General features: G+C 41.5%; 93 protein-coding genes and 3 pseudogenes (2 of these 96 running past the window's edge). 32 read left to right on the forward strand and 64 right to left on the reverse strand.

The window, feature by feature from the left end:
* Positions 1–74, reverse strand: the 5' end (the start) of a protein-coding gene (locus QZ995_RS04705; RefSeq protein ID WP_301803725.1) for an FMN-binding protein. The gene continues 283 nt to the left of window position 1, outside the view; only the first 74 of its 357 coding nucleotides appear in the window; the start codon lies at positions 72–74; its stop codon lies off the left edge, out of view.
* Positions 75–107: 33 nt separating this feature from the next.
* Positions 108–1574 carry a flavocytochrome c gene (locus QZ995_RS04710; protein ID WP_301803728.1) on the reverse strand — a complete coding sequence of 489 codons (1467 nt, stop codon included), beginning with the start codon at positions 1572–1574 and terminating at the stop codon, positions 108–110.
* A 482-nt stretch (positions 1575–2056) separates the two neighbouring features.
* Here QZ995_RS04710 and QZ995_RS04715 point away from each other — a divergent pair, with 482 nt between their 5' ends.
* Positions 2057–3385 carry an FAD-dependent oxidoreductase gene (locus QZ995_RS04715; protein WP_301803730.1) on the forward strand — a complete coding sequence of 443 codons (1329 nt, stop codon included), beginning with the start codon at positions 2057–2059 and terminating at the stop codon, positions 3383–3385.
* Between the two features lie 108 nt (positions 3386–3493).
* Here the strand turns inward: QZ995_RS04715 and QZ995_RS04720 are convergent, their stop codons facing one another.
* The 10 genes from QZ995_RS04720 to QZ995_RS04765 all read right to left on the reverse strand — a co-directional run bounded on the left by QZ995_RS04720 (position 3494) and on the right by QZ995_RS04765 (position 13271).
* Entirely contained in the window at positions 3494–4444 is a 951-nt protein-coding gene (locus QZ995_RS04720) for an aminopeptidase (protein ID WP_301803734.1), read from the reverse strand.
* A gap of 171 nt (positions 4445–4615) precedes the next feature.
* Entirely contained in the window at positions 4616–5155 is a 540-nt protein-coding gene (locus QZ995_RS04725) for a flavin reductase family protein (protein ID WP_301803737.1), read from the reverse strand.
* A 148-nt stretch (positions 5156–5303) separates the two neighbouring features.
* A complete protein-coding gene (locus QZ995_RS04730; RefSeq protein WP_301803740.1) occupies positions 5304–6728 on the reverse strand; it encodes an amino acid permease in 1425 nt (474 codons plus the stop codon).
* 263 nt (positions 6729–6991) lie between these two features.
* A complete protein-coding gene (locus tag QZ995_RS04735) occupies positions 6992–7741 on the reverse strand; it encodes a glycerophosphodiester phosphodiesterase (RefSeq protein ID WP_301803743.1) in 750 nt (249 codons plus the stop codon).
* Between the two features lie 14 nt (positions 7742–7755).
* A complete protein-coding gene (locus QZ995_RS04740) occupies positions 7756–9072 on the reverse strand; it encodes an ABC transporter substrate-binding protein (protein ID WP_301803745.1) in 1317 nt (438 codons plus the stop codon).
* A 24-nt stretch (positions 9073–9096) separates the two neighbouring features.
* The gene (locus QZ995_RS04745) at positions 9097–9882 is read right to left on the reverse strand and encodes a carbohydrate ABC transporter permease (protein WP_437124718.1); all 786 of its coding nucleotides are present in this window, start codon (positions 9880–9882) and stop codon (positions 9097–9099) included.
* 57 nt (positions 9883–9939) lie between these two features.
* Positions 9940–10890 (reverse strand): carbohydrate ABC transporter permease, encoded by a 951-nt coding sequence (locus tag QZ995_RS04750; RefSeq protein ID WP_301803750.1) that lies wholly within the window; start codon positions 10888–10890, stop codon positions 9940–9942.
* Positions 10891–11976 carry an ABC transporter ATP-binding protein gene (locus QZ995_RS04755; protein WP_301803752.1) on the reverse strand — a complete coding sequence of 362 codons (1086 nt, stop codon included), beginning with the start codon at positions 11974–11976 and terminating at the stop codon, positions 10891–10893.
* A 1-nt stretch (position 11977) separates the two neighbouring features.
* Positions 11978–12694: an HAD family hydrolase gene (locus QZ995_RS04760; protein WP_301803755.1), complete on the reverse strand. Its 717-nt coding sequence runs from the start codon at positions 12692–12694 to the stop codon at positions 11978–11980.
* Positions 12666–13271 (reverse strand): glycerol-3-phosphate responsive antiterminator, encoded by a 606-nt coding sequence (locus QZ995_RS04765; protein ID WP_301803758.1) that lies wholly within the window; start codon positions 13269–13271, stop codon positions 12666–12668. Before QZ995_RS04765 ends, QZ995_RS04760 begins: the two co-directional genes overlap by 29 nt.
* A gap of 558 nt (positions 13272–13829) precedes the next feature.
* Between QZ995_RS04765 and QZ995_RS04770 the strand changes: the two genes are divergently transcribed.
* The gene (locus QZ995_RS04770; protein WP_301803761.1) at positions 13830–15884 is read left to right on the forward strand and encodes a methyl-accepting chemotaxis protein; all 2055 of its coding nucleotides are present in this window, start codon (positions 13830–13832) and stop codon (positions 15882–15884) included.
* Positions 15885–15994: 110 nt separating this feature from the next.
* Positions 15995–17305, forward strand: a complete 1311-nt coding sequence (locus QZ995_RS04775; protein WP_301803764.1) for a haloacid dehalogenase-like hydrolase — start codon at positions 15995–15997, stop codon at positions 17303–17305.
* A gap of 130 nt (positions 17306–17435) precedes the next feature.
* On the opposite strand, the gene QZ995_RS04780 is transcribed toward QZ995_RS04775, so the two are convergent.
* The gene (locus QZ995_RS04780) at positions 17436–19583 is read right to left on the reverse strand and encodes a YhgE/Pip domain-containing protein (RefSeq protein ID WP_301803765.1); all 2148 of its coding nucleotides are present in this window, start codon (positions 19581–19583) and stop codon (positions 17436–17438) included.
* A 158-nt stretch (positions 19584–19741) separates the two neighbouring features.
* Here QZ995_RS04780 and fmdA point away from each other — a divergent pair, with 158 nt between their 5' ends.
* The 4 genes from fmdA (at position 19742) to QZ995_RS04800 (ending at position 24097) form a co-directional block, all read left to right on the forward strand.
* Entirely contained in the window at positions 19742–20923 is a 1182-nt protein-coding gene (fmdA, locus tag QZ995_RS04785) for a formamidase (RefSeq protein ID WP_301803768.1), read from the forward strand.
* A gap of 44 nt (positions 20924–20967) precedes the next feature.
* Positions 20968–21273, forward strand: coding sequence for an FmdB family zinc ribbon protein (locus QZ995_RS04790; RefSeq protein WP_301803772.1), 306 nt, complete (start codon positions 20968–20970; stop codon positions 21271–21273).
* A gap of 177 nt (positions 21274–21450) precedes the next feature.
* Complete coding sequence (locus tag QZ995_RS04795; RefSeq protein WP_301803775.1) at positions 21451–22143, forward strand: response regulator transcription factor; 693 nt, start codon at positions 21451–21453, stop codon at positions 22141–22143.
* Positions 22121–24097, forward strand: coding sequence for a sensor histidine kinase (locus QZ995_RS04800; protein ID WP_301803777.1), 1977 nt, complete (start codon positions 22121–22123; stop codon positions 24095–24097). Before QZ995_RS04795 ends, QZ995_RS04800 begins: the two co-directional genes overlap by 23 nt.
* A gap of 146 nt (positions 24098–24243) precedes the next feature.
* On the opposite strand, the gene QZ995_RS04805 is transcribed toward QZ995_RS04800, so the two are convergent.
* The 4 genes from QZ995_RS04805 to recQ form a co-directional block, all read right to left on the reverse strand.
* Positions 24244–25800, reverse strand: coding sequence for an ABC-F family ATP-binding cassette domain-containing protein (locus tag QZ995_RS04805; protein ID WP_301803780.1), 1557 nt, complete (start codon positions 25798–25800; stop codon positions 24244–24246).
* A gap of 261 nt (positions 25801–26061) precedes the next feature.
* On the reverse strand, positions 26062–27534 hold the full coding sequence (locus QZ995_RS04810; RefSeq protein WP_301803783.1) for an FAD-binding oxidoreductase: 1473 nt from the start codon (positions 27532–27534) through the stop codon (positions 26062–26064).
* 192 nt (positions 27535–27726) lie between these two features.
* On the reverse strand, positions 27727–30054 hold the full coding sequence (locus QZ995_RS04815; protein WP_437124714.1) for a 5'-nucleotidase C-terminal domain-containing protein: 2328 nt from the start codon (positions 30052–30054) through the stop codon (positions 27727–27729).
* Between the two features lie 213 nt (positions 30055–30267).
* On the reverse strand, positions 30268–32046 hold the full coding sequence (gene recQ, locus QZ995_RS04820; RefSeq protein WP_301803785.1) for a DNA helicase RecQ: 1779 nt from the start codon (positions 32044–32046) through the stop codon (positions 30268–30270).
* 216 nt (positions 32047–32262) lie between these two features.
* On the opposite strand from recQ, the gene QZ995_RS04825 reads away from it, so the two are divergent.
* Entirely contained in the window at positions 32263–33402 is a 1140-nt protein-coding gene (locus QZ995_RS04825; RefSeq protein ID WP_301803788.1) for a PP2C family protein-serine/threonine phosphatase, read from the forward strand.
* A 384-nt stretch (positions 33403–33786) separates the two neighbouring features.
* Here the strand turns inward: QZ995_RS04825 and QZ995_RS04830 are convergent, their stop codons facing one another.
* The 13 genes from QZ995_RS04830 to QZ995_RS04890 form a co-directional block, all read right to left on the reverse strand.
* Positions 33787–34635 carry a CheR family methyltransferase gene (locus tag QZ995_RS04830; RefSeq protein ID WP_301803790.1) on the reverse strand — a complete coding sequence of 283 codons (849 nt, stop codon included), beginning with the start codon at positions 34633–34635 and terminating at the stop codon, positions 33787–33789.
* Positions 34636–34663: 28 nt separating this feature from the next.
* The gene (locus QZ995_RS04835; RefSeq protein ID WP_301803793.1) at positions 34664–37504 is read right to left on the reverse strand and encodes a response regulator; all 2841 of its coding nucleotides are present in this window, start codon (positions 37502–37504) and stop codon (positions 34664–34666) included.
* A 253-nt stretch (positions 37505–37757) separates the two neighbouring features.
* Positions 37758–39689, reverse strand: coding sequence for a tetratricopeptide repeat-containing glycosyltransferase family 2 protein (locus tag QZ995_RS04840; protein WP_301803797.1), 1932 nt, complete (start codon positions 39687–39689; stop codon positions 37758–37760).
* A gap of 17 nt (positions 39690–39706) precedes the next feature.
* On the reverse strand, positions 39707–39847 hold the full coding sequence (locus QZ995_RS04845; RefSeq protein WP_301803800.1) for a hypothetical protein: 141 nt from the start codon (positions 39845–39847) through the stop codon (positions 39707–39709).
* A 514-nt stretch (positions 39848–40361) separates the two neighbouring features.
* Positions 40362–41051 (reverse strand): 23S rRNA pseudouridine(2604) synthase RluF, encoded by a 690-nt coding sequence (rluF, locus tag QZ995_RS04850; protein WP_301803803.1) that lies wholly within the window; start codon positions 41049–41051, stop codon positions 40362–40364.
* Between the two features lie 86 nt (positions 41052–41137).
* Positions 41138–41908, reverse strand: coding sequence for a TerC family protein (locus QZ995_RS04855; RefSeq protein WP_301803806.1), 771 nt, complete (start codon positions 41906–41908; stop codon positions 41138–41140).
* Positions 41909–42095: 187 nt separating this feature from the next.
* Complete coding sequence (locus tag QZ995_RS04860; RefSeq protein WP_301803808.1) at positions 42096–43322, reverse strand: multidrug effflux MFS transporter; 1227 nt, start codon at positions 43320–43322, stop codon at positions 42096–42098.
* Positions 43323–43875: 553 nt separating this feature from the next.
* Positions 43876–45369 (reverse strand): DEAD/DEAH box helicase, encoded by a 1494-nt coding sequence (locus QZ995_RS04865; RefSeq protein WP_301803810.1) that lies wholly within the window; start codon positions 45367–45369, stop codon positions 43876–43878.
* Positions 45370–45412: 43 nt separating this feature from the next.
* Positions 45413–46066 carry a class I SAM-dependent methyltransferase gene (locus tag QZ995_RS04870; RefSeq protein WP_301803812.1) on the reverse strand — a complete coding sequence of 218 codons (654 nt, stop codon included), beginning with the start codon at positions 46064–46066 and terminating at the stop codon, positions 45413–45415.
* Positions 46067–46190: 124 nt separating this feature from the next.
* The gene (locus QZ995_RS04875) at positions 46191–46763 is read right to left on the reverse strand and encodes a GNAT family N-acetyltransferase (RefSeq protein WP_301803814.1); all 573 of its coding nucleotides are present in this window, start codon (positions 46761–46763) and stop codon (positions 46191–46193) included.
* 188 nt (positions 46764–46951) lie between these two features.
* Positions 46952–48601 (reverse strand): YcdB/YcdC domain-containing protein, encoded by a 1650-nt coding sequence (locus QZ995_RS04880; RefSeq protein ID WP_301803816.1) that lies wholly within the window; start codon positions 48599–48601, stop codon positions 46952–46954.
* Positions 48585–49130, reverse strand: a complete 546-nt coding sequence (locus QZ995_RS04885) for an RNA polymerase sigma factor (RefSeq protein WP_064018317.1) — start codon at positions 49128–49130, stop codon at positions 48585–48587. The genes QZ995_RS04880 and QZ995_RS04885 overlap by 17 nt, the downstream gene beginning before the upstream one ends.
* A gap of 94 nt (positions 49131–49224) precedes the next feature.
* The gene (locus tag QZ995_RS04890; protein WP_301803827.1) at positions 49225–50775 is read right to left on the reverse strand and encodes a YcdB/YcdC domain-containing protein; all 1551 of its coding nucleotides are present in this window, start codon (positions 50773–50775) and stop codon (positions 49225–49227) included.
* 847 nt (positions 50776–51622) lie between these two features.
* Here QZ995_RS04890 and qoxA point away from each other — a divergent pair.
* The 11 genes from qoxA to QZ995_RS04945 all read left to right on the forward strand — a co-directional run bounded on the left by qoxA (position 51623) and on the right by QZ995_RS04945 (position 62740).
* Positions 51623–52585 (forward strand): cytochrome aa3 quinol oxidase subunit II, encoded by a 963-nt coding sequence (gene qoxA, locus QZ995_RS04895; RefSeq protein ID WP_031412733.1) that lies wholly within the window; start codon positions 51623–51625, stop codon positions 52583–52585.
* Positions 52586–52612: 27 nt separating this feature from the next.
* Positions 52613–54556, forward strand: a complete 1944-nt coding sequence (gene qoxB, locus QZ995_RS04900) for a cytochrome aa3 quinol oxidase subunit I (protein ID WP_301803833.1) — start codon at positions 52613–52615, stop codon at positions 54554–54556.
* The gene (qoxC, locus tag QZ995_RS04905) at positions 54553–55149 is read left to right on the forward strand and encodes a cytochrome aa3 quinol oxidase subunit III (RefSeq protein WP_031412730.1); all 597 of its coding nucleotides are present in this window, start codon (positions 54553–54555) and stop codon (positions 55147–55149) included. Before qoxB ends, qoxC begins: the two co-directional genes overlap by 4 nt.
* Before the next feature lies 1 nt (position 55150).
* Complete coding sequence (qoxD, locus tag QZ995_RS04910) at positions 55151–55435, forward strand: cytochrome aa3 quinol oxidase subunit IV (protein ID WP_301803839.1); 285 nt, start codon at positions 55151–55153, stop codon at positions 55433–55435.
* 246 nt (positions 55436–55681) lie between these two features.
* Positions 55682–55858 carry a hypothetical protein gene (locus QZ995_RS04915; protein WP_301803841.1) on the forward strand — a complete coding sequence of 59 codons (177 nt, stop codon included), beginning with the start codon at positions 55682–55684 and terminating at the stop codon, positions 55856–55858.
* 431 nt (positions 55859–56289) lie between these two features.
* Entirely contained in the window at positions 56290–57240 is a 951-nt protein-coding gene (gene manA, locus QZ995_RS04920; RefSeq protein ID WP_301803843.1) for a mannose-6-phosphate isomerase, class I, read from the forward strand.
* Positions 57241–57358: 118 nt separating this feature from the next.
* Positions 57359–58030 carry a response regulator transcription factor gene (locus QZ995_RS04925; protein ID WP_301803847.1) on the forward strand — a complete coding sequence of 224 codons (672 nt, stop codon included), beginning with the start codon at positions 57359–57361 and terminating at the stop codon, positions 58028–58030.
* An 8-nt stretch (positions 58031–58038) separates the two neighbouring features.
* Positions 58039–59460, forward strand: a complete 1422-nt coding sequence (locus QZ995_RS04930) for a sensor histidine kinase (RefSeq protein ID WP_301803848.1) — start codon at positions 58039–58041, stop codon at positions 59458–59460.
* Between the two features lie 84 nt (positions 59461–59544).
* On the forward strand, positions 59545–60330 hold the full coding sequence (locus QZ995_RS04935; protein ID WP_301803850.1) for a DUF3919 family protein: 786 nt from the start codon (positions 59545–59547) through the stop codon (positions 60328–60330).
* A 22-nt stretch (positions 60331–60352) separates the two neighbouring features.
* Positions 60353–61402 carry an ABC transporter substrate-binding protein gene (locus QZ995_RS04940; protein ID WP_437124715.1) on the forward strand — a complete coding sequence of 350 codons (1050 nt, stop codon included), beginning with the start codon at positions 60353–60355 and terminating at the stop codon, positions 61400–61402.
* A gap of 3 nt (positions 61403–61405) precedes the next feature.
* Positions 61406–62740 (forward strand): MFS transporter, encoded by a 1335-nt coding sequence (locus tag QZ995_RS04945; protein ID WP_301803854.1) that lies wholly within the window; start codon positions 61406–61408, stop codon positions 62738–62740.
* Positions 62741–62792: 52 nt separating this feature from the next.
* Here QZ995_RS04945 and QZ995_RS04950 read toward each other — a convergent pair whose 3' ends face one another.
* From QZ995_RS04950 to QZ995_RS04975, 6 genes are all read right to left on the reverse strand, one after another.
* A complete protein-coding gene (locus QZ995_RS04950; protein WP_301803857.1) occupies positions 62793–63725 on the reverse strand; it encodes a response regulator in 933 nt (310 codons plus the stop codon).
* Positions 63707–64993, reverse strand: coding sequence for an ATP-binding protein (locus QZ995_RS04955; protein WP_301803860.1), 1287 nt, complete (start codon positions 64991–64993; stop codon positions 63707–63709). Before QZ995_RS04955 ends, QZ995_RS04950 begins: the two co-directional genes overlap by 19 nt.
* An 80-nt stretch (positions 64994–65073) precedes the next feature.
* Positions 65074–65724 (reverse strand): amino acid ABC transporter permease, encoded by a 651-nt coding sequence (locus tag QZ995_RS04960; RefSeq protein ID WP_301803864.1) that lies wholly within the window; start codon positions 65722–65724, stop codon positions 65074–65076.
* Positions 65725–65738: 14 nt separating this feature from the next.
* The gene (locus tag QZ995_RS04965; protein WP_301803865.1) at positions 65739–66392 is read right to left on the reverse strand and encodes an amino acid ABC transporter permease; all 654 of its coding nucleotides are present in this window, start codon (positions 66390–66392) and stop codon (positions 65739–65741) included.
* A gap of 91 nt (positions 66393–66483) precedes the next feature.
* Positions 66484–67332 carry an ABC transporter substrate-binding protein gene (locus QZ995_RS04970; RefSeq protein ID WP_301803867.1) on the reverse strand — a complete coding sequence of 283 codons (849 nt, stop codon included), beginning with the start codon at positions 67330–67332 and terminating at the stop codon, positions 66484–66486.
* A gap of 37 nt (positions 67333–67369) precedes the next feature.
* Entirely contained in the window at positions 67370–68098 is a 729-nt protein-coding gene (locus QZ995_RS04975) for an amino acid ABC transporter ATP-binding protein (protein WP_301803870.1), read from the reverse strand.
* A 290-nt stretch (positions 68099–68388) separates the two neighbouring features.
* Here QZ995_RS04975 and QZ995_RS04980 point away from each other — a divergent pair, with 290 nt between their 5' ends.
* The gene (locus tag QZ995_RS04980; RefSeq protein WP_301803873.1) at positions 68389–70071 is read left to right on the forward strand and encodes a family 10 glycosylhydrolase; all 1683 of its coding nucleotides are present in this window, start codon (positions 68389–68391) and stop codon (positions 70069–70071) included.
* A 230-nt stretch (positions 70072–70301) separates the two neighbouring features.
* Here QZ995_RS04980 and QZ995_RS04985 read toward each other — a convergent pair whose 3' ends face one another.
* The 3 genes from QZ995_RS04985 to QZ995_RS04995 all read right to left on the reverse strand — a co-directional run bounded on the left by QZ995_RS04985 (position 70302) and on the right by QZ995_RS04995 (position 72928).
* The gene (locus QZ995_RS04985; RefSeq protein WP_301803875.1) at positions 70302–70592 is read right to left on the reverse strand and encodes a hypothetical protein; all 291 of its coding nucleotides are present in this window, start codon (positions 70590–70592) and stop codon (positions 70302–70304) included.
* Positions 70498–70764: an ABC transporter substrate-binding protein gene (locus tag QZ995_RS04990; RefSeq protein ID WP_301803878.1), complete on the reverse strand. Its 267-nt coding sequence runs from the start codon at positions 70762–70764 to the stop codon at positions 70498–70500. Before QZ995_RS04990 ends, QZ995_RS04985 begins: the two co-directional genes overlap by 95 nt.
* Positions 70765–70915: 151 nt before the next feature.
* Complete coding sequence (locus QZ995_RS04995) at positions 70916–72928, reverse strand: methyl-accepting chemotaxis protein (RefSeq protein WP_301803881.1); 2013 nt, start codon at positions 72926–72928, stop codon at positions 70916–70918.
* Between the two features lie 464 nt (positions 72929–73392).
* Between QZ995_RS04995 and QZ995_RS05000 the strand changes: the two genes are divergently transcribed.
* The 4 genes and pseudogenes from QZ995_RS05000 (at position 73393) to QZ995_RS05015 (ending at position 75781) form a co-directional block, all read left to right on the forward strand.
* Positions 73393–74448, forward strand: coding sequence for a MerR family transcriptional regulator (locus tag QZ995_RS05000; protein ID WP_301803884.1), 1056 nt, complete (start codon positions 73393–73395; stop codon positions 74446–74448).
* Between the two features lie 79 nt (positions 74449–74527).
* The gene (locus QZ995_RS05005) at positions 74528–75220 is read left to right on the forward strand and encodes a class I SAM-dependent methyltransferase (RefSeq protein WP_301803886.1); all 693 of its coding nucleotides are present in this window, start codon (positions 74528–74530) and stop codon (positions 75218–75220) included.
* 93 nt (positions 75221–75313) lie between these two features.
* Positions 75314–75385, forward strand: a pseudogene (locus QZ995_RS05010) (SEC-C metal-binding domain-containing protein); the annotation flags it as partial.
* Positions 75386–75442: 57 nt separating this feature from the next.
* Positions 75443–75781, forward strand: a complete 339-nt coding sequence (locus QZ995_RS05015) for a zinc chelation protein SecC (RefSeq protein WP_301804119.1) — start codon at positions 75443–75445, stop codon at positions 75779–75781.
* Positions 75782–75880: 99 nt separating this feature from the next.
* Here the strand turns inward: QZ995_RS05015 and QZ995_RS05020 are convergent, their stop codons facing one another.
* The 9 genes from QZ995_RS05020 to QZ995_RS05060 all read right to left on the reverse strand — a co-directional run bounded on the left by QZ995_RS05020 (position 75881) and on the right by QZ995_RS05060 (position 91677).
* Positions 75881–76903 carry a fatty acid desaturase gene (locus QZ995_RS05020; protein ID WP_301803889.1) on the reverse strand — a complete coding sequence of 341 codons (1023 nt, stop codon included), beginning with the start codon at positions 76901–76903 and terminating at the stop codon, positions 75881–75883.
* Between the two features lie 561 nt (positions 76904–77464).
* On the reverse strand, positions 77465–78199 hold the full coding sequence (locus QZ995_RS05025; RefSeq protein ID WP_301803891.1) for an alpha/beta hydrolase: 735 nt from the start codon (positions 78197–78199) through the stop codon (positions 77465–77467).
* Between the two features lie 206 nt (positions 78200–78405).
* Positions 78406–80907, reverse strand: a complete 2502-nt coding sequence (locus QZ995_RS05030) for a hypothetical protein (protein ID WP_301803892.1) — start codon at positions 80905–80907, stop codon at positions 78406–78408.
* Entirely contained in the window at positions 80907–82172 is a 1266-nt protein-coding gene (locus QZ995_RS05035) for a TRAFAC clade GTPase domain-containing protein (protein ID WP_301803894.1), read from the reverse strand. The genes QZ995_RS05030 and QZ995_RS05035 overlap by 1 nt, the downstream gene beginning before the upstream one ends.
* 12 nt (positions 82173–82184) lie before the next feature.
* On the reverse strand, positions 82185–82820 hold the full coding sequence (locus QZ995_RS05040; protein WP_301803895.1) for a beta-mannanase: 636 nt from the start codon (positions 82818–82820) through the stop codon (positions 82185–82187).
* 19 nt (positions 82821–82839) lie between these two features.
* Positions 82840–84126 carry a vWA domain-containing protein gene (locus QZ995_RS05045; protein WP_301803897.1) on the reverse strand — a complete coding sequence of 429 codons (1287 nt, stop codon included), beginning with the start codon at positions 84124–84126 and terminating at the stop codon, positions 82840–82842.
* Entirely contained in the window at positions 84123–86471 is a 2349-nt protein-coding gene (locus QZ995_RS05050) for a hypothetical protein (protein WP_301803900.1), read from the reverse strand. Before QZ995_RS05050 ends, QZ995_RS05045 begins: the two co-directional genes overlap by 4 nt.
* A gap of 19 nt (positions 86472–86490) precedes the next feature.
* A complete protein-coding gene (locus QZ995_RS05055; protein ID WP_301803901.1) occupies positions 86491–89880 on the reverse strand; it encodes a tubulin-like doman-containing protein in 3390 nt (1129 codons plus the stop codon).
* 15 nt (positions 89881–89895) lie between these two features.
* Positions 89896–91677 (reverse strand): vWA domain-containing protein, encoded by a 1782-nt coding sequence (locus QZ995_RS05060; protein WP_301803902.1) that lies wholly within the window; start codon positions 91675–91677, stop codon positions 89896–89898.
* A gap of 204 nt (positions 91678–91881) precedes the next feature.
* Here QZ995_RS05060 and QZ995_RS05065 point away from each other — a divergent pair, with 204 nt between their 5' ends.
* Genes QZ995_RS05065 through QZ995_RS05075 form a run of 3 tightly spaced genes read left to right on the forward strand, consistent with a single transcriptional unit; the run spans position 91882 to position 94792 of the window.
* The gene (locus tag QZ995_RS05065; RefSeq protein WP_301803904.1) at positions 91882–92031 is read left to right on the forward strand and encodes a hypothetical protein; all 150 of its coding nucleotides are present in this window, start codon (positions 91882–91884) and stop codon (positions 92029–92031) included.
* A complete protein-coding gene (locus QZ995_RS05070) occupies positions 92028–92969 on the forward strand; it encodes a hypothetical protein (protein WP_301803906.1) in 942 nt (313 codons plus the stop codon). The genes QZ995_RS05065 and QZ995_RS05070 overlap by 4 nt, the downstream gene beginning before the upstream one ends.
* On the forward strand, positions 92966–94792 hold the full coding sequence (locus QZ995_RS05075) for an SH3 domain-containing protein (protein ID WP_301803908.1): 1827 nt from the start codon (positions 92966–92968) through the stop codon (positions 94790–94792). Before QZ995_RS05070 ends, QZ995_RS05075 begins: the two co-directional genes overlap by 4 nt.
* A gap of 125 nt (positions 94793–94917) precedes the next feature.
* Here QZ995_RS05075 and QZ995_RS05080 read toward each other — a convergent pair whose 3' ends face one another.
* The 8 genes from QZ995_RS05080 to QZ995_RS05115 form a co-directional block, all read right to left on the reverse strand.
* Entirely contained in the window at positions 94918–96633 is a 1716-nt protein-coding gene (locus QZ995_RS05080; RefSeq protein ID WP_301803910.1) for a methyl-accepting chemotaxis protein, read from the reverse strand.
* A 423-nt stretch (positions 96634–97056) separates the two neighbouring features.
* Positions 97057–97374: a hypothetical protein gene (locus QZ995_RS05085; protein ID WP_301803911.1), complete on the reverse strand. Its 318-nt coding sequence runs from the start codon at positions 97372–97374 to the stop codon at positions 97057–97059.
* Positions 97375–97735: 361 nt separating this feature from the next.
* Complete coding sequence (locus tag QZ995_RS05090; RefSeq protein ID WP_301803913.1) at positions 97736–99241, reverse strand: DUF4179 domain-containing protein; 1506 nt, start codon at positions 99239–99241, stop codon at positions 97736–97738.
* Positions 99234–99803, reverse strand: coding sequence for an RNA polymerase sigma factor (locus tag QZ995_RS05095; protein WP_301803915.1), 570 nt, complete (start codon positions 99801–99803; stop codon positions 99234–99236). The genes QZ995_RS05090 and QZ995_RS05095 overlap by 8 nt, the downstream gene beginning before the upstream one ends.
* Positions 99804–100204: 401 nt before the next feature.
* Positions 100205–101029 carry a Cof-type HAD-IIB family hydrolase gene (locus tag QZ995_RS05100; RefSeq protein WP_301803916.1) on the reverse strand — a complete coding sequence of 275 codons (825 nt, stop codon included), beginning with the start codon at positions 101027–101029 and terminating at the stop codon, positions 100205–100207.
* A 164-nt stretch (positions 101030–101193) separates the two neighbouring features.
* Positions 101194–101328 (reverse strand): hypothetical protein, encoded by a 135-nt coding sequence (locus tag QZ995_RS05105; protein ID WP_003342937.1) that lies wholly within the window; start codon positions 101326–101328, stop codon positions 101194–101196.
* A 16-nt stretch (positions 101329–101344) separates the two neighbouring features.
* Positions 101345–102640 carry a helix-turn-helix domain-containing protein gene (locus QZ995_RS05110; protein ID WP_301803920.1) on the reverse strand — a complete coding sequence of 432 codons (1296 nt, stop codon included), beginning with the start codon at positions 102638–102640 and terminating at the stop codon, positions 101345–101347.
* A 195-nt stretch (positions 102641–102835) separates the two neighbouring features.
* Positions 102836–103555, reverse strand: coding sequence for a Crp/Fnr family transcriptional regulator (locus QZ995_RS05115; protein WP_301803922.1), 720 nt, complete (start codon positions 103553–103555; stop codon positions 102836–102838).
* 117 nt (positions 103556–103672) lie between these two features.
* Between QZ995_RS05115 and QZ995_RS05120 the strand changes: the two genes are divergently transcribed.
* The gene (locus QZ995_RS05120) at positions 103673–104014 is read left to right on the forward strand and encodes a DoxX family protein (protein ID WP_301803924.1); all 342 of its coding nucleotides are present in this window, start codon (positions 103673–103675) and stop codon (positions 104012–104014) included.
* Positions 104015–104181: 167 nt separating this feature from the next.
* The gene (locus tag QZ995_RS05125; protein ID WP_031412678.1) at positions 104182–104697 is read left to right on the forward strand and encodes a Crp/Fnr family transcriptional regulator; all 516 of its coding nucleotides are present in this window, start codon (positions 104182–104184) and stop codon (positions 104695–104697) included.
* A gap of 2 nt (positions 104698–104699) precedes the next feature.
* Here QZ995_RS05125 and hmpA read toward each other — a convergent pair whose 3' ends face one another.
* Together hmpA and QZ995_RS05135 are read right to left on the reverse strand one after the other, a co-directional pair.
* Positions 104700–105914: an NO-inducible flavohemoprotein gene (gene hmpA, locus QZ995_RS05130; protein ID WP_301803926.1), complete on the reverse strand. Its 1215-nt coding sequence runs from the start codon at positions 105912–105914 to the stop codon at positions 104700–104702.
* A gap of 254 nt (positions 105915–106168) precedes the next feature.
* Positions 106169–106444 (reverse strand): annotated as a pseudogene (locus tag QZ995_RS05135) (winged helix-turn-helix transcriptional regulator); the annotation flags it as partial.
* Positions 106445–106610: 166 nt separating this feature from the next.
* Between QZ995_RS05135 and QZ995_RS05140 the strand changes: the two are divergent.
* Positions 106611–106927 (forward strand): annotated as a pseudogene (locus QZ995_RS05140) (NAD(P)H-dependent oxidoreductase); the annotation flags it as partial.
* Positions 106928–107166: 239 nt separating this feature from the next.
* Here the strand turns inward: QZ995_RS05140 and QZ995_RS05145 are convergent.
* From QZ995_RS05145 to QZ995_RS05155, 3 genes are all read right to left on the reverse strand, one after another.
* Positions 107167–107718: a phosphoribosyltransferase family protein gene (locus tag QZ995_RS05145; protein ID WP_301803929.1), complete on the reverse strand. Its 552-nt coding sequence runs from the start codon at positions 107716–107718 to the stop codon at positions 107167–107169.
* Between the two features lie 11 nt (positions 107719–107729).
* Positions 107730–108791, reverse strand: coding sequence for an NCS2 family permease (locus QZ995_RS05150; protein WP_301803930.1), 1062 nt, complete (start codon positions 108789–108791; stop codon positions 107730–107732).
* Between the two features lie 929 nt (positions 108792–109720).
* A complete protein-coding gene (locus tag QZ995_RS05155; protein WP_437124719.1) occupies positions 109721–110095 on the reverse strand; it encodes a winged helix-turn-helix transcriptional regulator in 375 nt (124 codons plus the stop codon).
* Positions 110096–110272: 177 nt separating this feature from the next.
* Here QZ995_RS05155 and QZ995_RS05160 point away from each other — a divergent pair, with 177 nt between their 5' ends.
* Together QZ995_RS05160 and QZ995_RS05165 are read left to right on the forward strand one after the other, a co-directional pair.
* The gene (locus QZ995_RS05160; protein WP_301803934.1) at positions 110273–111484 is read left to right on the forward strand and encodes an MFS transporter; all 1212 of its coding nucleotides are present in this window, start codon (positions 110273–110275) and stop codon (positions 111482–111484) included.
* A 133-nt stretch (positions 111485–111617) separates the two neighbouring features.
* Positions 111618–112460 (forward strand): aldo/keto reductase, encoded by an 843-nt coding sequence (locus QZ995_RS05165; RefSeq protein ID WP_301803935.1) that lies wholly within the window; start codon positions 111618–111620, stop codon positions 112458–112460.
* A gap of 20 nt (positions 112461–112480) precedes the next feature.
* Here the strand turns inward: QZ995_RS05165 and QZ995_RS05170 are convergent, their stop codons facing one another.
* The 3 genes from QZ995_RS05170 to QZ995_RS05180 form a co-directional block, all read right to left on the reverse strand.
* Positions 112481–112681 carry an iron chelate uptake ABC transporter family permease subunit gene (locus QZ995_RS05170; RefSeq protein WP_366919677.1) on the reverse strand — a complete coding sequence of 67 codons (201 nt, stop codon included), beginning with the start codon at positions 112679–112681 and terminating at the stop codon, positions 112481–112483.
* A gap of 62 nt (positions 112682–112743) precedes the next feature.
* Positions 112744–114039 (reverse strand): hydroxylamine reductase, encoded by a 1296-nt coding sequence (gene hcp / locus QZ995_RS05175; RefSeq protein ID WP_301803939.1) that lies wholly within the window; start codon positions 114037–114039, stop codon positions 112744–112746.
* 358 nt (positions 114040–114397) lie between these two features.
* On the reverse strand, positions 114398–115343 hold the 3' portion of the coding sequence (locus QZ995_RS05180) for a malate:quinone oxidoreductase (protein WP_301804110.1). The gene runs 578 nt beyond the window's last position; only the last 946 of its 1524 coding nucleotides appear in the window; the start codon falls outside the window, past its right edge; the stop codon is at positions 114398–114400.

Genomic DNA, 115343 nt, shown 5'->3' on the forward strand with positions numbered 1-115343 from the left:
GCTGTTGCTCCACACCCAACCAGCACCATCGCCGCCATCGCTAGCATAGCTACTAGATAAAATAGTTTTTTCATCATCATTCTCTCCTCAATTTCTTGCTTTCAAGATTACTTCGCAGCCTTTGCTGCATTTTGTCCTGCAATGCGGCCAAATGTTACGATATCAGCCATAGCATTGCCTCCTAGACGGTTACCGCCATGTACGCCCCCTGTAACTTCACCGGCTGCATAAAGCCCCTTAATCACTTGACCTTCTTTATTCATGACTTCTGCATTGGTGTTGATTTGCAGGCCGCCCATAGTGTGATGAACCGCAGGAGTTACTTGAATGGCATAAACCTTTCCTTGGTTTAATTGAAGAGGCAGGTCATCACGCTTAAATTCCTTGTCTTGTTTCACTGCTACCGCATCATTATATGCTTTGACGCTTTTCATCGTAGCGTCTTTATCTACCCCGATTTTGCCAGCCAGCTCTTCGACAGAATCAGCTTCTGTTACTAGCTGCATGTTGAAGTACTCTTCTACCGCTTTTAGACCTTTTCTTAATCCGTCATCAAAGAACAGGTAAGCAACACCATCTTTTTGATCCAAAATACCTTTAGACACTACATCACGGGTTAATAGCTCATTGATGAAACGTTTACCGTCTTTATTAAGTAGAATAGCTCCGTTTCCGCGAACAGCTTCCGTTACCATCACACCTTTTTCAGGAACAACCGTTGGGTGTGTTTGAATTTCAGCCATATCAACTAAGTTGGCACCAACGCTTTCGCCCAGCGTAATCCCTTCACCCAATGCTCCTGGATGGTTCGTTGTCGCAAAGCCTTTTAGCTCTGGTTTATAGGAAATAACCATCTCCTGATTCGCTGAAAAACCGCCTGTAGCTAAAATGACTGCCTTTGCATGAATCGTGTAAGCCTTACCATCTTTATTCTCGGCTTTTACACCAGTAACTTTGCCCTGTTGATCTTTGATAATTGCGACTGCTTTATTTTTTACACGGACATCAACATTTTTTTCTTTTACTTTATTCTTTAAAGTAGATATAATATTAGAGCCTACAGCCGCTCCGCCAGTCGGACGATGAATGCGGCTTACACTTGCTCCTCCCGCACGACCAACGTCAGATAAATCAGCACCCATTGATTCTAGCCAAACGACAGAATCTTTCGCTTGCGTAGTCAGAATTTTTACCAGCTCAGGGTTATTCTTATTGTGTCCGCCCTTCATTGTATCTTGGTAAAACAGCTCTTGGCTGTCTTCGATTCCTTTTTTCTTTTGCGCTTCCGTTCCCGCTGCATTTAAGCCGCCAGTAGCGCGAGTTGTGTTACCTCCGACCATCGGCATTTTTTCCAGTACGATTATCCTGGCTCCAGCATTTGTGGCTTCTACCGCGGCAGATAGACCTGCACCGCCTGCACCAATTACTACGATATCCGTACTTTCATCCTGAGGAGCTGCTGTCTCAGTTGTAGCCTTTCCTTCCGTTGCACCAGGAGTCGTTGAACTCCCGCATCCGGACAGCACAGGAACTGCCAAAAATGCAGCCATCATAAGAGACATCCATTTCTTCATGTTGAATCCTCCCTTTTTTCTACCACTTGATAAATGGATATTCTAGTACCTTTTTCTTCTCTTTTTTGTATGAAAGCAATAACGTTATCCTTCGATGGTAGTATATACAGTAGATGTTCCAATGTATGTGAATAATTTCACACTATATTTTTTTGTGACCATCCATGCGTCCTTCTTTCCTCATTTTTTTCAAATGTAAGGTATTTTCTGTAATAATCAGACAAGCGCCTCATCTAGATTCAAAAGAACTTTACCTGCTTTTATTCTCGTATGTATGCGGTTCTTACCCTATTTGTAGCAGATCGGGCGTCATGTAAAAAAGCAATGGTTGTGAATGTGATAACATTCACAAAACGTTCACTGTCATCTTTCCTAACACGCCCCTATAATAAACAGCATAAAAACTATTGCAACAGTGTTTATCATAATAAAAGAGAAATAACAGACTTGCACATAAATCCTAACTGCTTGGAGGACTAGCTATGAGAATTGCTGTTATTGGATGCACACATGCCGGAACTGCCGCTATTGTTACTGCTGCTAAGTTATATCCAGATGCTCACATTACCGTTTATGAACGAAATGACAATATCTCTTTTCTTTCTTGCGGTATTGCCTTGTATGTAGGTGGTGTAGTGAAAGACCCCCAAGGCTTGTTCTACTCTTCCCCAGCGAAATTAGCTGAGCTTGGCGTGGTTACGAATATGCGCCACGATGTAATCTCAATTGATACAGATCACAAAACATTGGTTGTTCGCAATTTAAATACAAATGAAGAGATCATAGATTCCTATGATAAATTAATCGTTACTACTGGTTCTTGGCCAATCATGCCTAACATAGCAGGAATTGAACTGGACAATATCGTACTGTCCAAGAATTTTAACCACTCCAATACCATTATTGAAAAAGCAAAAACAGCTAAAAATGTAGTCGTCGTTGGGGCAGGATACATTGGGATTGAATTAGTCGAAGCCTTTGAAATGAATGGCAAGCAGGTGACTCTCATTGATAGTGCTGATCGAATTCTAAACCGTTACCTTGACGAAGAATTTACTCACGTTACCGAAAAAGAATTACGGGATCATGGTGTTACACTTGCTTTAGGTCAAACTGTTACGAAATTTGAAGGCATAGACGGTAAAGTGACAAAGGTCATCACCACAAAAGGCGAATACGAGGCTGACTTGGTGATTCTATGCATTGGCTTTCGTCCAAATACAGGCTTGCTTGCAGGACAAGTCGATATGTTGAGTAACGGAGCCGTTATCGTAAATGAATACATGCAAACTAGCAAAACGGATGTGTATGCTGCTGGAGACAGTTGTGCGATTCGCTACAATCCCACCGGGCAACACACCTATATTCCTCTCGCCACGAATGCTGTACGCATGGGTACACTAGTTGCCAAGAATCTAGTGACTCCTACCATGGCTTATATGGGCACACAAGGAACATCCGGGATTAAAATTTATGATTATAATATTGCTTCTACTGGATTAACAGAAGGGGCTGCTTCAGACTTGGCTATCAATGTGAAAACAGTCACAATCGAAGACAGCTATCGACCAGAATTCATGCCAGAGCATGAAAAGGTCTTACTAAAAGTAGTCTTCGAAGAGGCTTCCCGCCGCATTATCGGAGCCCAAATCATGTCCAAGGCTGACTTAACGCAATCCATGAATACCTTATCTGTCTGCATCCAAAATCATATGACAATCGACCAGCTTGCCTTTGTCGATTTCTTCTTCCAACCGCATTACAATAAGCCTTGGAACTTCTTAAATCAGGCTGGCTTGCAAGCAATATAGAAAAGCATAGATTCAGCAGCTTGGTACGCCTATTTGGCAAATCAAGAGGTTATCAGCAAAAAGAGCGTCAGCCTAGCTAACGCTCTTTTTCTCTTATGCCTTTTCAACCTACACGCCAAGCAAGGCTCCCTGTTCCATTACTTTATGCTCATCTAAATAGAAGTCTGGCTCCATTACAACACAATCAATATGTACACCTGCTGATATGACTCCCCCAAAGGTATTGTTGCTTCCAAACGCTACATGAATTGTGCTGTATACCTTTTCATCCTCTAAGACAACCCCTGTAATACGAGCTTTATCATTCGTCCCTATTCCAAACTCCGCTAATAATCGGCCATCTCCATCGCCCAGCAGCTCCAAAAGCTGTTTTCCGCTTGGGCCCTCTGCGGAAACAATGCGTCCTTTCTCAATTGTAAGCAGGACAGGCTCTGTTAATTTCCCAATCCCAGCAATGGAACCATCTACAAGAATTTGCCCGGCAGCTGTTCCCTCTAGAGGAGCAATATAAGCTTCTCCGGACGGCAGATTACCCGATTCTCCCGGATTGACATACACACCGGTGCTGGGAATTCCCTTTCTTTGCTCAATGGAAAAGCTTAGGGAATAACCCGCTTTGTCAATTCTAACTTGCTTAGCTTCTGTCAGCATGCTAGCTACTTCTTCAGTCAGCTCTTTTACTTTGGCATAATCGGCCGCAATAGCGCCTGCCATGAACATATCCTCTGTTATCCCTGGCATCGTAGCCACCCTGGCTCCTGCTGCTACCGCATTTTTTCGAGCATGCGTATGAGTAAGCGAATGCTTGGTAATCCCAATCACTACGTCAGCCTTCGTCATAGCGATCGCTACGGCTTCAGGAGGCTCCTCTCCCGATTTGGCACGCTCCTGCATAACCATGAGTAGGGCTTGGGCTCCTAGACTTCTTCCTGCTTCATAGAGAGCCTCTGCTAGGTTTTTCTTGGAGTCATCCGTTACAACTAAAAGAGTTTCACCAGCTTTTACTCCCAATGAGCTTTGCAGCACACTTTTACTAATTTCAATGATGGATTGTTGCATATGAACCACCTTTCTCCTAGCGTCTTAGAAATTTTATTTACACATTCCGAAATATACTTTACCATGATCACCTTACATAGGCACAGCTTGGATCAATCCGCTCTACTGTCGTATTCGGAGACAAATCCGGTATTTCTTTAACACCTGCCGTGAAATTTGCCTCTCTGTTTCCTAGCAATGAACGATCTCACCGATATAGCAATAATACGGATCATCTGCAATCACATGCTCCTGCCTAATCTCTTCGGACAGGACAGGTGCAGTAATTTCTTGAGCCACGATCACCTTACATTCATAATAACGCTCACAGTTGCCGATCACAGGTGTATCAATAACCCGAGAGTCTGCAAGGGTTAATTGGCATGTAGAGATTTTATCCACCGTACGACCGGATTGTGTTCCACAGGCAAAGAGCTTTTCTCCCATATCATTTGAAAAAGGAACACTAACTGTAAACTCCTGAGAAGCCTGTAAAAGCTGGGTGGTATGCCTGCTTTTACGCACCATCACTGTCAGCGTCGGTTTTCCGTATAGAAAACCAATGCTCCCCCAAGCAATTGTCATCGTGTTGATCTCTTCTCCTGCCTTGGTTGTTAGAAAAGCCCCTCTTCGATGCAGCCAGTCTGTTGCAAGCTCCATTTGCTCTAGAAAAGCCGCGGGCATTTGATTTTTCGGTTCATGATCTTCTCTATTCCTTAGCTGTTGATCCATCAAAAACACCCTTTCGATGTTTATCTTCCCTTTCATTGTACTGAGGATTTCTCCCTTGTCCCTTCTCTCTTTTTGACAAAAGCATGACGCACTTTTACAGCAAAAAACCCACCCCATGTATAAACACAGGATGGATTCGCTCTTACGCTTACTTATTATTTGTCAGTTTAGCAATCAACGGCAGGATCAGACCCAAACCTAACAACACGAACGGAGTCGCGATATTAAGTGTAATTTGGAAGTACCATTCTGATGTAAACGCAGGTACTTTCGGGAACATCCCCATCAAGCAGGCAAAGGCAGTGAAGACAAAACACCAACCACCAATTAACAGGCCAAACTTATTATTTTTCACAAATTGATATTCAGACGTAAATTTATCCGCCATTTTCATAACAGCAATGTATGCGGCGAATACCCATAAGTAACGAAGCGGCATAACCACAGAGTTTAAGTCTAACAACCAGTTAAACAATGTATTAATATTACCGATCCCGAGAGCTGGTACGATGATGAGAATACCTACTAGAATCGCAGTCAAGATATAACCATTAGTAGGGGTACCCTTGTCATTGCTTTTCAAAAGCTTTCTTGGAATGTATTTCTCATCAGCATCTAATAGCAACACCTTCAATGGCGCATCAATAGAGAAGGCCAATGCTGAAATTTGGGCCAATGTATTGGAAATCGCATACAAAATTAAGAACGTGTTACCAATTCCGTAGTAGTTACCCAGCATTTGGAACGCATAGTATTGACCATTCATTTTTAAGTCAGCAGGAATGTTATTCGCATCAAACATAATCCCCATGGCATACGAGCCTAAGAGCGCACAGACAGCAACCATGATCGCTAGAATCAACATCCCTCTTGGGAACTCACGAGTCGGGTTATTCGTGAAGTTGACATACGGTGCGATCTTTTCTGCCCCACCTACCGCAAAGACCAGCATGGATAAGGTAGTAAAATAAGCAAAATTAAATTCAGGAATGAATGTGCTGACCGTCATATTGGTTGTTGCAACACTTACGCCTGTGAGTGCTGGTGCCGTAACAGCTAACAAAATGTACAACAAGGACATCACAAATACAGAAATACCGGCAACTGTCCCAATTCGCTTTAAGGACGAAATACCTTTAGAAGCAATCCATACAAAGAGTAAAAAGATAGCTAAACAAGCTAATTGAATGACCAACGTAGAATATTGGTCGAGTACCTTACCACTGCCTGTAAATGTCCAGCCTAGTGCAATCAAGATAGCCTGAGGCTTTTGTGCCAGATATGGAATGTGAACAGCCCAGTAGGTCCATGCTGCCAAATAAGCAATATTAGGACCCATCGTTTCTTTAATCCAGGTACTGACACCGCCCTTACCATCTTTAAAGGTAGAACCTAATTGACCCACCATTAAGGCATAAGGAATAAAATATAAGGCAATAATCAAAACCCAAGAGGTAATGACTTGTAATCCTTGGTTGGCATAGTTATTAACAACGTTACCAAAGCCCCAAACTGCTACAAACGCCATTAACGCAATATTATACCATCGGAGTTTTTTTGCATCCGCTCCCATATAAAGAATTTCTCCTTCCTGAAATGAAAAAATATACAGAGAACTAACATTTCCCCTTGTAAATTATAAAGGAGGACTTGATCTATTCCTATAACGAAATCAAAATATTTTTGTCTTTTTATTAATAGTTAAAAAATCTAAAATATAATCATGAAGCATAAAATTTATCATTACCAAAGAAAGCGTTTTTATAAATATCTATCAAAAAAATAAAAAGAGCAGTTACATTGGTTACACGTAACTGCTCTTCCTGGTTCAACCTTCTATTTTTTCTCTGACTCTTGTCGTTCAGCGTGCCAAGAAAGCATTCGGTCAGGATGATTGGTACAAATATACAGATGGGGATGCCATTCTCCTATTCGCTTCATCTCATGTTCATCATCAATCGTCCAAGCAAATATTTCGTAGCCTTTCTCCAGCATCATGTGTACAAAATCTTTTGTCAGATAAGGATAGGCCATGGACAGAATGGTTGCTCCTGTTTCCTCTAGCTGTTCACGTAACAGAACTGGTTTGCCCGCTATAATTAATCCCGTTTTTATCGAGGGTTGCAGTCCTTTGACCTTTTTTATGATTTCGTGATCAAAAGAGGTGAGACAAACCTGTGAAGTAAACTCATATGCTTCTACCAGCTCCACGACCTTTTCAGCTAGTCGCGGATATAGATTTCCTGCTGTCTTTAGCTCTACATTAAGGCGGCAAGTATGCTGCGACACAGCTTGAAACAATTCCTCCAAGGCGGGAATGGTTTCATCAGAAAATTCCTCAGCAAACCAGCTTCCTGCACTCGATTGACGCAATTGTTCAAATGTATGGTCTTTGACTAGCCCTGATCCGTTTGTAGTGCGTTCTAGCGTAAAATCATGAATGAGCACAGGAACCTCATCCTTGGATAGCTGTACATCAACCTCAATTGCCTGAATGCCCGGTTCTGCTAAGGCAAGCTTAATAGCTGCCATCGTATTTTCAGGTGCCCTCCCTGACCAGCCTCGGTGTGCCATGCAGTAGCCCATATAAGATTCTCCCCCTATTTCTTCAACAATTTTTGCCCCTTTTCCACAGCCTTTGATAGTGCCTCGTCAATACTGGCCTGACCTAAAATGACACGTTGAATTTCCGTCATAATTACTTCCTGCAGCTCTTTATAGCCCGGTACCATTGGGCGCGGCTTACCATACTCTAACTGCTTCACAGCTACTTGGAAGTTCGGATCCTGTTCATACACTTTTTTCATCTCATCTGATTGAATTGCCTCCGATGTGACTGGCATGTACCCTGTCTCCGCTGACCATACACTTGTTTGCGGCGTATCAGTAATCCACTTCACGAACTCCCACGCCGCCTTCTTTTCTTTTTCAGATGATTTTTGTAGAATTACTAAATTTGCCCCACCTGCTGGCACTCCGAAATCCTTATTAGCCGGCAAGAAAGCCGTTCCTACATCAAACTTGGCTTTTTCCCGCATTCCCTTCAGCTCACCAGTAGTTGTAAAGATCATCCCTACTTGCTGATTTAAGAAATCCTGCGCGGCTACATCCCATGCATTGTACTTCTCACCTGGAGGAGCTTTCATGATTCCTTCTTTTAACATGCTCATCCAAAATTCCAACGGCGCTTTCCCTGCCTCTGTATGAATTACTAAGCTCTTGCCGTCCTCGCTTAAAATTTGTCCGCCGCTCTCGAACACCAGCGCTTCATAGAACCAAATATCAATGGGCGTAGAAAATCCGTATCTTTTGGTTTTTCCGCCTTCCTTTTTTGTGAGCTTTTGAGAAAAATGGCGTAATTCCTCCCAGGTTTTTGGACCATTTGGATCAAGTCCTTCTTTCTTCAATAAATCGCGATTGAGATATAGCAAAGGAGTGGAGCGGTTAAAGGGAACGGCATATAATTTATCCTTCCAATAGGAGTTGCCCATAAGACCAGGATTGTATTTCTTCTCTTCTCCAGCAGCATACGGGCCTAGATCCTCCAACACCCTCGCATCCGCAAAGGCGCCAATGGAAGCAATCTCAACCATCGTAACATCAGGCTGATTCCCGGCTGTGACCGCTGATAACACCTTAGTATGATTCTCGTAGTAGCTTCCTTGATAAGAGGGCTTCACCACAATATCCTTATGCGTTTGATTAAATTCCTTTACAAGCTTTTGAACCATTTCCCCATTGTGACCGCCTACTGCATACCAGAAGTCAATCTCAACAGGCTGGGCAGATGTTGTTGCTTCCTGACTTGCTGCTGTCCCCTGTTCAGCAGTTCCTGCTGCCTGCTGCTGAGCACAGCCTGCCAGCATTCCTGACAAGCCTACTGTACACATTAGAATTGATAAGCCCCACTTTTTCACATTCTTGCCCTCCTTGACATTCGGTTATTTGGATTGATAAACAAACGCGCTAATAATATGGCGCTGAGCGAAAAAGAAAATCAGCAGTATCGGGAACACCAAAATCATATTCCCCGCCATAATCACATTCCACTGACTGCCTCCGTCAGCCGCTTTCAGCATGGAAATTCCTATCGGTAATGTGCGCACCTCGTTACTGTTGGTCATGATGAGCGGCCAAAAGTAATCATTCCAGTGATAAATGAAGCTAAATAGTCCAAATGTGACCAGCACATGCTTTGCCATAGGAGCCATAATGGTCCACATGATCTTCCACTCAGATGCATGATCCAACCGTGCCGCCTCAATTACCTCGTCTGGTACCTGCATAAAGGCCTGGCGTAATAAAAAAATACCGAAGGCACTCGCCCCATAAGGCAATATCAATGACCATAAGGTGTTCACGAGCCCCCAATTGCTCATCTCCACGTAGATTGGCAGAAAGATCACCTGAGGCGGAATCATCAGAGCGATTAAGGTGACGCCAAACAGAAAATTTCTTCCCCGAAAGCGATACCTTGCAAATGCATAGGCAGCAGGTACAGCCGTTAAGATTTGAAGAAACAAAATACCAAGCGCTACCAGCAGGCTGTTTAGTAAATAAGTAAAGAATGGCCCCGAGCCCCAAGCGATTACAAAGTTCTGAAACTGCAAAGACTCAGGCCACCAGGTAGGCGGAAATTGAAAGACCTCAGGCAATGTTTTAAAAGCAGTCAACGCCATCCATAGAAAAGGAAAGACAAAGATGAGCGATACAGCTAGTAACATCATCCATTCAAGCGTTTGAAGCAAAAGGTGTCCTACTTGCCTCACTTGTCATCTCTCCCTTTAGCGATAGTGAACACGTTTTTCCATAAATAAAAAGTGCAGAAGAGTAACCACTCCGATGAGTCCCAATAGTAAAACAGACGCGGCCGAAGCAATCCCCCCATTGTAGAAATCCATTCCCTGTTCATAGATATAGAAGACAAGCATATTTGTGCTATTAACAGGACCTCCCTGCGTCATGATATAAATCGTGTCAAAAACTTGAAAGGAGGAGATGATGTTAATGACCGTTAGAAAAAATAAAGTGGGAGACAGCATCGGCAGTGTAATTTTGCGCAGCGTTTTCCATTTACTTGCCTGATCTAAGCTGGCCGCCTCGTAGAGATCTTTCGGTATGCTTTGCAGTCCCGCAATAAAGACTAGCGTGTTATAACCTACACCCTTCCAAACGCTGACCAGAATGAGTGAAATCAGCGCACTTTTGGTATCACTAAGCCATGTATAAGCAGGTAATCCGATGAATTCCAGAAGGGCGTTCAATAAACCGTATTGCGGGTCCATAAGCCACATCCAAAGCATGGATACTGACACCAGAGAAATGATATGCGGGCTAAAAACCGCTGCTTGCATAATTCCATAAATTTTAGCTGTTCGATTTAGCCAAAGAGCCAGAAAAAATGCTAACAAAATACTGATAGACACCGTACCAATCGTGAACACAATCGTATTAAGAAGCACGAGATGAAAATCTGGTTCTTGGAATAGTTCTTGAAAGTTAGCAAAGCCTACCCATTCGATCTCACCCAAATTCAACAACGCCCAATCATGAAAGCTGAGATAAATCATGTAACCGATCGGAAATAAGAAAAACAGCGTAAAAAACAACAAAGCAGGAGTAACGTATGCATAAGGACGAACATGTTCCAAAAATTTCGTTCTCATCATCTGTTCCCGAGACCAGACCGATGGAGTAGGCAGCGATTTGGTTTCTGTTGCAGCCACCTTTTCCATTTACAATACTCCTCCTGCGATCGCTGATTTTTGATAAGGGGGACGCGGAGGATTCTTACGCATTCCCGTAGCTGGATCAAAGAGATACAGGTGTTCAGGAAGCACGGATACGATAACATCGGCCCCTGGGGAAAGAAGCTGGTCTGCTTCCTTTTTGACTACGATCTGCTCTGAGTCTGTCTGTACGTAATACAATACATCGGAGCCAAGAATTTCTCGGGAGATAATACGTCCTCTACTAGAAAAATCCGAACCAGATGATTGCGGCATATGTTCATGTTGAACCGCTCCTGGCTCTGTCCTTATCATCACTTTTTCCGGGCGAAAACCTACTATTAATCCTGCATGATCCCTCTGTTGACAAATGTTCATAGAAGGGGAACCGATAAACTGGGCAACAAACAGATTTTCCGGCTCATGGTAAAGCTTGATCGGAGAGGCCACCTGCTTAATTTCCCCTTCGTTCATGACCACAATCTGATCGCCCATCGTCATTGCTTCTACCTGATCATGCGTCACATATATGAATGTTGTTCCTAGCTGTTTATGCAAGCTGGTTAATTCTACACGCATCTGATTCCGCAATTTCGCATCAAGATTAGACAAGGGCTCATCCATGAGAAACACCTTTGGCTTTTTCACCATGGCTCTGGCTAAAGCCACGCGCTGGCGCTGACCTCCTGATAACTGGGCCGGCTTACGATATAAATAATCCTGAAGCCCTACGATTTCCGCGATTTCCTCGACCAGTCTCTTGCATTCCTTTTTCGAGATACCTCGGTTTCTTAATCCAAAGCCAATATTGTCAAAGACTGTCATCGTGGGGTACAGCGCATAGTTTTGAAACACCATGGCTAAATCTCGTTTACCGGGTGGTACATCGTTGACCTTTTGCTTACCGATCCAAATTTCGCCTTTGGTCACGGTCTCAAGCCCAGCTATCATTCGTAACGTAGTTGATTTTCCACAGCCTGAAGGACCAACAAGAACTGTAAAGGAGCCCTCTGGAATCACCAAATCCATCCCCTTTACCACCTGTTGCTGCTGATAGGACTTCATTACCTGCTTCAGCACGACTTCTGCCACTCTACTCACCCTTTCCTTGTACACTGGCTAACAACAGTTCATCGACAAGCATTTGGAATGTTTTAAATCGATAATGAGCCTCCTCTTGAATCCGTTGATCTGCTCCGTACCACTCCAACAACACGCTGCGCACACCTGCCGCACGAGCGGATAACAGATCATACCTGCTGTCACCAATCATGAGTGACTCTTCAGGTACAGTCCCTAAGATTGCCATTGCCTTCTGTATTGGCTCAGGAGAAGGCTTGCCAAGCACCACATCGTCTAGCGTGATCACTGTGTCCATTAGATGCAGAATCGCCGCCGTCTCCAAGTTTTGTAAAGCAAGCCCACGTTGTTTGTTGGTGACAACAGCAAGCTGAAATCCCCGTTTTTTGAGTGCTTCTAACCCTTCTCTCACAAATGGAAACAACTGTACCTGTCTGTTGTGGCGTTCCATGTACGTAAAATAATCCTTGCAATATGCTGTGCGGTCCCAATGCCTTACTTTGAATTGGTCAGGCAGTTCAAGCCTTTGAGCCTGCTGCTCGTTGATTCTTGCTTCAACGGTATGTAAAAATTCCTCCAAGGCTTCGCCAAACCGACCTGTTATTTCCCCTCTGGTAAACAAGCCGGGGCAATGCGCTTCTATCGTGCAGTAAACCGCGTCTATCACACCCTCCCTGCTATCCAGCAAGGTTCCATCTAAATCAAATAGAAGAGTGCTGCAAGTGTTCATTCCCCATATTCTCCTTCCACAACTGATGTTTTCCTACAGATACAGCAATAGCGCCATGCGAAAGAGCAGTCACCATTTGCTCCCGCCTCTTGATCAGCCCACCTGCAATAATTGGCTGTTGAAGCGAATTTCGGTACTCAATGATATACTCCGGCAGCAGGGCAGGCATGATCTCCACCGCATCCGGTTGAGTTTCCTGAATAGATTGAATACCAGACTTAAGCGAATCGCTGTCAACTAAGAACAAACGTTGGATCGTAAGCAGACCATGCTTTTTAGCTAATTTAATCAGCGTATTACGCGTTGCCACAATGCCTGTTGGCTTCACATTCTCACCTACATAGGCCATGCCTTCCCGGTCATAGCTAATGCCGCCAATGCGCTCTAGGTGAAGAAAAACGGGAATCTGCTGCGATTTAAACAGATCAACATATCGTTTCATTGTGTTCAGATTTCCGATTGACAGCACTACAGCACTGATGGGAGCCTCTAATGCACGTTCCAGCGATTTTGGCTGCTTAATGGATGCAATGATCTTATATCTTTCTAATCTGGCGTAAAACTCCGCTTGATTCATGCCTGCTATTCGCCTCCTGTTCAAAAAACAAAAAACCTCAAATAGAACCTGCCAATCCACTTTCTTTTAAAAAAGTTTTTGGTAATTTCTATTGAGGTTTCTCCCTAGCTCCAACCTTTTCATTATCTACTTGTTAGTTGTATCGTACCTTTTGTTTTTTAATATGCTGTGTAGGTCCCGTTAAGTTTAGAACAGCATTTTGTTAAGAAAATGAATTTTATCACCATTGATTACCATATTTACCATGAAAATATGCATTAAAATGATAATTTTTTTATGAAAATAAAGTTTAAATCTCACGTAAAAACGCTCGAAAAACCACCTATTTTTACACGATTAAACTCAATAAAATCCCTTAAGTATCAAGTTTTTAAAATTTCACAGAAATATCATAAATTTTCAACGAATATTTAACATGATTATGTACCTTCGAAATAATCCTTCATTTTATTCCCGATTTATCCGATTAATTAATAGAACAGAAATAAAATTCCGCCTCTATTTCCTTTTATTTGGAAAAAGTTGATAGGGGTTACTTGCATGTGGGAGGGAACGCCTTTGTTTCATACAATAAAAGCCAAGCTAATCATTGCATTTGTCTTATGTATCACGATCCCGATTGCCCTTATTAGTAGCGTTGTTTACTTGGATATGAAAAGACAGATTCATCAGGACTTCTTGAATGCTAATACCAAGGAAGTAGCCCAAGTGGATAATGGCGTATCTATTTATTTTAATTCCATTCGTGAAAACGTACTCATGCTTGCAAACTCTGCGCTGTTGAAAAGAACAGATGCATCAATCAAGTCATATAAGAACGAATCTGGGACAGTTAAAATAGATGCTATGGCAAATGGCGGTTTAGAAGCAGATCTGGCCCAAGAATTTAAACGCTATATTCAAGCCCATCCCAACACTTCATCCCTATTTGTAGGCACTGAGTTTAGCGGTTATACACAGTATCCTGCCAAAAATATGAGCTCACATTATGACCCGCGTGACCGTCCTTGGTATACATCTGCTATGAAAGAACCAGGCAAGGCCGTAATCACTGCTCCTTATATCTTGACAGGCACAGATACTATTGCAGTCAGTATCGTTACACAGCTTCGCGATATGACTGGAAAAGCAGTAGGGGTTTTTGGTATTGATACGAACCTGCTGAATTTAACCGAAGTCTTGAAAGAAATGAAAATTGGAGAAACCGGTTATGTTATGATGATTTCCGCTGAGGGTACTGTGCTTGCCAACCCTCAATATCCGGATATGATCTCCAAAAACGTCAAAGATTTGGATAATAAAACATTAGCCCAACTAAGTGAAATGTCGTCAGGTCAACTGGAAGTCATTATGGAAGGTCAAAATTATTTAACGAACGTCTATACCTCGCCAAAAACAGGTTGGAAATACATCTCATTTATTGAACAACGCGAGCTTAATAGCAGCATTGATCATATTTTCTTCCTTATTTTGATCATGAGCGTCATTTTGGGCGTTATTGCTTTGATTGCATCTATTATTCTAGCTGGTAAATTCTCTAAGCCAATCACTACCTTAATTGGTCACATGCAAGAGATTGGAGAAGGTGATTTAACCAAAGAAGTACAGCCTCATTTACTTCAACGTAAGGACGAGTTAGGTACTCTGGCTAATTCTCTGCAATCTATGCAATTATCAATTAAGTATCTGATTTCAGAGATTGTATCCGCATCCAAAAAGCTGGTAGCCTCCTCAGAGCAGGTATCCGCTCATGTGGAGAGTAATATAATTGCTATTGATAAGATAGCTGAAAACGTAAAAGAAGTAGCAAGTGGGGCAGATAATCAGCTCATGCGTACAGAGGAAAGTGCTAAGGGCATGGAGGAAATGGCACTGGGTATTCAGCGAATTGCGGAATCTACCTCCTCCATTGCAGAGTTTTCGCTTGATACAACACAAGAAGCTGAGAATGGTAACCAGACTGTACAACACGCTGTTCAGCAAATGAGCAACATTGGTGTATCTGTCGAGCATTCTCTCTCTGTTGTAAAGGTCCTACAGGATCGTTCTAACGAGATTGTAAAAATTGTAGATATGATTACCGACATCTCCTCCCAAACCAACCTTCTTGCTCTAAATGCAAGCATAGAGGCTGCCCGTGCGGGAGAACATGGCAGAGGTTTTGCTGTTGTTGCGGATGAAGTAAGAAAGCTTGCCGAACAATCTTCGGAATCTGCTGGTAAAATCGCCAGCTTAATCAATGAAGTACACGGAGAGACCAACCGTGCCATGGACTCTATGAATGATGTAAACCATAGCGTCTCGAACGGTGTTCAATTGGTACAGGATTCCGGTGAAGCATTCCAACGCATCCTTCAACAAATCAAAAATATAACAGAGCAAATCCATGATAACTCTGCAATTTCAGAGGAAATGTCTGCTGCCAGTGAAGAGATTGCATCTTCTGTAGATGAGACAGCACATATCGCTAAGCTTTCGGCTGAATACATGCAAAACGTGTCTGCATCCTCTGAGTCCCAGGTAACTGCAATGCTGGCTCTTCAAGGATCATCTGAGGAACTGCGTCAAATATCTCAGGAATTAACGAGCTTAATTGACCGTTTCCGGGTATAACAGCATATTCATACTCTCTATTAGCAAGACTTCCATCGCAAATAGTCGGGAGTATCCATGATATTCCCGATTGTTTATAAGAAAACTCACATCATAAAGGAGAGACAATCATGAAAAAAACAAACGTATTGCTAAGTGTTGGACTATCTCTATCACTTATGCTAGGTGCAGCACCAGCATTCGCAGCTCCACTATCAACAGCTTCTGCTACACAAATTGCTCAACAGCAATTACAACTGCTTGATAAAGGTAAATGGGCTGAAAAAACTCACGCTGCTGTTCAAAAAATGATCGACCAATATGGCGTGAAAAGTCCTAATTACAAAGCAGATAAAAAACCTTATGCTGTTTTTGACTGGGATAACACTAGCATCATGCACGATACACAAGAAGCGCTTCTTATTTATCAAATCAATCACTTGATCTTCAAATTAACACCAGAAGAATTTGCAAAAGTATTGGTTATGAACGTTCCAAAAGGTCCTTTTGCTGACAAATACAAAACAGTAGACGGCAAAGCGATCACAATGGAAAACGTTTCTGCTGACATCATTTCTGACTACAAATTCTTGTATGAAAACTATAAAGGTTTCAAAGGCAAAAAATCCCTGGAAGAAGTTACTAAGACTGACCAATTCATCGACTTCCGCACAAAAATGTACTTCTTGTACGATGCGATCAACGGTTCTCATGGCAGCGATGTAGGTTATCCTTGGGTTCTTTACTTCTTGACTAACATGAGCGTTGATGAAGTTCATGAGTTGGCTGAACGCTCCAATGACTACGGTCTTGGTGACTCTATCCGCAAAATCAACTATACAAGCCCTAAAACACTTAGCGGTAAAGCTGGCGTAATCAGCGTTACATATACATCTGGTCTTCGTCTATCTCCAGAGGTTGCTACCATGATGAATACTTTCCGTTCCAATGGAATTGATGTTTATGTAGTATCTGCTTCTATGAAAGAAGTAGTAGAAGTATTTGCATCAAATCCTAAGTATGGCTATAACATTCCAAAAGAAAACGTAATCGGTATGGAATTGGAAAAAGACGCAAAAGGCGTTATGCAACCTGTATACAAAAAGAACTGGTACAAAACCGTTTATGGCGGAAAAACAGAAGTAATTAAAGCAGAAATTGCTAAAAAACACGGTGGAAACGGTCCTCTATTCATTGGCGGCGACAGCAACGGTGACTACGAAATGATGACTCAATTCCCTGATACAAAATTAGTTCTAATTCTTAATCTTCTAAAAGAAGGAAATATTGGTAAAGTTACCAAACAAGCTGTAGATGAAATGAACAAACCAAACCCTAAATACGTACTACAAGGTCGCGATGAAAACACAGGCATGTGGATCCCTACTGAATCAACAATTCTAGTAGGCAAAACAAAAGCTGAGCTGCTTCCAAACAAGTAAGCAAACATGATTACTGTGAGTTATGATTCATTATACTCATAAATGATTTGTAAAAGACCGTTCCCGCAGACTGGGGAACGGTCTTTCATTTGGTCGAGAAACATACTGAATGGATCTTGGCTAGGTTGTACTAATGAATCAGTTGACTTTCCTTAGCTTTTTTAACCAATTTAGCTGATGATCGGTTTATGAATTTCTTTAGAGCCAATCCGATGATCAAAGCAATTCCAGCATAGACAGTCATCATTATGATATCTCTGTTGATAATATCCCATAGAATGCCGCCAACCGCTTCCCGCATCATGCTAATAGCATACGTAAAGGGTAAAAATGGATAGATCGCTTGAAAAAATGGAGGTGTAACCTGAATTGGGAATGTCCCTCCAGAGCCGGCCAGCTGGAGTACCAGAAGCACAATTGCCATCGCCTTCCCTACATTTCCAAAAACAGAGACAAGCGTATAAACAATCAGCATGAACACCGCACTAATGATTAAACCAAATAAAACAAACCACATTTTATCGGCTACATAGGCTCCTAATATATAGATATCCCCCAGCGTTACCATAACAGACTGGAGCATAGCTAATATGCCAAAGGTCAGATATCTGCCAAAATAGACCTCATAGCTTCTAAAGACATGCTTTTCATCATGAACCTCTACGCTTAATAAAGAAACAAGAAGCAAGGCGCCTACCCACAGGGATAATGTAGTGAAAAACGGCGACATTGCTGAACCGTAATTCGGAATCGGGAACATTCGATTTTCTTTTAAAATAACAGGCTCTGCGAAAAATTGGCTTTCCTTCTCTGCATTTCTCTTCAGCAGATCAATTACTTCTTCTAAGTTGCCCTCTTTTTCTAATGCTCGTATTCGCTTGGCGACATCTTTAATTTTTGCTTCTACCTCAGGAAGGTTTTTTTGAAGCAGCAATAAATCCTTACTTCCCAAAGAAAGTCCTTTTGCGGCATCCTGCAAAATCTGTTGCACGTCGGGTATGCTGGTAATTGCATCCTTGATCACCGCTCTTGCTTGATTGGCATCCTGTTTCGCTTTTCCGATGCCTTCCATGATAAGCGGTTCAATCTGCGTATCAAATCGATTAAGAAGATCATCAATTGCCTGAGAGGTATTTCTTGAGAGCTGCATAAACTGATCCACTAGCTGTTGAGCCGGCCTTTCACCTCGATCAATCGCATCTGCTATGGAGGTGACAATCATCTGCTGCTTTTCAAAAGTTGATTTTATATCTTTAAGCTTATCCGTAACAAAATGCAGCCGTTTCCCAGTCAGATTGGACAGAGGCTCAAACACCCCTATTAAACGATTGGTAACGCGAATTGCTCTGTCCAAGCGTTCAGCAGTACGATCCAGCTCTACTTTGGCCAAACTTGGCACAAAGCTTACATCTTGCAGTATGCCTAGCAGCTTTTCACTTAGCACAGCGGTTTGTTGAATCAAAAGTAAGTTCTCTTTGATGGTAGGTGTCAGCGTTCCGATAGCATCTGCACTGTGATCCAAGAACTCGCCTACGCGAACAGAAAGCTTTTCGGCATCTTGCGCAAGCTGAGTCACTGCCGGCAGATTATTTTGTGCCTTCTTTACGATATCATCCGCTTTTTTCAAATCGACACTTGCTGTAGAAATCACTTTATGCACTTCCGGGAAAGAGGCTTCCACTTTATATACAAGATCAATTAGTCGTCTAATCGTTGGTAGCTCACTCTCTAACTGAATGCCAATTTCATTAAATATCCGGAAAATGGTGCCGTTGGCTGTCTTGATAAAATTGCGATTGACCTCCTCCGTTACACCGCTTGCGCCTTTGGCCGTTATTTTAGGTGAGATAGCGTTGATTTTTTCATTTACGTTATAGATAATTTCCGCCTTTTGCGGATTTTTGGACAGCACTGTTGCGATTCGTTCTGAGAAATTAGCAGGTATGGTGATACTTGCGTAATAATCACCATGCTCTACTCCTCTTAGGGCATTATCCGCATCGGTGAATACCCATCCTATCTTTTTATTCTCTTTTAACGAGGTAATGATCTCTTCTCCAATATTAAGCTTATTCCCGCGCAGCTCTGCTCCTTTATCCAGATTAGACACAGCAATCTTAATACCGCTCGTTTGACCATACGGGTCCCAAGAAGCCTTAATGTTAAACCACGCATAAAGAGACGGCAAGAAAATAAGTCCACAAATAATAATGGCAGCAGCCCAATTCGTTGCAATTTTTTTCACGTCTCTTTTGAATATCTTAAAAATATTATTCATCGCATATCCCCTATAATCTCTAGTCTTTTCGTCAACTCTTATTGTACCTCTATCTATCAACATATCCAAACCAGAAAGCATTTCATTCAATCAGTAATGATTTTATCCTTGTCCACATAGGAATGGATAACAAGGCTATACAGTAAAGGAGGTCTTCTATGCCGGAGGTTTTATTTCAAGTAGATCTGAACAAGCCTATGGAGGATCAGGTCACCCCTGGTCATAATCGTTGGCATCCAGATATTCCCGCCACTGTTTCTGTAAATCCTGGAGCAGTCTTTCGAATGGAATGCAAAGACTGGACTGATGGGCAAATTGTAAATAATGACGACCCCAGTGATATTCGAGATGTGAATCTCAACCGTATTCATATGTTGAGCGGTCCGGTTTGGGTTAATGGGGCAAAGCCCGGTGATTTATTAGTCGTCGATATCCTGGATATTGGAGCCATTCAAGGATCAGAGTGGGGCTTCAACGGTATATTTGCCCAAGAGAATGGCGGTGGATTTCTAACGGAGCATTACCCAAAAGCAGCTAAATCCATCTGGGACTTTCATGGAATTTATGCAAGCTCTCGTCATATTCCCGGTGTCAAATTTGCTGGCATCATTCATCCTGGCTTAATTGGTACAGCCCCTTCTCCTCAGCTTTTAGACAAATGGAACAAGCGTGAATCAGTGGTCATAGCAAATGCCCCCCTAAAGAGCGCTGCCTACGCTAATCTGCCCAACCCGGATAGTGCCATCCTGGGTCGCCTACAAGGGGCTGAATTTGACCGAATTGCCAAAGAAGCCGCTCGTACAGTACCTCCGCGTGAAAATGGGGGCAACTGCGATATTAAAAACCTTTCGAAAGGAACGCGAATCTATTTCCCGGTCTTCACGGATGGAGCTAAGCTTTCAGTTGGTGACCTGCATTTCTCACAAGGCGATGGAGAAATATCCTTCTGCGGCGGGATTGAAATGGCAGGCTGGATTGATCTGCACGTTGATTTGATTAAAGGCGGAATGGCGAAGTATAAAATCACGGAAAACCCAGTGTTTAAGCCAGGTCCCGTTGATCCCCATTATTCTGAGTTTTTGGTGTTTGAAGGGATTTCAGTGCACGAATCGACTGGCGAACAATATTATTTGGATGCACATCTTGCTTATCGCCGTGCCTGCCTCAATGCAATTGAATATCTAAAAACAACAATGGGCTATACCGGGGAACAAGCTTACATGCTATTAAGCACAGCGCCCGTTGAAGGCAGAATTAGCGGTATAGTCGATGTACCCAATGCTTGTTGCACACTGTGGCTTCCCACCTCCATTTTTGACCGGGATATTTTACCAAAATAATCGTGTTGAGCGCGCATGCGTGATTCAAAAGAAAGGAGCTATTAATGCCAACCTACGTCTTTCACTGTCAGGATTGCGGTCCCTTTGAAGAGACAATGAGCATGAAGCATGCTACCGAAATCGTTGATTGTCCGTTTTGCACAAAGGACGCCGTTAGATTGTACACTCCACCCGGATTAATCACTTCCTCCGCGGTATTACGCCAGCGCATTGAACAAAGTGCCATTCCTAAGGTCGTACGCCGTGAGCATTCAGCCACACACTCCTGCAGACACTCCTACCCTTCTCATTTTCCAACAGGTGTACCTGCACCAGCTCCTGCCAAACGGCCTTGGCAAATGAACCATTAATAGAAGAGCAAGCGCCCCCTCTCCATTTAGCGAAGGGGGTTTTTTGCTGTTTCCATATCAAGGATTTGCTACGTCTTAAGACTTTTGTAAGATTTCTATTTCATTATTTGTAACAAGTTGTTTGTAAGATAAGCCTATGACACAATGAAAGGAACGGGAAGAAAAGGTGGATAACAGATGCCAAAATATCAAGTACTAGTCGTAGATGACGAAGCGGAAATCAGAGAAGCTATCAAAATTTATTTGCGCAATGAGGATATCGCCGTCTTTCAAGCGAGGAACGGTGCGGAAGCATTAGAGATATTGGAAACAGAAGATATTCAACTCATTCTACTAGATATTATGATGCCGGTCATGGATGGAATTAAAGCAACCTTTACCATCAGAGAAACAAAGAATATTCCTATCATTATGCTCTCAGCCAAATCTGAGGATACCGATATCGTGCTGGGTCTTAATGTAGGGGCAGATGATTACATCACGAAGCCGTTCAATCCTATTGAATTAATTGCCCGTGTAAAATCCCAATTGCGCAGATATACCAATCTAGGCAATTACAAGGTACGCGAGGGCGAAACGACAGTCGGCGGTTTGACTCTCAATACGAATGCGAAAACCGTAACGGTAGATGGCGAAGAAGTTCGTTTGACCGCAACGGAGTATAAAATTCTTGAGCTATTAATGGTCAATAAAGGCCACGTATTTTCTATTGAGGAGATTTATGAAAAAGTGTGGAAGGAGCCTTATTACAATGCGGAAAATACAGTGGCTGTTCATGTCCGAAGAATTCGCGAAAAAATTGAAATCAACCCAAAAGAGCCCAAATATTTAAAGGTGGTGTGGGGCATTGGATACAAAATCGAAGGGTAAATTTATCTCCTTAGTTGCTCTTATTGTAAGCTTTTATCTGCTGGCTTTACCATTCCTAGCTACGATAGATGTTCTTAATAACAAACCGCAATTAAGCAAGGACTATTACTTTACTACCAATAACTTTGGAGGAGATGTGAATCGATTTTCAAATTTATTGGTACGAAGATTTGTAGATTTTAAAGATCACGAAAAAAAACCGTTTGCTGAACGAGATGAAGCATTTAAAAGGATCGAGTTTAGACTTTCTATACTAGATAATACTTTTCACTACCATATTCAAGATCAACAAACGAAAGATATTTATAAAAACATAGATAAATTTCCAACTGAAGAAGAATTAAAAACAAAAACACTATTCTATGCAAGATTTCCAATGTTAAATCCACCTGATAATCTTAGAGACGTTAATGATCTTTTCAAATATCATGACTGGTGGGGGTATGTCATAGTTCCTCTTACCCTAAATGCAGAAAATCTGGAACTTAAACACTATACGCACTTTTTATCAATTAGAGATCGATTGATTAACGAGTGCCTAGTAGGTTTGGCTAGTCTGATAGGAATCATCTCGATTGGCATCTCTTTATTCAAACAAAAGGGTATATCTGTCCTACTCTTAGAAAAAATGGCACGAGTATTACGCCGTATACCGATTGATATTCGGATTTTCTTATTAGCCATTGTTTGCATAACTACAATCATTTCCTTGAATCGAATATCCTTTTTCTATTTACAGCCTGGCATCGTACATGTTCTTGTATTAACCGGCTTTGCACTACTGTTTGCCTATATCACCTTGCATATATACGAAGCTTGGTACCTAATGAAAAACCGGGAACAGCTCCAGCTTCAATGGCAAAAAAGTTTTTTGCATCAGCTAAAAATTCTCTATCAAGAAAGCACGTTATACAAAAGCTTATTGTTTAAAGTCGTCCTATTAGCTATTTTATCAGCCGGGTTTGGTTTTAGCTGTATGTTAATTTTTTTCCGGGGAATCTCGGGGATGGTTGATAGTATTCCTGTTAGCTGGGGCTTCTTTTATAGCCTGTTTTATCTTCTCTTTGTAGTACCTCTTACCTTACGTAGAATAGGTACTTTAAACAAAATTATGAAAGCTACAGAATTTATGGCAGCAGGACAACTTAACCTGCACATAGAGGAGCCAAAGGCAGGGAATTTTAAAGAGCTAACCCAGAATCTCAATAATATGCGGGAGGGCTTAAAAAAATCGCTGGACAGCCAGATGAAAAGCGAAAAGTTAAAGACGGAGCTGATCACCAATGTCTCGCATGATCTGCGTACACCGCTTACCTCGATTATGAATTATGTCGGACTTTTGAAACAAGACACACTGACCCCTGAGGAATCAAAAGAATACATTAACATATTGGACAAAAAAACCTACCGTTTAAAGGTGCTGATTGATGATTTGATTGAGGCATCCAAGGTCGCGAGTGGCGCTGTCGAGATGCATGTAGAGCAGGTAGATATTGTCGCTCTCCTAAACCAAGCACTGGCTGAGTTTACTGATAAGATACCTGCTTCAGGACTAACCCTCCGCCTCCATGTTGATCAGCCTAAAATACTTATGCATGTGGATGGGAAAAAGACCTGGCGTGTATTCGAAAACCTCATTAGCAACGCGATTAAGTATTCCTTGCCCAATACTCGTGTTTACCTCTCCCTGCATGAGGAAGCCGATTTCGTGCTGTTTACGATCAAAAATGTTTCTGCTTACGAAATTAACTTTGAAGTAAACGAGTTATTTGAGCGTTTCAAGCGCGGTGATCAATCCCGCCATGCAGAAGGCTCCGGACTGGGGCTTGCCATAGCCAAGAGTATTATGGATTTGCAGGGTGGGGAATTGCACATCGATATTGATGGTGACTACTTTAAAGTAACGGCGATTTTTCCCAAGCAAATTATGCATGAGGTCAAGTCACAATCATAGCAATTAGCACGTCACAGACAGTAAAAAGGATTTCTGAGAAAAAAAGCGCCTTCCTAACAGAAGAAGCACTCTAACCGGGCAAAAGCTGGATTTAGAGTGCTTCTCTTTTATGAAACCCTTATATAATAGTGCGATCTCGCGCAGACTTAGAATACTTTAGTCGTCCAGGATTCACAATTCCATACATCAGTCACAACATCCTGATAGAACTCTGGTTCGTGACATATAATCAGGATACTGCCCTTGTACGCTTTCAACGCGCGTTTTAATTCATCCTTGGCTTCAACATCCAAGTGATTGGTAGGCTCGTCTAGTACAAGTAAATTAGTTTCCCGGTTAATTAGCTTACATAAGCGTACCTTTGCCTTTTCGCCCCCGCTCAACACATCAATCTTACTTTCGATATGCTTGGTTGTCAGTCCGCATTTTGCTAACGCGGCACGCACTTCAAATTGAGTGAATGACGGGAATTCCTGCCATGTTTCCTCAATACACGTATTAGGATTGCTTCCTTTCATCTCCTGTTCAAAATAACCGATATTCAGGTAATCACCCAAACGCACATCACCGGAGATTGGCTTAATTTGGCCTAAAATACTGCGCATTAAGGTTGTTTTACCAATACCGTTTGCACCTACTAAGGCGATTTTTTGTCCGCGCTCCATATACAAATCAAGCGGGCGGGACAATGGCTCGTCATAGCCGATAACCAAATCCTTTGCTTCCAAAATCACTTTGCCGGAAGCACGAGATTCCTTGAAGTTAAACTCTGGCTTTGGTTTTTCCTTCGCAAGCTCAATCACTTCCATCTTATCCAGCTTCTTCTGACGGGACATCGCCATATTACGCGTGGATACACGTGCCTTGTTACGTGCTACGAAATCCTTAAGCTCAGAGATTTCCTGCTGCTGACGTTTATAAGCAGATTCAAGCTGCGCCTTTTTCGCTTCATAGATTTGCATGAAGTTATCATAATCCCCGACATACCTGCCCAGCTCTTGGTTGGACATGTGATAAATCAGGTTAATAACGCTATTTAGGAATGGAATGTCATGCGAAATCAAAATAAAGGCATTTTCATACTCGTTTAAGTAGCGTTTTAACCATTCAATATGCTGCTCATCCAAATAGTTGGTAGGCTCGTCCAATAGAAGGATGTCTGGTTTCTCTAAAAGCAGTTTGGCAAGCAGAACCTTGGTACGTTGTCCACCGCTTAAATCTTGTACATCTCGTTCCAAACCAATGTCTTCCAGGCCCAGCCCGCGGGCAATCTCATCTATTTTAGCGTCAATCACATAAAAATCATTGTTAGTTAGCGTATCCTGAATGGTTCCCATATCTTCAAGCAGTTGCTCTAGCTCTTCTGGAGTCGCATCGGCCATTTTGTCACAGATAGCATTCATCTCAGCTTCCATGTCAAAAAGATATTGAAACGCTCCACGCAGCACATCGCGAATCGTCATGCCGCGTTGCAGCACGGCATGCTGATCCAAATAGCCCACGCGCACGTTTTTCGCCCATTCGATTTTCCCCTCATCCGGCTCCAGCTTTCCCGTGATAATGTTCATGAAGGTAGATTTTCCTTCGCCATTAGCACCGATTAAACCGATATGTTCCCCTTTTAATAAACGGAAGGAAACGTCATTAAAAATAGCACGGTCGCCAAAACCATGGCTTAGACCTTGTACGGTTAAAATACTCATGATTAACTCCTTTAGTTTTATGGTTGATTGTTTGCTTGCTGTATTAAAAAAAGAATGATTTCTTGCGTAATTGTCTTTCACCGATGATTTATTCAAATCTACATCTCTATGATTATATCGAAAATCGTGACAGAATGTAGGAAAAGTTTCAAGGTAAATTGATCTTTTTCTCGGAAACTACTGGAATGCAAAAACCCGGAGCACAAATCTCCGGGAAAGCGTAGCTTCCTTGCTTTATTTCACTTTTTTACTCGTTGCCCTTTACACCGGAATACTCTGAGCGAAGCAAAATACATTGTGAGGATCGTACTTCTTCTTTACCTGCTTTAAGCGGGCAAAATTGGTCCCATAATAGGCCTGTGGCCAATTTTTGATATGAAGATCGGGGAAATTCATGTAATCCCCAATGACATAAGGAATAAGTGCTTTTCGGAATCGATTGACCCATCGTATGCTAGCTGTCTGGAATGAGTTATCTCTCCATCTGGCCGAAAGCTCAAATATATATCTGGCCCCTCGATGAAAATAGGCGGTTTCCGAGGGCAGGACACGTCCAACAGCTCCCCCCAGGCTTTGACACCACACTGTCGAATGGCGATTTGGGGTGTTTGCCAAAAACTCCTGTAAAACCTTTATCCCTTTAATAGACAGATTTTTATATGCGTAGGCTCCTGTTATCTTAAATTTTGGCAATAAATTCTCGTCTGATTCGGCAAAGAACTTAACTGCCTTGATATAAGGGACCTGCCGCACTTTAACTTTTACCGGTGAACCCGTGCTTAGGAGAGGTTTTAGCAATCTTCTAAGCTCCTTTGCCGTTCCCAGTAATTGTCCTGTTGAAACGATTGTACCTACCTGCTTAGAAGACATTTCAATGGTAGATGTTAAGCGATTGGTTACACTTGGTGCCCAGTGTTGCCATTTATCAAATACCTCTGTAAAGTCCTGCCACTTCCATGTAATACTGTAGATCGATACGGATTGAATCGGACGAACCCGGAATATAAAGGAACTAGCAATGCCAAAATTGCCTCCTCCACCACCTTTGGAAGCCCACAGCAGATCAGCATGCTGGCTTGGAGTAGCCTTCAGCAGCTTTGCCCCTTTTTTCCCGGAAGCTACCACCATGTTGACTGCTTTCAAATGATCCAGTGTAAGTCCATATTGACGTGAGAGCAATCCAATTCCCCCACCTAATGTAAGTCCTGCCACGCCTACATCAGCCGCCGTGCCGGCAGGAATGGATACCCCTTTTTCCCATAACTTTTGATAGACCTCTGCTAACGGTGCACCAGTCTGTACGTAAGCAAGATTACGCTTGAGATCTACATGTATCTTGTTCATCTCACTTACGTCGATAATGATTCCGCCGGTAACGGCGGAAAACCCCTCATAGCTATGGCGACCACTGCGAATACGAATGGGCACCTTCCTTTCACGGGCCCACTTAACCGCATTAATGATATCCTTTGCACACTGACAAAACACAATTACTCTAGGAAACTTATTGAATCGACGATTATACTCTGCACGTGCCCGATTATAATCAGCATCCCCCGGGAAAACAATTCGTCCTGTTAGTTTGTTTTTTGCTGTATCCTTGTTTTTCGCTGTAATCTTTGTTTTTGTTTTTGTTTTCACCTTTGTTTTCGGTGTTTCCTTTGTGATAGCTATGTTTTTTGCTTTTATTATGAACCGTTCTTTAGCCGTTCTTATTTGTTTTGGTTCTAACATGTCATCCCCCTTCCTAGCCCCTGGCTGTCAGGCAGTTCCGACTTACCTCCTTATTTCTATGTGTTCATTCCATAGTTGGACACGGCATCTATCATAGCTGGAAAGGCCCTCTCTATAAAAAAACAGCCCGATTTATAATCGGACTGCTTTCCTAGTGCATCATATTTTAGGGCACTGATTTCATTTAGCTGGTTACGGTAGTACTTTTACAAAGGCACTGTCAACGTACGCGGTCTTACCCTGATAAGAGACTTGTAACCAGCCTTTTTGCGAACCTACGATCTCTAAAACGGTATTTTTCGGTACAGCTCCCATAATCTTAGAACCTGCCAGTGGCTTGGTGCGCAGGTTCAAAAAGTATGCCGTAACTCTAGCCTGCTTCTTGTCAGACGCAACTGCTTGTGCTGGCTCCAGCTTTTTGACAGGAGCCTCTACTGTTGGTTGTTTTGTTGGCTGAACAGGAGTAACCACTGTTTTTTCTGCTGGCGCTGTTGCTGCTGGTTCTTCCGCTTTTGCCGCAGGAGCTGGTTTTTCAGCTTCTTTTGCGGACTGACCCGTTGCAGATTCAGACGCCTTGCGAGCTTGATTTAGCTTTTGATAGAATTCACCTTTAGTTTTTACACCAGTAAATTGATCTGCTTTTACATTCGCTTTTTTCGCAAGCTCTGCGATTTCGGCTGGTGTAACAGCATCGTTTACATTAATAGAAGCGATGTTTGTGTACTTGCCATCTTTTGCGACTTCCATAATGCCGTCATTTAGAAGCTCTACCACATCTGCACGCGCTGGAGCTTTCGCATCGAAGCCGGTAACCTTCCAGTATTGCTCGTTGTTTGGCGTGTATACGCCTTTTTTCACTTCTTGCAGATATTTCATAGACAGGTTGCGGATGGTCCCGCCTGTCTCTCCGTACGCATCATTTTGCTTAGAAGACCAAAGCACGTCGAATTTGCGTCCTTCTAATGCTCCGCCTTTTGCTTGCAAAGCCTCCATACGGTAGGAGTTCATACCGATTTTAATTGTATCCTCTGGTTTGATTGCTGTTTCATCCATTCGGCGTAAATTAGTAATGCGTTCACCGGCTGGTTTTGATAAATCAATTTCATACTTCACGTTACCAAAAAAATCATTCGTGCTATATTTCGAGGCACGGCGCTTTTTATCAAAACTAGGGGTCACATCACCTGGGCGAGCTGTGTTAAAGTAGCCTGCTGCCCATTCCATATAATCCTTCAAATCTTTACCTGTAATTTTATAAACGGTAACCTCTCCGCCCGCATAGCGATAGCTATAGGCAATATCTTTTTTCTTGATCGGGCCAGCATCTAGCTTCACATCGTCATTATCAATTTGGTGGGCAACCACGTCCGCTTTGCTATAATATAGCATTACTTCATTAAAGAAGTTAGCCATTGGCGTCGCTTGTACTTGCACCTGTGGAATGCCTTTGATTTCGTCTCTCGGTACTAGATTGCCATCCTTTAATTCTGCAATGACGATGTTAGCATCAGCACGAGCGAATTCATGGAACGGCTGCAAGGTTTTTTCCAAATCAGCGTCAGATTTTACAAAAGTGCCATCCGCCGCCTTCACCGGGATGGCAGTTGCTTCTTTCTCTTTTAAAACCACTTTATCTCCCTGTTTGGTAAAGGAAAGATCGATGCGGGAGATGTGTGTTCCATATTTATCAGGTTCTGTGATTAAAACGCCATTAATGACTTCTTTTTTAACCAATTTGTGCATATGACCGGCAAAGATTGCGGTTAATTCCGGGTTAGCGTTCGCAATGTCCTCTACACCTGTACCAGGGATGCCATTTTCATTCTCAATCCCCATGTGCATAAGTCCAATCATGACATCTACTTTTCCTTTTAACTCGCTAACTGCTTTCTTTGTTTCCTCAACAGGATTCTTAACGATCAACCCGTTTAGATGGTCAGTGCCTTTTTCAAATTCTGCAATCATTGGCGTATTCATTCCGATAATTCCTATTTTAACGCCGTCTTTTTCGATGATTTTATAAGCAGGCATAAAGCGCTCGCCATTCTCTTTGTAGATGTTTCCTGCGAGCATCGTGCCTGTGAATTGGCTTCCGATTTTATCTAATACGTCTAAACCAAAATTGAATTCATGATTTCCGTATGCCCAAGCATCATAGCCCATTTCGTTTAAGGCTACCATCATTGGAGATTGCGGCTGATCATTAAATAGCTCCGCAGAGTTATCCTGAATAAGATCACCTGCGTCCAATAAAATGGTGTTTGGGTTTTCTTTTCTTACTTGTTTAATAATTGTAAATAATTGTGTCATGCTTCCAGTCAGATCAGGACCATCTAAGCCATAATCCCACGGCATGAATCGTCCGTGAATATCAGATGTGCCCAGTAGCGTGATGTTCACATCATTCCCCTTGCTCTCTGCAGCTTCTACAGGAGCAGGAGTTGCTACTCCGGTTGCAAGAAAGGAAAAACCAAGCATAGCTGTTAGGAAACCTTTGCAGGCTTTTTGAAGTAAGTGCATGTAGTATCTCCCTTTTATCAAATTGTGAAAAAATGTCCTAGTAGTAGACTACCGAAATATTAATAATGTTACAACTAAAAATGAGCAGGAAAAAATGAAGGTTTTTATTTCCAACAAATAAAACAAGCCTTACGCTTCCAAAAAACGTAGGGAGAGCCAAATTCAAGGCTTTCCCCACTCTTTCCTGCTGCATCAATTCTCTCTATTTGCCAGCTATGCCTTCTGACTATACTCGGTTACGCATGCGATAAATTCTTCCCCATATTTGTCCCACTTGGCTTCCCCCACACCCTTGATCGTGAGCATGGCAGCTTTATCAGTGGGAACAATTTCACTCATTTCCCGCAAGGTACTATCATGAAAAATAACATAAGGCGGCAATCCCTCTCGCTCGGCAATCGTTTTGCGCAACTGACGTAAGATATCAAACAATTGACTATCCTCCTGTCGCTTGATCGGCTTCGCGCGTTGCTTATGCCAGACCTGCTCTTCTCCTTTTAATACACGCACCGCTCTTTCCCCAAGCATAACCACCGGATATTGGCTTTCTGTTAAACTCATATAACCTTCCGCAATCAGCCACTGAATCATCTCTACTATCTCTTTTTCCGTGTAATCTTTCATTATGCCGTATGTAGGCAATGCCGAAAAACCGAATTGAAGCACCTTTTTATTAGAAGAGCCTCTCAGAACCTGTGCGACCATAACCGCTCCAAAACGTTCCTTCATTCGTTTCACACATGAAAAAATCTTCTGAGCCTCCACCGTAATATCTATTAATTCTGCGTCATCTGTACAATTTCCGCAGGTACCGCACTCTTTCGCATGGGGATCACCAAAATACTCCAAAATGTATTGCTGCAAGCAACGTGAGGTTCGGCAATAGTCACTCATTGCATATAATTTTTTGTAATCCTGCTCTTTTCTTTCATCCGTTTGTTCATTTTGTTCAATAAAATATTTCTGCGTTTGGATATCCTGTGCCTGGAACAGCAGGATGCATTCACTACGTTCTCCATCACGCCCTGCACGCCCGGCCTCCTGATAATAGGCCTCCAGATTTTTCGGCATATTGTAATGAATGACGTATCTAACATTGGACTTATCAATCCCCATTCCAAATGCATTCGTTGCAATCATGACATTTACATCATCAAATAGAAAAGCATCCTGATTGCTGATACGCTCAGCCTCGGATAGGCCTGCGTGATACTTACCTACACGATGCCCCTTTTGGCGTAAAAATTCATAGAGATTTTCCACTTCTTTGCGAGTAGAAGCATATATGATACCCGCCTGTCCATGATTTGCTGTCACGTAGTCAGAAACAAATGAGCGCCTATCTTCGCCTCTTCGTACAGACAGCATTAAATTGTCCCTGCCAAACCCGGTAACGAATACTCGACCTTCTTGCAATGCAAGGAGTCGGCAAATGTCCTCCTTTACCTCAGGGGTAGCCGTTGCGGTCAAAGCCACCACGATAGGCCGCGAACGTAATGACTGTACAAGGCTGGCAACCGCTAGATAGCTGGGGCGAAAATCATGTCCCCACTGCGAGACACAATGCGCTTCATCCACAGCTAATAACGATATTGGCATCTCCTGAATCATTTCGCGAAACTGTTCCGATTCAAGTCGCTCTGGAGCAATATAAACCAATTTGTACCTTCCCTGTCTAGCATCACTCATTCTCTCCTGCACCTCATGATAGGAAAGAGAGCTATTAATCTGCGTAGCAGGCACACCCATACTAACTAAGGCATCTACCTGATCCTTCATTAAAGAGATTAAGGGAGAGATTACGAGCGTAATTCCATCGAACAGTAAGGCGGGAATTTGATAACAGATGGATTTCCCTCCGCCTGTAGGCATGATTCCCAGCGTGTCGTGCCCGGTTAAAATACTTTCAATAATTTGTTGCTGTCCTTTTCGAAAGGCAGGATAGCCGTAATATTTTTGCAGAAGTTCCTCTGCCTGATGTAGATGCAGCATTATCATCACCACTTTTTTTGGCAGCTCCCGTTCATTTGCCACCATGTTTTTTTCTATTGTATCAAAACAAGATAGACAAAATTTTATCATGGGTCTGTTTCAAAAATATAGTTTGCGGGTAAAGAGATAAGTGACGTGTAGCCGCTCACTCACTATCTAGCTATGATACGATTATCCGAGTACATATCCTGTTTTTACAAAAAGGAGAATTAGGTAATGAGCATTCTCGTCGTGGATGACAATCCGATTAATCTCACCATCATTGAAAAGATATTAAACAGTGAGGGATATGCAGATATTAAGCTCCTGCATTCAGCCTGTGAGCTTTTTGACTATCTGCAAATAGATGCGCCACATAAAATCCACCGCAGTGTGGATCTCATCTTGCTTGATCTCATGATGCCAGAAATAGACGGCATTGAAGCCTGTCGCCGGATTCAGCAAGATGACGAATTAAAGCATATCCCGATTATTTTTGTTACAGCTATGGGTGACTCGTTTAAAATGGCAGAGGCTCTTAACGTAGGTGCAAATGATTATGTGATGAAGCCGATTAATAAAATTGAATTAATGGCGCGTATTCGTGTTGCTTTGCGTTTAAAGCACGAAAGCGACTGGCATCGAGAACGTGATAAGGTCATCCAAAGCGAGCTTCAGCTTGCCAAACAAGTACAGCGAAGCGTGTTAAGCCATCCAATCCATAATGAACGGATTCAGATTAGCGCTGCATATCTGCCTACCTTTGAACTAGCCGGAGATATGTATTCCTGGATACCTATTGATGAAAAGCGCTATGGCGTGATCCTATTAGATATGATGGGGCATGGAATTGCAGCTTCCTTGGTTTGTATGTATATTTCATCCGTTCTGCGTGATACCATTACGAAAATTACAGACCCAGAACAAGTCATTCGGGAATTAAACAGATACATGTATCAGTTAAACAGCACGGAGCGTTTCCTTCAATACTATTTCACCGCGATTTACCTAGTCATTGATACCGAAAAAAAGACTGTAGAATACGTCAATGCTGGACATCCAAAGGGAATTATGATCGTAGACGGTATATCGGTTCATTATTTGGATAAAGGCAGTTGTGCCGTCGGTTTCTTCTCGGAAATTGAGGTACAAAAAACGGTTATTGCGTACGAGAAGAGCATGCAAATGGTCTTATATACGGATGGTCTATTAGAAATGCTGGAAAATACCGTAGATGATGGGACAGAAATCATGAAGACAGCGCTTTTCAACCAACCCCTAACTCCTGAACAACTGGTAGAAAATATCCTACCTCCTGAAGCTAGGGAGCATCAGCATGATGATATGTGCCTGCTAATGATTCGTGCTAACGAATGAACTCCCTCCCAAGCATTTTTAAAAACACTTTTCTGATAAGAGTGACTTTTCTTGTTTATTCTCGTCATTATATTGGTTTCCATTTTAACATCCAAACAGAATCAACCCTGCCTAACAGCAAAAAAATCATTACTGCTGAACAAGCGAAAAAAGCCTTTGTCGCATCCCATCCAGTGAAGCTTAGCTATCTATGGCCATAATACGAGGATCAAATGGCACCTGCTCCTTTGTTAGTTTATCTCCTGAGTCAGCCGTCAGATATCTACTTCATTGATGCGCTGACAGGTAAGCCTCTAGAATAATTACATCGCATAATACCTCTTGATTCCTTTCAATAAAAAGCGAACCTTCCGTTATCCAGAAGGTTCGCTTTCCTTTATGCTTCTACTTGCATTTTTGATATATCCGGACTCCTTCAATCTCCTGATAATGGTTCATATCTTTTACAAAAGAAAGCGATTCCTTACTCCCTAAGCCAAAGAAGCCATTGGTAGATAAGCTCTCATCAAACAATTGGAAGACACGACTCTGTAGGTCTGTATTAAAGTAAATCAGGACATTCCGACAAATCACCACATGGAACTCGTTAAAAGAACAATCTGTGACTAAATTGTGTTGGGCAAAGGTTACGTTTTTTAAAATGGATTGGTTTAAAATTGCAAATTCCGAGTCAGTCGAATAATATTCACTAAAGGCTTTTTTGCCACCTGCCTGTATATAATTCCGGGTATAATTCTGCATCTTCTTTAAGGAAAAGGTCCCCTTTTCGGCCCGTTTCAACACTTCCTCATTCATATCTGTCGCATAGATTTTAGTCTTATGGCTCAGATTCTCTTCTTCGATTAGAATAGCCATGGAATATGCTTCTTCTCCTGTTGAACAGCCTGCATGCCAAATTCTAATTTCAGGAAGCTGGTGAAGAAAAGGGATTACCTTCTTACGAAAAACGTAGAAAAAGCTAGGATCACGAAACATTTCCGTTACATTAATGGAGAAATCATTCAGCAATTTATCCACAAATTTAGCATCATGAAGTACCTTCTCTAAAAGAGCGGTAACTGTGGGAATCCTGTCTTGCAGCATACGATTCCATATACGCCTTCTTATTGATGATCTGACATAATCACGATAATCAAAGCCATACATCCGATAAATTCCTTCTAAAAGAAGATCGATTTCAATACTTTCTCGTTCATCAATCTGGTATTCATTTGCCTCAGTCAAAGAAGTCATCGACCTGTCCTCCATCTATTTATTACACCTACTTCACCAACCAGACACGCATAACTGAAAGCAGTTGGCTCGTCTTTAATGGCTTACTGATGTAATCGGATGCTCCAGCCTTCAGACATTTTTCCCGGTCATATTTCATAGCCTTTGCGGTCAAGGCAATGATTGGCACATTTTTCATATCAGCTTTTTGGCGAATAGCCTGCATTGCTTCATATCCATCCATCTCTGGCATCATAATATCCATGAGTATGATATCCATGTGCTGAACATTGTCTAGTATTTCAAGACACTCTCTCCCGTTACTGGCGGCGATAACCTTAAATCCTTCTCGTTCAAGAGTAGTTGTGAGCGCAAAAACATTTCGATTGTCATCGTCCACAACCAAGACACGCTTACCCTTAAACAAGCTTGGTGCCTGCTGATTATACTTTTGTGCTTGTAAAGAAATCGCTTGATCCTGCTCTGCCATTACTTGACCCTGCTTCAAGGATATCTGTAAGTCCTCCGATTCAAATACAGGAGGCTGCGGGCTCTCTGCGTGAACCCCTTCCATATGAGCTACTGCCGTTTCCGTGTGAACGAAAAACAGCTCCTGTGTCATATCCTCCTGCATATTTGGAATATATAGCGTAAAGGTACTACCGCAACCCTCTTCACTGTCTAGGGTAATACAGCCACCTAACAGGCGTGCAAATTCTCGGCAAATGGATAATCCGAGACCTGTTCCCCCATACTTTCTGCTGGTTGCACCGTCTGCTTGATGGAAAGCTTCAAAGATATGTTCTCTCTTGTCCTCGGCTATGCCAATACCAGTATCCGTGACAGAAATCTCCAAATAGTAATCGGTATACTTCTCCTCCGGCATTATCAAATTGACCTGCAAAGGATCTGCCCTTCTGATTTGCAGAGTCACGGAGCCTTTTTCCGTAAATTTGAAGGCATTGGAAAGTAAATTCCGCAAGATTTGATGCAATCGTTGTTCATCCGTGTACATAATATCGGGCGCATCAGGATGCACTTCAATATGAAAATGAAGATTCTTCTGAGCCGCAACATGTGAAAAGTGGCTTTCCATAAACATCGGCAATTCACTGATATTTACCTCTTCAAAGACAACCTCCAGCTTGCCTGCCTCCACTTTGGAAAGATCTAAAATATCATTAATCAGGTTAAGTAAATCTGAACCAGAGGAATTGATAACACGTGCATATTCTTGCTCTTCCGCGGTAAGCGTCTCATTAAGATTCTCCGAGAGCATTTCTGAAAGGATTAAAATGCTATTTAGCGGAGTGCGTAGTTCATGTGACATATTAGCTAGAAATTCAGATTTGTATTGAGAGCTTTTCATTAGTGCTGCTGTCTGTTCCTCTAGCTCTATCTTTGTTTGCTCCAGCTCCCTAGCCTTCTCCTCTGCGTATTGCTTCTGCTCCTCTAGCCTTTCATTGATGCTAGTAAGCTCCTCTGTCTGCATCTGCAATTCTTCGGATTGTGTCTGCAGCTCTTCCGACTGAGCCTGCAATTCCTCTGTCATTGCTTGCGATTCTCGCAGGAGGCGCTCCACCTCTAAGCGATCGAAAATTCGATTAACAGTAGTCCCCAAGTGACTTGTGACATTTTCCAATAGCTGCATATGTAATTCGGAAAACGAACTAAGGGTAGCAATCTCGATCACAGCAACCGTTTCGTTCTCAAAGGTAACCGGAACAATCAAAATTTGTTTCGGAAAAGCTTCCCCTAAAGCAGACTTAATGGTCATGTACTGCTCAGGTATTTCCTTTAATGCGAGCATTCTCTTTTCCTGCGCGCATTGCCCCACTACACCTTCGCCGAAGCGAAAGCTGGCAGTTCCAACATCTTCCCCACTTGATGCAAATGAAGCAATCTTTCTAAATTCCTTGGCGTCCCCTTTCCCAAAAGCTAGATAAAAAGCACCGCAGGAGGCTTCAATAATCCAAGCGATTTTTGAAATGAATTCTTGTCCTAGAGATTCAAAATCCTGAATCCCCTGCGTTAAATTAGCCATATAAGCTTGTTGGGTCTTTACCCAGCTTTGCTCCGTTATCTTTTGATTAAATTCCTTTACCTTAGTCGTATGTTCCTCTAAAGAGGCAGCCATCTCGTTGAATGATTCACAAATGTTACCTATTTCATCATTTGTTAAAACAGATAGTCGCGGTACATTTTCAGCTTGTTTAAAATCAATTCCTGAGATTGTACTGGAGATATGACTAAGACTACGTGAGGTACTGCGTATAGCCCAGCTTGCAATTCCGATTCCTAATGCTAAACAAAGTACGACACTCAAAATGATGATGAGCAACATGCTATGGTAGGTTCTCACGGATTCTTCAGCAGCTTGATCCATTAGTTCCTGCTGGCGATTTTTAAATTCTTCCGTTAACTCCATCACATTTTTGCGAGTCTCTTCTTTTCCACCCACATACATGCCTCTGGCCATTTCCTTATTTCCGGCCTTAACATACGCTACAATCTGCTTTTGATAGGTGAGATAATCTGTATAGTGAACTTTAATTTGCGCTAACAATTGCTGTCCAGACTCTGAATTTATTTTAATGCCGATCACTGTCATTAAGGAGTTCGTATCTAGTATTTTCTGATTCATTTGTTCGATCTTTTGATTGATGAGCTGAATATTATTCTCTGTGATGATATAGCTAAGCTCTTGGTCTATACGAAAAAATTTGCTCTGTAAATCGTTCACCAGCTTGATTTTCACAGAACGGTCATTCGCTATCTCTTCAACGTTATTATTAATACTACTCATCGTAAAGATAACCAGGGAAGCTAAAATCAGTAATAAGAATAAAATAAAGCCGTAGCCAAGCAATTGTTTTCGGCGAAAAGTCATGTCTCTCCCATCCTTAGATAAAATATAAAGCAGAAAATACAGAATTCTTTTCTATTTACCCTAATAAGACAATACTGAATCAGAATTTTTCTCCTTTTTTCCTTTCAAAAAAAGGTCTCAATCCCTGCTTTATCCCATACACTTCAGTACGTAGGTCAGGCTTAGCTTTTGCAGATGACGTCTCTCCAGCAGCCTATAGATGCTGTCAAAACACAAATGTATGGTAGCGTATTAACCTGCTTTCGGGCTGTCCTTACGAAAAAATAGATAAATACTGCAAGCTGTTGACCTGATCAGGTAAAATATCAGCTCTCCGTCTCTTAGCTAGCCCGGCTTGCGCATATAATAGGCCTAGCTGGGCTATTATTTGTTCCTTCTCGATTGAGCTGCGGTTCAGCCTTTCGAATAAAGTCGTAGCTTCGTGGTATTTCCTGCATCGAATAGCTAGAACTCCAGCGATCTGAAGAAGTCGCGGGGATAAATGAGTTTCCATTAGAAACATTTGGAGGAATTGAAGCCGGATAGAATGGGGCGCTCGAAGCAACGCAATTGCAAATGAATCATTCACTTCCTCTGTCCACCCTAAAGGGGAACAAGAACGATGCAGGTCTAACCATTTTTCCCAAGCTCCTATCACTAGCAATACTCGACTACAGGATTGGTATACAGATCGCGACAAAGCAATGATTTGGCCAGGCTTCCATCCAAATAAAGCTTGATACTCTTTTTGCCGTTGAGCTAACCGTAAGATGATTTCACAAGCCTTCGCGTATTCATTCATTTGCAGGAAAATCGCCCATAGTAAAAGATCAGCCTCAAGCTGTTTGTCCGCCTGCAAATGGGAATGAAAGCATTGCTGTGCTTCCCTTACGCTTACTAAAGCAAGCTCCTCCTTTCCAAGCTGTGCGAGGAAAATTCCTTTCCAAAGCGGATTATCGGTATAAGCATCCGGCAGTAGCAACTGATATTGTGTGAACCACTGCGGTTGATTTAATTCCATCAAATATCGCACGATACTGCTTTGTATCTGGGGAGACAATTTTCCCTTATATAACTGGAATTGCTCCACTAATTCTTGTATTTGATTAAAAGCTCCCCGTATACGGATTAATCTCTGCCAAGCAGCATGGAATTGCGGCTGAAAGGTCAAGGCTTCCTCATAGCAACGACATGATTTTTCATAAGAGAGCAGTCTTTCGTAAAGCAATCCTCTTATATAAAGGCTCCGGTAGGTTCCCGCTCCTGAACACGAGGTATATTTATGAGACACATCTCCCAGAAGGGTGGCTTTCTGCAATAGTGCAAGAGCTGAATCTAGCTCATTTTCTTCAATATGAAGAATGGCCCGCAGCTCGATCAGATCAACGAAATCTGGGTAATGGCGCAAAGCTTCCTCTATAGTGTTTTGCGCCTCTTTCGTATTGCCCATTTCTTTATAGGAAAACGCTAGCTTCAGCAACACATCCGGCATATAACCAACACGAAGAGGAACAGAAGAAAGTAGTGCTTCAAATAATACCCGCGCACTCTGGTATTCTTCCTGCTGAAAATATTCTGTTCCTAGAGCGTAAATCAACACAGGGTCATCCGACTTTTCCAGCAATGCCTTTTGGATAAGGGAAACCTTCCGGGCAGCTTTATTTTTTTGAGCGATAACATGGTCTATATAGCCATAGTGCTTAACAACCATAGGTGAAAATCTCACACCTTCTGGTTCCGCTTCAAGGATACACGTGGCAATCTCTTCATGAATCGTTCCTCGAAAGCGCAGGCGTTCATCATTTCGAAAAAAGCGACAAACCGAATCAGTGATAAATTCTTCTCCTGTAACGCCCACATAGCTTTGCAATTGGACATAATAACCAAACACTTCTGCTTCATCCATCATCTCTATCAACTGCTCGGCTGGTGGCACGACCCATTCCTCATCCGCATCTAGTACCAGAATCCACGGCTTGGTCGCATATTCCAAAGATAAATTTCTAGCCTCAGAGAAATCTCCCCTCCAAGGTATCGAGATAACCCGCGCTCCATAGCTCCTGGCAATTTCTATGCTTCGATCCTGTGAGCCTGTATCAACGATGATAATTTCTGAGACAGTATCGACTGCTGAAGATAAACAGCGTTCAAGGTGCTCCTCATCATCACAAACAATCATGCACAGGGATATTTGTAATGGTTTCATCTATACGCCCCTCCTTTTTAACCATAAGCGACATCATGTTTTTTTAGGTTACACCATCTGCTTGGGGTAAATGGAAGCCATTCTTTTTTAGCTGAAAGCTCCAGTGAATTCTTTTCTACCTGTTGGGAACCCGCTGAAGAATATAGCCATTTTTGCACTGTGAAGGCCTCCTGCTGTTCAGCCTGTAAAAAGCACATGCCCCCAGAAATAAGGAACTCCATGTACCTATATGTTGAAACCTTTTGCTACGTTCCTTGCCCATAAAAAAACACATCAATCGCTGTTATTGGAAGCTTTTTTGTGAAATTGAAGTACGCTGCTTAATGTAGTCGCTGTGATCGTTGCTACCAGCACGCTGGTTATCGTTCCATTTAAAATGTTCGTAATGGTCCCCACTGACAAATTGGCAGAGAGGTGGCCAATAGTACCGTCTAAAATAACGCCTAGCGCAATTCCATTACTGTCTGTATGGACAGCTGTGGGAGTACCTGACTATCTTGTACGAATATCAATGTACGTAACCTATTTGAAGTAACAGCAACCAAATCTGTTACGCTAGGCTTTCTTAAAACAAAAAAGCATACAAAAAAGGGCACTTTATTGCCTCTGCTTTGTATAGTAGCAGTAGACAATAAAGTGCCTTCTTTTTCCTGCTTTCGTCGGTTCATTACGTTAGACTAGATTTTGTAGCAATTGATTCAGTTCCTTTGTCGTTACATCACGCCATTCGCCTTTTTTGATGCCATCCAAATGAATATTCATAATACGTATCCGTTGCAAGCGCTGAACCTTATATCCAAATACCTGACACATTCGGCGGATTTGCCTATTTAATCCTTGGGTCAGAATGATTCGAAATGATCGTTCATTAATGCGATATACCTGACAAGGCTTGGTAGTAGTTCCAAGAATACGCACCCCGCTGGCCATTCCTTTTAGAAAAGAATCTGTAATCGGTTTATCCACCGTCACGATATATTCCTTATCATGGTTGTTTTCTGCCCGCAGAATTTTATTCACGATATCCCCATCATTCGTTAACAGGATAAGTCCCTCTGAGTCTTTATCTAGTCTCCCGATTGGAAAAATCCGTTCTGGATGATTGACGAAATCAATGATATTTCCCTTTATGTGCCTCTCTGTTGTACAAGTAATCCCAACAGGCTTATTTAGAGCAATGTAGATAGCTGCTTTCTTGATCCCCAGTGCTTTTCCGTCAATTTTTACATCGTCTTGACTGTCAGCTTGACTCCCTAGCTCTGCTACCACTCCATTAATCGTGACTCGCCCAGCCTCGATGAGCTTGTCTGCTTCTCGGCGGGAACAATAGCCTGTTTCACTAATAAATTTATTAATCCTCATGTCATGTATCCTTCTTCCATAGCAGATATTTCAGCCTAGGAATCTCTAGCTCAAAGTGATCTAAGGCATCATTTATTATACATGATTTATGATCTGCCTGACTCTGTCGTTTTTTCTTTCGATAAAAACCATCCACCTAGAGCGATTCCTACTAGAACTACATAGAAGATAATTTTCCAAGCTGTCATTGTTGCGAAGCTCTCTGGTAAAAAAGCCACATTGGGATGAGAGAAGGTGTATACCAGCAATTTGATCCCAACCCAGCCCACAATCAAAAAAGCAGCGGTTTCTAATCCAGGCCGTCGTTTTAACAACGCCACAAAATAATTGGCTGCAAATCTCATAATAATTAACCCGATTAATCCCCCTGTAAAAATCACTAGGAATTGCCCGCCATCCAGTCCACCAATCTTAGGCAGATTCGTTGAAGGAAGTGAAACAGCAAGTGCCACAGCAGCGAGGATGGAGTCTACTGCAAAAGCAAGATCAGCCAGCTCTACCTTTGCGACAGTGCCCCAGAAACTACCGGGTCCTTTTTTCTTAACCGTTTGCTTTTTTTCTTGGGGATTCCTGCCTTTTTTCCGAAAAATGTGGTTGATGGAGATGAATAGTAAATAAATAGCACCAAGCGCCTGAACCTGCCACACATCAACTAAGTAGGAAATGATAAACAACGAAGCAAAGCGAAAGATAAAAGCCCCGGCCAGGCCATAAAACAAGGCCTTTTTACGCTGTTTCTCTGGTAAATCCTTAACCATAATGGCTAGTACCAGCGCATTATCAGCTGCTAGAATTCCTTCCAAAGCCACTAATATGAGTAACACCCATCCGTATTCCATCAGCAATGACCCATTCATCAAAGCTAGCCTCCTCCTAATCGACATAAAAGCTTCTAAAATAATAGCTCGGCTTATTATGCTCCTAGTTGTCATAGATCAAACCGGTTGGATTAAAGAGGCATACCTTATACAGAAAAAAGGAACCAGCCCGGCACGCAAAAGTGTAACTGAGCTAGTTCCTTCTCCTTTAGATCATTTACATGGATTAGTTGGTTTGTTTGCCTTTATGGACCATGAAATAATAGCACAAAAGTGCTCCGACATCTGCTGCTGCTATTACAACGCCCATTGGGACAGCCGTTCCGCTTCCACCAATACCTACTAGGGGAGCAAGGAGCGCACCAAAGATCAATGACAAGACACCTAGCAAAGCAGAGGCACTGCCTGCCGCCTTTCCCTGACTTTGCATCGCGAGTGAAAATCCTGCCGTACTGACAATCCCCACGCACGATACGATTATAAATAAAGGTGGTAAAATAGCATATAATCCTGCACCTAGCAAAATCACAATCAGTAGACTAACGCCACCAATCGCCGCTAAAATCAACCCACTGATCATCAGCTTACTCTCGCTAATTTTACCAGCCAGCTTCCCGGTAATTTGGCTAGCAAGAATAATCCCCAAACCATTGATAGCGAAAAACACACTAAACATTTGCGCTGACACACCAAACATATTTTGCAGTACGAACGGTGATCCAGATATATAAGCAAACATGGCAGCGATCACCAAGCCTTGTGACAAAGCAAAGCCCATGAACATTTTATCTGCTAATAGATTTTTAAATGTAACCAAGGTGTTCTTGAATCCACCCGTGGAACGACGCTCGACAGGCAATGACTCAGGTAAACCAAACAGAACCACCAACAGCATAATAATCCCAATTGCACCTAATACTACAAAAACACCTTCCCACGGTGTAAAGAGTAAGAGCTGACTTCCAAAGATGGGAGCCGCAATAGGAGCAACCCCATTAACCAGCATTAAAAGGGCAAAAAATTTAGTTAATTCCGGGCCTACATAAATATCCCTTACCATCGCACGCGAAATAACAATTCCAGCTGAACCGGCAGCCCCTTGAATAAATCGGAGAGCCACTAAAGCCCATATGGAAGTGGAAAATACGCACAAAATAGAAGCGACTGCATAAATAGCCAGCCCAACCAGCAACGGTTTACGCCGACCTTGAATATCACTTAACGGTCCAGCAAACAACTGTCCCAGAGACAAGCCTAATAAACAAGCTGTCAAACTAAGCTGTACAGCCGAAGTAGTTGTTTGAAAATCGGTAGCCATTGCCGGCAAGGCAGGCAGATACATATCCAGCGAAAGCGGTCCAAACGCAGATAATGCGCCTAACACAATCGCTAGCCATAAGCGTTTTGATTTGGCAGCAGCTTCCGTAGCCGCTGACTGTGAAGAAGAATTCATACGATGTTACTTTCCTTTCTTAAAACCGAATAGGTAAGATTACAATTGTAACGATTATAGTTACATCACTAAACATCTGTCAAGCTTTTAAATGGAAAGTCCCTGATTAAAATCTAGCCTTTCTCTACAAAACCTGCTAACCTGACTCCTGTAACAAGATTGTAGAAGACGCATTATCAAAGCATACGTAACAGCAACAAGCTTATAAGGATAATATGTCCCAATATGGCTCCTGTGGTATCGGTAATAACAGTAAATATCTAATCAAAATCAAGCGCACTGTCTGTACATAAACCAAGCAATTTCAATCATGTAATCCCTTGCCCACATCTAAAAAAGTTCCCCCACAATTAGCCTCCAAAATTTCCTGCCCGTCCAACACCTCACCCATCACAACAATCGCCTGTCCCTTGTTTACTCCTATCCTACTTTATATAACATACTTTGTAAACTTTTATATTTACTATATTCCGCTTTGGCTTTTTACTTCTTGCTTTATCCATATAAAAAGCTGTTCAGCAATATGACTGAACAGCTTTTTTTACTCTCTTTCTTATTTGGTTCTCGTTCTTTTTTTCGAGAAGGCTGAGCGTCCTTGACCGGCTGAACGGCTTAGCTTTGCTTTTGATTTGCTTGGAGCTGTCCCTCCAGAGCGTTTTGCTCCTGATTTTGTCTCCTGACGTGTGCCTGGTCTTGAGCTTGGTTTGTTTTCTGTCCTTGTCCCTTGCTTTACTCCTGACTTTTGTCCCGGTCTCGTCTGATTATGCTTTGCCTGGCCTGATCGTGCTGACGACTTAGACCCAGCTTTCGATCCTGTAGCTGTTGCTCGATTACCGTCTCTTGCTTTTGACTGACGTCTATTTTGTGATTGTCCTGCCTTCTTGTCTGCCGTATGTCTTGCTGCTTCTTCATTAGATCTTTCTTGAGAAAAAGAAGTGCCATAGGCTTCTTTTTTCAGGGACTGCCCAATTCCCTTTTCAATCATATCTAAATACATCCGGTCTTTAGGAGCAACAAACGTGATCGCTACCCCTGTACCGCCAGCCCGCCCGGTTCTGCCGATCCGATGTATATAGCTCTCTACATCATGAGGAATGTCATAGTTAAACACATGCGTGACCCCTTCCACATCCAAACCGCGGGCAGCGACATCGGTGGCCACCAAAAATTGCAGGCTTGCTTCCCGGAAGCGTTTCATGACTTGTTCGCGTTTGGCTTGTGATAAATCGCCATGAAGCTCGTCACTAGCATAACCAAATCCTTGCAAGGCTTCATTTAAAGTAGAAGCTCTTCGTTTGGTTCGGCAGAAGATCACCGCTAAAAAAGGACGGCATTCATCAATAGCCTGGCGCAAGGCCGCTTGTTTGGCCCGGTCGGTCGTCTCGATTGCACGTTGCTCGATGTTAGCTACCGCGATCCCTTCACTCTTCGCCTGAATCGTGACAGGCTGGCGCATAAAGCCTTTTGCCAGACTTTGGATTTGCTTTGGCATAGTCGCTGAGAATAATAGCGTCTGTCTCGTTGGTGACGTGGCTTTGATAATCTCTTCTACTTCAGGTAAAAAACCAAGATGCAACATCTGATCCGCTTCATCAAGAACTAGCTGAGACACCTGCCCAAGCTGTATCGTGCCTCTCCGCATATGATCAAGCAATCGCCCCGGAGTAGCAATCACGATCTGCCGGCTGCCTCTTAATTTCTTCATCTGCCGCTCTACATCCTGTCCGCCATAGATGGCTAGCACCTGCACCCCAGACCTCGTAAAAACAAGCTTGTTTACCTCAGCGGTAATTTGTAGGGCTAATTCACGAGTCGGTGTCACAATTAGAGCTTGTACATCCGGATTTTCAGGATTTATCATCTGTAAAATAGGCAAAACAAAAGCTAATGTCTTGCCCGTCCCCGTCTGTGCCTGAGCAATTACATCCACCCCGGTTAATACTGCAGGAATTCCTTTCTCCTGAATCGCTGTAGGTGAGTGTAATCCATTCTGTTGAAGTGCTTTTTCTATTGAAGCCTGTATTCCTAATGACTGAAATTTTGGCAAAACCGCCACCTCTTCCCGTAACCAATAACAATTCCTGTAGCTATCACTTTTTGCAGACAGCCATTCCAATAAAATAACGAACCTGATCACGCGGCTTCTCAAACGTTAATCCACGCTGGTAATAAATTTCTACCTCAGAAAAGCGAATAAATAGTTGCTCAAATTCCTCAGGAGTTAGCTGGTGAACATGAAACGGTTCACTAGTGGGCATCCCTCTTCCTCTGCCAAATGGACTAGAAAGCACTAATGTACCCCCAGGCTTTAGCATATGATATATATTTTCCAAAAATAGCTGATCATCTGCCACATGCTCAATTGTTTCAAAGCTAAGAATCGTATCAAACATACCTAATTTTTCGGGAAGCTTAGGATCGAGTGCATCATGCTGTAAGTATGTAACCTTTTGATGATTGTACTCACGATTTGCATAACATATCGTCTCTTGATCTACATCTACACCAATCAGCTCTGTCACCTCCCGCTTGCGTTCCTTCACAACCATGTGACACCCATAGCCAGTGCCACAGGCAATATCTAGAACTCTCCCCCGACAGTACGGAGTTGAGAAATAATACCTCGCTAGATGCTCCAACAGCATTCCATTCATCGGCTTGAGCAATTTAGGAATAATGCGTTCCCCTGTCCACTCTAACAAAATCCAATCACCTTCTATATCCGCTTCTTTTTTCTTCTTCATTATACAGATGCCTTACCAACAAAAAAAACTGCCGCTTGGATTATTATCATCACAAACGACAGATATAATAGGTAAGTCATCTATCTCAACCTGCAATTGTTTTATCTGGAAATGGATATTATGTTCATTGATAAACCATGCAATATTGTTCTATCTGACTCTTTGGCAAAGGTATTACTTCAATTGTGGTAAATTGATATCGCTCATATAAAGCAATGTTTTGAGGGTTTTGAGTTTCTAGCGTACATACGATGTTTCGCTGATTACATTCCTCTAAAAGAGGCTTCATAATTTTACTCACGTACCCTTGCCCCCGAAACTGTGGTTGCACCACGAGCATATCCAAATGCATATACACTCGTCCCTCAAACACAGACAGCCAAGCAGAGCTCATACAGCGCAGAATAGCCAATCCTCGGCAAAATCCCCTAAGTCCAATATACTTGCTAGCTTTCAGCGACTTAACGATTGTACGACAGATATCCCACATGTATCTGTATGCAGGCAATGCTTCTGCCTTTTCCGATCTGTATACTAATGCAACAGCTTCCAGTCTACCGGAGGTCGCATATAAATCAGAGTAATCATACAGCATGGTAACATAGTTTGTAAAAAAGATCTGTAAAACCTTCAGTCTGGTAGAACGGTCAGGCAGGATATGCTGATACAGTGGGTCTTCCATAAATCCTTCTGCCAATACATTCGCTGCTCGGCCAATCTCGTTACGGCTTAACTTAACTATGTGCTCGCTACAAATAGTTCCACCCCATTGAATAGTTTGTAAGCTAAGCTATCCATTTGCTGTTAGCTTATCCTTCCATGGTACAGCTTGGGCTGGAACGCCGTCAAATCGAGCAGGTAGAGTGACGCCGGAACATTGTATGATCATTGTGTTCCTGCATGAATGCTGGTAGACGCATTCTTTTTAAAGGTATACGCAAGTACAGGTTCTCTGATGAATCGACCATTTATCATTGGGAAGGCATACTCTAATTTTACTGGGTTTTGTTCTATATATTTACGTGCTGCCTCCTCGGAAGAAAGGGCTTTCCTGATATCTGCAAAGGTTTCTGTCCCATCTGCTAATGATAAAAACATACCCAATACCGCTTTCGTCTCTACATCAATCGTGATTTTGTATGTCTGATCAAATATAGGCACTCCCTGATACGAACGATAAAAAACGATGGATTCTTCACCAAATGGGTTCCCTTTTTGGTGTTGACGGAGCATACGCAACTCCCTGACACTCTCGTCCAAATATGGTTGTAAAAACTCCAGCGCTGTCTCCTCCAGCTCTTTATCAGAGAATTTCTTTTCCTTTATCTTTTGCGTACGATCCATCTTTTTAATGCTAAATTGTTTCACACGATCTCCTAGTGTAATTACTTTATAGAAGATATCATCCCGGCTACCATCGTATTCTGTCTCCCCCTCGCCCATCATATATTTTGGCACATTGCTTACCCCTAAAGCTAATCCCTTGGTATCTACCCCAAACGAAGCTAATACATCGGTGGCTTCCTGTGGATTTGTTACGATGACTTGTTTTTTTCCCGGCGTAACAGTAATAACGGGGGAGAATTGTACTTCGTAGCCATGCGAAACTTGAATCTGTTCACCAGTCTGAGCATTCAGGTACGTAGCCATTCCATCTCTATATTTCAGCTCATAGGTTTTCGCATCCGGTCCCTTTCTGCCCTTAGGCATATAGACCAATTGTAAATTCTCAGCAAATTTCTTTTCTAAAATAGGCATTTCCAATAGCTCAACAGGTTTTTTAAATTTGGAAATATCCATGGTAAGTCCAGCAGATTCCCCTGCATTCGCATATCGAATCGTTCCCTTTTCTCCAACCCCTATTGCATAATAATCTTCAGCCACTGGAATATCATTTACATAGCGCTGATAAAAAACGGTAGCAACCTTTTCCTCCTTATTAATTTCTACCTTCCCTAAACGATACTGTTGCTTCTGAGTTCCTAGCATGGTAGTGAGAAATTCCTCTGCCACTTTTTTGGCAACCGCCTCTGAAGGAGCTTCGGTATCAGGAGCAGAGGGATTTTCTTGAAAAAGAGACAGGAGCGTACCGTCACTAGCATCAATCTGAGCATCCGCATACAGTATCGCCTTGTTATTTTCCTTTTTACGGAATATGATCCTATACTGATCTCGATGTGCTTGGCTTATACTGAAAGTTTTATCTGCTGATTGAAGCGCGGGAACAATGCCGTACAGCTTTTCTATTGTTTTTTTAGCAGCATGGCTCATCTCATTTTCTGAGCTAATCGGTTTATGTTGAAAAGAAAGGTTACTATTATTAGATAAAGGATAAGCAAATGTAACAAGCAGGAGAATAACGGCTGCAGATAAACCCCACTGCGAAACTAAACGAGTCCATCTACGCTGTTTTTGTCTTCTTTTCACCTTGTTCATCAATGCTCTATCCAGTGTTTGGGGAAATTCTCTTCTGGGCAGTGAATCATAGCTTTCTCTAATTTTTCGAAATAGTGCCTTATCATCGGGAAAGTTCATGCTCCCATCCCCCTTCCCAGTAGCCTTTCAAATAGGTTCGTAATTGTTTCACAGCACGATGGAAATCTACTCGCACCTTAGCCTCGCTGCATTCTAAGATTTCCGCTGTTTCCTTTATACTGAATTCCTTTAACCCTCGCAGAATAACAACACTGCGATATTTAGGCTTAAGTCGGAGCATAGCCGATATCATGAGTTCCTTTTCTTCTTTTGCCTCAAGTTCTGATTCAGGGCGTCCAAGCTTAGACGGAAGGCCCATTATTGGTTCCATGCTCAGCCAGGCACGAATTCTTCTTTTGCGTCCATAGTCGATGGCGACATGCTTAGCAATGCTAAGAATCCATGTTTTCATACTGGAGCGTTCCTCATAACGCGGCAATGCATCCAGAACTCTGATAAAAACCTCCTGTGTTAAATCCTCTGCATTGTTTCGATTACCCGTAAAATATATCATAAATTGATAGACTTCCAGATAATGCTGTTCATACACTAGCCTGCTTCTTCCTTCAATATCATTTGTATGGTACAAGAGAGTCTCCACCTACTCTACAGCAAATTAATCAAAAGCTATGTAAATTGATACCGATCCATCTTTTTAGAATCAGATGGATCGGCAGGAAAGGCTATTTATTTACTACTTCCCCAGTTATAGCATCGATAGTTCCCGTATTCTTGTTACTTTGTGTATAAACCAATGATGGCTCCTTCACAACTTGATTATTGATTATCGGGAAGCCGTATTCTAGTTTTACTGGTTGTTTCTCTAGATACTTACGAGCAGCCTCTTCTACAGAGATGACTTGGCTGGCATCTGCGAGGGTTTCAGTCCCGTCCGTTACGCTTAAAAACATGCCCTGAATTGCTCCCGTCTCTGCGTTAACAGTGACGCTATAGGCTTGAGTGATACCAGGAATTCCTTGATACGAGCGATAAAAAACAACTGTTTCATTCGCATCAGTAAGATTAATGGTTTTATGCTTCTTATTCATGCGCAGTTCTGTCACGTCCTTATCTAAATACGGCTGTAAAAATTCTAATGCCTTCGCCTCAATCTCTTTATCCGAGAGCTTCTTCTCTTTCACCTTTTGTGTTCGATCCACCTTTTGAACGCTAAATTTAATTACTCGTCCTCCGTGTGTTTTTACTCCATAAACGGTTCCATTTTGATTAGCAACATACTCTGCTTCACCTTGACCCTTCATAAAATCTGGAACCTTGCTTGATGTAAGTACCAGTCCCTTTGTATCTACTCCGAATGAAGCTAATGCCTCCGTCGCTTCTTGCGGAGTTTTGGCCATGATCTGTTTATTTCCCGGAGTAACAGTAATGGTCGGCGAAAGCTCTCCTTGATAGCTTGCAGCAAGCTGAACCTTTTCACCTGTCTGTGCATCTAAAACAGGGAACCAATCTTTATACTTTAACTCAAATATTTTAGCATCGGCTCCCTCTCTACCCTTCGGCATGTAGACTAATTCCAAATGCTTAGCAAATGCTTTTTCAATGTCCTGTCCCGTAAGGAGCGTGGTTGGCTTCTTAAATTTGGAAACATCCATGGAAAGTCCGGTAGATGCCTTTGCATTCGCATATCGAATCTTTCCTTTTTCTCCAACCCCTATTACATAACCATCTTCAGCCACTGGGATATCATTTACATAGCGCTGATAAAAAACGGTAGTAATCTTTTGCTCTTGATTAATTTCTACTTTCTCTAGACGATACTGTTGCTTCTGACTTCCTATCATGGCGGTTAGGAACTCTTCTGCCGCTTTCTTTGCTATTGCTTCTGCAGGGGCTTTGGTATCAGGTGCGGACGGATTTTCTTGGGAAAAGGACAGAAGTGTACCGTCTTTAGCATCAATCTGAGCATCGGCATACAACGTTGCCTTGTTATTGTCCTTTTTACGGAAAATAAGCTGGTACTGTTCACGGTATTGTCCATTGCTCACATTAATATGTTTCTGTGCTTCTTTAAAAACTGGAAATGTTTTATATAGCTTAGCCAGTGTCTGTTTAGCAGCATCGCTTACTTGTGTTTCAGGGATAGACTGATTAGCGGCTGCTGAAACACTCTTGGCTGATACCTGATCTTGCAACCAATAAGGCGTTGTGGAAAGCATGCTTACAAGGCACAGCGTAGAAATTATTTTTTTTGACAGCTTTTTATGTTGGTTCATTATATTTTCCTCCCTTGATCATGTCATTTTGTTCTTCATAGGGTTTAGTCGAAACCTATTAGCAAATGTTACAAAAATTTTTTCTATTTCATTTTTAACCGATTAAATCATCAAAATTCTTCCTTCCCTAAAAAAATCCAAAAACATATTTGTACTTTTTTTCACTTATCAAAAATGCCAAAAATGACATCAAATTGATACAATTCGTGGCGAATTTGTGATTTTTTTAACATCCAATGTGTAATAGCCCCATCTCTACCACAATCAGGTGCTTGCCATTTAGGCAAGAAAGCATAAAATGAAGGTTGGGCAGTAAGCGCTTTTACTTTTTCGAGGTAGATGGGAACATATTAAAATTATTTTTTATATGCTCATAAGCAGATTGTCTAACATCTTGCCAAAATTGTTAGAGCTTCAAATGAGGTATTTTGCACAAAACTGTTTCCATAAAAAAAACCGTATTGAATTAACTTAAAAATGATTCTATACTGTTATTTTTAACATTTGTGCAATATCCCAATATAGTTATTGCATGAGGCTTCTTGTTTTCAATCATCACCGATTTCACACCCTAGGAGGTCAACCATGATTCATTGCATACTGAACAACAAACCACAACTTATTCTACATGGCGTATGCCTCACCTGTAGTAATCCTTCCTTACGTTTAAGGCGTTCAATTTAACATTCCTATAAATGAAGTCTATTCATATCGCTAGGAACCCTATTTTTATATGTGGTTTCGTATTGAAAGTAATCTCATAGAACATTGGTAAACGACTTTCACCTAGGGCAGAAATCTCCCGTCTTCCTTCGACTAATACACATCTCAGAGAAAGGGGTCACTTATGAGACACAAAGGGTCGTTTCTTTTCATGTTTTTTTGTCTTGCTCTTTTATTATCCGGTTGTGAGCCATTAATGGTTCTTGATCCAAAAGGACCTGTTGCCAAAATACAATCGGACACCATTATTTTTTCTATGTGGGTTATGGCTGGTGTATTATTTGTAGTTTATGTTTTATTTGTTTACATGCTGGTGAAATATCGCGCTACCAAAGCGAACGAGGGCTATGTACCTCCGCACGAGGAAGGCAGTAAGCTGTTAGAAATTACATGGACAGCCATTCCAATTGTCATTGTAGTGATTTTATCTGTTATTACTGTCAAAACACTGGATCAAGTGGAAAACAAGCCAGCCGGCTATGACGATCAGAAGCCAATGATCATTTATGCTTCGTCCTCTAACTGGAAATGGCATTTTAGTTATCCTGAGGAAAACATTGAGACGGTTAACTACCTGAATATCCCGACAAACCGTCCGATCGAATTCCGTCTGTATTCGTACGGACCAATCACGAGCTTCTGGATTCCACAGCTTGGCGGTCAAAAATATGCGATGTCCGACATGGTTACCAAATTACATTTTGCCGCTGATCATCCGGGTTCGTTTATGGGTAAAAACTCTAACTTCTCCGGCAGAGGCTTTGCACAAATGGAATTTGAAGTTCTAGCAATGTCACCTGCTGATTATTCAAAATGGGTGGATGAAGTAAAGAAAACGGCTCCTAAATTGACAGAGCCTGAATTTGATAGCGTGCTTGACATGGAGCATGTAGGAAGAAAAACATATTCTTCCACACACTTATCATTTAGACCAGCGCCTGAGGGTGCCCATGGCGGTCATAATCATGGAGGCGGAACAACAACTGAATCGGAGCCACACTCTTCTTCTGAGCACTCTGGGCATTCTGATTCTTCTTCCGAGCACTCCGAGCATTCCGAAATGAATCACGACCAGCATAAGAAATAACTAGCTCAGAAAGGAGTCAAATCGGTTATGAAATGGGACGAATTTTTCGTTACAGGTGAACCGATGATCTATGGCGCTATGGCAAGTATTGTGCTTGCCACGATCGCTATCATTGGCGGTTTAACCTACTTTAAAAAATGGGGCTACTTGTGGAGAGAATGGCTCACTACAGTTGACCATAAGAAAATCGGTGTTATGTACATCATTGCCGCTCTGCTCATGCTATTCCGCGGTGGCGTAGATGCTGTAATGATGCGTATTCAGCTAGCTGTACCTGATAATACCTTCTTAAATTCGCAACATTACAATGAGGTCTTTACAACACACGGTATAATCATGATCCTCTTTATGGCGATGCCGTTTATCATTGGACTCATGAACGTGGTTATTCCTCTGCAAATCGGTGCGCGAGACGTAGCATTCCCGCGTCTTAATGCCGTTAGCTTCTGGCTGTTTTTCGCAGGTGCGATGCTATTTAACATCTCCTTTGTTATTGGTGGATCGCCTGACGCAGGATGGACTGCTTACTTCCCGTTGGCAAGTAAAGAATTCAGCCCTACAGTAGGTAACAACTACTATTCCATTGCTTTACAAATTGCGGGTATTGGTACACTGATGACCGGTGTTAACTTTACTGCAACCATTTTAAAAATGCGTGCTCCTGGTATGAAAATGATGGACATACCAATGTTTACATGGTCTGTTCTTATTACTTGCGTTATCATCATGTTTGCCTTCCCTGTATTAACAGTAGCGTTGGCACTGATGATGTTTGATCGTCTATTTGATAGTCAGTTCTTTACAATGGCTAACGGCGGTATGGATATGCTATGGGCCAACCTGTTCTGGATTTGGGGTCACCCTGAGGTATATATCGTTGTTCTGCCTGCGTTCGGTATCTATAGCGAAATCATCGCTACTTTCTCGAAAAAGAACCTCTATGGATATACTTCCATGGTTGTCAGTATGGTAGCTATTTCCTTGCTTTCTTTCGTGGTTTGGGCTCACCATTTCTATACAATGGGTCACGGCAGTGCGGTGAATGGGTTCTTCTCAATCACCACAATGGCCATAGCAGTCCCGACAGGGGTAAAAATATTCAACTGGCTCTTCACACTGCGTAAGGGTCGGATTGAATTTACGACACCAATGCTTTATTCACTAGCCTTTATCCCGATCTTTACGATTGGTGGGGTAACAGGTGTTATGCTTGCGATGGCTAGTGCTGACTACCAATACCACAACACCATGTTCCTAGTAGCTCACTTCCACTATGTGTTGATTCCTGGTACGGTGTTTGCGGTTATTGCCGGTATGTACTACTGGTTCCCGAAAGTCTTTGGCTTTAAATTGAATGAACGTCTAGGTAAAATCAGCTTCTGGGTTATTGCTGTTTCCTTTAACGTGACATTCCTGCCTCTATTCTTCCTAGGATTGAATGGTATGACACGTCGTATGTACACATACTCTGCTGGAACCGGCTTTGGTCCGCTGAATCTGATTGCTACCATCGGGTCTATTGGTTTAACGCTTGGCTTTGTTTTATTGGTTTACAACATCTACTGGAGCTGCCGTTACAGTCCGCGCGATGTAAGCGGAGATCCATGGGGTGGACGTACGCTAGAATGGAGCACGCACAGTCCTGTACCTGAGTACAACTTTGCAGTAATGCCTAATCACACTGGTCGTGACGCCTTCTGGTTTGCAAAACAAAAAAATCTACCGATGTTTACGGATAAAATTGAACCGATTCACATGCCAAATAACAGCGGGCAACCGTTTATTCTTGGTATAATTTTCTTCTTCTTTGGATTCTTCCTGGTATTTAGCTGGTGGACTCCTGCGATTATTTCAGGAATTCTTGTAATCGTCATGCTAGCTGTTCGCTCGTTTGAACGAGATCATGGCAGACACATTCCCGTTAAGGAAATCATCGAGACTGAGGAAAGATTGCGGGGTGATCGTGTATGAAAATAGATAAATCCCTTCCGCTTGAATATCGTACGGAAGAGAATCAATTGAAGATTTTGGGATTCTGGTTATTCTTAGGTGCCGAGATCGTGCTGTTCTCTACCCTATTTGCTGTATATTTTACTTTGTGGCAACGTACGGGTCACGGTCCTACAGCATCTCATCTTTTTGAGCTAAAAGGCGTCATGATTGAAACGATCCTCCTGTTAACCAGCAGTTTCGTTTGTGGACTAGCTATTCACAGCATGCGTCTTGGTTTTAAAAAGCCTACGTTAGTCTTTCTGATCATTACTCTTTTACTGGGATTAGGCTTCCTGGGTGTTGAGATTTTTGAGTTTATCACTTACGTTAATGAAGGTGCTACTCTGCAAACCAGTGCCTTTTTATCCAGCTTGTTTGTTCTTTTAGGCACACACGGAGCGCACGTTACCTTTGGTCTATTATGGGGAATTGGAATCATTATGCAGATGAAACGTGAAGGTATTAATGAGATTACCGCAAACAAGACTTTCATCTTCTCCCTATACTGGCACTTCCTTGACGTTGTCTGGATCTTTATCTTCAGCTTTGTCTACTTGAAAGGATTGATGTAATATGAAACAGCTATTCCCGATTCGTCACGTCATGGGATATATCTTTTCCCTCATCCTTTCTCTGGTTGCCTTAGCCGTCGTCTTTTGGGACATGTCACCAGCAGTAGGAATGACCATCCTGTCGGTATGTGCGATTATTCAAGCGTCCTTGCAGTTGTTTGTCTTCATGCATATCAATGAAGAAAATTCAACAGCAAACTCGCTATATATGAATGTTGGTTACGCCCTATTTGTAGGCCTAGTCACCATTTTTGGTACTTTATTCACAATGATTTGGGGATACTAGTTTTTCCCTGCGCAGCATAAATAGGTGTTAGCTTACCGGGTCAGCGTACAGAAATAACCAAATTCTGCACGCTGGCCTTTTTTGTGCAAAGAAACGCTAGAGGGACAGACTGCTCCCTTGAAAAAGGCCGTTGTTTCAGCCGGTTATCCATCAGATCTCTTTGTAACCTTTTTGAGACCTATTCACCCCGCCCTCCCTCTATACTAATGTGTAGAGATACAAGATGATCAGGGGGACACAGCAATCATGAGAAAGCTTTTACTGGGTGCCATGGCACTTCTACTTGTCATACTAGTCATGGGTTGCTCTCATCATATATCTACTCCAGCCGGACACGCTGCACTAAAAGAAGAGCAAACAGCAAGTGCCACCCCATCAAAGGATGGTATTCATAAAAGTAAGGAAGGTACATTTTCCTTTTGAATTGCCGCTAACTGAAGAGGAAACGATAAAGCTATCAAACTATCTGGTGAAAAAACTCAGGAAATGGCACCAGTGGCAAAACGCGTTTCCCCATTCCTACTTTCCTTAAACAAACCAGCCTGAAAATCAATCGCAGCACATAGCGATTTATGAAAAATGTACGTGGTTGTGAGTAAAGCAGCATTACCTACTATTAAATAATCATAGTTGAGCATTTTTGACTTGCTTATCGATCAAAACAGCACTTAGCAGACGGAAAAGTCTACGGGGTGTTGTTTTTTCTCTATCAAATTCCCCTACAGGATAGGATTACCTATGATAACTTACCTACATTTCCTTAAAATAAGGTTGTTCCTTTATATTTTTTTTGTATAATGAAGACTGTTATTTAGCTCACGAAATACAATATGTTAGCGAAAAGGATGAACATAATGAATATACAGCCGCTATTTTTACAACCTGTTTTTCAAGAACGCATTTGGGGCGGAACGGCCCTACGTGATCGTTTTCCATACGATATTCCTTCTGATAAAACCGGTGAATGCTGGGCCATTTCTGCTCATCCAAACGGTATGTGTGTCGTGCTAAACGGTCCTCATCAGGGAAAAACGTTAGCAGAACTCTGGGAAAACAACAAAGAATTGTTTGGCCATCATCAAAGCGAAAAATTCCCACTGTTGACTAAAATTCTTGATGCCAATGATGATTTATCGGTTCAAGTACACCCTAATGACGAATACGCTCATGAGCACGAGAATGGGGAATACGGGAAGACAGAATGCTGGTACATCATTGATTGTGACGAGGATGCTGAGCTAGTATTTGGCCATAACGCAAAATCAAAAGCAGAAGTAGAAGAGATGATCATGGGCGGAAAATGGTCTGATTTCTTGCGTAAAGTAAAAATCAAGCCGGGTGATTTTTTCTATGTCCCTAGTGGAACAATTCATGCCCTGTGCCAAGGAACGCTGGTGCTAGAAACACAGCAAAGCTCTGACACTACCTATCGTGTATATGACTATGATCGCGTGGATGATCACGGAAAAAAACGCGATCTGCACCTAAAGAAAGCAATTGACGTAACAACTGCTCCACATGTCGATACAAACCCAACCATTACGGTACAAAAAAACGGCGATGCTACCATCACGACATACGTAACGAATGAATTCTTCTCTGTATACAAATACGAAATCAATGGCACGGCTACGTTTGAACAGGATCAGGCTTTCTTATTAGTAAGCGTGCTAGCTGGTACAGGAACCCTTGAAAAGGATGGGCAATCCTATGAATTAAAGAAAGGCGACCACTTTATCCTCCCAGCTAAATTTGGGGCCTATAAGCTGACTGGCTCCTTAGAAGTAATGGTTTCTCATCCATAAATAAAGAAATGCATGAAGCAAAAAGTAGCCTGAAGAATAACTAGGCTACTTTTTGGCTCTTATTGACACAATACTACTAGTGAATTCTTGCCTACCTTTCACTGGAGAGGAGATTGCTATGAAGGTATTAGTTGTTGACGATGAAAATAGTTTACAAAATCTAATACGCCTGACCTTAGAAATAGAGGGCCATCAGGTGCTAGTGGCAGCTAATGGAGAAGAGGCTTTAGCTCAATGGGAGCAACGACCAGACATGATTATCTTAGATGTCATGCTCCCTGACATAGATGGCTATCAACTATTGCGGGAATTCCGTGAGAAGGATAGCGATATTCCCATCATTATGCTAACGGCTAAAGGGCAAATTAATGATAAATTATTAGGGTTGCAGCTTGGTGCTGATGATTATATCACCAAGCCCTTTCATAGTACGGAGCTTCTGCTTCGGATTAAAATCATTGAACGACGTATGGAAAAAATAAAAGAGAAGCCGGACCCGGATCATCTGAAAATCGATCGCTTTCTCATCCATCCGAACGAGCGAAAAGTATTTCTTGACGGAAAAGAAATAACCCTAACGTACAGAGAATATGATTTGTTGTTTTTGCTATTAAAAAATAGACAACGCGTATTTACCCGAGATGATCTTCTAATGAAGGTTTGGAAGTTCGAATATCCAGACAATACACGGGCCGTCGATATCATGATCCAACGTTTGCGCAAAAAACTAGGCTCATACGGAGATAAAATTAAAACCGTATATGGTGTAGGCTATAAAATTGATTGTTAGGTGAGGGTATGACACTTAAAAAAAATTTAAATGTAACGATCCTGGCTATTTTAATTCCTGTCATGCTCCTCTTGTACGTTGTCTTGATCGTTACGTTACAGAAAAATGTTTTTACAAATGCGGTAACCTCTTTTCAAAAGCTAAGCGTTGAGGCTCAAATCTATAGCATTAATTATGTTGAGCGTGAAAAATCTGAGGCCACTGTGACTTTGCAAAATGGTGCCCCTCTAATCGCTTCTTATTTGTCTAAACGCCTGGGTACTCGCACACAAATCATCGGTATTAATAGTGAGGTACTAGCTGATACGGAACGAACGGCTTTTCCCAATTTAAACCTCGATATCGTTCAAGCTTTAGATGGGAAAAAAGCATACATTATAGAAAAATCCACTTCAGCACCCCTGTTGCTATTCTCTAGTCCGATTTACGTACACGGAAAAGTGATTGGTGTTGTTCGCTTTATTCATAAGCTTGAGCAAGAAGACTTATTAATTAGCAACTTCAATAAAACATTTATGATTTCTTGTATTCTCATGTTTGTTGCTGTAGCACTCTTTGCCCATAGATTTGCCATTTCTTTGAGCAGACCGATTGAGAAATTACGCGACATGGCTCAACAATTAGCCAACGGTAAGTACCAATGCAAAATCGAGCTACAGGATTATGAAGAGATTAAACAGCTTGCCCAATCGTTTAATGTGATGGCCCATGCCATTGAACTGCACATAACTCAGCTTCAGGAGGAAAAGGTAAAACAAAAGGATTTTTTAGATCGGGTCACCCATGAATTAAAAACGCCGCTGACTGCCATTATGGGGTACGCCAATTTAATTCCCCGATTAGAAAATAAACAAGACGTAAAGGATTGTCTGAGGCACATTTCTATCGAAAGCGAACGCCTGCTTGCATTAGTAGAGGAATTGCTGAAAACCTCTAAATATGGAAACAGTCAATTTAGCGTCTCACCTACGATATGTGATATTCAACCGATTTTAAAAGAAGCTGTTTTTAGTGTCCAGCCAAGATTGAATAAATACAAGATCACGGTTTACAATCATGTCGAGTCTGCAAAAATAGTAGCTGATCAGGATAAAACAAAGCAGATTTTTTTAAATCTGTTAGACAATGCGATTAAATATAGTGATGCATCCTTCCTTGAGTTTCATGTGGAAATCGCTGAACATAGCTTAACCCTTGTTATACACGATGATGGCATTGGAATCAGCGGGGAAGTGCTTGACCAATTTAAGCATGCACCACCGAATGAAGCGCTTCAATCTAGTTTCGGCAATGGCTTCGGGTTGTTATTATGCCGGGAGCTTATGAAAAAACAGGGTGGTAGCATGGATATTGACTCTGACGAAATAACCGGTACAACCGTACGTTTACTCTTCCCTACCCCGGCCGGATTGGAACATATTGCTAAGTGAAACCGCTTAAATAATACATTTACGAAACAATTGAGATGTAATTCCGAAATAATCGTTGGTTATCTTATGAGGAGAGCAAGAAACATGAAAAAAATATTAGGACCAGCTTTACTTTTCATCATCATGCTTTTACTCTTATCTTCCCTTGGCTATTTTTTGCAAGAAAGTCTCTATCGGAAAGTAGTCGTGATAGAAGATCAGAATGAAGTGTTGAAAAAAGTAAGCGATTCCTTGCCCGTGGAAGCGATTATTAACCACGAAAAATGGGGAGTCGTAAACATTACTGATGAGGTTTTGCTATACTCAATCATTTCTTACATTGATCTTATTAAAAAAGAAAATGATCCGCTCGTTGTTTCAGGAAATAAGAGAGTGACCATGTTTTCTGGCAAGATCCGTTATCTTAATGGGGTTGAGCATAGATTTCAGTTAGAAAATGCTTTTACCTTCGATGAGCTAACGTATGGTCAGAAGTATGACACTCCCATTTTATCTGCTTTTCGGACACACCTGCTTCGCTTGTTTTATTCATCGAACCAGTTTGCTGAGTTTACCCAAAAGGCTAAGGACGTTTTTGTCAAAAAAACGGTGGCCGATTCTGGTAAACGCATTCATGAAAAGGGTTTCTTGATTGAAAAACTAAAGCAAGCGTACGAAATTAAGGATACGTCCGAAATTCAGCAGCTTACCTTCCAGAAACAACAGCCGCTCGGTATCATCACCGTCTATAAGAATGGCAAGCAGAAAAGGAATGACCGTAACGATATCCTTACTTTTATCGTTTATGAGAAATACTTTATTGTTCAGTATTTAGGCGATGATAATGGGAATTCCATCTATATGACTGGGCGTTTGGCAGAACTCTTATAAAGAAAGTAAAGGCTGATCTATGATGACGAAACGTTTATTCAATTTCTTGCTGTTAAGTATTTGTTCCTTATTACTTGTTAGTTGTTCCAAAGAAGTGAATCCTATTACCTATGATAAACATGGGATTCCTCGTTTAAAAGGTCATCACCTTGTTGCCTATGTTGCTTCTCGTGAAGAAGTAGGAAATGCATTGCTATCATCCTTTTGCCAAGAAACCGGCTGTACGTATGAGTTCATGCGTTTGTCTACAGAAGACATTCTGCGTCGGGTTTCACAGGAAAAAAATAACCCTCAAGCTGATTTAGTTATCGGCGGCACGGTCGACGCTCATATTACGATGAAAAAAGAGAAGCTGTCAGAACCCGTTACCAGCAAGAACGGCTCCCTCATTCCCGCAGAAACAAAGGATGAGGACGGTTACTGGTACGGTTATGAGATCGAACAGTTATCCATAGCTATTAACGCAGACCGTTGGCACAAAGAAATTGAACCGTTAGGATTATCATTCCCAACAAAATGGGCCGATTTGTTGCATCCTGCATATAAGAACCAAATCGTGATGTCCAACCCTAATTTCTCCGGCACAGCCTACACGTTTATTTTATCCTTGTTTGAAACATTAGGTGAAAAGCAGGCAATCGACTATATTACACGTTTGCATCCAAATATAGCTGCTCTCACTGTAAACGGCTACATGCCGGCGCAGCTGGTAAGTTCTGGAGAGCATCTCATTGGAATTAACTTCCTGGGGGATCAGCGAAAGCTCCGCGAAGCCGGCTTCCCACTGATCAGCATTGTTCCTGAAGATACAGGATTAGCTGTCAATGCTCTCTCTAAGATTAAGCATGCACCAAACGGACTTGTTGCTGATTTATTTATTGATTATTCGTTGTCCAAACAAGCAGCAAAGGTATTAGAACGTGTATCATACGGGATTCCTACCGTGCAACAAGAAAAGATGAATAGGTTGAATATGGATGTTATACAGATTCACGAGTCTATGAAATGGCATGATACCATCATCAAACTTTGGAACAAATTACGAGATACAAAACAACCTCAAGGAGAATGATTCATGTTTGGATGGTTAAAGCAAGCTCCAGCCGCACCTCGTCTACCTGAACATATGATCGCTAAGATGTACAAGATCTTCCGTATCCGTACATTGATCGGAATTTTCATCGGTTATGCTGGTTATTATTTAGTTCGTAGTAACTTCGCACTGTCTACAACCTACTTAAAAAGTGACTTTGGTTTTACTACAACTCAAATCGGTCTATTAAGCTCTGTTATGGCTATTACCTATGGCGTAAGTAAATTCTTTATGGGTAACCTGGCAGACAAGGCTCATACACAACGCTTTATTGCTTTTGGTTTAATCCTGTCTGCTTTGGCTAACATTTGCTTTGGTTTCACTTCTAGCTTTGGTCTGTTTATCGTTTTATTGTTCATGAATGGTATGTTCCAAGGCATGGGTGCTCCTCCATGCAGTATCGTAATGGCAAAGTGGTTCTCCAAGAAAGAACGCGGAACAAAAATGGGTATCTGGAATTGCTCTCATAATATTGGTGGCGGTATCATTGCTCCAATCGTTGGTGTGGGTCTAGGTATTTTCGGTACACATTTCTGGCAAGCAGGTGTATACCTCTTCCCAGCGGCTCTTGCTATTCTTATTGCAATCTTTGTTTGGTTCTGCGGTAAAGATACACCTCAATCTTGTGGACTTCCGCCAATTGACGAGTATCGTAACGACTATGATGATGTAAAAGATGAATCAAATGGCACTGATCTATCTCCGAAAGAGATCTTGATGAAATATGTTGTGAAAAACAAATTTGTGTGGTTCCTCTGCTTTGCTAACGCATTTGTTTACTTGATTCGCTTCGGTGTATTGAACTGGGTTCCTCTATACCTAACGGATGTAAAAAGCTTTACGCAAGCACAATCCCATATGGCATATCTTGCATTTGAATGGGCTGCGATCCCAAGCTCTCTACTTGTTGGTTGGTTGAGCGACCGTGTGTTTAAAGGTAATCGTATGCCGCTATGTATCATTAGTATGGTAGGCGTTGTTCTTGCAACATTGGTATATTGGAAATCTTCCAACGTAGTAGCAATCAGTATTGCGGTATCTGTTATCGGTTGTTTGATCTATGTACCACAATTTTTAATCGGGCTATCCGCTATTGACTTCGTACCAAAGTTCGCTGTAGGTACAGCAGTAGGTATGACAGGATTGTTCGGTTATGTAGGCGGTAGCTTCGTAGCTAATGCCGTAATCGGATTTTTAGTTGATGCTTCTGGCTGGGATGGCGGCTTCATGCTAATGCTAGCTGGCGGTATTGCAGCTAGTGCCTTCCTAATCCTTATTCAAATGGGACAAAAGAAGCAAAAGGAAAAACTAGCATAACAGCGGTTTAAAAATAAAAAATGAGGGATGTCTCTTATGATGGAGACATCCCTCATTTTTTTGCTTCCATAAAAAATACAGATAAAAACTTCCTTACATTTATGCGACATTTCGTAGTTTTTTCGCCGGATTCCAGCTCTTTCATTCGTAATCTCACCTCTTTGAAATCAAATAAGCGAGGAGCAAAATGTTCAAAAGTAGGATTCGCATAATCGGTTAATCCTAACGAGGATAAATGTGTAAAGGCCTGTAGCACCATTCGGCGAATCCGCTGCTCCATAGCCCGAACTTCTTTTACAAGTGCCTGCTCATCTATTTTATTGGACATTCTCTGCAATACCCGGGCATACAGCTCCTTTAGCTGCATATCCCGCAATAAATGTCCCCCGCGTTCTTCCGTAGCCAGCCATTGAATCATGGCAAAAAGATCACGTGCCCCTGCCTCGCCTGCAATTCCTAGCTGTAGTAAGAGCTGGCGTGCATTTTGTTCCAGATGGCTCTGTTCAAACGATCCAAGACGTGTTGCATGAAAGCCTTGATACCCCTGATTAATCTGTTCCTTCCCCTTAATATCCAATATCTGAAGCGATTTGCGAATAGATTGCAAGGATGCTTCCAAAGAAAGATGCTCTGCTACCCGTTTTAATACGGAAAGCACCTCAAGCTTATTAATCGGCTTTTGGATAAAGGTATCTATTCCTTGCAGGTATGCTTCCCCGATCATTTCTTTATTTTCTACCTGGGACACCATGATAAATTTACCGGTAAAGCCCTCCCCTTGAAGCTTTTTAATCGTCTGTATTCCATCCATCCCCGGCATTAATAAGTCAACCAAAACGACGTCTACACCATATAGCTGGTCAATCGAAACATGGATACCGTCGCTTGCTTGTCCAATGATTTCACCCAGCTTACTTTCATGAATCAGTCTCTCCAGCATCCTGCGTACAACAGCGTCATCTTTAATTAGGAAAAACCGAAGCATAAGCCCCCCTCCTCTCTTAGCAACTGATCGGTTGGTATTCTCACTTCAAAATGTGTGATTGGTTCTGACTCGTGTATGATCCTGAGTGTACCATCCAAGCTATGAATGATGCCTTTTGCATGTGTAAGGCCTATGCCTGTAGAGGGCTTTCCTTCTCTGTCATACTTTGTGGTATAGCCTAGCTCAAACACCCATTCCCGATCTTCATGTAAAATACCCGCCCCATTGTCCATAACATGAAAAATAATTTCTCTCTTATCAAAACCCACTGAAAGCTCAATCTTACCTTCAATAGGAATGGCCTCTACTGCATTGGCTACCAGATTATTTAACACAGAGAGTAGCTCATAGATTTGACTGGTGGACAGATTGACATTGCACCTCTCAGTGAACTGTATCCTCTTTCCCATCATTTCAGCATACTTCTGGTTTGCGCGTATAACTAATCCACATAATTCCGATATGGATAGCTGAGGTGCTAATTCTTTTTGATTTATAATTTTTAATAACCCAGCCAGCATGCGTTGAGAATCCTTTTTTACCTCATGCACATGCTCCGCTATGTGTAAGGCCCTTGATGATTCAGTATTTTCTGACGATAGGAGCTGCCGATATAATTGATAGCTCTCTCTGGTAATTTCCTCTAATTGCGTCATGGATTTACGCAGGTAAAAGGTTTCCTCATACAAGCCAGTGTTAATCATTCGCAGCCGTTCCAGCTCCTGCTGTCTAACTTCCCCTACCGCTCGTACTTGGCGAATGGAAAAACTATTATACAGACCCACCGCAAAGAAACTGCGCAGGGCTCCAAAGAACAAAAGCACCAATATACTTTCTCCCCAACCAGCAGGAGCTACTCCACTTATCTCACGTACCCACAGCTCCACTAAATTGGAAGCACAGTCTATCGTAGCGCCTATCAGACCTAACAGTACCGGGGATTCTACATAGCGACGGGCTCTCACTATCTGAAACAATAACGTGAAGCTACAATAATAAAAGGCGGAGGGCAAATGAATGAACAAGCTTTCCTGCCAGGCTGTCCCGTATGCCACAATGTCCAATCCTACCCGAAACCACATAGTAAATGCACCAGTTAGCAATCCGATCAGCGATACCGGCACATACTGGAACCACAATAAACCGAAGAAGAAGGCAGCAATCCCTAACGAAAACCGAAATGGCCCTCCAAATGGATTCACCTTCATTTCTCCAAAAAAGGCGGTTGCTAGCATAATAATCAGCAATAACGGAAGACGTTCGCGCATAAAACCTCCTTTTCTTAAAAAAAAGAAAAATCTCTTTCCCCTATTTTACTAGGAAAAAGAGATGTGCAAAACCATTTCCTTTATATATGTTTATTTTCTAAGCGTTTAGAGACACGTGACAAGCTGTAATTCACTGCGAAATACATCATCGCTACCATCAAAAAGGTTGGTATCACATAATTAACGTTTCGTCCGTTAATAATTTGGGCATGATTCATTAATTCTGGTAGCGCAATGACAACTGCAAGCGATGTATCCTTAAGTAAAGAGATAAATTGACTTACAATAGGGGGAACCATTCTGCGCAGGGCTTGCGGAAGCACCACATGCCAAAGTGTTTGCATATAAGATAGACCGGATGAACGTGCCGCTTCTATCTGCCCCTTATCAACTGAATTCAAACCGCTGCGAACAATTTCAGACAGCATGGCCGCTTCAAAAATTACCAGTGCTAAAATAGCCGCTGCTACCTTATCCAGCTTTAAACCAACCTCTGGCAAGGCAAAATACGTGAAAAAAATGATTAAAAGAAGCGGCAAATTACGAATAAGCTCAACCGCCGTACCAAGCGCCTGCGACACAACAGGAATCCGTGCATATCGCAAGGTTCCAATAATAATCGCAATAGCAAAGCTCAAGACAATCGAGATGAATGCTACTTTGAGCGTAACCCCAAAGCCCTCTACCAAAAAGACAAGATACTGAGGAGAGTATGCTCCGATAAAATCCATATATGCCCTCCCCTTTATTTATGGCTCGCCAAGCGTCTCTCCAGATATCCTACGAGGAAGCTTAGCGGCAGAGTTATCATGAGATAAAAAATAGCAACAAATATATATACATCAAATGTAACAAAGGTCTCGGCCGATATCAGATCACCAAAATACATTAAATCAAGGCCAGCAATAACCCCAAGTATAGAGGAATTTTTCACCAGATTGATAAATTGATTCCCCATGGGTGGAATTACAACTTTAAACGCCTGCGGCAAGATAATATAGCGCATGGTTTGTACATAAGTAAGGCCTGATGAACGCGCTGCCTCACTCTGCCCCTTAGGTATAGCCATGATCCCTGCGCGTATCGTTTCTGCAATAAACGCTGCGGTGTAAACTGTAAGCCCCAGCGTGCCAGCCAGAAATGGTTTTAATACAATTCCCAATGCAGGCAACCCCACAAAAAATAAAAACACAACCAGAAGAAGGGGAATATTTCGAATAAATTCTACATATGCTACCCCTATCCAATTTAGTGGGCGTACTGGTGCAATACAAAAAACGGCAATAATTGTCCCTAATAACAAGCTTCCCGCTAATGCCAGCACACTCGCTTTAAGCGTATTTCCAAAGCCTTCCATAAACAGATCCGAGTGCTCTAGCAGAATAGAAAAATCGATCATCTCAGCTGTAATCCCCCTTTATCTTCATGACATAAAGGAATGAGCGGTAGGGAGGACGCCCATTCCATTCAGGTCTTCAAATCATTCAGTTCTAATTTTTGGGCTTTTCACCAATCCATTTTTCGTAAAGCTTGTCATATTCACCACTTTGCTTCATTTCCTTCAGGAGATCGTTTACCAATGCTACGAATTCTGCATCACCCTTTGGCAAAGCAATTCCATATGGTTCTTCAGTAAATGTTCCCTCAACGACGCGGAAATTCGGATCTTGTTTCGCCATTCCGTATAACAAAGCATTATCTGTAGTTAACGCATCACCTTGACCTGCTTTTAATGCGGTAAAGGCTTCTGCATAGTTTTCAAATTCAAGAACCTCTGCCTCTGGGGCATTTTCACGTATGTTTTTGGCTGAAGTAGAACCCTTTGCCGTCACTACTTTTTTACCCTTTGTAAAATCCTCCAAACCTTTGATGGCGCTGTCTTTCTTCACGAGGAAGGACTGACCGGCCATGAAGTATACGTCAGAGAAATCAACTTCCTTCTTGCGTTCGTCAGTAATTGTCATCGTTGCAATAATGGAATCAATCTCTCCGTTTTTTAACATCGGAATACGAGTCTTGGAAGTTACTTCTTTCAATTCAATTTTATTTTCATCACCTAGAACTTTTTTAGCAATTGCCTTCGCTATATCAATATCAAAGCCTTCGACATTTCCCGTGGCTGGATCTTTTAACCCGAATAAATTCAAATCATACTTAACCCCGACTACATACTTGCCTCGCTCTTTAATCTTAGCTACTGTACTAGTCGCTGGGCCCTTTCCTGATGAGCTAGCTCCATCCTGTGTTTTACTTGATCCACATGCTGCTAATGCTGTTGCGCTCAACATCATTGCCAAACCTACACCCAATACTTTTTTCCAGGTTTTATTTACTTTCATTTGATTACCCCTTTTCCTTATTTTTATCGCGAAAAGATTAATGATTTAAAATCCGGCTTAAAAATAACTGGGCCCGCTCCTCGCGCGGATTGGCAAAGAACTGACCGGGATGCGCTTCCTCCAATATTTGGCCTTGATCCATAAAAACAATTCGATCAGCCACTTCGCGCGCGAAGCCCATTTCATGTGTTACCACGACCATCGTCATTCCTTCTTTAGCGAGCTTTTTCATTACATCAAGAACCTCTCCGATCGTTTCCGGGTCAAGTGCTGATGTAGGCTCATCGAACAGCATAATTTTGGGCCTCATGGCGAGCCCCCGAGCAATGGCGACACGTTGCTGCTGACCCCCAGATAATTGGGACGGCAGCTTATCCGCTTTATCAGGTATCCCGACTTTCTCTAAATAGGATATCGCAGTCTCTTTTGCTTCTTTCTCGGAAATACCTAACACTTTAATGGGAGCTAATGTGATGTTTTGCAACACAGTCTTGTGCGGATACAAGTTAAAATGCTGAAACACCATACCGATATCTCGACGGAGCCGATTAATGTCGGTATTTTTGTCATTGACCTTGATGTTGTCTACAATCAGTTCTCCATTTGAGATCGTTTCCAGGCGATTCATGCAGCGAACTAATGTGCTTTTCCCAGACCCGGAAGGTCCGATGACCACGACAACCTCTCCCTGGTTAATGTGTAGATTAATGTTTTTAAGCACGTGGAAATTTCCGTAATGTTTATTCACTTGATGAAAGCTAATCAACCAGAATCCCCCTTATTTATGGTTTTATATTTCGTATCGTAAAGAGAACCTACCCGATTCTACAGAAAAATACAAAGAATTTTCTTTTTATTAGAATTTTTAAACAAAATGAAAGCTGCTCTCCATTTAGCTACATAAAGCAATATTCCTGTTCCTCTCTGTCATCCGCGTTCTACATAATTTTTTCAACCTGTTCTGGAAAATAAACGTAACAAAGTTTCCTACTAGAACGTCTAAAGCTAATAGAGCATTTTTTTAAAAAAATCTATTGATTCGGGAGGATTGTAAGAATGAAGCTTCGCCAGTTATTCGCCCTGCTTCTTTTGTTCACACTATGCGTCCCCATGATGGGCCAGTCGGTGCAAGCTCAGGCTTCCCAGGGGATTAGTATCTACCTGGATGGACAAAGAATAAATAGTGATGTCCCACCGTACATCATTCCAAAAGTAAATGTCACCATGGTTCCCCTTCGTGTTATCAGCGAAAGCTTAGGTGCCCAGGCTAATTGGGATCAATCCAAGCAAACCGTGACAATTCGTAAACCAGACACCAACATAAGCATGACCGTAAAGCAAAATTACGCAACGGTAAACGGATCGAAAGTTCACTTAGACTCTTCAGTAGTAAACAAGCAAGGTCGTGTCATCGTTCCGCTGCGCTTTGTAAGTCAACAATTAGGTCTTCAAGTAGCTTGGAATCAGCCTACACAAACCATCACACTGCAATCAGGTAACCAAGCTAATTCTAATCAGTTGCCGCCACCAGACATTGCAGGACCGGGAAACGGACTATACCCTGAATATCCTGGCAATGTCATCAGTCCTGAAAATACAAGCCCTGGTTTCACTCCTATTCCCGGAGTCCCTGCTACCACCGATCGTTCTTTGCGAGGTGTCTGGGTATCTACCGTTTATAATTTAGATTGGCCTTCCGCCGCTTCCTACAGCAATATGGGCAAACAACAACAGGAGTACATACAATTGCTAGACTCTATGCAGGGAATGGGCTTAAATACTGTATTTGTCCAGGTTCGTCCTTCTGCAGATGCCTTTTATCCATCAGCACTAGTTCCATGGTCTAAATACCTGACAGGAACACAGGGAAAAGACCCAGGCTATGATCCTCTTGCTTTTATGATTGAAGAGACACACAAACGCGGGATGGAGTTTCATGCTTGGTTTAACCCTTTTAGAGCTAACGTTGATGCAAAAACCGATCAATTAGCTGCTAACCATGTAGCAAAGCTCCATCCAGAGTGGATCATTAATGCGAAAAACAAGCTCTACATTAACCCGGGAATACCTGAAGCACGTCAACAAATCATCACGGAAATTATGGAAGTAGTAAACCGATACCAAATCGATGGCGTTCATCTGGACGATTACTTCTATCCATCTGACGGGGTATTCCCTGATGACGCTACCTTCAAGGCTTATAACTTCAACTCGTTTGCGACAAAAGCGGAGTGGCGTCGCGATAATATTAATCAATTTGTTCGTCAATTAGGGGAAGCCATTCATAGCGCTAAGCCACAAGTACAATATGGTATAAGTCCATTTGGTGTATGGCGCAATAAATCGATGGACAGTACCGGATCGGACACAAAAGCCGGCGTGACTGCTTATGACAACATGCATGCAGACGTTCGTACATGGATTAAGCAAGGCTGGATTGATTATGTTATGCCGCAAATCTACTGGAGCCTCTCCTTCTCTGCTGCCCAGTACGACAAGCTGGTAAATTGGTGGTCAAATGAAGTGAACGGAACCAATGTGAAGCTATATGTAGGGCATTCTCCTTATAAGCTGGGAACAAAGGAAGCAGGCTGGCAATCAGCTCAGGAGATCATTAATCAATTGCAGTTCAATACTCAGTTCCCTCAGGTAAAGGGCGACGTATTCTTTAGCGCTAAGGATCTTCGTAAGAATCCGCTTGGAATCGCCGATTTGCTGAGAAGCTATTACGGTAAATAGCAAAGGAAAATAGGAAATAAGCCCCCCTCCTCGTCCATTTTAAAAGGGCGCGGGAGGGGATTTTGTATGTTGGGGGTCTTATCTATCATATCAATTACTTTGTTAGGTTCTCGACAATAAAATCAAGCTGTCCCTCTAAAGAAATTGGGTCATTAAATACAGAAGAATCTTTATCCATAGTAAATACTCGATTGTTTTTGACAGCAGGCAATCATTTCCAAACACTGCTGTTAATAGACAACCTCAGGATTGGCATCATCTCCTGACCATGCGCTTGTAAAAATATAATCGCCTGCATAGGAAGGCAGCGTTTCAAGGGTTAAGCTTCCAAAGCCAGTACTGCCATCAATGACGTCCTTCTGAATAATAGCTGGTGCTTTTAGCTTCAATTCGTTGCAGAGTACTTCGCCGCATCTCGAAAAATTGCTACCGAATACATAGATACCCTTGGAGTAGGGATTTAGTATTGATACCGTTTTGTCCCCTACTGCTGCCTTCACCTTTGGCTTGGCTTCTGCCACTCTTTTTATCCCGCTTTGCAATCCACTCGTTCGCTTTATCCTCTCGATTTGTCATCCTACCAAATTCTTTTATTTGCTCTCTTGCATCTTTCTTACCGTACTCAACTGCTACTGTAGGAGCGATTTTTTGCAATTGGTCTATGTTCTCTGCCCCAACTGTCCATATGAGCATATCTCATATATATGCCAGAAGGAGTGTTGGTCAGAAAATAAAAAACTGCTCCTCTTCAAGAGAGAAGCAGTCGTCTGCAAGTCAATATTCAGTTGATAAAATCTATTGCAAACACTCTATTTCTAGCAAGTTTGCTTTCATGGAATAATCCTTACACTTTAAAGCGCTCTAATTCCTCCTGCATTTGCTTTGTCATGCCTGCAAGCGAACTTGCCGTTGCATGAACTTCCTGAGCTGCTGCAGAAGCTTGTTCAGAGGTTGCAGCGATTTCTTCCGAGGAAGCTGCTACTTCTTCAGAAATGCTAGAGCTTGTTTCTACTTTTTCTAAAATCTCTTCTTTTTGTTTTTGCATTTGTTGTGCAGAGTAGCTAATTTGCTCCAGCTTCGGATTGATATTCTCTATTTCACGAATAATTTCACGGAAGGAGCTCATTGCCAAATCCATTTCCGCTTTTTGACCAGACATAGCTTGACTCATGGATCTTGCATTTTCTAGCATCTGATCGGAATCAGAGGAGACTGAGGTAATCATATCTGCAATCATTTGAGCCGACTGGCGAGATTGCTCTGCTAATTTGCGCACCTCGTCTGCCACTACAGCGAAGCCTCGTCCCGAATCACCTGCACGTGCAGCTTCTATAGCCGCATTTAGGGCCAATAGGTTTGTTTGTTCGGCAATCTCATTGATAGCAGTCGTGATATGATGCACACCGTTTAAATTTTCATTCGCTACAACGATTCTATCAATAAATTCTTTGAAAATTTGATTCACCTGATCTACCGATACAATCAATTTGTCCATGTTTTCATTGCTTTCGCTTGCTCTTGCATAAATGTTTTTCCCGTTGCGGTCCACGTCCTCGATGGAGGCTGCCATGTCATCTAAGCCTTTGCCATACGAAGTCAGAATTTCACTGATTTCCACAAGCTCTTCTGTTTGAGAAGTTACTCCAGCAGCTACCTCTTGAATGGAATTGGAAACCGTTTCTGTCGCTGTACTCATCTCTTGTGAAATATTGCTTAGATTATGGGAGGAACGATCAATTTCAGTGGACTGCTTTTGAATAACGCCAATTAAGCTACTAAAGGATTGTTTCATATCCTCGAGCATGTGTGACATATCACCGATTTCATCACGGCGGTTTAGTAGTTTCTGATCAATAGCCGTACATAGCTCACCTTTAGCCATGAAGGAGAAGATATTTTTGAAGCCTTGAATCGAACGTGATAGAGAATAAGAGTAGTAATAAACCGCAATACCTCCAAGAAGCAGAAAGACGGAGGAAATAGCAAATAGATAGTTGCGCATGATAACAGTTCCATTCAACAGGTCACTCTGCTCAATATAGATAGCAAGTCCGCCGCCAGTAAGTGGAATAGGGGCAAAGCCTACATATTTATTTACGCCTTTATATTCGTAAGACCCTGTACCATTGACCCCACTGATCATTTTTTGTTCTAGCTCTGCCAAATCACGGAGCGCTGGATCAGTTTCAGCCGCTTTTATTACATTTTCTTGGGCAAATACTAAATCAATATTTTCATGTGCTACTACTGTTCCTTGTTTATTAAGCACATAAGCTCGTCCAGTTTTACTAAAAGTAAGGTCTGAAATCATTTCCAATAATTTATCAACTTTATACTCCATGTACAACACGCTATTTATTTTTCCTTCTAAGTAGATAGGCGTTGCGAAAATGATAATCAACGAATTATCTTCCATAGAAACAATCACGTCTGAAGTATTGGAATGGCCAGCAAGAGCATTCTTAAAATAATCTCGCTGTGTGATACTGGTATTCGATTGAGGTCCTAAAACCACTTTTCCGGAGAGATCAGCAATTCCCCATTTACTTGCTCCACGTTTTTTTATCAGCCTAGAAACACTAGCTTGAGCTTCCTGTGGGTTGGCTTGATAGTTTTCGATTTCCTTGCGGGATGCGACTCCCTCAATGAACGTTACCTCATTTTTTAGTTTATCCTCATAATAATTGGCCGTTTGCTGAGCAAGAGGAGAAAGCATCGTTTCGGCTGTATTTTCAATTTGTTTTTGAGCGGTAAAATAAGCTAACAATGTAAGCCCAATACATGTTGTAATAAGCAACCCACCAATAATAAAAAGCAGTTGCGCTTTAATCGATTTAAACTGAAGCCTAAAATTCAAAATAATCCCTCCACTTTCTGTGATATCCGTATATCGAAATTTTCTTGTACATTACTTTAATCGTACAAAATAGTAACAAAATCCATAGACAAACTGTTACAGATTTAATTTTAAATTTTATAAATATTTTCATAAATAAAATGCCCGTCCAAAAAGACCTCCCCCCAAAATCAAAAAATGGGACCGTGATCTATCCCAAACGGGAAGCTGATGCATGAATATGAAATAACCAGTAAACTAGATAGCAGAAAAGCAATTTCTAGCAATTGGAAGGATCATAACCAACTGGGTCAAAGCTCTATCTTAAGGCAGCTTTCTTGGTTTACAAAATAACACTATAGATTATTTTTCTAATGGTGATTGCCATATTTCATTCTGACATAGAAGTAGCCTTCGCGAACTTCTGTGCTTTCAACGTTTCCCCTGCGTTATTGTTTCGATAATCTTGGGTAGGTGACTGACAAATGCAAATCAAGGAAATATCAGACAAGCTTACTATTTCTCCGCGCGCTATTCGCTTTTATGAAGAAAAGGGATTATTAACGCCAGCTAAAAATCAGGAGAACAACTATCGTGATTTTACAGAGAAAGACGTCTGGCGCCTGCAAACCATTATTGCCTTACGGGAAGTGGGGATGTCTATTCCCGATATTAAAACGGCTCTAAAGCAAATAGATGAGGGCAATCATGATGAGCTTCAATATTATTTGGAGCTGCAGCGGTATGTCATGTTTGCACAATGGCTGGAGCTGAAAGAAAACATTCGCACAACAGATCAAATGATAGAACGCTTGGGACAAAACAAGGAACTGTCGTTGGAGCAGATTTTTACTCTGGCAGAAGGCTCTAAACGTCTCAGAGACTTACGTAAAAACTGGCATGATAAGTGGAATTTTGATCATCAGGCTAGAACCCATGACGTGCATGTTTTACGTAACGAACAGAGCTTTCATGTCTACCAAAACTACATGGAAGCACTTGATATGACGCTTCAATGGGTCGATCCTATTCCTAAGGAAAAAGGATTGGACATGGGCACTGGTACGGGGAATTTGGCAGCACGCTTTATAGATAAAGGCATCCAGATGGCAGGTGTCGATCAATCAAAAGAAATGCTGAAGCAATGCAAACGCAAGCATCCACAGATGGAAACGAAACTGGGCAATTTCCTAGCTATTCCCTATCTGGACAATCAATTTGATTTTATTGTGACCAGCTTTGCATTCCACCATATTACGGATGCTCAAAAGCTGATGGCATTAGACGAAATGCGCCGAGTCTTACAGCCACGCGGCCGGATTTGTATAACCGATTTGATGTTTGAGAATGAACGACATAAAGAGCAGTACCTAGAAGGTTTACTGAAACAAGGGAAAAGAGATATCTATACAGCTATTCAGGATAAATATTATGCAAATAGTGAACAGCTTCTCGATTGGTTTACTCGCAATGGGTATATTGTAAAGCATCAGAAACTGCATGAGCTGCTCTATGTCATGTATGCCGTTCCTATCAGATAGAGATGTATCCTTTGGTATTGACCTTCTCGTAACGTCAAGCCTTATGCTAAAGTCCAACAACATATAAGGAGGGCTATGCATGGCACAACCAAATCATCCCGATATCTATCAGAATCAAGCAGAGAAATACGAACGTTTAATTTCAAAGCAACCAAGTCTCTATGCTGTAATCAACCAGATAAAACCGATTGAAAATACAGACATTATTGATCTGGGAGCCGGTACAGGCAGACTTACTACAGTGCTAGCTAAGCAGGCTAAATCAATCGTTGCTCTCGATGCATCCGAGGCCATGCTGCAAGTAACAGCACACAAATTAAAGCAAGCCGGTCTTCACAATTGGAGAACACAGGTAGCTGATCATCGCGCTCTTCCCGTAGCCAATGACTCTGCTGATCTATTAGTATCGGGCTGGAGCATTGGCTACCTATCCAACTCTACCGACCCTACTTGGAAGCATAATATCAAGCAGGTAATGGCGGAAATAAAGCGCGTCCTTCGCCCCGGCGGTACAGCTATTATTTTGGAAACAATGGGGACCGGACATGAAACTCCGCATCCCCCGATATTTCTACAGGATTATTACAGATCACTTGAACAAGACTATGGCTTTTCCTTTTCTTGGATTAGATTGGATTATCATTTTGAGAGTGTAGAAGAAGCTGCAGACCTGACAAGGTTTTTCTTTGGAGAGGAGGTAGCAGAAAAAGTGGTTAGCCAATCGCTTCTTCACGTACCAGAGTGTGCGGGAATCTGGACCTTACAGGTTTAACAAAAACAAAAGCCATTCTTCGTCATCGGTCGAGGAATGGTTTTTTTTATATGTTATACTACATATTATTAACAATCAGGTTATAAAGAGGAAGTGGTTATTTTGGATATTGGAAGAAACTCACTCTGCCCATGTGGGAGTGGCAAAAAATACAAAAAATGTTGTTTACATAAAGATGAGCAACGCGATTTCCTTCATTCATCGTCAACAGGAACCAATCAATTGTTGCATAAATATATTGATCTAGATTTAACATGGGATAACGAGGATTATATAACTGCAGCTCATAATATTGTGAGGAATATGCAGGCAGATTACAAGCCTGACATCATTGCTGCAGCCATCAATTTATGGCATAAATACGCTCATGCTACCCATCCCGTAATCCGAAAAGCTGGAATCATTGAAGCTTCGATTGAATATTCGATTGCGACGATTATGGATATTCCCGTTACTCAGGCCGCATTAGCAAGCAAGTATAATGTCTCTGCCACAACAATCTCCAAACGCGTACAAGACATTCTTGATAACGATTGGTTTGCAGATCAGACAACTTCATAACAACTACAACAAAACCTAGCCCGTCATTCAGGTACTGTTTTGTACCTATTGATCCGTGCTAGGTTTTTATTTCATGATTTTACACGGTACTCTTTTGAATTAACCAATTTTTTCCAAATTATTTTTCACGATCCTGTGGTGTGCATCTTTAAACCCCACAAATTTCTTGCTCTCCTCACTCCACAGACGGAAGCTGAGTGATCTCAGACTTGATAGCAATGTAATGCTTTTCACGTCCTGCAAGAAGGCATTATGCTTATAAGCCGAAGCCAAGTAATAGTTAGGTACACGCGGACTTAAATGGTGAATATGGTGAAAGCCAATATTGCCTGTAATCCAATGCAGGACCTTTGGCAATTTGTAAAAGGAGCTTCCCTGTAAGGCCGCTTTTACATAACTCCAGTTCTCTTCTTGTTCAAAATACGTATCCTCAAACTGATGCTGTACATAAAACAACCATACACCTGCTGCACCTGAGATAAGAAAGATCGGTCCCTGAATGAGCAAAAATGCATGCCAGCCTAGAGTCCAGCATAGTATACCTGATAGGGAAACAATGCCTAGATTGGTTATATACGTATTAAGACGTTCCTTTTGCCCTGCACCTTTGCGGTTAAATCGGTAATTAATCAAAAATACATAGATAGGGCCTAGACCAAACATGATGAATGGATTCCGATACAACCGATAAAATAACCGCTTACTAGGCGACAAGGCTACGTACTCATCTACTGTGAGTGTCCATACATCTCCTGTGCCTCGTTTATTTAAATTACTGCTTGTCGCATGATGAATAGAGTGAGATCTCTTCCATTGCTCATAGGGGCAACACGTTAGAATCCCCGTAATCAAACCAACAATCTCGTTTGTCTTCCGATTTTTAAAGAAAGAGTAGTGGCAACAATCATGAAAGATAATAAATATACGAATGAGAAAACCGCCAGCAGGGACAATCAATACTAGACTCAACCAGTAGGATACCGATAAACATAGATATGCACCATACCAAAGCAGACAAAATGGGATCAACGTATTGATTAGCTGTCGTACACTATACTTGATCTGGGATTTTTCATAGGGGGCCATTTGCTTTCTCCAGTTAACTTGTTCATCCAGCTTCACGCTAATAGTAATCTTCCTCTCTTTGAATCTGTACTTTTATAGTAACGCATGGATTCCGAATCAAAGGGGAAGATGATTCATGCCCATCTATAGTTCACTATAACAATTGAAGGTTTTAAGATCGTTTTTAACCCTCGCTTTGTTAGCGACATATAACGTTACGTCTAACTCGTAACTAATCGTGCTCTTCTTTTTTAACTGCCTTTCATCATTATATTCGAAAATCGTTCTCAATTGTCTTATAATTTTTTGCTTAAATTCACCAATTTTCAGAAAAAATTTGTTCTTGGTTCTGAGAATTTAGGTGTCACTTGGCCAACATTCTGCTACCAACCCGGTTGCATTCGTTATTCTCATGGAACATGAGAATGCCCTTATTAATGAAATAAAAAAGAGAAGAAGACATATTCATGCACCACTATCTTCTCCCAATCAAATTCATTTAACGATCAATTTTCATGATGTGCTTTGGATATCCAATCTCTCATCTCATTCATTATTCGGTGGCGAATAGAATACACCAGTTAATATCAGTGTTACAAATCAAATCAGCTTTTTTATCTACGATGTAAACAGCCATTTCATCGCCTGTGGGAAGTGCTTAATAAAGAAAAGCCCGTCATGCGTCCCGCCTTCTTCTACCACAAGCTTCAATTGCTCCTTTGGGAATCCATTTCCGATTAAAAACTCATAAGCCTTATACGTATACGGAACCATATTAGCCTGAATGTTTTTCTTATAGATGCCTTCTAAACTTCCTACATACATGTACATTCGTTGCTTACTAGAACCAATCTGGTTGTCACGGATAAATTCTAGCAGTCCCTCAAACCATAAGGAGGCAGATAGCAATCCTATACGTCCAAATACATCAGGATACAGGTAAGCCGCATATAATGAAATCATTCCGCCAAAAGAGCCGCCGATTATTCCCGTATGCTCCGCTTCAGATTTTGTCCGATAAACGGAATCTACATAAGGCTTTAACGTATGAACAACGTAAGAAAGGTACTCTGCGCCCTTACCACCAAAATCAGGGTAGCTGCGGAGCAGTGCTTTTGCAGGCCATGGCGTATATTCATCATTTCGATTGTGCGGTGGAATACACACGAAAATCAATTCGGATAGCTCCTTGGTAATGAAAAGATGCTCCAGCAGATTCATGCATGTATGGACTAAATAGCTGCCATCCTGTACGTATACCGCAGGAAAGCTCCCCCCGGCTTCATAAGTAGGGGGCAAGTAAATCATAATTTCTCTGTCTCCCACCGTCTCTGTAATAAAGACCTTTCGCATCCTTATCCCCTTTCTCACCGCGTATCCATGTCTTTATAAAATAGTAATTGAAATACGGATGCGACAGCCATGGATTAAATCCCGAATTACAATGGAGAAATTCAGCTTTTAAATACAAAAAGAAGACCAGTCCATATGAAGTGACTAGTCCTCTTTTTTATAGGCAGAGCTCTTTCGCCTTATCTCTTCTATTTTGTCTACCTAATCTATTTAGCTGGGACAGACGATATGCTCACCGGCTTAACTTTTGGCTGTAATAGCATATAGATTGGTGTATTGTCTATTGATTCAGCCTGTCCCTTTTCCACAAATATCGGTGTAACATCCTCCGCTTCACCAGCAACAGGTGTCGTTACTGTAGCAGGCAGGGTCGCCGGAATAGAAACCTGACTTTTAGAATAGAGCATTACTCCTCCAACTGAACCTACCGTAAGCATCACGAGCAACCCGATCGCAGCCATGCCCTTGTTTTGGCGAAAGAATCTCGATACGGCATTTGACGACTCGTTCTCTGCCTCATGCAATATTTCTCTAAATTCCGGGTTACGAATAGCGTACCAACGTTTTCGCCATTCTTTATCCCGTAGTCTTTTAGCGTGATCATGCAGTAGATATTGCTTCAAGACGTGACGATAAGATGAGACAAGCTTTCTATCTATCAGAAACATTCGTTGCTTTACTGACCACTGAATGAACAGATAGGCAGTCTCTTCTCCTCCATGCTGCTCTACAAAAGTAAGCATACTGTCAAAATCAAACGCGGTATGGGAATTCTGAGAATCGCCACGATAAAAAATAAGCGCTATCTTTTGGAAACTGCCTTCGACTAATGGGCTGCCTACCAGCTTTCGAATCAGCTTCTGCTGTATTTGGATGTCAGCCGCGTCCCAATTCCGATAAAATTCTTCGGGCAAAGGCGTTCCCGTCTCTGTTTCTAGAGAAAAAACGTTCATTAGTAGTTCCAGCTTATATTCACTCTGTGAATCTAGTGCTGTGAAAAAGCTTTGCGGTTTATGCTCAAACAAAGAGACAATCCTTTTAACATCCTCCTTGGATAAGACCTCCAAAGAAAGATGCTTCAGTAAACATTTGTCTAGCTCTTCTAACAATCTGCTCGCATAGCTGTGACCGACTCCCCACTTACCCAACGCTTGATGAACCGACAATGCCGCTTCTACCTTTCGTTTCTCTTCTTGAAATAAGCTAAGCAATTTTTGCTCCGTACTATTGATGAAAAAAGGATTCTGCAGAGCTTGGGAAGCATGAACAGCCCAAAAGCTCATTTCCTTGACTGCATCGTCTAGTTTGTGGCAGTTCGCTAAGCGTTGAGCTACATATTCCTCAAATAAAGGCTTCACTACCTTTTCATAGCTCAAAATGGTATTCATCATAAACGTAAACAATTCATGATTACCTGAGAGTTGCTTGTATACCTGCTCAACGTACTCTGTTTGCTGAGAGCTTTTCCCTTTCAGAAGAACATCCATCAGGTACATCGCGATCTCTTTGCGGTTATCTTGATTCTCAACAACGTTATACGCTTCACAGATCAAGGTAATCAGTTCGGCGGCAGGCAGGCTCTTGGATGTAACCGCCGTTTTTTCCGCTCCAAACAAAAGTCTAAACAACGCAAATAATCTCTTTTTGTTTATCAAGCGTTCATTACGAAGGTACTGTAGGAGTACCTGCCATACCGCCGCTTTATTTCGCTCATAGACGTTCAGTTTACCTGTTTCTATCAAAAACAGCGTGCACAATTCATAATACGTGGCAATGCTCAAGCCCTTAGCAGGATTCTCTCCTGAAAGAATTTCGTCAGCGAACTCGTAAAACGACTTGAGCACAACTGCTTCATTCAAATTCGTCCACGCAAAGCTAAGATACTCGTGCTCACCTTGAATATCAGCATGAAGTATCGATTTATTTGCGAAATCAAACAGAAAATCCTTATTCATATGTCCGTTACCAGACCTAATGCTACCCTTTTCAACAAAAATAACATGGAGATACTTTTTACTTTCTGGTTCATTTGTATAGGTAAGGAATCCAAATTGTCTACGCATCTCATAAGGCAAGCAGCCATACAGAAGCTCTAATAATTGAGCAGCAGCTTCAGAGGTCTCACTGATATCAACATCTAAGCTAATAAATACCTTTTTCTTCGTTGATAGAGAGCTCATGGTAGCGAATAGAAGCTGTTTAAAGGCTTGCTCATCAATCCCTAACCGAGCTAGAATCTGCTTTTTATCACCAGTGCTGCGACTCTGATATGGTAAATCCTCTAACTCAGGCAGCTCTTTCCCGTCTGTTTCCTCATGATGATTTACAAAGGAACTAATGCCGAAAATTTTTGCTGGCGTTTTGCAAAATTCATCTCGTTGCACATTTGGGATCACATAATTATGGGTAAAAAATGTGTTCCGCTGTCCTGTAAAGTCTGCTCCTACATAAACGCTTTTCCCAATGACCATCTCGCCTGATTCAGCGCGAAAACAGAAAAGTGCCTCTGGATACTTCTCTACCTGTGTTTCTCCCTTTTCCTGCAGCTCTTTAGGAGCGTTATAGACACAAAACGGATGAAGCGTCTTCTTGATAAATGAATTGTCCAGAGAAGCAGATTTAGAGACGGTGTCGTATCCTTCGTTTGAGCGGAAAATCCCTTGCCGCCCTCGCGTATAGTACTGCTGTTGAATATGCTGCCGTCCCACTATTGCTCCCTCCCATCAATATAATCCAATTGATGTAACAGCCAAATAAATGGTTCATCTACGCGAACAGGCGTCACTACGCCAGTCACCTTTTGGTTAACCGGGTTACTTCCGAGTGCAGATACAGCAAAATAAGCCGTATTTGTAAAATAAACCTCCAGTGCATCCTTAAAAGGTCGATCAACTTTTTCAATGAAGCGCCTTATCTCTCCATTGATATTTTCGAACTCACTTGTGTTCAGATACTGTTTATGAACGAAATTTCGAAATACATTGCTGTTTGATTTAATATACTCACTATCGTCTTCCTTCAGCATGTGTAGCATATCGCTTTTAGTCAGTACAACAGCAGTCGGTATATTGGTTTTGCTGTGCTCCTCATATCCGATGAAATTCTCAAATAGGGTAATGAGCACTTCGCGAGGCTCATCATATCTGGCAGTAAACTCCCCTGGCTCATCGCCTGCATTAAACATGATTTTGTCGCGTATCGTTCTAATTTGCAGCGGATCAACAAGGAATAGAATGCCTGAGGAATTTTTCACGTGGGATGCATATAGCTCCAAATATTCACGATCTACCATTCCCTCACCCGCAACATCAAAAAACACTAGAATGAGCGGGGCTTGTTCACTATCCTTAAAAATAAACTGAAAAATAAAGGGCTCCTGCCGCTTTTCCTTTTGAGTAGAGTCAAGCAGTTGGCCTCTCTCAAATAAAGGAGTCTCGTAATTTTCCCGGAACTTGCGACTAATCTGTGCGTTTAATGGCATGCAGGCAGCATTAAAATGATTTGCCGTTGTATTTTGCAGGGTGTGAATCAGCGATGTCATATAGACAGATTTACCTACTTGTGAAGCACCCACGATGGAAATAATATTACTTGGTGCTTTTCCGGCTGTAATCGGGAGTTCATTATGACATTTCGGGCAAAGTCTGCGTTTGGTAACCATACCGTATCGATCAGTCAGGCCTACTAAAACCTGATCAACATAAAGCTGATTTTCTTGCGGTATCGTAGCCGGGTCAATTACTGCTTCAAGCTCCTCGATCGCATCAAGCCCGAATTTATCTCTATACTGATTTAGAATCTCATCTTCCTGCAAAGCATAATCTTCGTCATCATCACGATGATGCGTGGCTCTAAATACTACCTGATCGGGGGAATACTTCGCAAAACAATAGGGACAAACAATATCATAAAAAGGAAGCCGTTCCTTGACTGGCTGTTTTTTCTCAAACATATTTTTCAAAAATGTAAACACGTTGGTTCCCTCCTATTCAGGAATCAGCTCATAGCTCTGCCCGTATTTTTTTCCGTCTGTCAAAAAGAGGCGAATGTAATCCTTTTTCTTGATCTCGATTTCAGGCATTACATTCTCTCCTGGCTCAAGATCACGGATAAAAGCATACTGCGTGCCATCATCCTTGTTCGCTGGAGGAGAGCCTTCTTTTTTCACATAGCATAAAGCTTCCTTGGGAATAAGAATCTCCGAAAAAATGCGAATCTGTAAGGTTTGATACTGACTAAACCATTTCTTCCCTCTTTTAAAGGAATAATAGATTTTAGCTTTGCCGGAACTAACATGAACGATGTGATCCTCACCCTCCGGAATTAGCATAACCGGTCTGCCATTCTGAAGCTGGCACGGAAAAATTCGATACGTATATCTTCCATACCCATCGATATATTCACGATATCCCTGATGCACTTTGTACTCCTCGCGTGTGTATAGCTTCATATCCTTCTCATTGATTTGGTCAGGATGAAACGGTGTCTCGAATCGGGATTTGTACACGTAGACGCAGGGAACGGATTCTGCCCAGTACCAATTTATCACGCATTCGTTACCCTGCATGTGGGAGGTAACATCCTTAATAAGTGCAATGGATAGTTTTTCCGTTCTGCTCATTTCACATCATACTCCTACTCTACCTATCAAACTTATTCGTACCGATCTGCTTAGCTTCCTTATTTTTTGCCGATAAATATCTGCCGCCGGTAAATCGACTTTTCTCAGAGGCTAGAGCCTGATTAGGCATTGGGATAAAAATCGTAAACAAAGGCATGACAGCAGCTAACAGCAAGTCGGCTACAAGGCGAATACCCATAGCTGGATACATTCCAGATGCCAATCCCTTCTCAAGAATTACTCCGGCAAGAAGTCCAGACACGATTCCTCCTAAAGTGAAGCCCTTGGCTATATATTTGTTATCAAAGAATAGTCCTACTGCCAACCCTAACAACGCTCCAATCACAAGCAAGCTCACGACACGAAGGGTTGCATAGAAAAAGCTATGCTCCGTTGCGCCTACTCTTTCCTTTACAAGCTCACGATCCTGACGACTCATATCATAAATTTTACCGAACACACCTGTGATTTGATCTGTGTGTTCAATATCGTAGTAATTGCCATTGGTTTCTTCCGCAATGCGCTTTAACAACTGTGTGCCATCTGCGCTAACAGTACTCATCCCAACTGTATGAACAATGATTTGGGATTGTTTGAATGGCTGAAGAGATTTATCTAAATCCACATCACTATAACCGTCTGACATGAGGATAACCGTGCTATTACCAGGGTTGTTTATCTCACTGTTTATATGGTTTAAAGCGGTTTGCAGTGCCTCTTCTATATCAGTGCCGCCAGAAGGACCCTCATGACTATTCAGCTTTTGTATAACATCATCTCTTACCTTTTGACTGTTCAATAGCACCAAGGGCTGCAGCACGCTCGCTTGTTGATTAAAGGTAATGACTGCTACTCTTGTATTAGCATCCATTCTACGAACCACATCGGCTGCTGATTTAAAAAGCTGATTATCCTTATCGGACTCCTGCATGCTGGAGGAAATATCCAGTAGCATAACAATGTTGTTTGAACCGGACGCCTTCTGAAAATTTGCCCCATAGAAAAATTGTAATAGCATAGCAACTACACCTAGCATGATAAAGGTACTCGGTACAAGCATCTTCCATGAGAACCCGACATAACGCTGTCTCCAGCCCTGCCCGTTTAATCGAGGTGAAATTAATTCAGCTATTAAACACATAAGTCCAACAAATAAAGCATACTGTCCAAAATAAAGTCCCATAACCACCCACTGAGGCAGTTCATTAGACAAAAGGTTTACAATCATTTCGCCTACTACAAAGCCGATTATTCCACCTATCAAGCTACAGAAAACCATGAGCAGACTGATTCTTTTTTGACTCATGACAATTGCCCCCCTCCTTGTCGGCGAAATAAAAAGCCGTTTTCCCGATAGGATTCATAATATTTCCTATTATTGCGGTAATACATGAGGTCTTCTATACCGAAACCACCCATGAGCTTAATTTTCTCAATCCCGCTTTTGTTTGCTTCATGAATGCACCCCTGCTTATAGGTCCGCATTCCCTGCTCGGTTCGAAATACATATTGAACAAAATCATTCGTATAATCAGCAAAAAAGTATTTTTCCTCATATCTATACTTTTGCATAAATTGAAAGACTTCTATATGGACAGATGATCTGCTTTCCAATTCCAAAGCCAAATCTCTGTATAGTTGCTCTCGGGTCAAAACAGTCCTGTTGTCGTAAGCCGCCGTCACATTCGCTCTTGCCAGGAGTTCATCCTCAAAGGAAAGGGAAAACGGCTCACTGGTCATAATCTCTTTACGGCACATGTCACATAGCCGCTGGATCACTTCGGTAACTCCTTTATCTAATAGGAAAGAAATGCTCCCCATGTATCTATCCTCAAAGTAAAAGCCAGTTCCTCGTTTGGCTTCTACTATTTCAATCGATTCCTGTACAACAGCTCCGTAGTATTCCTCTATGTTTTTGTCTAGATAATCTACAGCCTCTCGGATGCTTTTTCGCGACATCTCACTGACCTGTACCTTGATTTCTTCTAGCTGCATGACCTGTTGTTTGAACTTCTGATGAATATCCTCCAATTGTCTTTCATAATCGGTAAGAAGCTCTATTTCCATTTCCAATCCTAAAATCTCATACTTCTTTCCATAAATGACCGGGAAAAAATGCCGAATAAAATTCCGTACACGCTCTTTATCTCGTGTAAAAAGACCTCCCGTTTTTATCTCTTGTCGGTCAACCCTCTGACGATAAAGATCCTCTAGCTGATCCTTGCAATATTCCAGCTGTCGAATTGTATCTCTGATTCTGGAATGCAAGACATTAGCAAGGCTCTTCTTAGCATCATATCCCGAGGTTAATTGGTAGGCAGCATATAATCCGTATTTGGGGTTTTCCAGAATTTCTTCTCTAATAAGCCGAGTGAGCTTATGCTTTTGTTGAGAAGAATCCCGTTTGGAACGCGCGGCAAGCACAAAATTCGTTGCAAAAAAGGTCTGACTGCTATCCTCGAACAATGCTACCTCTGCCTCTTTAAGAGTCATGCTCGTAAGCTCTTTGTAGCTAACGCCCGAAGTCATCAAACCTGTCATCTCTTCTAATTTGCTCTCATCCGGTAAAACTGACTTTACTTTTTGGAGAATGTGTGAGTCTGTGATCTCCAGTCTCTCCAATATTTCTGAAACATCATAAGAGCAATTTTGCTTCAAACGTTCTAGAAAGTGATCATACACCTTTGCAAGTACAGTATGCGCAATAGCGTGAGTCGGTCGCTTTACTTTAGAGAGCCCGGCTGAAGCAAATGTAGGTCGTCCAGTAACCCCGGTAATATTGTGGATAAATTGTGTGCGATTATAGCTTTCACTGCCTTCGTATACTTCTGAATCGACTCGTTTATTGTTGAGCAGCACGATATCGCTAATCAACTCATAATTATCTTCCTTACCGTTATCAATGAACATTCCCTGCTCATTCTTATCACTTAGGATATACACAAGTGAATAAAGCGGAGAACAAGTATGCTCCACAGCCAGCTTCACTCGATCCTCTGTCATCTGAAGATCAGCACAGAATTGGTAATCAGGCTGTTGATATTCATGTAATTCATCCAGGAAGCTAACTCCTATTGACGTAGAAAATCCAAATTCCTGGCCATGGTTCTTTTCCTGTATCAAAACATACAAATCCAACGACACATTTTTAAACACTTCACTAAGATAGTTCTTTACAAGAAGCGTAAATTCCGGTAGCAGCACATTAGCAATATCATCTGCTCTTGTGACTACTGCAATATTCATTTGTTGGTGATAAGCAAACAGCTTCCCCATTTCTGCTACACGAACACTTACCATCTTCATCATTTTATTTAATTCGATCAGCAATGATTCATCTTGATAAAACATGTCATAGAGAGAAGCCCGCATCGTTTTTTTATCAGCAGAAGGCTGCGGCAAGCGGCAGTTATACACATTCGCAAGCTGCAGAGTTTCTTCCGAATAGGCGTGAACATAGAGCACTCCCTCGCTATTTTGCCATTTTTGTTCATTGATAGCATAAATCGCCTGAAGTGCCTCTACGCTCTTATCACCTAAAAAGAGAAAAAGCACAGGGTTCTGAATGCTACGCTGTCCGTTCTCACTATCCAGTTGTTTTTCTAAATCCGACACATAGTGAGTTGCGAACTGTTCAATCAAATCCCTCATGCTTTTCTCCCCTAATTCATTATTGTAATGTTTTGCGCATATCGTTTACTTTCGACCACACTTTTTTATAAAAACGATACATTTCTTCCCCGTTTACATAGTCATCCCGATCGTACTCAAGCTCGTTCTTTGTTTCTTGAAAAGCAGCAGTGATTTCCTCTAGCTTCGTTAACAATTCCTGCGTATCAACTGCTGATGTCATCTGGTCGCTTCGTTTACTCGCTTTGCGTTGAAGAGCAGTCATTTGTTTGCCGTCCAAATTGCGATATTGATTGTAGATAGCAAACTCTACATGCTTGTTCACCTTCATCAGATTGACGAAAGGCTCCCAAGCCTCTTCTTCCTCGTCCTTATCATACACATACAGTGCGCCCTTTTTACAAATAGTACCAGTGTACAGTGCTTCAATGAAACGATTTAGCAGCTCTTCCTCACCTTGAATGGATTGGATGATCTGTTCTAGCTCGCTGATTTTACTCTCGATGTCTTCGTATTTACGCACTTCCTGCTGAAGGAGACGAATAAGTTCCGGAGAGCGAATCAGATTTTCCTTGGCCATCTCTTCGTTGATGCTGCCAAACAAATCCTTTGCATACTCCTGCTCCAATCCCTGCTCCATAAAGCCCTTCAATTCAGTAAGACATCTCTTAATCTCCCCCGGGCTACCTTTCGATGGATCTTTGTCCAGCTTATATTTAGCCAAGAAGGCAGTGATTTCGAACGGCTTGGTAATGATACAGTCGTATCGGTTGCTTGTTTGATTTTCACTGTCTTTTTCGATGATGCATCCAAAACGAACAGCTCTGTCAAATAGCTCGCGAACCTTAGCATTGTACTCTTTTACACGTACATTCAGATACGTTTCTCCCCAAGATTTCTCTGGAATAGGAGATGGTAGGTACGTCCAGTTATTCTTTTCTGATTGTACTAAGTGACGACCGACACCCTCTTTTTCAAGAATGGTTCGTTCATAGCTTTCCTCATACACTTTAAGCGGTGTATAAGCAAACAAAGGAACACCATTTTTTGTATTCAACCAGAAAATGCGATTTTTAACTCCGCTCTCCTTAACTGTAAAGCGAGAGCCGCTGATTGACGTATTTTGATAGTTCTTGATCCCCTTCAAAATAGACGGAGCCTGAAGCGGCACCGAAACAAAGCCCCACGAAGGGAAATTCATATTACCCAGATTATTGCTGAGGTGGAAAACCGGAATAGCTTCTTCATCTAATTTACTAGCTATTTTTCGTTCTACAATACGATCTAGCGTTTCGTCCTGCCCGTATTTCATCAGCAAAAACTCTTCCATGGACATTGTAATCAGGTGGCTGAACTTATCGGATAAAAAGTCTGAAATAGCACCGACGATATCTACTTCCGTTTCCTTGATCCAATGATCGGAGCGCTTCAGCAATTCAGCAGTGAAATCACGTATTAAATCATCTGTATCCTTTTCATCAATGGTGTTTGCGATAACCTTCGCAATATCAGGCACGCTCACAATATTCCAGTAATACGTTTTATTTCCGGTGCGATCCATCTCCTCCCCACCGTTAATGAGGATGTCACCGTTCTTTTCAAAAATTTGATTGAGCGTATTTAAAATCTCCGTAAATACACTGTAAATCCGATTGTTTTCATCACTTAATCGGCGATATAGCTCCTCGTAGAACTCGATCATTTGCTCTAGCTTTTCATGATCAGCAAGAAGCTGGTATTCGGTGATTTTTGCTTCTAAATAGCTATTTTTCTTCTTTTCTTTTGAGATAAAGGCGCTGCGAGCATCACCCAGCTTCTCATTAGCTGTTTCGCGCGCTCCCTCAATTTCTCTTGGGAAGCTCTCTAGGTTTAATTTTAGGCTCTCGATATAAGAGAGTACCATTTTAAGCAAGGAAAAGCCCTTATCGGAATGAATCAAACGCGATGCAAAAAACGGACCTTGCTGTGCATGTAAAAATACTCTTGTAATCAGCTCGCTAAATGTAGTGGTCAGCTCGCCTGGAAGCTGTTTCTTACATTTGATATATTCCTCTCTCGCTTTGGCCAGATAGCCCTGCTCCAGCTCATGATCGATGCTTACAACCTGTTGGCTAATGACATTGCTATAGCTGAGACGCTCACTATTTTCGTAGCCTGGGATAGGTTCTGGAACGCGCTCCTCAAATCTCTTGGAAATCGAATCGATATCGATGCCTAATTTGCGGGCAAATTTTTCTACATCCTCTTGTGTAGGAGCAGCGATAAACATGTTCTCCATCTTTTTAAACAATCGGTATGCCAAATAAGTAGTCATCTCTTCAATCGGCAGTACCGCGGACGAAGCACCTATGACGTTATATTGGTAGTTAGCAGCATATGCTTTTGGCATCTGATTAATGTTGGTACGAATATTACTAATATAATCATGAATCGCAAACTCTTCGCCCGACCGTTTTTCTTCACTTGCCATGAAGTTGGTAATGTTTTCTGCCGTAACATTCATGCAGTAATCGTAGGCATTTTCTAATGCTTTCCCTTCTAGATTTGTTGCCGAAATAAGGTGGCACAAATTGAATGGAGGCATTGGAGAAGAGACGTTTAAGGCGTTGCCGTATTGTTGCTTAAAGCGATCCATACGTTCGTCTGCATTCATCCAATAATCCAGCTCTTTTAACGCAGCATAACCATTTTTCATGATGTAATCTCGCGTATGCGAGCTGAGGCTTTTATTCGACAAATTAACATCTGGTGTAAACAGATAGCCAAGCGAGTTAACCTTATCGACTCCCGCACTGCCAAATTCTCGTTCTAAAATACCGCGAACAATATAGGCAATATCCATGAAGCAGCCACTGCCGGTTCCGCCTGAGATACCCGTTAAGATAAATACGATCAGCTTCTTATTAGTGCCCTCGGTAAGCATCTTAATCTTTTTCTCAAGGGTTTGGACGACCTGTGTAATTTTGGTGAATAACAGCAAACGACCCGCCTGTCTAACTCCTGATGCTCCACTGATTCCATCTGTGATCGTCAGCTCAGGCGAAAGCCAATCCGTAATGTATGGTTCTAAAATGCTTCTGTTCTGCAATACTCCGCCAATCTCCGGATTAGAAAGCAACACAAATTCTGACATAGGATCAAGACCAATACCCTTGTAACGCTTATTGCGATCATGCTCATTTGTTTCAAAGGCGACAAACTCAATATTATCCGGTTTTTCCTTCCGTTTTTTCGATAAAGAATCCACCGGTAGCTTGAAACGTCTGTTTACCTGATATTTTAAACGGAGCAAAGCATCAATCCCCGTTCCACCTAAACCAATAACAAGCATCGGGTTATCAATCGTATCTACACGAATCTTCTCACTGACGATTCCCCCGCCTAAAGATACATCCAACTGCTGAATATGTTCTCTCACAACTGCTCTCATATAATCGATCCTCTCCTAGATGATGTAGTCAATAAAGACTGATTTGTTTACACCAGAAAGGGATACCTTGATTCGATCGTTCTTTTTTAATTCCCTTCCTTTACTTGCATCTAGTACTCTTCCAGCCTTTTCAATCTGACAATCAGATTTGTTTTGAATGATAAGCGTGTCATTTTTGCCTGGTAGAAAAATGATTTTGTCTGTCTCCTGAAACTCTGGGGCAAGCTGAAGCAATTGATGCAATTTCACCTTACCTTTAAAGACATTTAGTTTTTTATACTGTGGACTCGACTTTTCGCCTGTATCCTCATTGATAATTTCGATAGCCATTTGCCCCATAAATCCTTTGTTTGCCTTCTTCCAGATGGACAGTACGTATAAAGCAATCGCAATAAGTAAAATCAGACCAAGAGTACCACCAACCGTCATGACCCATGGAAAAGGCTTTTCTTCCCCTGTTGGGGCAGTTGCAGGTTGCTGTGCTCCCGTTGCCCCTGCATTTGCTGCATTCACAGTAACAGTCTGTGTTTCTCGATAAAAACTGTTATCCTCTGCTTTCACTTTAATCTCGTATTGATGGGAAGCCGGGATTGTAAAGGTCCCTGTAAATCCACTGCCTGTATTCGTTAATTCCATTTCACTTGTTTTGTGGTCTGTTACATCGTTAACGAGCAGCTTTGCCTTCATGCTTTTGTAAAGATCAGTGCTAGTTATTTTTTGTCCATTACTAACTAGTTCTGCTTTAATTTGGATATCATCGCCAGCTTTGTATGTCTTAGCAGGGATCGGCTCCATTGCGAGCTGCACGTCATAATTAAAGATCATGTTGATATCAATCTTATCCTTGGCTGCTCCTTTGACCTGTAGCTTCCAATCTCCCTGCCGGGGTTTTAGCATTTTAATCATGGAATATGCATTTGATTTCGAGAAATGAACCTGATTAGACGGAACTGACACCGGCTTGCCAGACGGATCAAACAGCTTTACCTGTACGGCATTCTTCGACATGATCGAAATATTTGCTTCCAATACATTGGTGTTAGGTATCGAGATTGTTACGTCCTGAAAGGCTCCATTTGAAGTCATGCTTTTCACAGGAACAACCTTCAGCTTTAGATGATTAGCAAAAATCTCGCTGAGAATTTGCGGTAACTTGTCAGCCGTACTTGTTTCAAAGAACTTGCCATTCGTTTCTGCCGCGATCTGTTGCAAAGTTGTTCTGTTTAATTGTCCATCAGCATTAAGTCCTATCGTATAGATAGGGTACCCTTTGCTTTTGGCCATTTGTACCGCATCCTGCAATTTTTGATCAGACATCTGCTGTGTGCGATTGGAATCCTTATTTAAAAAGTTATTTCCATCTGCTAACAGCACAACGATGGGAGAATGCGCCGGGTCATGTCCTGCATCTAAAATTTTTACTGCTTCATCGACCCCTACAGAAATATCGGTGTATGCGCCTTTTTGCAAGCTGTCAATAAAGGCTTTGATTTGCTGCTTATCTTGATCGGATTTAACCTCAATCAGTGCCTTTTCGCGCTCAATTTTATCCGTATATGCGATGACCCCGATCTTATTCCCCTGAATAGAGGTCATATCGACAAACATTTTCATTGCTTCGTTACTTACTTTGTTTTTATCACTTTGGGTCATGGAATTGCTGACGTCTACAACCAACACAGCGTCCATTTTATCTCCACCAGTCTGTGCAAAACCAAACGTGGCACCTGCGGTTAGAGAAGTCAACAGAAGTCCCACGCACAATATATGCTGAAAAAACTTCTTACATTGAAGCATGTTATTGAACCTCCGCTACTTAATTTTTTGTAAAAAATATCCAATATTTTTGAACGACTATTGCAAAGAATATGACTATATGACAAGATTACCACTATATTTTACAATTAAAAAGAGAAAAGCCATGTTAGATCCATATAACGTTATACGGACGTATGTACTATTATGTTACATATTTCGACATTGATATTTGGAGAATGATAGATGATAACTTATATCTTTTTAGCTATTGCTTTGGTACTACTGGGCTATCGCTTTACTCAACTATGGCTATTTAAACGAAAATGTAAAACAGAAGCTGAGATGGATCAGTATCTTCATGCGATGTTAAATAATGAAGGTGAGCAAAAATGAAGACAAAAACTGGTGTTCAATTCAGAAAGACTGTTAAAACAACTCATGCCTTTGAACGTTTAAAATATTGTCCAAAATGTCATTCCTATTCTGTTCTGCGGGATACGGAATGCCCCTTTTGCGAAAAAAACGTAACACTTCTGCCTATCCGTGCTGTCTCAGCAGCCACTACCAGACGACACGTGCAAATTAGCTTTCTTTGGATTGGTCTGTTTGTCTGTCTCGCCGCTATTTTTGCTGATACGACAATGAATTTGGTACTTGCGTGCAGTGGAGGCGTTCTTCTCTTTTTGCTCTTTTGGCTCATGCAGAAGCGGTATGGCTCCTACGAACAAAAGGTTCATTTTGAACAGTTCATCAAAACGGAGCAGGAGAATATTAAAAATGCTCTCTATCGACAGCTAGAGGAAATTGATGCTGATGTAAAGGCAAAAAAATATAAGGATGCCTATGAAAAAATCAGAGAAGTTGGCTACTTTATCGACTCCGATTTGGTAAAAATTCTCAAGGTTAAATATCTCAATCACTTTGTACTACGTAAGGACATGGAATTGGAGTTAGATACGCTGATCCCATCTGATTACAATTATCATTTTATTGCCTATCTGCATGAGGTACTAAAAGTCCAACCGTGGTTAGTAAAACAAGCTGTTGTAGATTATGTTATTTCAAATAAATCGTATATTCTTCAGGAAAGTAATGGGGCGCAAATCCTAGGTCAGGTTGCAGGGGCATCTTTACGAGTACGAGCTCATATAGATCAATATCAGGATTTTATTATTGAGTTCATAGAATATTTACCTAAGGAGCGTTTGATTCGTTTAGCTAAAATGGTGAGTGCCCGTCAAAATAGTCAGTGGGCCAAATTATATGAAGCTACCAAGAGACACGTGGATCAGCACTACTCGTTCGATCCCGAACTGAAAGGATTGCTATGAAGAAATTTATTAGCAAACTACTCCCTGTCTATCAACGTTCACTCTGGATTCGGAACATCCTGCTAATTCTATTCCTGTTAGCTTTAATTGCCATGGGTGTAAAGATTAGATATAGCCTGAAAAAAATCAATTTATACGAAGAAGCAAAAAAGCACTATCAGGAAAGAAATCTGCTTGCGGCCCAAGAAAGCTTCGCTAAAGCACAAGCCATTACTACTATCAGCTATGGCGATGAAGCATGGGATAGACCATTATCCACACTGCGTTCAATTCGCCAACAGCTAGAATCCATCTCTTGGCAGATTCATGCTGCCGCAGGAAATAATCAGGCAGGAGATATGCTAGAGCTGTATACGACCTACCACACCTTTAAACAGCACGCCCTGCAGGAAGAACAGCTATTCGTAGATTTTTTCACACAAGTTTCTGAAGGGCATGCAATCGAAGCGACTTTAAAAAATTACTTTCTTGCTATGAAAAAGACCTATGCGACATCTATGCAGGAAAACTTGAATCAGCAAAATTATCGTGATGAACGCTTTGTTCATTCTTTGGTCGCTATTCCTGATGAATTTTTTGGCGGGGAAAAACAGAAGAAACAGGAGCTCATTTCCCTTTTTCGTTCCTATGATCAAAAAAAATATAGGGATGTAACAAACAGAAGTACCTTTGACCAGGTAATCCAATCAGCCTCCAGAAGCTTACGTGCTTATAAGCAAGTAGATATACAAGGTGATTGGTTACTTGCTTTACTAGAAAAGTATGCTAGCTCCAAGATCAAGCACTCGATTCGCAATAAGGACCTAGACACCTTTATCATGCAGGTAAAGGCTTACCGTCAAATTAGTGACGTGCTACCTGCTGATTCGGAGTCCATCAGCCTGCTTGATCAACATCTCGCCTCTCAGCTAAAGCAAGCGGAACGTTACATAAAAGCAAACCAGTTTGAAAAGGCACGTAACCTGTATCAAAAGCTAAGCGAGCTTCAGGATACATCCCAGCTCGTAACAGAATTAGAAGAACGCTGGACCAAGCATGATCCAATTCGCCTATTGAAAGAGAAATATCCAGATAAAGCGTTTGGAATCACCCTAACAGGAGAGAAACGCTGGGGGTCTGTCGTTTATTCAGCCGGTATTTCAGAGGAAGATCAACATCTTCATTTGGCAGCAAAAATGCCGGATGATCATTCTGTTCTGTACCTAGAGAAGTCTTTTCATACAGACACAAAGCTAAAAAATCTCAGTATTTCAGATGCATTAATCAGTAAAGAGACCCCTGTCCTCATTGTGGAAACAACAGGTAAAAACCGTCTCTCTACATACTATGGATTTGTTCCCGATTTATCCAAAAAAGATTGGGTGAAGCTATTTGAGGTAGAAGCAGATGGATTTACAGCGGAAGGCACAGGCTTCGTAATTCTAGAAAATGCCGAGGGCAAAGGGGAAAAGGAAATAGCATCCTTTAAGCTAGAGGATAATGGACTTGTCTATGAGAAAAAGATAAGGGATTATCTATCGCCGTCCCCCGAAACTGAGCCTGAGGCAGATTCAGACACGGAAACAGATGAGAAAGCCGAATCAGGAACACAAGAAACCTCCCCGCCGGATAATGCCCCAGCCTCTCCTGCCAAAACAGACGGGATGGAAAATGGATCCGCCGAGGATTCCATCAAGGTTTATGCGGGCCCAGGTGAAGAATACGGCGTAATTGGCCAGATCAAAAAGGGTAGTTCCATTGAGGGCATAGCTGATGAAAACGGTTGGTGTCAAATCTCATTTAACGGAAATTCCGGCTGGGTACGCCCTGACCTATCACCGTAAGCGAGTACGTATAGATAAAAAAGCAATTTGAAGCCTAATAAAAACAAGCTGGCAGAGCTAAGATTTCGCCAGCTTGTTTTTGTTTCTATCTTTTTTGCTCCTGCCTTTAGAGAAAAGGTTATCAGTTACTGAATTTTAAATTGAGCCAATAGCTTCTCAAGTTCCTTAACTGTCTCATTCATTTTCATAGAATGATTAGCCATTTCATTTGTAGAAGCCGATTGATCCTGAATAGATTGTACAGTTTCATTTGTAGAACCAGCTACTTGGGTAGCAGTAGAAGATATTTCTGCTAACGACGCATTTATTTCTTCGGTTCCTGCTGACATTTCTTCTGTTGTTGCAGATACCTCTTGAATTTGATACGTAATTTCATTTATTTCTTCCACAATAGCATTGAAGGCTTTGCCTGCCTCATTGGCTGTAATAATTCCTTGTTTTGCCTCTTGCTGTCCTTTCTCCATGACATGAACAGCATCTTTCGAATCCTGCTGGATATAGGTAATCAAATGATTGATTTCACTGGCCGATTGCTTGGATTCCTCCGCCAGCTTTCTCACCTCGTCTGCAACTACAGAGAAGCCTCTTCCAAATTCACCCGCACGAGCCGCCTCAATCGCCGCATTTAGCGCCAATAGATTTGTCTGTTCAGCAATATCGGTAATGGACAACAAGGCTTTATCAATCTGCTGTGTATTTGCCAGCAAACGGCTGATAACAGCTGATGTTTCCTCTACAGAATTATGAATCGTATCCATTTGTGTAATGAATTGCTCCACTACCTGACTGCCTTCTCTCGCCTGTTCCACTGTAGTGATTGCTAATTCAGCAACTGTCGAAGAAGATTCGGCCACTCGCTGTACTCCGGTTGACATTTCATCCATGGCCTTAGCACTTTCCTGAATACTTAGCATTTGTCCTTGCACTTGTCGGTTCATTTCATCAATGGTAACTACAGCGTTACTAGAGATAGCAGAAACATTTTGTGTTTCGTGTAGCATATTGTCTGTTGAAACCATTACGGTGTTTGTTGCTACTTGAACTTTTCCCATCAACTGCTGAAGATTTTCTAGCATTTCATTGAAAGAGGAGACGATGCTTCCCATCTCGTCTTTTGATTCATAGGAGGTGCGAATGGTTAAATCTCCTTGAGCTACTTGTTTCATATCTGCTTCTAGTAGATCAATAGGATGCTTAATCGATTTGCTGACAATATAGCCTATAATACTAATAAAGATAACAACTAGTAAGGCTACAATACCAAACATAAGTATCGTAAAATTGGCCTCCTGATAATTTTCAGTTTGGATTTTATCTGCTTTTTCTTGTAAGTAAGTTAATAATTTGTTAAGAGAAACAATGGCATCTGTTCGAGAAGGCTGAAGCTCGGCTAGGTAATACGTATATGCTTCTGCATTTTTATTTTGACTAGCCAATGAAATTGTTTTGTTTGTAAGATCACGCAGCTTGCCATAGCTAGTGCTAAATCCTTCGTATAATTCTTTTTCCTCCACTGGGATACGGGTGCTTTCCAATTTTTTGATTAAATCATCATTCTCTGCGCGTAACTCCTTGATGATTTTATCAAGCTGGTTGTTCCTTGTATCATCAGTGGTAATCATATATTCCAAAACATTCATATGAACCCTAAAGAAATTCGATTCTAAATCTCCTAACCACTGAATGGGAAGCAAGCAATCCTCGTACATGCCTAAGGCAGCTTCGTCCCCTTTTTTTAATCCGCTGTACCCTAATGACGATAACGCTACAAAAGATAAGATGGACGTTAAAATGATGAGTAATAATTTCGTTCTTATTTTTAAGTTTTGAAATATCCGCATGGGGGTCTCCTTACTTGTAGAAATTTCTAATTTAATTATATAATGCTCCAAACTGAAAACGATACTTCTTTTGAAAAAATTGTTTAATTTTGTCGAAAAACATTAATTAATGTCGATAAATATATTTTTTATCGAAATATTAAGAGTAGCATTATAAAAAAGACACCTCTGATCCTTATTAAAATTGGAATAATGCCCAACCCTTCTCTTTTTATTATCGAACTTTTTATACGAAACATTTATTCTATCCGACAGTTACTTACTGTTTACGGCTTATAAATAGGCATAATGCATGTAACCCTAATAGTTTTTCTGCTATTAGGGTTACACGTTACATTCTTATCTAATTGTCTGTCTTGGTATCATTTAATCAGAGAGCGCTTGGTCAGTATTTATCCATTTGTGGGTATGTAACGGATAATTTCATGTATGCTTACGGTTTATCTTGTAATCTTTAAGTAGTAAAAAATACCAGTAACCAATCTCAACTACTGCAGCTGCACCGAATATTGCCCAAATTTCCCCTGAACAAAGCTTTCGAAAGAAAAATTCAATTTCATTGCCATATCCCCTTGTCAATGCATGTAAAAAGAAAACAATTGGTGCTAGAATAGAAAAAATTAACGTAATAGCTGAAAAAAGTGTATGCTTTTTCTTAATTATGCAAACAATCGCCAGAATGATAGTTATTAAAATGAATAGATAGTAAAGAACCCAAAACCAAAGTGGCATTGTTGCCATAAGCTTTGCTCCCTTCTTAATTATTCACAATCCACGGTATGTTAAACCATTCAGTAAAATGACTCATGTTAAAAGCGTAACGGTTTTCGCGATAATATAGCCTATTTCATAATTATAAAATCTTGAACCTTGATGTCTTCCTTAGGGAGATTAAATAATTGTTCAATTTTTACTGTCGTTATATCAATAATACAGAATTTTCCTATCTTTTAATAGCCAATTTTGACGCAACAGGTATTATGTTTTCTCGATAAGGTTCACACAAAAAATGGACAGGCAATTTTTCCTGTCCATTTTCTTGTTATACACAGCTCAATATTATTTTTCTTGCCTCCATTACTTTTCGCGCAACCATTATTTCTCATTTATCTTCTTTTGGCATTGGCAATGGTACTCTCCAATCCAGCTCATATCTCTTTTCTGCCAGTTCGGAAGTAAGGCTGATCTTTTGCGGAAGTTCTTTCATTTCATAACTTTGCAATTTTATTCGGATATGGTTTCTGCCTTGTTCGTCCTTTCCTAACATTTTAAAATCTCCGCCTGTTACATTGTATATTTTGCCCTTCTCATCTTTTATCGTCCAACCAAAGCGGTGAATAATTTTACGTGTATCATCATCCAGAAAAATCGTATCACCTATATTAATATAGGATACATCCTTTACATAAACATCTAGTGTAACAGTAGCATGCTTCTCATCCTTGGGAGATGCTTCATTTTGAGGTTTGTCAAAGGTTACTGACTTGATCTCAATCGTTTTGCCATCCTCGTCTACTCTTACAGGTTTATCGGCAAGCTGCTTCGGCTCAAATGATATGTCCAGCTTATACGGTTCTGTTTTTACTAAAGAATCTAATACTAGTGTATATTGATGATCTGGAGCCAGAGGAGCAAATCCATACTTCCGGATAGAATGACCATATTTATCTAGATACTTGCGAGGAGTAGCAATCTCCGTACTTAGGTCCTTTACTTTCTCTCCCTTTTCATTTTCAACATGAAAATTCAGCTTATAATCATCATAGCGAACATAAGGGGGAGCTGAAGCTATTTTTCCTTTCACTTGTTTGCTTTCCTGCACTAATCTTTTCTTTGCCTCTTCCGTCCATTTTGTTTCATATTCGACACGCGCAGCAGTCGGTGAATACATCACGCTGTTCAAATTGATTTGAAGTCCCTGCGGTGTTGTATACGTCCCATTCATTGGCAGCACCTTTGAAGCCGTAATTGATTTTTCTAAATCAAAAGGAACCTGTAAGGACCAATCCCCTTTAACAGAGTCAATCTCACTTCCCTTGACTTTCAGTAAAAGCTTCTGTTGTTTTTCTCCCACTGGATTTTTCAGAGTGAGATAGCCGTATTTATCATCGTAATATCCTAATGAATATAATTCGCTAGATACTCTCTTAAATGGATTCCCTTTTAAATCTGTTACTTCTGTATCCCATATACGTATCTTATCAGGATGAATAAAGTTATTCTGCTGATCCTTGACCGAATATACGGCCACAATTCTCATTGGGTCAGCCAATATTTCCTTTATTTCAAAAGTATAGCCCTGATCCGTAACAGAGGCGTTTACCTTCTGCGAAAAGCCCTCCTCTGCTGCATTTTGCAGCTCTTTATTAGAACTGCCTTCAAATAACGACTTTACATAAGCTGCAAATGTGGGTGATACATATGAACCCACCGATACCGTTAACAGCAGAGCGCAGCTGATTGAGACCGGCAATACCAAAGTACCTAGCAGACGCGACCTTTTTCTTTTATAGGCCACGGCCCGGTCAGGCATTACAAAAGCAGGCTGATCCAATTTTTCAGCTACCTTTTTTAGAGTTTGTTCAATCTGTTTGTCTAGATTAGTCATGCATGATCACTCCCATCTCGGTAATTACCTGTGGTTCTTTTTCAGCTTGCATTTTCTCAGCGATGAGTTTTCTGGCCTTATGCAGCCTTGATTTTACCGTACCCTCAAACACACCAAGGATTTTTGCAATTTCAGCTACTCTAAACTGTTCATAATAGTAAAGAATCACTGCGGAACGATGCTTCGGCGTCATTGACTGGATTGCTCGCCAAATCTGTTGTTCTTGTTCCTTTTGCAGAATGCTCTCCAATGGGTTTTGGTCCGGATCAATGGATTCTGCGTATTCTTCCGTGTTTTTCCTTCTACGCACCTGATTAAGTGCCCGATGTGTCACAATTTTCATAAACCAAGCTCGAAACGATGTCCCTTTTCGTTCATCATAGCGATAAAGTGATTGATATGCCTCCCATAGTGCTTCTTGAACAGCATCCTGAGCCAAATGGTAATCATGGACGATTAAAAAAGCGACTCGAAATGCCGCAGTTAAGTGAGGCTGAACAAGTGCTTCAAAACCAACTGAACCTCCTTCTCTAGCTATTGGAAAATGATGATTTTCCTCCATGTAAAAAACCTCCTCGTTTTCCCTGTCACTCCTTATTCACCAGTTCCCGTATTTTGGTTCATTTTAAGGAGAGAAAAATTCCCCCCACTTGCACTGGGGTAAACCGTAATGGGACAATCGATGCAATCTATGTATTCTTTTCTTAATGAAATAATTGATCATTCAGACACTTAGGTGAATCATCAAGATTCGAAAATTGCCGTCCCAAACAACTGTTGCTTCGGCAGGAGACAAGGCTTTCCTTACATAAATCTTTGTTTGCTATTGCTTTCCTGTCAACACTGTACTAAAAAATACGCTTTGTCAAAAACGTTACCAACAAAAAGAAGCGTCAAAGGAACAAAAATGTCCACTGACGCTTCTTTCATATAAGTACAGGAAAGAAATCATTAGTACGATTTCTAAGCTTGTGGCATTTTATTTAAAATAAAGGTCTCAACAACCTTTGCCACACCATGATTCATATTTGTATCTGTTACATAGTCTGCTATTTCCTTAATGTCATCTGGTGCATTGCCCATTGCGACACCAAGCCCTGCAAAATTAATCATGGCAAGATCATTGTAGCTGTCACCGATCGCAATAACCTCTGCTTGTTCAATTCCTAATTTATGAATGAGCTGATGTAAGCTGGTTCCTTTATCCACACCTGCTTCTGTAAACTCCAAGAAAAACGGCTTAGACCGCATTACACTCAATTGACCCTCTAGCTGTTTTTGCAGTTTCTTTTCTACAATTGCTAGTTTGGCAGGCTCGTCCACCATTAGAACTTTTACTACTGGTCGTGTGATTGCTTGCTTAAAGCTTTCTACCTCTTTAATGTTCATTCCCGTAATCTCAGACTCTTTTTGGGTGTACGCAGTCACTGTTTCAGCTACGATATCATCCCCATCATAGGAGAGAATCCCAACCTGCTCGCTTTTACTGATATCATATAGCTCATGTACCGTTTCTACTGGCAGTGTGCTACTAAATAACTCTTCTTTTGTTTTCCAGTTTATAATTTTTGCACCGTTGAAGGACAAAATAAAGCTACCGTACTTTGCCAGCTCTAATTCTTCAGCAATATGCGTCATAGCGTACGTGGGACGACCTGATGCTAGAACTACTTTTACTCCAGCCTCTTGAGCCTTCATTAGTGCAATTTTTGTACGTGTTGAAATGGTGTGATCATCTTGAAGCAATGTATCGTCTAAATCGAGGACAATCATTCTATAATTTTGCATGACAAAACCATCCAATCTAATCTAGTTGTATAAATCACTATAATCATATCATTGATATTGTAATTTATGTGTAAAAAAAGTTAGATGGATGAGTTTGGTTTCATAGACCCAATAGGTTTCCATAAAAAAGAACGCTCCTAAGAGCGTCCTAAGGAGAGATACAATTAAAATCCTGGATCATATACATACTGAATAACATGAGGTTTACTAGCTTCTGCGACATGAGAGAAAGAATCAATAGAACCAATAGAAGTTACCAATGCTAAAGTCATGAAAATCGTTATAATTGCCTTTTTCATCTCAATCCCTCCTACGCTAATTAATTTCTTTATTCTGTATAATCCTATTATATACATCTTGAAGCTTCTGTACCATTTGTAAATCTATAGATTTTTCCATAGAGAAATAAAAGGAGAGAATGCTCTTCATACAGTCATTAATTTCTTGATAAGCATTTATTTTTCCATAGATCTCCATGCTGGCAAGATAACTATCCAATCCTTCTTGATAGGATTTTATCAAGATTTGATAGTTTGCTTTATATTGATAATATAATCCGATTGAATAATATTTATAAGGTGTTTTCGATTCAACCTTCAAAAAGTTATCTTCCTGGGCCACTAACTCTGCAATGGCATCGAACTTTTTCATTTGCAGATACAGCTCGATTAACTCATTTACTGCATGTATTCTTGAATCCTCACTCGTATTTTGTAAGCAATCTAGCAATAATGGAATGGCTGCTTCATAGTCTTTCTTTTTTGCCTTTACGATTGCACCAGTTAATGCTGCGGATTCATGCACAAAATGGAATGTAAATGTTTTATAGGTAGAAAGATGTTTTTCGACTTCTTCATATTTGCCTGATAATAAGAGAGCATTAATCATAGCCAGATAGGCTCTAACCTTTAATTCATTTATGGTGTGATCTCGCAAAAGCCCCATTTTTGTAAGTTCAATACATTGCTGATATTTTTTAATGGCAAATGCGTGCAGACCCATTCTAAAATAAAAAGTGATTTTTTCTTCCTCGGATAAAAAATCTGCATAATGAATAATTTCTTCCCCGATTTTAAAAGACTCCTCTAAGTTTTTGAAATCCTGTCTCTCTATTAGGTATTTTTGCAGGGACGGTTTGGCTATATAGTTTGGGATTCCATGTACTCTCGCATACTTAATGATAGCGCTATAGAGAATAAGTTTAATCTCGTCGCTAGTGATGCTATTGCATAGGTCATAAAGACGTTCTAAAGCCGTATATGTATCTTCTTGGGGATTTTCAAGAATTTTTTGTGCAACCTTACTAATTAGCGTTGTATTAGCTAGTTCAATCATTTCTAAAAGAAGCTCATATAAAATTTCTACACGCTGTTGTATTTCGATATAATTCGCTATTATCTCTTCATATGGCAATACTAGTACAGTAGTGATTGCCTTAATGGTTCGAAGCTCTGGCCTCTTGGTTTCACATGATTCAATTTTAGAGAGTACACCCTTACTAACACCTGACAGCCTTCCCAATTCTGATAAACTCAAATTTGCTTGTTGTCTTTTATTTTTTATTAATTCACCTAGAGAGGAGTAAAGTACTGCTCCTTTTCCTTCCATCATATTCCCACCTTAGGACATAATTTCTCAGGACAATATTCGACAACGGTATTCTGTTCCATTCATTACTCCTCTATAATTCTAGTTTAATTGTATATTATTGTAAATATAAATAAAGATTAGTGGGGAAATTATTGTTAATTAAGTAATTTATTAATGAAAATTAAAGGAAAATTACCCTTTATTTAGTTACTCGCCTCATCTGGTCTTTGCTAATGCTTGTTTTAATCGAGAGTAATGGATTTGGAAAGGTTTACGCTGCCCTTCTTTCCGAATAATACCTTCTGCTGTGAAATCCTGTAATAATCCCGTCACAGTCTCACGAATACTGCCCATCATTGTTGCTAATTCTTGATGCGTAACAGCTATATCAAGCTGAATCCAGCCTTCTTCTTGATGCAAGCTCTCTCCCATAGATATTTTAACTCCGAATTTATCCGATAGTTTATTTAATAAAAATAGAAGCCGTTTTCGAACACTTCCATATGCCATGTATTCAAGCAGCTCCTCTACCTCCTGTATGCGTTTGGACAAAATTTCAATAAACTTTAACGCAATATCAGGCTTTTTTTGCAAAAAATTCTCAAACTCAGTTTTATCGATCATACAGATCAAGGAGTCCTCCCATGTTTGGGCATACAGATTTTCAGACCCTGTTGTAAACGTACCGACTTCCCCAAATATATGTCCAACACCTAATACATCAAGAGTTAGCTCACTGCCTTCGGATGTTATCTGATATAAGCGAACCTTTCCCGATTTGATCAGATACAGAAATTTTTGAGATTGATGAGGGGTTGTAATCAGTGTTCCTTTTTTCATAATTGTAATCGGGGCAACGGGTTCGAGTTTTTCTAATTCCTCTATCTCAAGCTCACTAAATAACTGTATTCTTGATAAATATTTTATTTTCTCCATACAATACCCCCAGAATTTGTAAGTGTAGTCTAGACTACATCTTTTTCAGCAAAACCTGAGTATACTCTCCTCCAAAGACATCCTATCTTACTTATCTTATCAGAGGAGGGCACCATCATGCATTTCACTATTTTACTTTTCCAAATTGTATGTATTGGTTTGTTTTCCATTTCGATTTTCAACAAATTTACAAGTTCAAAAACAATGGTTCAGCATTGGAATGATTATGGCTATCCAATGTGGCTCATGTACGTCACAGCCACTTGCGAATTAATCGGTTTTATTGGAGTAATCGCTTCCTTTTGGATACCGGCGGCCTTGAAGTTTTCGGCTTCTATTTTTATTGTAATTATGATTGCCGCCCTGTACGCCCATATCATTAGAGCGAAGCATAAGCCAATCACTTCACTTCGAGCTGTTATTGTACTTATCTTATGTATCATAGTGGTTTCCGGGTAAAAATTGGCTGTATCTAGCGTATTGCAACGAAAAATTGAAGATTGCACACGTTTTTCGTAACATTGGTTTTTCATAAACCTGCTAATCCTGCTATAATCTCTATTAATAAACAATAAAGCGAAAGTCAGAAGGTTCCGACTTTCGCTTTATTACTTATGGAGGTTACTATGAGATTGCATAGGGGTGAAACTCTATTTCGCCAAGGAGAAACGGGCCCGCTGTACCATCTGAAAAGCGGCCTATTAAAAGTTATTCGGATTCATGAGGATGGAACGACAACTTTGGTAAATATCATTGTGCCTAATGAAATCATCCCACACCATTCTCTTATTAGTCCAAATCCTTATTTCGGTACGGCTATCGCACTTGTCACTTGTGAGATCGAGGTTCTTAATGCGCGGGAGTGGTATCAAAAGCTACAGAATAACCCAGACAGATGCCGAACCATTGCCTTACAGCTTCAGGAAAAGCTCCGCATGATGCAGCATCGGATCGATCAATTAACAGAAGTATCGGCCGCAGATAAATTGCGAAAGCTCCAAGCTTGGTTTGAATTCTATATTGCTCCCACCACTTTGACCGAAGTGCTTACACAGGATGAAATCGGGCAATTTATCGGACTGCGCCGTGAGACTGTAAATAGATTATTGCGTGCTCAATCTGCCTCGAAACCTGATTCGTAGTCCTACAGGCTATCAGCAGGGCCAAAAAACTCAAAATGAATGTCTGCTTCCGCAATTCCGTATTCCTTCAGGGTATGGTACAACACCTTCATGAAGGGAGTCGGGCCACAGAAATAGAAGCTGGCATCTTTAGATGGAACCATTTGCTCTAATGTAGAGATATCTACATAGCCTTCTTTATGAAAAGCGTTTGTTGCTCTGTCGCGGTCAGTTGGTTTGTCATAACACCAATGAACTGATAGTTGTGAGTGCTGGCGAGCTAGCTCTTCTACATGCTCTCTCATCGCGTGCACCCGCCCATTTTGAGCCGCATGAATGAAGGTTACCTGGCGGTTCGGATTCGTCTCTACAAGTGTGTTAAGCATACTAACTAAAGGCGTTAATCCAACCCCTCCGCTGATCAGGACGACAGGACGAGCATCTTTTTGGTCCAAGACAAAATCCCCTGCTGGTGCCGAAAGAAATAAAATATCTCCTTGTTCGACCTGTTCATGCAGATAAACAGATACCTTACCGGCAGGCTGATCCTGCTTGCCATCCTCTCTTTTAACAGAGATGCGATAGTAAGCCTTGCCTGGAGCGTCAGATAAGCTATATTGACGGATATGGGTATTCTTTTCACCAGGAATGTCCACTTTCACACTAACGTATTGGCCTGGTTCAAATCCAGCGATAGCTTTTCCATCCTGTGGAACAAGATAAAAGGAGGTAATAACATCACTCTCTTTTACCTTTCTGTCCACCTTAAATGCTCTAAATCCTTCCCAGCCTCCCTGCTGTTGTTCAGCTTGCTTATAAAACTCAGCTTCCACACCAATAAAGGCATCTGCTATTACACCATACGCCTCTGCCCATGCCTGCAAAATCTCGTCTGTCGCCAGATCGCCAAGTACATCCTTAATCGCAGCAAGCAGATTTTCTCCAACAATCGGGTAGTGCTCTGCCTTAACCCCAAGACTACGATGCTTGTGACCAATCTGCTTTACAACAGGAATAATCGTTTCTAATTTGTCTATATATTGGGCGGCAGCATACACTGCATTGGCTAATGCTGTTTGTTGTCTCCCTTGCTTCTGATTAGCATGATTAAAAATATTTAATAGTTCTGGATGTTTGGTAAACAATAATTGATAAAAGCGTTTTGTAATATCAATTCCGTGTTTTTCCAATACGGGTACCGTAGATTTAATGATTTGAATTGTCTTTTCACTTAGCATCTTGATTACCTCACTTTCGTTTTGCGTGGTATGATCTCAGTATATAGAGTGAGAAATGTCACCCTGTGTGATCGAGATCACTGTAAAAGGCACAGATTTGCGAAGATAATTTCTGCTAGCAAGCTCCTGTATGTACATATTGAATGAATGATGCGTTAATAGCCTCCCATCGTAGCTACTGTCTCTATCATTTACCCGATTATTCAGCTATTTTTGCAGGGAGTGTGAACGGCATGTAGCAGCCAGTTCCTTACTCATGCTTTACTTAATTTATGTGCAATTATAATTGCTTCCCCTTCCTGTTGCCTCTTTTCAATATGACTTCCTCCCCAGTCACACATAAAATCCAGAACTTTGGTAAGTGTTTTCCCATAATCACTTAGGGAATACTCAACCTTTGGCGGGATTTGATTGTATACGGTTCGAATAATAATGCCATCTCTCTCAAGCTCACGTAACTGCTGTGTGAGCATTTTCTGTGTAATATCAGGTATTGCTCGTTTAAGTTCGCTGTTTTTTTTTTTGCCTTTGGCAAAGACGTTCTTTCTAATTTATTCCATATATTACATACTAGCATTAGCAATCAAGCTACGGAATGGCGATTCCTGTATGAATACCTTTTTTGAGGAGAGAAAAAACGGATGAAAACGCTTGTGATTGCCGCACATCCCAATATGGAAATTTCTTGTATAAGAAAGTTCACCGCCGTTACTGAAAAAATGGCTTGACGATGTTTTTACCCATGGATGGGCATATGGTTCTAAAAGGGATAAGCTCAAAGCAAGGAATTAGGTCTGGCTATCTCAGCTGGTGTCCTTCAAGATGATTATCAGGCTGGTGGAGCCAATCAGTTCACTTTGAGTGAATTGACCAAACCTTTTCAGGCAACCTGCTTTTATACAGGCATGACATTTATACCTGCATTTATCATTTACGGTGCTGAGCATCATCTTACAGATGGAGAGGTAGAACAAAGTGCTAGAGATTATGTACGGCATATTCTAAAATCTTAATTCTTCCTTTTCCTATTTCTTTTCTTGCTGTCATCTGACACAATAACAGCCTATTCACCTTTTTGAAGAGTAAATAGGCTGTTTTACTGGTTCTCCATTTGCAAACTATTGAATCTGAGCAAAGCGCACAGCAATATTTTGGGTAATTGTTTTAGAATATGCCGTGCCCGTGATAAGTAAACTGCCTGCTATCAGTTCTGCTAACAGGTTTCTTTGCTTGCGATGCACCTGATGCTGCTCTACTCTATTTCATGAGGAAACAACGGGAGCTCTTGTAAAAATAAAATATCGCTCCGCTCGGCTGCCTCGCCCTCAGCAAGAATTGCCGCTCTAGCTGCCACAATGCCACCGGCTTGAATCACCAAATCCTCAATAGCCTGCAACGACTTACCGGTACTAATTACATCATCAATGATGGCAACACGTTTTCCTGCGATTTCATTGGCGTCCGCTCGGTCTAAACAAAGAACTTGCTTTTTCTGAGTAGTGATTGATTCTACTTCATGAATTAATGGAGTTTGCATATAAGGCTTTGTGCTTTTTCGAGCAACATAATACTTCTTCATTTGAAGCACGCGCGATATCTCATGAATGAGAGGGATACCCTTAGCTTCTGCTGTAATAACCACATCTACTTTAGGAAGCTTTGCCGCAAGAAGCGGGGCTGCTGCTGTTACCAGCTCTGTATCCCCAAGAATGACAAAGCTGGCAATGCTGAGTTTTTCTGTTATCGGAATAATTGGTAAATGCCGAGTAATCCCTGCTACCTCTAGCGTATAAGTCTTTTCCATGAAACTCCCTCCTACATCCCAAATAAGCTGATTAATGCTCTCATCAATAAGCCTGCCAGCATCCCAAAGAACGGATCAGAAATTGAAGTAACCACCATCGTTACACCACCGATCAGGCTAGAGGAAGCCTCGCCACCAGTCAATGCAGATATAGCGTTGGTGGGCACAGTTACAATTGCACCTAACACAAACAGAAATCCAGAGATAGATTCACTAGGAATATAACGACCGATTTTAGGCAACAAGCCAGCTAGAAGAATTGCCGCCATCACTACCATCATCAGGACACCCGAGGCAACAGGATGCGGAGCGCCTGCTGTAGCAGAAATGATCGCTTCAACCGGAGCCCCACCAAATAGAGCCGACACCATATCCGCTACACTGCTGATTACGCTAAGCGTGTCAAGGTTCACATCCGCCTTGGCAATCTCGCCATTAATTTGGCCAAAAGCAATATTTGCGCCAATATTGAGACAAACCATCGCCATAGCGCCTCGCAAAATACCTGCTGAAAATGTTAGTTTTTGAAAAGCAAAACGGTCATTTTCTAGCGGTTTGATAGTATTGCCTTGTTTAAGAAGCAGCGAAATGAGACTAGAAATAAGTACGGAAATCGTAACGGTATAGACCAGATCTCTTGTTACAAAATAGGTGAGTAACCCTGTACTCATCGAAACGATTCCAACAGGCATATTATTGCGAGCCATATCCCAAGAAACACGTGCCAGCATGATACCAACGCCAGCCATCATTCCACTTGTAATGACAGGCCCGATGAAGCTTACGATTTTCTCTAACAAGCCGAATAGACCGATCGTGGCCATAATTGCTCCGCCAGCAAAAATCATAGACAGTCTGTCCCTCATCGTTTTTCCCAGAGTTCCAGCTAATGCAATCGTCTCGACCTGATAAGATACAACGGCTACAGAGCCAGTAATGGCGTTACCAGTGGCACCAATTAAGAACGCTAAAGCTGTAGGTACGGAAGCAAAACCCAGAGATAGTGCTAGTAGACCCTGCGGCAATCCGTTGAGTACGACGCTAAGTGCCGCGATAATATCTTTCCATTCCATTTCTGAAATTCTCCTTCTGTTATATGAAATGAGTTTCACACCTGTAAAATATCATAAAACACGATCAATTTCAAATTAAATATTTAAATAGTTCGTGTTTTAATGTATTTTATATAAAAAATAACTTTTATTATTCGTATTTTAAAGGTAAAACTAGAATTTATTGGGTTGATTATGTATTGACATAGGTAAAATTTTTTTAGCTTTAGGGCATTCAGTCATTCTTGGTAAAAAAATAGCCAGATGAATAACTGGCTATTTCGTGCATATATTACGATTTGCTAGTAGTAACGACTAATAGCTCAGCTAGCCTCATTTTTGCAGAAAAAAGCCCATGATCCCTATCTATTCTAGAGATCACAGGCTTTGCATTTGGTTAGATCCATGAATACCTACTAGATTGTGATACGGTGTTTACCTCAACTCTGTTCGTCAAGGTAAACACCCTGCTCATCCCGAATCAATCAGTAGTTTAAAACGTGAGACGTTACTTAACACATGATTCTCATTTGGAAGTGCACAGATCCCTATCAAATTTTACACCCAAAACTACGTTGTGCTTGTGCCCTTACATACTACCACCATTTGCAAGGATGATGCGGTTTTCTAACATGTTTTTTTCTTTTTTTCTTAAACCAGCATTTACAAACCAACTCTACCTTCTTCTTCTTAGGATGATGATGGCATTTACTCATGTGTCTCACCTCCATCGTCTGACTTACTACATACTATGTTGTCGTTCACAACTTGTACTAGTCAAAAGACATTTCTTTGCTAAATTGGATAGATGTGAAGGTAAAGTAATTTAGAGATTCTGCACACGAAGCGCTCGAAAGCAAAATAAAGACCGCTGAATCGCAATCAAGATTAATAAAAAAGTCTACGAGGAATCACTCGTAGACTTTTTGCCTTGTTTATTTTTAAATATATTACATTTCCTTATCCTTTTTATTTAAAATGTTATCCTCCAACACAGCGAACTTATCTCCGTATTCCTTGATAAGATGCTTCTCTCCCCATACACATAAGGAATCTAATATCGGCTTTAAGCTCCACCCGTACTCGCTTAGTTCATACTCCACCTTTGGAGGAACCTGATTATAACTAATTCGATTTATAATGCCATCCTGCTCTAATTCTCTAAGCTGTTGGGTTAACATTTTTTGTGTAATGCCAGGCATAATCCGTTTTAATTCGCTTGTGCGTTTTTTCCCATGTGTTAAATGGCAAAGAATTACACATTTCCACTTTCCACCAATAACCTCTAAGGTAGCTTCGACAGTGATATTATATTTTTTCTTAATCACAGCTATCCCTCCTAAATATGTCCATAGGAACTTTTTAGTGCCTATGTTACTTTTTAGTGAGTATGTTACTTTATTGTTCGTATATTACTTTATAGTGCGTACTGTTCATTTTCATTATCTTAAATCATAATAGCATGTACCGGCCGGTTATACCATACTGTAGGAGTGAAGTGAATGTTCTTAGATCAAAAAAGAAGCACGCTGGCGCTCCTTGCGTTAGCGATTAGTGCATTTGCAATTGGAACAACGGAATTCATCAGCGTGGGACTACTTCCGCTTATCGCTGACGATTTAAATATATCCGTCTCAACATCTGCGTTAACCGTTACTTTATATGCGTTAGGGGTTACCTTTGGAGCTCCGATTTTAACCTCCCTAACCTCTGGCATCCCACGAAAAACCTTATTATTGTGGATCATGCTAGTGTTTATTATAGGAAATACTCTTGCCGCCACTGCGAATGGGATTGTCGTATTGTTGCTAGCAAGAATCATCTCCGCGTTGTCCCATGGTGTATTTATGTCAATCGGCTCCACTATCGCTGCTGATCTGGTACCAGAAAATCGCAGGGCTAGTGCAATCGCCTTTATGTTTTCAGGACTTACAGTAGCGACCGTCACCGGAGTTCCCTTAGGCACATTTATCGGACAGCAATTAGGTTGGCGTGCCGCTTTTATCGGAATTGTCGCAGTTGGCATCTTAGCTTTCGTAGCCAATACCATTTTAATTCCTTCCGATTTGCGTAAAGGGACCAAAACACCGCTGCGAGAACAGCTTACACTGGTTACTAACGGGAGATTGCTTCTTGCCTTTCTCATTACTGCTATTGGGTATGGTGGCACATTTGTTGTCTTTACGTATTTATCACCATTACTTCATGATATAACTGGCTTTAAGGAAACGACTGTTGCCGTTATTCTTTTTGGCTATGGAATTGCTATTGCGATTGGAAACATCATTGGTGGAAAAGCAGCTAACCGCAAACCTATTTCCGCCTTATTCTATATGTTTGCTATGCAATCTATCGTACTCTTCATCCTAACGTTCACCGCACCGTTTAAAGCTGTCGGATTGGCAACAATTCTCCTCATGGGCTTGTTAGCTTTTATGAACGTGCCCGGATTGCAGGTCTATGTCGTCATGCTGGCTGAACGTTATGCACCGAAAGCAGTAGATGTAGCTTCGGCTATGAATATCGCCGCCTTCAACGCAGGTATCGCAATCGGAGCATATCTGGGCGGAATCGTTACTGACAAGCTTGGACTGATTCATACCCCCTGGGTAGGAGCATTGATGGTTTTAGGAGCCGTACTTTTAACAGGTTTGGCTCGCAGCCTGGAAAGAAAAGATAAGACTGCCAACAAGAATGAGCTAGCTCGCCTGTAAACGTCCCATGTTTTGAAGATCGCTTTTGATTAAAAGGCAAGGGCTCTCTTGATGATATGTTTGTTAATGATCATTTTGTACAGCGTTTTTCCAACACATCATTATGTAAAAAATTACGTAGGAGGCTATTCAGATGGCAAAAAATTTACAAGATACAACAACACTGCACAACGGTACTAAAATGCCTTGGTTTGGAATTGGCGTATTTAAAGTAGAAGAAGGCTCTGAGCTGGTAGCAGCAGTTAAATCAGCTATTAAGCATGGTTACCGCAGTATCGATACGGCTGCTATATATGGAAATGAAACAAGTGTGGGCCAGGCGATTCGCGAAGGCATTCAAGAAGCAAACATCTCCAGAGAAGACCTCTTTGTGACCTCAAAGGTTTGGAATGCCGATCTGGGATACGAAGCCACACTAGCTGCCTTCGAAACAAGTCTAAATAAACTCGGCTTAGAATACCTAGATTTGTATCTCATTCATTGGCCTGTGAAAGGTAAATATAAGGATGCTTGGCGAGCGCTAGAGAAACTATATAAGGATGGACGTGTAAAAGCAATCGGGGTCAGTAATTTTCAAATCCATCATCTTGAAGACCTGATGGGGAAAGCTGAAATCAAGCCTATGATAAACCAAGTGGAATTTCATCCATATCTGACGCAAAAGGAATTGATTACTTTCTGCCGGACGCATGATATTCAAATGGAAGCATGGTCTCCATTAATGCAGGGCCAGTTGTTAGATAACCCGGTGTTACAAGAAATTGCTGATAAACACGGTAAAACAGTTGCACAGGTCATCCTGCGCTGGGACCTCCAGCATGGTGTTGTCACAATTCCGAAGTCTACTAAGGAGCATCGAATTGTTGAAAATGCATCCGTGTTTGATTTCGAGTTAACACAAGAAGAGATGGATCGCATTGATGCTTTGAATCAAAATCATCGAGTCGGTCCAGATCCGGACAACTTTGATTTTTAGGGCATGGCCTTACTAAGCCGTCATTTCTTTTTTAAGAGAAATGACGGCATTATTATTTTTACATGACCAATATACGTAAGCATCTTTTTCATGTTCAGCCCTGAGAACTGTGGAAATACAAGCAACAGAATTGCACCTACGCCTGCTCCGCTGGTAACCCCCACAATTTGCGGATCAGCCAAAGGATTTCGAACAGCGCTTTGCCTTTTATCAAACAACAAAGACAGTCCAAAACTTTTTAAAGTAAGTTTCGAACTGTCTTTACAGTTATAGAAAAAGCTTTTTATTGAGTCATCCCCATCATCTGTTTCATGTCCTCCTGCGCATGTCCGATCAGTTTAACATTAAACAAATCCTGCAAAACGGTTAGCACGCCTGGTTGAATAAATTCAGGCAGCTTTGGACCAATTCGAATATCCTTGATTCCCAAGCTGAACAACCCGAGCAGGATAGCCACTGCCTTCTGTTCAAACCAGGAAAGCACAATGCTAACCGGCAAATCGTTGACCTCACAGCCAAATGCGTCTGCCAAAGCAGCTGCAATCTTAATTGTAGATACAGAGTTGTTGCACTGCCCTAAATCAATGTAGCGGGGAATATCGGTTCCTGGCACTGTTCCGAAGTCCACATCATTAAAACGGAACTTTCCACAGGACGTGGTAAGAATAACCGTTTCCTTTGGCAAAGAAGTGGCCAATTCCCGGTAGTACTCGCCGCCTTTCCCCGGTGCGTCACACCCTGCGATTACGAAGAAGCGTTTGATCTTGCCTGCTTTCACAGCATCAATAATCTCTGGTGCAAGCCCTAATACCGTCTCATGATGGTATCCGGTAGTTAAAGTGTGATCTGATTCGATATTTGCTTCTGGCAGGGAGAGTGCTTTTTCGATCAGTGGAGCAAAATCGTCGTTTTCAATCTTAGTCACTCCCTCCAATCCAGCGACATCGTAGAAGTAAAACCGGTCAGCGTAACTGCCTTTTATCGGCATAACGCAGTTTGTAGTCGCAAGAATCGCTCCTGGAAACTCCTCAAACAGCCGTCGTTGGTCGTACCACGCTTTGCCGATGTTTCCTTTTAAATGCGGGTACTTTTTCAAGGCAGGATATCCGTGAGCAGGCAGCATCTCGGAATGAGTGAAGATGTTTATGCCCTTTCCCTCTGTCTGTTTCAGCAATTCCTCCAGCGCAAATAAATTATGTCCGGTAACCACAATGCATTTGCCTTCGATTTTATTTTGCGATACGGTCACGGGCTGCGGAATGCCGAAGTGCTCGGTATGCGCTTTGTCCAATAGCTCCATCACCTTGATTGCGGCCTGACCTACCTTCATCGCCATTTTTAGATGCTCATCCAAATTAAAGTTAACGTTAGTCAAAGTGAAATATAGCGCTTCCTGAGTGATTCCATCCACTTCAGAGTCGATATAACCCAGTTGCCGAGCATGAGTTGCATACGCTGCAATCCCTTTTAACGCAAAAACGATCGTGTCTTGAATGCTAGCCAATTCCTCTGTTTTCCCACAGACACCGATCACCTTACACCCACCGCTTGGGGTTTGTTCGCATTGGTAACAGAACATCACGATCTCTCCTTTTCTCTTCTACTCTTTATGAGTTGATTATAAAAATCAGCCGTTCTATTCGATGTGATACGGCTCACAAAAAGGGTGGAGAAACGGTGACAAGCGAATGGGAAAAATTTATTAAGCTCTCCGCAGCCTCTAACTGCAAGGGATGAAAAAAGAACCTTCGATCTAAGATAGATCAAAGGTTCTTTTTTTTCTTGCCAATAATACTATTATTTACGTAGCTTTTTATTTTCTCCCTGTTTTTCCAATAATCGCTGTTCAGTCTCTTTATCATAGAAGCAATTATCCAGTAATAAAAAATGTTGCTTACACTTTTTCATTACATACCTTTGTTTCTATATCCAAAGAATTAGCTATAGGCCGGTTCTTTTTCACTTAGACCAAGCGTCTGAGCTGTTGAAGCAAGAATCTCATGGAAAAGATCTGGGTTTTCCACTAGTGACACGCCATAAGAAGGAATCATTTCTTTAATTTTCGATTCCCAATCTTTCATATGTTGCGGGAAGCATTTTTCTAATACCTCCAGCATAACGTGAACGCAAGTAGAAGCACCCGGAGAAGCGCCTAGCAATGCAGCTATCGAGCCGTCAGCGGCACTAACCACTTCCGTACCAAATTGAAGCGTTCCTTTACCGCCAGCTTCAGTATCTTTGATAACTTGCACACGTTGACCCGCTACCACGATATACCAATCCTCGCTTTTGGCGTTCGGGATAAACTCGCGCAATTCTTCCATGCGCTTTTCATTCGATAACATAACCTGCTGGATCAGGTATTTTGTCAGTGCCATCTCTTTTACGCCTGCCGCCAACATAGTGAGGACATTATTCGGTTTTACGGAACCTATCAAATCAAAATTGGAACCCGTTTTTAGGAATTTTGGTGAGAAGCCGGCAAACGGTCCAAACAGCAATGTTTTTTTGTTGTCGATATATCTTGTATCAAGATGCGGTACAGACATTGGAGGAGCTCCAACCTTAGCTTTACCGTATACTTTAGCGTGGTGCTTCTCTACAACTTCCGGATTGTTACATACCATAAATAGTCCGCTTACCGGGAATCCTCCAATATGTTTTGACTCAGGTATACCGGTTTTTTGAAGTAAAGGCAGACTTCCGCCGCCACCGCCGATAAAGACGAATTTTGCCGTATGGTGTTGGATTTTACCGGTATTGATATCATGCACTTTTACTTCCCACAAGCCGTCGCTAGTACGCTTGATATCCTTAACGGTATGCTTGTAGTTAATTTCGACATTTTTACTTTGTAAGTGATCAAACAGCATACGTGTTAAG

Source organism: Brevibacillus laterosporus (genome assembly GCF_030489605.1).
Lineage (GTDB): Bacteria > Bacillota > Bacilli > Brevibacillales > Brevibacillaceae > Brevibacillus_B > Brevibacillus_B laterosporus_E.

Excerpts from the sequence above, each read along its gene's own strand:
- QZ995_RS05150 (WP_301803930.1), bottom strand. The coding sequence starts at position 108,791 with ATGGAATGGAAAGATATTATCGCGGCACTTAGCGTCGTACTCAACGGA.
- QZ995_RS04870 (WP_301803812.1), bottom strand. The coding sequence starts at position 46,066 with ATGAAGAAGAAAAAAGAAGCGGATATAGAAGGTGATTGGATTTTGTTA.
- QZ995_RS05045 (WP_301803897.1), bottom strand. The coding sequence starts at position 84,126 with ATGAGTCAAAAAAGAATCAGTCTGCTCATGGTTTTCTGTAGCTTGATA.
- QZ995_RS04855 (WP_301803806.1), bottom strand. The coding sequence starts at position 41,908 with ATGAATGGGTCATTGCTGATGGAATACGGATGGGTGTTACTCATATTA.
- QZ995_RS04745 (WP_437124718.1), bottom strand. The coding sequence starts at position 9,882 with ATGATGTTACTAGCTGTATCGCTCATCTTTGTCTTTCCTTTTCTATGG.
- QZ995_RS05165 (WP_301803935.1), top strand. The coding sequence starts at position 111,618 with ATGGCAAAAAATTTACAAGATACAACAACACTGCACAACGGTACTAAA.
- QZ995_RS05060 (WP_301803902.1), bottom strand. The coding sequence starts at position 91,677 with ATGCTTCAATGTAAGAAGTTTTTTCAGCATATATTGTGCGTGGGACTT.
- QZ995_RS04825 (WP_301803788.1), top strand. The coding sequence starts at position 32,263 with ATGAGCATTCTCGTCGTGGATGACAATCCGATTAATCTCACCATCATT.
- QZ995_RS04795 (WP_301803775.1), top strand. The coding sequence starts at position 21,451 with ATGCCAAAATATCAAGTACTAGTCGTAGATGACGAAGCGGAAATCAGA.
- QZ995_RS04840 (WP_301803797.1), bottom strand. The coding sequence starts at position 39,689 with ATGAAACCATTACAAATATCCCTGTGCATGATTGTTTGTGATGATGAG.
- QZ995_RS04990 (WP_301803878.1), bottom strand. The coding sequence starts at position 70,764 with ATGCTCATATGGACAGTTGGGGCAGAGAACATAGACCAATTGCAAAAA.
- QZ995_RS05025 (WP_301803891.1), bottom strand. The coding sequence starts at position 78,199 with ATGCGAAAGGTCTTTATTACAGAGACGGTGGGAGACAGAGAAATTATG.
- rluF (WP_301803803.1), bottom strand. The coding sequence starts at position 41,051 with ATGAGGATTAATAAATTTATTAGTGAAACAGGCTATTGTTCCCGCCGA.
- QZ995_RS04930 (WP_301803848.1), top strand. The coding sequence starts at position 58,039 with ATGACACTTAAAAAAAATTTAAATGTAACGATCCTGGCTATTTTAATT.
- QZ995_RS05040 (WP_301803895.1), bottom strand. The coding sequence starts at position 82,820 with ATGAGCAGAACGGAAAAACTATCCATTGCACTTATTAAGGATGTTACC.
- QZ995_RS04960 (WP_301803864.1), bottom strand. The coding sequence starts at position 65,724 with ATGGATTTTATCGGAGCATACTCTCCTCAGTATCTTGTCTTTTTGGTA.
- QZ995_RS05120 (WP_301803924.1), top strand. The coding sequence starts at position 103,673 with ATGCATTTCACTATTTTACTTTTCCAAATTGTATGTATTGGTTTGTTT.
- QZ995_RS05105 (WP_003342937.1), bottom strand. The coding sequence starts at position 101,328 with ATGAAAAAGGCAATTATAACGATTTTCATGACTTTAGCATTGGTAACT.
- recQ (WP_301803785.1), bottom strand. The coding sequence starts at position 32,046 with ATGCTGCATCTACATCAGGCAGAGGAACTTCTGCAAAAATATTACGGC.
- QZ995_RS04805 (WP_301803780.1), bottom strand. The coding sequence starts at position 25,800 with ATGAGTATTTTAACCGTACAAGGTCTAAGCCATGGTTTTGGCGACCGT.
- QZ995_RS04735 (WP_301803743.1), bottom strand. The coding sequence starts at position 7,741 with ATGGGCTACTGCATGGCACACCGAGGCTGGTCAGGGAGGGCACCTGAA.
- QZ995_RS04815 (WP_437124714.1), bottom strand. The coding sequence starts at position 30,054 with ATGCACTTACTTCAAAAAGCCTGCAAAGGTTTCCTAACAGCTATGCTT.
- QZ995_RS04980 (WP_301803873.1), top strand. The coding sequence starts at position 68,389 with ATGAAGCTTCGCCAGTTATTCGCCCTGCTTCTTTTGTTCACACTATGC.
- QZ995_RS04945 (WP_301803854.1), top strand. The coding sequence starts at position 61,406 with ATGTTTGGATGGTTAAAGCAAGCTCCAGCCGCACCTCGTCTACCTGAA.
- QZ995_RS04810 (WP_301803783.1), bottom strand. The coding sequence starts at position 27,534 with ATGTTAGAACCAAAACAAATAAGAACGGCTAAAGAACGGTTCATAATA.
- QZ995_RS04710 (WP_301803728.1), bottom strand. The coding sequence starts at position 1,574 with ATGAAGAAATGGATGTCTCTTATGATGGCTGCATTTTTGGCAGTTCCT.
- QZ995_RS04760 (WP_301803755.1), bottom strand. The coding sequence starts at position 12,694 with ATGAACACTTGCAGCACTCTTCTATTTGATTTAGATGGAACCTTGCTG.
- QZ995_RS04715 (WP_301803730.1), top strand. The coding sequence starts at position 2,057 with ATGAGAATTGCTGTTATTGGATGCACACATGCCGGAACTGCCGCTATT.
- QZ995_RS04915 (WP_301803841.1), top strand. The coding sequence starts at position 55,682 with ATGAGAAAGCTTTTACTGGGTGCCATGGCACTTCTACTTGTCATACTA.
- QZ995_RS04720 (WP_301803734.1), bottom strand. The coding sequence starts at position 4,444 with ATGCAACAATCCATCATTGAAATTAGTAAAAGTGTGCTGCAAAGCTCA.
- hcp (WP_301803939.1), bottom strand. The coding sequence starts at position 114,039 with ATGTTCTGTTACCAATGCGAACAAACCCCAAGCGGTGGGTGTAAGGTG.
- qoxB (WP_301803833.1), top strand. The coding sequence starts at position 52,613 with ATGAAATGGGACGAATTTTTCGTTACAGGTGAACCGATGATCTATGGC.
- QZ995_RS04940 (WP_437124715.1), top strand. The coding sequence starts at position 60,353 with ATGACGAAACGTTTATTCAATTTCTTGCTGTTAAGTATTTGTTCCTTA.
- QZ995_RS04765 (WP_301803758.1), bottom strand. The coding sequence starts at position 13,271 with ATGAATCAAGCGGAGTTTTACGCCAGATTAGAAAGATATAAGATCATT.
- QZ995_RS05115 (WP_301803922.1), bottom strand. The coding sequence starts at position 103,555 with ATGGAGAAAATAAAATATTTATCAAGAATACAGTTATTTAGTGAGCTT.
- QZ995_RS05055 (WP_301803901.1), bottom strand. The coding sequence starts at position 89,880 with ATGAGAGCAGTTGTGAGAGAACATATTCAGCAGTTGGATGTATCTTTA.
- QZ995_RS04965 (WP_301803865.1), bottom strand. The coding sequence starts at position 66,392 with ATGATCGATTTTTCTATTCTGCTAGAGCACTCGGATCTGTTTATGGAA.
- QZ995_RS05160 (WP_301803934.1), top strand. The coding sequence starts at position 110,273 with ATGTTCTTAGATCAAAAAAGAAGCACGCTGGCGCTCCTTGCGTTAGCG.
- QZ995_RS04890 (WP_301803827.1), bottom strand. The coding sequence starts at position 50,775 with ATGAACCAACATAAAAAGCTGTCAAAAAAAATAATTTCTACGCTGTGC.
- QZ995_RS05050 (WP_301803900.1), bottom strand. The coding sequence starts at position 86,471 with ATGAGGGATTTGATTGAACAGTTCGCAACTCACTATGTGTCGGATTTA.
- QZ995_RS05065 (WP_301803904.1), top strand. The coding sequence starts at position 91,882 with ATGATAACTTATATCTTTTTAGCTATTGCTTTGGTACTACTGGGCTAT.
- QZ995_RS04775 (WP_301803764.1), top strand. The coding sequence starts at position 15,995 with ATGAAAAAAACAAACGTATTGCTAAGTGTTGGACTATCTCTATCACTT.
- QZ995_RS04725 (WP_301803737.1), bottom strand. The coding sequence starts at position 5,155 with ATGGATCAACAGCTAAGGAATAGAGAAGATCATGAACCGAAAAATCAA.
- QZ995_RS05085 (WP_301803911.1), bottom strand. The coding sequence starts at position 97,374 with ATGGCAACAATGCCACTTTGGTTTTGGGTTCTTTACTATCTATTCATT.
- QZ995_RS04860 (WP_301803808.1), bottom strand. The coding sequence starts at position 43,322 with ATGAATTCTTCTTCACAGTCAGCGGCTACGGAAGCTGCTGCCAAATCA.
- QZ995_RS04925 (WP_301803847.1), top strand. The coding sequence starts at position 57,359 with ATGAAGGTATTAGTTGTTGACGATGAAAATAGTTTACAAAATCTAATA.
- QZ995_RS05095 (WP_301803915.1), bottom strand. The coding sequence starts at position 99,803 with ATGGAGGAAAATCATCATTTTCCAATAGCTAGAGAAGGAGGTTCAGTT.
- QZ995_RS05000 (WP_301803884.1), top strand. The coding sequence starts at position 73,393 with ATGCAAATCAAGGAAATATCAGACAAGCTTACTATTTCTCCGCGCGCT.
- QZ995_RS04830 (WP_301803790.1), bottom strand. The coding sequence starts at position 34,635 with ATGACTTCTTTGACTGAGGCAAATGAATACCAGATTGATGAACGAGAA.
- QZ995_RS04955 (WP_301803860.1), bottom strand. The coding sequence starts at position 64,993 with ATGCGCGAACGTCTTCCGTTATTGCTGATTATTATGCTAGCAACCGCC.
- fmdA (WP_301803768.1), top strand. The coding sequence starts at position 19,742 with ATGCCGGAGGTTTTATTTCAAGTAGATCTGAACAAGCCTATGGAGGAT.
- QZ995_RS04790 (WP_301803772.1), top strand. The coding sequence starts at position 20,968 with ATGCCAACCTACGTCTTTCACTGTCAGGATTGCGGTCCCTTTGAAGAG.
- QZ995_RS05090 (WP_301803913.1), bottom strand. The coding sequence starts at position 99,241 with ATGACTAATCTAGACAAACAGATTGAACAAACTCTAAAAAAGGTAGCT.
- QZ995_RS05005 (WP_301803886.1), top strand. The coding sequence starts at position 74,528 with ATGGCACAACCAAATCATCCCGATATCTATCAGAATCAAGCAGAGAAA.
- qoxC (WP_031412730.1), top strand. The coding sequence starts at position 54,553 with ATGAAAATAGATAAATCCCTTCCGCTTGAATATCGTACGGAAGAGAAT.
- QZ995_RS04835 (WP_301803793.1), bottom strand. The coding sequence starts at position 37,504 with ATGACTTTTCGCCGAAAACAATTGCTTGGCTACGGCTTTATTTTATTC.
- QZ995_RS05075 (WP_301803908.1), top strand. The coding sequence starts at position 92,966 with ATGAAGAAATTTATTAGCAAACTACTCCCTGTCTATCAACGTTCACTC.
- QZ995_RS04730 (WP_301803740.1), bottom strand. The coding sequence starts at position 6,728 with ATGGGAGCGGATGCAAAAAAACTCCGATGGTATAATATTGCGTTAATG.
- QZ995_RS04750 (WP_301803750.1), bottom strand. The coding sequence starts at position 10,890 with ATGGAAAAGGTGGCTGCAACAGAAACCAAATCGCTGCCTACTCCATCG.
- QZ995_RS05110 (WP_301803920.1), bottom strand. The coding sequence starts at position 102,640 with ATGATGGAAGGAAAAGGAGCAGTACTTTACTCCTCTCTAGGTGAATTA.
- QZ995_RS05070 (WP_301803906.1), top strand. The coding sequence starts at position 92,028 with ATGAAGACAAAAACTGGTGTTCAATTCAGAAAGACTGTTAAAACAACT.
- QZ995_RS05080 (WP_301803910.1), bottom strand. The coding sequence starts at position 96,633 with ATGCGGATATTTCAAAACTTAAAAATAAGAACGAAATTATTACTCATC.
- QZ995_RS05125 (WP_031412678.1), top strand. The coding sequence starts at position 104,182 with ATGAGATTGCATAGGGGTGAAACTCTATTTCGCCAAGGAGAAACGGGC.
- qoxD (WP_301803839.1), top strand. The coding sequence starts at position 55,151 with ATGAAACAGCTATTCCCGATTCGTCACGTCATGGGATATATCTTTTCC.
- QZ995_RS04780 (WP_301803765.1), bottom strand. The coding sequence starts at position 19,583 with ATGAATAATATTTTTAAGATATTCAAAAGAGACGTGAAAAAAATTGCA.
- qoxA (WP_031412733.1), top strand. The coding sequence starts at position 51,623 with ATGAGACACAAAGGGTCGTTTCTTTTCATGTTTTTTTGTCTTGCTCTT.
- QZ995_RS04950 (WP_301803857.1), bottom strand. The coding sequence starts at position 63,725 with ATGCTTCGGTTTTTCCTAATTAAAGATGACGCTGTTGTACGCAGGATG.
- manA (WP_301803843.1), top strand. The coding sequence starts at position 56,290 with ATGAATATACAGCCGCTATTTTTACAACCTGTTTTTCAAGAACGCATT.
- QZ995_RS05100 (WP_301803916.1), bottom strand. The coding sequence starts at position 101,029 with ATGCAAAATTATAGAATGATTGTCCTCGATTTAGACGATACATTGCTT.
- QZ995_RS05145 (WP_301803929.1), bottom strand. The coding sequence starts at position 107,718 with ATGGAAAAGACTTATACGCTAGAGGTAGCAGGGATTACTCGGCATTTA.
- QZ995_RS04880 (WP_301803816.1), bottom strand. The coding sequence starts at position 48,601 with ATGAACTTTCCCGATGATAAGGCACTATTTCGAAAAATTAGAGAAAGC.
- QZ995_RS04970 (WP_301803867.1), bottom strand. The coding sequence starts at position 67,332 with ATGAAAGTAAATAAAACCTGGAAAAAAGTATTGGGTGTAGGTTTGGCA.
- QZ995_RS04935 (WP_301803850.1), top strand. The coding sequence starts at position 59,545 with ATGAAAAAAATATTAGGACCAGCTTTACTTTTCATCATCATGCTTTTA.
- hmpA (WP_301803926.1), bottom strand. The coding sequence starts at position 105,914 with ATGCTAAGTGAAAAGACAATTCAAATCATTAAATCTACGGTACCCGTA.